We start from the raw sequence: 114,041 nt of genomic DNA, 5'->3' as shown, positions 1-114,041 counted from the left end.
TCATCGGCGGGTTGTTCGCTTGCGGCGGCGGCCCGTGCGGCACGCCGCCGTTCGGTCCGCGGTGATCGTTCCCGTTTCCGCGATCGTGATCATGGCCACGGTCGCCCCAGCCGCCCCAATGACGGTGGTCGTAGTCGCGGCCCGAATAGCCGCCGCCGCCGAAGCCGAGGAACAGGCTCGATTGCACAGGCGGCTCCGCATAGCCGTAGGCGGGCGCCCCGTAAGGGTCGTAGTAGCCGTCGCTGTAGCCATAGGCGGGCGCTCCACCATACGGATAGGCCGCACAGCCACCGAGTGCTGCAGCCGCGCAGACGGTCACGGCAATGGGTGCGAGAGAAGGAATAAGACGTTTCATTTGAGTGTTAGACAGACTAACGAGAGGCACATTGCCCATGCGTTATTTGTAGCGCCAGCTGAGTATTACCTGTGTGTGCTTTTGTAAGGATTTCTTTCGGCTCCCGAAAGGCGCGGGCTAACGGCGACTGCAAATTGGTCAGTGGTCCGACTGTTCATCCGACTGCAACGCAGAGTTGTCTTGGGGTGGGTTTTTCCGGATTGCGCCTTCATCTACCATTTCCACTGGGCAAAGTGCGTCTGTGCAACTCGGCCCGCTTTGAGAGAACGACATCATGAAAAAGAAAATATCGGTGTATTGGCCTTGGGCAATCATCGTGCCGCTTGCGGCCGCTGCGTACCTGCACCTGTATAACGACGCCGGTGCGCAATCGTCGCAGTCGCCGCTCGCTGCCGACCGTGTCTCGGCGGAACTGGCGCGCGCAGTGTCTTACGGATACGTCGGCGGCGAAGCGTCGATGCCCGCCGCCACGACGCACCCGGCCGCCCGCATGCCGGCCCAGCCGCTTTGAGCAGCAAGGCTGGCGCGGCGCCGGCGTGATTTTGCACGGCTTTGTATAATCGCGGCACTGTTTCACCTTTTATGACATATGCGGCTGGGCCGCTCAGCCATTGATGAATACCGTCGCCATCTGCTTCGTGTGCCTTGGGAACATCTGCCGTTCCCCGACGGCGGAAGGCGTCATGCGGCACATGCTGGCCGAAGCGAAGCTGACGGATCACGTGATCGTCGATTCGGCGGGCACGGGCGACTGGCACATCGGCGAGGCACCGGACGAGCGCGCGCAGCGCGCGGCCAAAAGCCGCGGTTACGATTTGTCGACATTTCGCGGGCGTCAGATCACCGCCGCCGATTTCGAGCGCTTCGATCTGATCGTGGCGATGGACGATAAGAACGTCGCAGCGCTCAGACAGATCTGTCCGCCCGCGCAGCGCGACAAGATTCGCCTGCTGATGGAATTTGCGGCCGATGCGGGTGCGTCGGTCGCGGATGAAGTGGAAAAAATTGCGCCAGGTTTCGATATGCGCGAGGTCGTTGACCCGTACTTCGGGGGCGGCGAGGGCTTCGAAATCGTGCTGGACCAATGCGAAGCCGCCTGCCGTGGTCTCATCGCGGCACTTCGGCCCCAATTGACCCTGTAACAAAAGTTTTCGTTAAGCGAATGACCCAAATCACATTGGGGATACTTGACTAAATCTGTCATGTATTTATACTTGACCAAACTTGTCGAGAATTGCGGTTCCCACCAGATATGAGACTCACCACGAAAGGCCGTTTCGCCGTCACGGCGATGATCGACCTGGCTCTGCGCCAGGAGCAGGGCCCGGTGACGCTTGCGGGTATCAGCCAGCGCCAACACATCTCCTTGTCCTATCTCGAGCAGCTGTTCGGCAAGCTGCGCCGTCACGAGATCGTCGAATCCGTGCGCGGGCCGGGCGGCGGCTACAACCTCGCGCGTCGCGCCGAGGATGTGACGGTGGCGGACATCATCATCGCCGTCGACGAGCCTCTCGATGCCACGCAATGCGGCGGCAAGGGCTCGTGCGAGGGCACGAAGCATCACGACGGCCATTGCATGACGCACGAACTGTGGTCGACGCTGAATCAGAAGATGGTCGAGTATCTCGACTCCGTTTCCCTGAAAGACCTGGTCGACCAGCAGCGCTCGCGCGAAGGCGCGACGACCGTGCTGCGCGACCGCCGCACCGAAGCGCCCGCCGTGGAGCCGCGCGTGGTGCCGAAAGGTCCGAATTCCGTTTTCAATATGGCTGGCTGACCGAGCGCGCAATCAGACGCGCACGCCAGAACTGCAAAGCCAAATGCACTGATGTCCCCGGAGCGATTGATGAATAACGACATTCCCCACCTGCCCATTTACATGGACTACAGCGCGACGACGCCTGTCGATCCGCGCGTGGTGGACAAGATGATTCCGTATCTGCGCGAGCAGTTCGGCAATCCGGCGTCGCGCAGCCACGCGTACGGCTGGGACGCGGAGCGTGCCGTCGAGGAAGCGCGCGAGAACGTCGCGGCGCTCGTCAATGCCGACCCGCGCGAAATCATCTGGACGTCGGGTGCGACGGAATCCGACAATCTCGCGATCAAGGGCGCGGCGCACTTCTACAAGACGAAGGGCAAGCACGTGATCACGGTGAAGACCGAGCACAAGGCCGTGCTCGACACGTGCCGCGAGCTCGAGCGCGAAGGCTTCGAAGTGACGTATCTGGACGTGAAGGACGATGGCCTGGTCGATCTGGAAGCGTTCAAGGCAGCGCTGCGCCCGGAGACGATTCTCGTGTCGGTGATGCACGTGAACAACGAGATCGGCGTTATCCAGGACATCGGGACGATCGGCGAGATCTGCCGCGAGAAGGGCATCATTTTCCACGTCGACGCGGCGCAGGCAACGGGCAAGGTCGAAATCGACCTGCAGAAGCTGAAGGTCGACCTGATGTCGTTCTCGGCGCACAAGACGTATGGCCCGAAGGGCATCGGCGCGCTGTACGTGCGCCGCAAGCCGCGCGTGCGCATCGAAGCGCAGATGCATGGCGGCGGCCACGAGCGCGGCATGCGCTCGGGCACGCTGGCTACGCACCAGATCGTCGGCATGGGCGAAGCGTTCCGTATCGCGCGCGAAGAAATGGCGACCGAAAACGAACGCATCCGCATGCTGCGCGACAAGCTGCTGCGCGGGCTGCAAGAAATCGAAGAAACGTATGTGAACGGCGACATGGAACAGCGTGTGCCGCACAACCTGAACATCAGCTTCAACTTCGTCGAAGGCGAGTCGCTGATCATGGCGGTGAAGGATGTCGCGGTGTCGTCGGGCTCGGCGTGCACGTCGGCTTCGCTGGAGCCGTCGTATGTGCTGCGCGCGCTCGGCCGCAACGACGAGCTGGCGCACAGCTCGATCCGCTTCACGGTCGGCCGTTTCACGACGGAGCAGGACGTCGATTACGTGATCAACCTGCTGAAGAGCAAGATCGCGAAGCTGCGCGATCTGTCGCCGCTGTGGGAAATGCACAAGGACGGCATCGATCTGTCGACGATCCAGTGGGCCGCGCACTGAGCGCGCCCGAATCAGTCGATCACGAACGCAGGTTGAATCGAATCAAGGAGTGACAACATGGCATATAGCGACAAGGTTCTGGACCACTACGAAAACCCGCGCAACGTCGGCTCGTTCGCGAAAGACGACGATACCGTCGGTACGGGCATGGTCGGCGCACCGGCTTGCGGCGACGTGATGAAGCTGCAGATCCGCGTCGGCGCGGACGGCGTCATCGAGGACGCGAAGTTCAAGACGTACGGCTGCGGTTCGGCCATCGCGTCGAGCTCGCTCGTCACGGAATGGGTGAAGGGCAAGACGCTCGATCAGGCGCTCACGATCAAGAACACGCAGATTGCCGAAGAACTGGCGCTGCCGCCCGTGAAGATCCACTGCTCGATTCTCGCGGAAGACGCGATCAAGGCAGCGGTTGCCGACTACAAGCAGCGTCATGGCGAAACGGCTGGTGCAGCAGCGAGCGCCGAGCAGTCGGCGTAAGCACGCATTGCGCGTCGCTTGAGCGCGATAGTGGCGCGGCGTGGCGACCGCGATACTTGAAATCGTCGCCCGCCGGAACGATTTGAGATGCAGGCAGGGTTGCGACACGGGTCGTGAGTAACGACGGCGTGCCGCACATTGAGAAACGCTATGGCAATTACGTTGACCGAAAAGGCAGCACAACACGTCCAGAAATATCTGATCCGGCGCGGCAAGGGCGTCGGGCTGCGGCTCGGTGTGCGCACGACGGGTTGCTCGGGCCTCGCATACAAGCTCGAGTATGTCGATGAGCTCGCACCCGAAGACCAGGTGTTCGAATGCAATGGTGTGAAGATCGTGGTCGACCCGAAGAGCCTCGCCTATATCGACGGCACCGAGCTCGACTTCGCGCGCGAAGGGCTGAATGAAGGCTTCAAGTTCAACAATCCGAACGTGAAGGACGAATGCGGCTGCGGCGAATCGTTCCGCGTGTAAGCGCGCGAATTACGCGGAAAAGGCGGCCTGTGCCGCCTTTTTTCAATTTCGCCACGAACATCGCAAGATGCCTGCCTGACCTTCGCCACGCGCTTTCGACGGACAAATCAATCTGATGGCCTCGCTGAACGACAGTCACTTCAAACTCTTCGATCTGCCCGAGCAGTTCGCGCTCGATGCTTCCGCGCTCGACCACGCGTACCGCACGGTGCAGGCGCAGGTGCATCCCGACCGTTTCGCCGCGGCGGGCGACGCGCAGAAGCGCATCGCGATGCAATGGGCGACGCGCACGAACGAGGCGTATCAGACGCTGCGCGATCCGCTCAGGCGCGCGCGCTATCTGCTGTCGCTGCGCGGCGTCGACGTCGGCGCGGAGAACAACACGGCGATGGAGCCGGCATTCCTGATGCAGCAGATGGAATGGCGCGAGAGCATCGAAGACGCGTCGGCCGCGAAGAATGTCGACGCGCTCGACGCGCTGCTCGCGGAACTGCGCGACGAGGAGAAGGCGCGCTTCGCGAAACTGGCCGCGTTGCTCGACAGCGGCTCGAACCAGGCGGCAGGCGAAGCGGTGCGGCAATTGATGTTCATCGAGCGCGTGGCGTCGGAGATCGGCACGCAGATCGAGCGGCTCGACAGCTAGCGCGGCGCGTAGAATTGCGCCGCGCGCGAATCCAGCCGTCTGATTAACGCCGCCCGAACAACACGCGAACCTACATGATCAGGACCGGGGCCTAATCGATTCCGATGGACCCCGACGGACCCCGACGGACCCCGAAGAAGATTCCAGATGGCTTTACTGCAAATTTCTGAACCCGGCATGGCGCCCGCGCCGCATCAGCGGAAACTCGCCGTGGGCATCGACCTCGGCACCACCAACTCTCTCGTCGCGGCGGTGCGCAGCGGCGTGCCCGACGTTTTGCCCGACGACGAAGGACACTATCTGCTGCCCTCCGTCGTGCGGTATCTGGAGAAGGGCGGCCGGCGCATCGGGCGCGTGGCGAAAGCGGAAGCCGTCACCGATCCGCGCAACACGATCGTCTCCGTCAAGCGCTTCATGGGTCGCGGCAAGAGCGAAGTCGAGCATGCGGAAAACGCGCCGTACGATTTCGTCGACGCGCCGGGTATGGTGCAGATCCGCACTGTCGACGGCGTGAAGAGTCCCGTCGAAGTGTCGGCGGAAATTCTCGCGACGCTGCGCTATCGCGCGGAAGACACGCTCGGCGACGAACTCGTCGGTGCTGTTATTACGGTGCCCGCCTATTTCGACGAAGCGCAGCGCCAGGCGACCAAGGATGCCGCGCGTCTCGCGGGTATCAACGTGCTGCGTCTCTTGAACGAGCCAACGGCGGCCGCGATCGCGTACGGTCTGGATAACGGCGCCGAAGGGCTTTACGCGGTGTACGACCTCGGCGGCGGCACGTTCGATCTGTCGATCCTGAAGCTGACGAAGGGTGTCTTCGAAGTGCTCGCGGCGGGCGGCGATTCGGCGCTCGGCGGCGACGACTTCGATCACGCGCTGTATCGCTACGTGCTGGAAAAAGCGAACGTCGCGGCGCAGTCGCTGACGCCCGAAGACGTGCGCCAGTTGCTCGACACGGTGCGCGACGCAAAGGAGGCGCTGTCGTCGGCGCCGGGCACGACTGTCCAGGTCACGCTCGCGAGCGGCGCGAAGATCGACGTCACTGTCGACGAAGCGACGTTCGAAACGATCACGCAGGCGCTCGTGCAACGCACGCTTGGGCCCACGAAGAAGGCGCTGCGCGACGCGAAAGTGACACCCGCCGACATCAAGGGTGTCGTGCTGGTCGGCGGCGCGACGCGCATGCCCGTCATTCGCCGTGCCGTCGAAAACTTCTTCGACCAGCCGCCGCTGATCAACCTCGACCCCGACCAGGTGGTCGCGCTCGGCGCCGCCATTCAGGCTGATCTGCTCGCGGGCAACCGTGGCGCGGACGGAGATGACTGGCTGCTGCTCGACGTGATTCCGTTGTCGCTGGGCGTCGAAACGATGGGCGGGCTCGCCGAGAAAATCATTCCGCGCAACTCGACGATTCCGACCGCGCGCGCGCAGGAATTCACGACCTTCAAGGACGGCCAGACGGCGATGGCGATTCACGTCGTCCAGGGCGAGCGCGAGCTCGTGTCCGATTGCCGTTCGCTCGCGCGCTTCGAATTGCGCGGCATTCCGCCGATGGCGGCGGGCGCGGCGCGTATCCGCGTCACCTATCAGGTGGATGCTGACGGACTGCTGTCCGTGTTCGCGCGCGAACAGCATTCGGGCGTGGAGGCGTCCGTGGTCGTGAAGCCGTCGTACGGTCTTGCCGACGACGACGTTGCGCGCATGCTCGAAGACAGCTTCCAGACGGCCGAAGTCGACATGCGTGCCCGTGCGTTGCGCGAGGCGCAAGTCGAAGCGCAGCGTCTGATCGAAGCGACGGAAGTGGCGCTTGCCGCCGACGGCGAGCTGCTCGACGCCGGCGAGCGCGCGACGCTCGATGCGCTCGTTGAGGCGCTGCGCAAGGTCGCGCCGGGCGATGACGTCGACGCAATCGAAACGGCAACGAAGACGCTCGCCGAGGGCACCGACGAATTCGCCGCGCGCCGGATGGACAAGAGCATTCGCCGCGCACTCGCGGGCCGCAAGCTCGACGAGATCTGACGCGGCCGTTTGACGGCAAGGCGGGGCATCAAAACGCGCCTGGCGCAATGACGGCGAGGCAGTGAAAACGCGATTCATGCATCGCCGCAGAATCACGCAGCGCGTGCCAAAAACGGCCGCGCGATTAGTAAAATGGTACGGTGCCTGAAGGGCGGCGTCCGTGCCCCACAGACCAAACGGAATTTGTATGCCTCAAATCGTTGTGCTGCCTCACGTCGAACTGTGTCCGGACGGCGCGGTCATCGACGCCGTGCCGGGCAAGAGTGTCTGCGACAATCTGCTCGACCACGGCATCGAGATCGAGCATGCGTGCGAGAAGTCTTGCGCGTGCACGACATGTCATGTGATCGTGCGTGAGGGCTTCAACGCGCTGGAACCGTCGGAAGAGGACGAGGACGATCTGCTCGACAAGGCATGGGGTCTCGAGCGCGAGTCGCGGTTGTCGTGCCAGGCGATCATGCCCGAGGACGACGATCTCGTTGTCGAGATTCCGCGTTATTCGATCAACCACGCGAAGGAAAATCACTAACAGGAGCATGCAGCCATGAAGTGGACCGATACGCAAGACATCGCGATGGCCTTGACGGACAAGCATCCGGAAATCGACCCGCAACTGGTGCGCTTCACCGATCTTCACCGCTGGGTGATGGAGCTGGACGGCTTCGACGACGATCCGAACCGATCGAGCGAAAAGATCCTTGAAGCGATTCAGGCGGCATGGATCGAAGACGCGGACTACTGAACGCGTTCCGTTCGTTGCTTGCCGTCTCAGTCGCGGCAAAAGAAAAGGCGACTCACGTGTGAGTCGCCTTTTTTCGTATGCGGCGCGCGAATGGGCGCACCGGATCGTCTCGCCTAGCCGGCGACCAGCGTGCCGTTCTGCACGCGCACGCGCTGGCCTTGCTGGAACGGCGGCGCCTCGTGATACGTGAAGTAGCGGGTCTTGCCGTTCTCCATCCGCACGCGCACCGAGTAGCTGGTCGTGCTACGCAGATGTTTTTCGACCGAATTGCCGGCGAGTCCGCCGCCGAGCGCGCCGAGCAGCGTCATCGCGGTACGGCCGCCGCCGCTGCCGAACTGGTTGCCGACAACACCGCCCGCCACCGCTCCGCCGACGGCGCCAAGGCCCGTTCCGTGCCCTTCCTGACGCACGACCGAGATAGCCTCGACTGTGCCGCAAGTCGAGCAGTGGGCCGGTTGTGCTGGTTGTTGCGGCGCATATTGCTGCTGCGGTTGCTGCGCGTATTGCGGCTGTTGCGCGTATTGCGGGCTCGTCGGCGCCGGCGCGTGTGGGGCCTGCTCGGCCTGTTGCGCCTGCTGGGCCTGTTGCTGTGCAGCCTGTTGTTGCGCCGCCTGTTGTTCCGCGGCCTGTTGTTCAGCCGCCTGCTGTTGAGCGACCGCTTGTGGTTGTGGCTGCGCGGGCAGACGGGCCGGCTGCGCGGTGTCGACGACAGGTTGTTGCTGTTGCGTGACGGCAGCCGATTGCGTCTGATCGTTGACCGCGCCGTTGCTCGATGCCTTCGGGAACAGTCCCGTTATGGCCGCCGTGGCGGCGAGGCTTGCGATGATGACGGCGCCCGCCGCCACCGCAATGAGCGGGTGAAGGCGGCGCGGGGAAGTTTGCGGGTTGTTCGGATTGTTCATGGTGATTGGCCTCCGTCTGGACAGAGTTGCCCTTCTCGAGACTGAGGGTGAGGCATAGGAAGTGCGCCAAAAGGCCCAGCCCTTAGTGTCGGACACGCCATTCGCGCCGGGGTTTCAATTTGTAACGTCAGGTGCGCGCAGTATTTACGCTTACGAAGCGCAAGGGGCGTGCCGGGCGGCCGGATCAACGTTGTCCGTGCGTTTCAGCAGGCTTCGAAGAGGCAGACGAATGCCGGCATCGCGCAGCTTTTACCGATGGTTACAAACGAACGGTCGGCGTCGGCAAGAAAAGGAAGGGTGGTGAAGCGAGGGGAGCGCGCACGGCCTGACAACATTGGCCGTGCGCGAATGCCGCTGTGCGGGACAGCGGTCAGACAGCGTCGCGATCAGTCTTCGCGGCGCAGATGCGGGAACAGAATGACGTCGCGGATGCTCGGGCTGTCGGTGAGCAGCATCACCAGGCGGTCGATGCCGATGCCGCAGCCACCCGCGGGCGGCATGCCGTATTCGAGCGCGCGGATATAGTCGGCGTCGTAGTACATCGCTTCCTCGTCGCCGGCGTCCTTCTGATCGACCTGCTTCTTGAAGCGCGCAGCCTGGTCTTCCGGATCGTTCAGCTCCGAGAAGCCGTTGGCGATTTCGCGGCCCGTCACGAACAGCTCGAAACGCTCGGTGATGCCTTCGACGCTATTTGATGCGCGCGCGAGCGGCGACACTTCGATGGGGTAATCGATGATGAACGTCGGCTCCCACAGCTGCGATTCCGCCGTTTCCTCGAAGAGCGCCAGTTGCAGCGCGCCCGTGCCCGCATTGAGGAACTGCGGCTGCGTCGTGTCGACGCCGAACTTCTTCAGTTCCGCGCGGAGGAACGCGCCGTCCGTCAGTTGCGCGTCCGTGTACTGCGGCGCGTATTTCTGGATTGCCTGCGTGATCGTCAGCCGATGGAACGGCTTCGACAGATCCAGCTCGCGGCCCTGATACGTGATCGTCGCGGTGCCGAGCGCGTCGACGGCGGCCTGGCGGATCAGCTGCTCGGTGAAGTCCATCAGCCACTTGTAGTCGGTGTAAGCGGCGTAGAACTCCATCATCGTGAATTCCGGATTGTGACGAGGCGACACGCCTTCGTTACGGAAATTCCGGTTGATCTCGAACACGCGCTCGAAGCCGCCGACCACCAGCCGCTTCAGGTACAGCTCGGGCGCGATGCGCAGGAACATCTGCATGTCGAGCGCGTTGTGATGCGTGACGAACGGCTTCGCCGCCGCGCCGCCCGGAATCGGGTGGAGCATCGGCGTTTCGACTTCCATGAAGTTCGCGTCGGCCATGAACTTGCGGATCGACGACACCGCCTTCGTGCGCGCGACGAATGTCTTGCGCGCTTCCGGCGTGACGATCAGATCGACGTAGCGCTGGCGATAGCGCATTTCCTGGTCCGCGAGGCCGTGGAACTTGTCCGGCAGCGGGCGCAGCGCCTTCGACAGCAGACGCAGCTCCGTGCAGCGCACGGACAGTTCGCCCTTGTTCGTGCGGAACAGCACGCCCTTCGCCGCGACGATGTCGCCGAGGTCCCACTTCTTGAACGCTTCGTACGTCGCTTCGCCGACGTCGGCAGGCGTGATGAAGAACTGGATCTGGCCCGAACCGTCGCGCACCGTCGCGAAGCTTGCCTTGCCCATCACGCGCTTGAGCATCATGCGGCCGGCAAGCGCGACCTGCAGCGCCTGCGCTTCGAGCGCGTCCTTGTCGGTGTCCGCGAATCTGGATTGGAGATCGGCGGCATGATGGGTCGGACGGAAGTCGTTCGGATAGGCGACGCCTTGCTCGCGCAGCGCGCGCAGTTTTTCGCGGCGCTCGGCGATGATCTGGTTGTCGTCCAACTCGGCGACAGCGTTCAGCGGGGCCGCATTCGGCTGGGTCGGTTCGGTCATGGTGATGATAGTCGGTGTTCGGTGCCTCGTGCGCGCTTTCACGACGTGGGCGCACAGGCGGTCAAAAAATTTGGCGCGGCGGAATGCGCCGCGCCCATTGCGCTCAGATGCCCTGTTTCAGGCTCGCGCTGATGAACGCGTCGAGATCGCCGTCGAGGACGCTCTTCGTGTTGCTGATTTCGACGTTGGTGCGCAGATCCTTGATGCGGCTGTTGTCGAGCACGTACGAACGGATCTGGTGGCCCCAGCCCACATCGGTCTTGCTTGATTCCAGCTTGTCCTGCTCGGCCTGGCGCTTGCGCATTTCCGCTTCGTACAGACGCGATTTCAGCATTGCCATCGCCTCTGCGCGGTTGCGGTGCTGCGAGCGGTCGTTCTGGCACTGCACGACGATGCCCGACGGCATGTGTGTGATACGCACGGCGGAGTCGGTCTTGTTGATGTGCTGACCGCCCGCGCCCGATGCACGGTACGTGTCGATGCGCAGATCGGCCGGATTGATATCGACCTCGATCGAATCGTCGATTTCCGGGTACACGAACACCGACGAGAACGACGTATGACGGCCGCCCGACGAGTCGAACGGCGACTTGCGCACGAGACGGTGCACGCCTGTTTCGGTGCGCAGGAAGCCGTATGCGTATTCGCCTTCGACCTTGACCGTCGCGCTCTTGATGCCCGCGACGTCGCCTTCCGATTCTTCGAGCACTTCGGCCTTGAAGCCCTTGCGTTCGCAGTAGCGCAGGTACTGGCGCAGCAGCATCGACGCCCAGTCGCACGCTTCCGTGCCGCCGGCGCCTGCCTGGATGTCGATGAACGCGTTGTTCGGGTCGGCCGGATTCGAGAACATCCGGCGGAACTCCATGTCTTCGATGCGCGCCGTCAGCTTCGTGGCGTCTTCTTCGCACGCGACGAGCGTGTCCTCGTCGTTTTCCTCGCGCGCCATGTCGAAGAGATCCTTCGTGTCGCGCAAGTCGTTATCGAGCGAGCCCAGCACCTCGACGACGCCTTCGAGCAGCTTCTTTTCCTTACCGAGCGCCTGCGCGTGCTGCGAGTCGTTCCAGACGTTCGGGTCTTCGAGTTCCTTGTTGACTTCGATCAGCCGTACTGCCTTGGCATCGTAGTTAAAGATACCCCCGTAGCTCGCCCGCGCGCGTGCGCAGGTCGGCCAGAGAGGCTTCGATCGCGTTGAGACGTTCCGCTTCCATGTCGGTGTTCTACTTCGTAAAAAAGGGGGAATTATAGGATTGAGGTTTGCGACAGCCTTTGTGTCGGTTTGCTTTGCCCTGCGCTGGCATTCGCGATGCGCCTCGCGGCGCGGGCAAAAGAAAGCCGCTCACACCGCCAGTGCTTGACCGCTACCCACGGGCTCTCGGCGTCCCCGTCCTTCAGCCCGCAGCATACATGGCCCATGTTCGTTGCCAGCGCACTACCAAGCGCCTCACCTGCATCGAGCGCCCGAATTACGGCTCGCGACATCGAATGTCCCCGGCCCCTTTGCGGCAAACTGTGTGTAGGCATTCGCACCGCACAGGACACCCCTCGTTACTCAATGCGCTACAAGTGCGGGCGGCGTCCTGTGCGACACAGCAACCCATATTCACTACCGACATGTGGCGCTGAAACGTTCGATGCCCTTAGCCGTGCCACAGGTGCGAGAAGCGGGTGAGGCGTTTAGCCAGAGCGTTGGCAACAAACATCAGCGAGCACACTGTGGTGTGAAGCATGGGGCCGTTGAGAGCCCGTGGGTAAATGTCAAGCACCGGCGGTGTGAGCCCGCTTTCTTTGCTTACTTTCTTTGCGGCGGCAAAGAAAGTAAGTGCCGCCCCGCACAGGGGCAACGCCCGCGCCGCGAGGCGCAATGCGGATGCCAGCGGCAAACAAGGCAAACCACAAAAGAAAGGCCGTCGCAGACCATTCCGCCAAAAATCAAAATTATAGCGGATCATCGCGCCAGAGACGGCGCCACCGGCCTACAACACCGCGTGTTCGACGATCAGTTGCACCCGCGATACCCCATTCCACGTATCCGCCGACAGCCGATAGGCGACCATCGTCCGCGCAGGCAACGGCTGCGTGTGGTTGAACCAGATCGCACTGAAGCGCTGGCGGCCGCGCATCAGTTGCAGCTTAAGATGCTTGTCCTTCACCAGCGCCTGCGACATCACGTCGAACTCGCCCGAGAAAACGGGCGCCGGAAAGCCCTGTCCCCAGACGGCTGCATCGAGCATCTCGACGAATTGCGGCGTGAAGTACGCGTCTTCGAGATCGCCGTCCGTTTCGACCGTGCGCGCGAGCACGTCCTCGGTCAGCCACTCCCGGCCGACCTGCTCGAAGGCCGAAGTGAAGCGCGGGACATCCATTGTCGCGATCGTCAGGCCCGCCGCCATCGCGTGGCCGCCGAACTTCAGGATCAGCCCCGGCTCGCGCTTCGAGACGAGATCGAGCGCGTCGCGCAGATGGAAGCCCGGAATCGAACGGCCCGAGCCTTTGACGGTCGCGCCGCTGTCGTCGGCGGGCGCGAACGTGAACGACGGCCGGTGGAATTTTTCCTTGAGCCGCCCCGCGACGATGCCGATCACGCCCTGGTGCCAGGCCGTGTTGAACAGAGTGATCGTCGTCGAGCCGGCTGGATCGACCGTCGACAGATCGTCGAGCGCCTGCTGCTGCATGCCCGCTTCGATTTCGCGCCGCTCGCGGTTCATCGCGTCGAGCTGCTGCGCGAGCTCCCATGCGCGTCCGACATCGTCCGTGGTCAGGCATTCGATGCCCAGCGACATGTCCGACAGCCGTCCCGCCGCATTCAGACGCGGCCCGAGCGCAAAGCCGAGATCGAAGCCCGACGCGCTGCGCGCATCGCGGCCCGCGGCGCGAAAGAGGGCAGCGATGCCCGGCTGCATGCGTCCGTTGCGGATGCGCTGCAAGCCTTGCGCGACCAGCACGCGATTGTTGCCGTCGAGCTTCACGACATCGGCGACCGTGCCGAGCGCGACGAGATCGAGCAGGCCGTCGAGGCGCGGCTCCGGGCGCGCGTCGCCGAACGCGCCGCGCCGGCGCAGTTCCGCGCGCAGCGCGAGCAGCACATAGAACATCACGCCGACGCCCGCCATGCACTTGCTCGGAAACGTGCAGCCCGGCTGGTTCGGATTGACGATTGCGCGCGCGGGAGGCAGTTCGTCGCCGGGCAGGTGATGATCGGTGACGAGCACGTCGATGCCGAGTGCGTTCGCTGCTTCGACGCCATCGACGCTTGCGATCCCGTTGTCGACGGTGATCAGCAGATCGGGTTTGGCTCCCGGGCGCTGCGCCGCCAGCGCGACGATCTCCGGCGTGAGGCCGTAGCCGTACTCGAAGCGGTTCGGCACGAGGTAGTCGATCTGCGCGCCGAACATCCGCAAGCCGCGCACGGCGACGGCGCAGGCCGTCGCGCCGTCGCAGTCGTAGTCGGCAACGACGAGCATGCGGCGCTTGCCTTCGAGCGCATCGGCGAGCAGCGTCGCCGCCGTATCGCAGCCTTTGAGCGATGCGGGCGGCGTGAGGCGCGCGAGGCCGGTTTCGATTTCATCGGGCAGGCACACGCCGCGCGACGCGTACAGGCGCGCAAGGACGGGATGCAGGCCGTGGCGGATCAGGGCTTCGGCGTCGGCGGGAGAGCAGGTGCGCGTAACGATTCGAGTCATGCGGCAAGACCAGGAAGAAGCGCAGAAAAGTACGCAGAAAAACGGTTCATTCGATAAAGAGCGACGCGAAAAGACGCCGCCGCCAGAATTTGCGCAGATCGCCGCGCGTGATGGCGAGCGTCACCGAGCCGGTATCGCCGCACAGCGTGAGACCGAGCTCGCCGAGTTGGCCCGCTTGCAGCGCGTTCAGCGCCGGCGCGAACCAGTCGCGCTCGAGCGTCGCGAACGCGTCGTTCCAGCGGCCCCAGTCCTGCTCGATGAAGGGCGCCGAGAACGGATCGAGTTCGATCAGCGTGGCGGCCGCGCTGCCCTTGGCGCCATTCGCGCGCCAGGCGTCGAAGGAAGCGGGCGGCGCGTCGATCGCCGCTTTTGCCGCGAGCGCGAGACCGCGCGTCGCCGCCGCATCCGACAGCACGCGCGTAAAGCCGCTCTTGACCGGCTGCGCCGCGCCCTGCGCGTGGAACCAGATCGAGTTGACGGCGGGCAGCCCGCGCACCTCGCGCGCCTCGTTTACGGGATGCTCGAACCAGGCCATCTGCACTTCGTTCTGCAGCTTCATCCACGCGCGCGAGCGCTCGCCCGTGTGCGCTTCGTGCGGCAGCCAGATTTCGATGTTGCGGCCGCTCGCGCGCAGCGGCGACGCGCCCGCCAGCGTGCCGAACGCGTCGCTCGACAGATACCAGCGCGACGGCTGAGGCGCTTCGATGCGCACGCCCAGTTCCTCGATCAGCGGACGCGCGACGCCGAGCAGCGTGCGCGCGTCGTCGTCGGTCAGTTCCAGCGACGCGGGATCGATCAGCACCAGGTGGTCATGCGCGATCCTCACATGCACGGGCTCCACGCAGGCCCACGTCGCGTCGCCCGGGTTGCCGCCGTCGGCGAGCAGCATGTACGGCGCGAGCGGCGCCTCGTCGGTGGCGGCCGTTCCCGCGGGCACCGCGCCGAAGCTGCGCGCGACCCAGCGCTCGTGTGGCAGCGTGCGCTGGAAGTCTTCGCCGATCACGCGCTCGACGAGCGTCGCGCGGGCGACCAGTTTGTCGAGAGCCGGGATGTCGAGGGAATGCAGCGCGGTTGACGCATCGGCCGCGGCGGGCAGCGCGAAGGGCAGAAGGAGGTGCAGTCGGTTGGCGTTCATGATGCTGCGCATTGTATGGCAAACTTCGCCCCGTCGATCCGCGATGGCGGCGAATGGAAACGGCGACTTGTGCGCCGATGCGTACGATTCGCGCAATGATTGCGCGACCGGGCGCGTGGCGTTGCAATCCGGCACCGCGCGTGCGTCGTACGAGAAAGCGGCCGCAAGCCGCGTGCTGGAACCATCGGCCGTCATTCGCGCCCAATCGACACGGCTTTCACGCTTGCAGCGGATTTTCCGCACAGCGCGTGAAGGCCTCGCTCATGCAGAACAGCGCAAGCGCGCTGAAAAGGACTCGCTTGAAACTTCCATACGAATGGCAGATTGGCTGGCGCTATACGCGCGCCGGCAAACGCACCACGGGTAACGGCTTTATCTCGTTCATCGCGCTCGTGTCGATGTCGGGCATTGCGCTCGGCGTGGCCGCGCTGATCGTCGTGCTGTCGGTGATGAACGGCTTCCAGAAGGAGGTGCGCGACCGCATGCTGTCGGTGCTCGCGCACGTCGAAATCTTTTCGCCGACGGGTTCGATGCCGGACTGGCAACTGACCGCGAAGGAGGCGAAGCAGAACAAGGAAGTGATCGGCGCGGCGCCTTATGTCGAGGCGCAGGCGCTGCTGACGCGCCAGGATGCCGTGAGCGGCGTTGCGCTGCGCGGCGTCGAGCCGTCGCTGGAACCGGAAGTGTCGGACATCGGCAAGGAAATGAAGGCGGGCAGCCTGAACGAACTGAAGCCCGGCGAGTTCGGCATCGTGCTCGGCGCGGATCTCGCGGCGAACCTCGGCGTGATGGCCGGCGACAAGATCACGCTTGTCGCGCCCGAAGGTTCGATGACGCCGGCGGGCATGCTGCCACGGCTGAAACAGTTCAACGTGGTCGGCATCTTCGAGTCCGGGCACTACGAGTACGACAGCACGCTCGCGCTGATCAACATCAAGGATGCGCAGGCGCTGTTCCGTCTGCCCGCGCCGACAGGCGTGCGACTGCGGCTCAAGGACATGCAGCGCGCACCGGAAGTCGCGCATCAGCTGGCGCGCACGCTGTCCGGCGATCTCTACATCCGTGACTGGACGCAGCAGAACAAGACGTGGTTCTCGGCGGTGCAGATCGAAAAGCGCATGATGTTCATCATCCTCACGCTGATCATCGCGGTGGCGGCGTTCAACCTCGTTTCGTCGCTGGTGATGACGGTGACGAACAAGCAGGCCGATATCGCGATTCTCCGCACGCTCGGCGCGCAGCCCGGCTCGATCATGAAGATCTTCGTCGTGCAGGGCATGACGATCGGCTTCGTCGGCACGGGCATCGGCGTTGCGCTCGGCTGTCTGATCGCGTGGAGCATTCCGTGGCTCGTGCCGATGATCGAACACGTGCTCGGCGTGCAGTTCCTGCCGCCGTCCGTGTACTTCATCAGCGAACTGCCGTCCGAGCTCGTTCCCGGCGACGTCGTCAAGATCGGCGTGATCGCGTTCCTGCTGTCGTGTCTCGCGACGCTGTATCCGAGCTGGCGTGGCGCCAAAGTCCGTCCGGCGGAGGCGTTGCGCTATGAATGATCGTCCCAACAAGAATCTGATGGCTACTGACGAGACGGGTCTGCATCCTTACGTGCTCGAAGCGACGGGCATTTCGAAAGCGTTCGTCCAGGGCGGCCTGAACGTGCCCGTGTTGAACAACACGCAGTTGTCGGTGCGGCGTGGCGAGAAGCTCGCGATCGTCGGCGCGTCCGGTTCCGGCAAGAGCACGCTGCTGCACGTGCTAGGCGGACTCGACGACCCGAGCGCGGGCCACGTCGAAGTGATGGGCAAGCCGTTCACGAAGCTCTCCGAGCGCGAGCGCAACGATCTGCGCAACCGCGCGCTCGGCTTCGTCTATCAGTTCCATCACCTGCTGCCGGAGTTCAGCGCGCTCGACAACGTCGCGATGCCGCTGCGCATCCGCCGCATGACGACCGAGGACGCGCGTGCGCAGGCACTCGGCACGCTCGAGCGCGTGGGGCTCGCGCATCGGGCGAAGCATCGTCCGGGCGAACTGTCGGGCGGCGAGCGCCAGCGCGTCGCGATTGCGCGCGCGCTGGTGACGAAGCCCGCCTGCGTGCTCGCCGACGAGCCGACGGGCAACCTCGACGGCGGCACGGCAGATACGGTGTTCAATCTGATGCTGGAACTGTCGAACACGCTGTCGACCAGCTTCGTGATCGTCACGCACGATCCCGATCTGGCCGCGCGCTGCGACCGGACCTTGCGTCTGCGCGACGGTGTGCTATACGAGGAGCCGACGGTTCCCGTCTGACGCCCGGCGTTTTCCATTCGACACTGGCCGACACGATCGGCACGAGGCTGCGCGCATGTGGATCGATACGCACTGTCATCTCGACGCTTCGGAATTCGACGCGGACCGCGACGCCGTCGTGGACGCGGCGCTCGAAGCGGGCGTCAGCCGGATCGTGATTCCAGGCATTGCGCGCAGCAATTTCTCGACGGTGCGTGAACTTGCGCATCGCGTGAAGGGCGGGGCGTATGCGCTCGGCATTCACCCTCTCTTTACGCCGCAGGCGCAGCCATCCGATCTCGACGCGCTGCGGATGGAAATCGAGGCGAGTCTCGACGATCCGCTGTTCGTCGGGCTGGGCGAAATCGGGCTCGACTACTTCGTGCCCGGGCTCGACGACGAGACCCAGCAGTTCTACTACAACGAGCAGCTGAAGCTTGCGCGCGAGTTCGATCTGCCCGTGATCTGCCATGTGCGCAAGTCGCAGGATCAGGTGTTGAAGGGCTTGCGGCGCAACCAGGTGCATCGCGGCATTGCGCACGCGTTCAACGGCAGCTTCCAGCAGGCGCAGGCATTCATCGATCACGGCATGCATCTCGGCTTCGGCGGCAACGTGACGTTCGAGCGCGCATTGCAGATCCGCCGGCTCGCGGCGCAATTGCCGCTCGATGCGCTCGTCGTCGAAACCGATGCGCCCGATATCGCGCCTGCATGGCTCTACAGGCAGCGCAACACGCCGGACCAGATTCCGGCGATCGGCGCGATCCTCGCCGAACAGCGCGGCATCGACAAAAACGAGCTTGCGATAGGCACAACGGCTAATGCGCACGCCGCATTGCCGCGGCTCGCGCTTTACTCTGCATAATCACTGTTTGGCTCGCGTCGGGCGTTGTCGCCGTAGATAGTTCGTGTTCCTGACGAATATCACGGCGACGCAACGCGAGCATCAGGCGCGGAGGTGGCATGCGGGCAGTGTGGTGCGGGTTTGCGTTGGGCGTCGTGTGGTTGCAGCAGCAGGCGTCGTTGCCGGAGTGGCTCGGGTTGCTCGGGCTATGCCTTGTCGCCGTCGTGCTGATCGTTATCGCGTGCGTGTGCTTTCGACGCGGCGGCGCGTGGACGATCCGTGCGGGCTGGTGCGCGGTGTTTTGCGCTGCCGGGTGCATCGGCTTTGGCTACGCGTCGTGGCGCGCGCAGACGCGCCTTGCATTCGAGTTGCCGCATGCGTGGGAAGGGCGCGACATCGTCGTGAGCGGATCGATCAAAGGCTTGTCGACGCGCAGCGCGGACGGCACGCGTTTTCTCTTCTCGGTCGAATCGGCCGATGCACCCGTCGAACGCTTTCCTCGCACGCTGCAACTGTCATGGATCGCGGACGATGTGCCGCCTCCCGCGCTCGAGCCCGGCTCGCGCTGGCGCCTGAACGTGCGTCTGAAGCGTCCACATGGCAATGCGAACTGGGGCGTGCGCGACGGCGAGGCGGCCTTGCTGGCACGCGACGTTCGGGCGACGGGCTATGTGAGCGCGCCGTCGCGGGCTGTGCGGCTGCGGGGCATGGTGAACGGCGTGGGTGTCGCGATCGATCGCTGGCGATGGGGGATTCGCGAGCGCATTGCTGCTGTGTTGGGCGATGCGCCGCATTACGGCATCGTCGTCGCGCTTGCGATCGGCGCTCAGGATGCCGTCAGCGCCGCCGATTGGCTCTTGATGCGTCGCACGGGCACGAGCCACCTCGTCGCGATCTCGGGCTTGCATATCGGCTTTGTCGCGGGGCTCGCGGGATGGTTGATGGGCGCGTTATGGCGCCGCTCGTTTTTCATCGGGCGAAACTGGCCTCTCTTCGTGCCCGCGCAGAAGGTGGCCATCGCGAGCGGAGCCGTATTCGCCGCGTTTCATGCGGCGCTCGCGGGCTTCAACGTGCCCGCGCAGCGCTCGCTATGGATGGCATGCGTCGTTGCGCTTGCGTACGTCGGCGGAAGGCGCGCCGCGCCTTCAATGGTGCTCGCGTGGGCGCTCGGGCTCGTGTTGCTCGTCGATCCGTGGGCGGTGGTATCGGCGGGATTCTGGCTATCGTTCTGCGCAGTCGGCGCGATTCTGTTCGCGATGTCGTCACGGGCGCGCCTCGTTCGAAACGAGCCATCGGGCGCGCAGCGGGACGAAACGTGCAAGCGTTCGATCGCAGCGCGTTGCGCGGATACCTTGCGCTCGTGGCTCGGCGCGACAATCGAACGGATACGCAGCGGCGCTCGCGTGCAGTTCGCGGTGACGGTCGCGCTCGCGCCATTGACGGTCGTATTCTTCTCGCAGATTCCGTTGATCGGCCCCGTCGCGAATGCGTTTGCGATTCCCTGGGTCAGCGCCTTCGTGACGCCGGCTGTGATCGCGGGCGTTGCATTGCCGGCGCCGCTCGATGCGTTCGCGTTTCGCTTCGCGCATCGGTTGCTCGAATGGCTCGCGAGCGCGTTGCAAATGCTGTCGGGGCCCGCGTGGACGCTCTGGCAATTGCCGCAACCGGGCGTGTGGACGATGGCGTCGGCGGCCGTCGGCGTCGCGTGGTGTCTCGCGCCTTCTGGCTGGCCGTTGCGCTGGGCCGCGCCGCTCGCGTGGCTGCCGCTGCTCGCGCCCGCGTCGTCCGCGCCCGCTGACGGAACCTTCCGTCTGACCGCGCTCGATATCGGCCAGGGCTCGTCGATCGTCGTCGAAACGGCGCGTCATACGCTGCTTTTCGACGCCGGCCCCGGTCCCGAATCGACGCATGCGGGCGAGCGCATCGTCGTGCCGTATCTGCAGTCGGCGGGCATCTCGACGCTCGATGCGCTGATCATCAGCCACGCGGACTCCGATCACTCGGGCGGTGCGCCCGCCGTGCTCGACGCAATCGCAGTGCGGCAACTGCTGGCCGGCCTCGTCCCCGACAATCCGCTATGGATTCAGGCGCGCCAGGCGGGAGCGCAAACCGTGCGCTGCGCGGCAGGGCAGCACTGGCAATGGGACGGCGTCGACTTCGCGATACTCTGGCCCGATCCCGGACCGTTGCAGGGCAAGCCGAACGCGCATTGCTGCGTGCTGCGCGTGAGCGCACCCGGGGCGCTTCATAACGGCGCGCGCGTTCAAACACCCGTCGCCGCAAGAATGCCGATGACGGCCTTGCTGGCCGCGGACATCGAAGCGCACGTCGAACGCACGCTGCTTGCGCGCGACCGCGCGGCGTTGCGCGCGGAGATTCTGCTCGTGCCGCATCACGGCAGCAGGACTTCGTCGACCGAGCCGTTCCTCGACTCCATCGAGCCGTCCATTGCGGTATTTCGGGTAGGCTATCGCAACCGGTTTCATCATCCCCAGCTGGGCGTCTACGAGCGGTATCGCGCGCGACGCATCGAACTCTCGCGCAGCGACGACGACGGCGCCGCGCGTATCGACGTGGACGGCGCGACGTTGTCGCTGGAGCGCTATCGGCAGACGCATCGCCGGTACTGGATGGATACGACGACCGACCCATGAGAATGAACCAGAACGAACTGGAACGGAGGCGGCAGCGCTTGAAGAACATCATCCATTTCTCGCATGCAAACGGGTTTCCGGCGTCCACCTATCGGACGATCTTCGCGGAGCTGGCAGACGACTACGACTTGCGTTCCATCGAACGGATAGGACACGACGCGCGCTATCCCGTGACGCGCGACTGGCCGCATCTCGTCGAAGAGTTGCTGGATGACATCGAGCGTTCTTATGAGAATCCCGTGTGGCTGGTCGGGCATTCTCTGGGTGGTTATCTGTCGCTGATGGCGGCGCTGAAAAAGCCGCAGTGGGTGCGGGGCGTGGTGATGCTCGGTTCGCCCGTGATCGCGGGTTGGCAGAGCAGCATGCTGCGCGTGTCGCAGTGGACGGGACTCGATGAAAGGCTGTCGCCGGCCGCGGCGACGCGCACGCGGCGCACGCGCTGGGCGAGCCGCGACGAAGCATGGCGCCACTTTCACGCGAAGCCGGCGTTTGCGCGATGGGACGAGCGGGTGCTGTCCGACTACATCGAGTTCGGCATTCCGCAGGTGTCCGCGGACGGGACGCGCGAGCTGGCCTTCGACCGGCAGACGGAATACCTGATCTATCGGACGTTGCCCCACACCTGCGGAAGCCGCCTCGCGCGGGGCGCGCCCGTACCGTTCGGGTTCGTGGCCGGGACGCGCTCGCTGGAGGTGCGCCAGGCCGGTCTGCATGCGACGCGGCGGCTGGCTGGCGAACATTTCGAGTGGATCGAAGGGAGTCATCTTTTCCCGATGGAGCGGCCGCTGGAGACGGCGCGGGCCGTGCAGCGGCTGCTGCGCGAGCTGGACTGAGGGCTGCTGAACATTGCTGAAGGTTGTTGAGAGTTGCTGAAACACCGCGCGGCAAGCTCACGAAAAAGGCAAGAAAAGCCATAGGGCGGGTGAAGCGCAAAGTCCCAAACGGCATATCGGGAGCGATGCCGCGGATGCGTCAAAAAGCACGTTCGATCGGCGCGAGGAAGCCGCCTCAGGCTGGGCTGAAACGGCACGTTCGGGTATAATCCGTTTTTCCCGCGAGCATCCAGCGATGACCAAATATGTTTTCGTCACCGGCGGCGTAGTTTCTTCCCTCGGCAAGGGTATTGCCGCCGCTTCTCTCGCCGCGATCCTCGAATCGCGCGGTCTGAAAGTCACCCTCCTCAAGCTAGATCCCTACATCAACGTCGACCCCGGCACGATGAGCCCGTTTCAGCACGGTGAAGTGTTCGTGACGGAAGACGGCGCTGAGACGGACCTCGACCTCGGCCACTACGAGCGCTTCATCAGCACGAAGATGCGCAAGGCCAATAACTTCACGACGGGCCAGATCTACGAATCGGTGATCCGCAAGGAACGCCGCGGCGATTATCTCGGCAAGACGGTTCAGGTCATCCCCCACATCACGAACGAAATCCAGGCATTCGTCGAGCGCGGCGCGGCATCGGCGACGTGCGGCGAGCCGGATGTCGCGATCGTCGAAGTGGGCGGCACGGTCGGTGACATCGAGTCGCTGCCGTTCCTCGAAGCCGCGCGTCAGATGAGCCTGCGCCTCGGCCGCAACAGCGCATGCTTCGTGCACCTGACGCTGGTTCCGTTCATCGCCACCGCGGGCGAACTGAAAACCAAGCCCACGCAGCACAGCGTGCAAAAGCTGCGCGAAATCGGTATCTATCCGAACGTGCTGCTCTGCCGCGCCGACCGCCGCATCCCCGACGACGAGCGCGCGAAGATCTCGATGTTCTCGAACGTGCCGGAAGACGCCGTGATCTCGGTGTGGGACGTCGACAGCATCTACAAGATTCCGCAGATGCTGCACGACCAGGGCCTCGACGAACTGATCTGCGAAGAGCTGAAGCTGACGGCCAGGCCGGCGAATCTGTCGATCTGGTCGGAAATGGTCGAGAAGCTCGAGAACCCGAAGAGCGAAGTGACGATCGGCATGGTCGGCAAGTACGTCGAACTGACGGAGTCGTACAAGTCGCTGATCGAAGCGCTGCGCCATGCGTCGATCCACACGTCGACGAAGGTCAACATCGAATACATCGACTCCGAAGAGCTGGAAGAAAACGGCGTCGACGGCCTGAGGCATCTGGATGCGGTGCTCGTGCCGGGCGGCTTCGGCCGTCGCGGCACCGAAGGCAAGATCAAGGCGATCCGCTATGCACGCGAGGCGAAGGTGCCGTATCTCGGCATCTGCCTCGGCATGCAGCTGGCCGTGATCGAATTCGCGCGCGATGTCGTCAGCCTGAAGGATGCGAACAGCACGGAGTTCGACCCGGCTACGCCGCATCGCGTGGTCGCGCTGATCACCGAGTGGTACGACCGTGAAGGCAAGGTCGAGAAGCGTACGGAAGAGTCCGATCTGGGCGGCACGATGCGTCTCGGTTCGCAGCGCTGCCCGATCAAGCCCGGCACGATGGCCGAAGAGATCTACGGCAAGGACGTGAACGAGCGCCACCGTCACCGTTATGAGGTCAATAACCGCTACGTGCCCCAGCTCGAAGGCGGCGGCCTTATCATCAGCGCCCGTACCCCGAGCGAAGATCTGCCGGAAATGATGGAGCTGCCGCGTTCGATGCACCCGTGGTTCGTCGGCGTCCAGTTCCACCCTGAATTCACGTCGACGCCGCGCGACGGCCATCCGCTCTTCAAGGCGTTCGTCGAAGCGGCGCGCGCGCATCGCGAAGCGGCCGTCGAGGAGAAAGTATGAAACTGGGCGATTTTGAAATCGGCCTCGACAAGCCGTTTTTCCTGATCGCGGGCACCTGTGTCGTCGAATCCGAACAGATGACGATCGACACGGCCGGCAAGCTGAAGGAAATCTGCGCGACGCTGAAGATTCCGTTCATCTACAAGTCTTCTTATGACAAGGCCAATCGCAGCAGTGGTAAGTCGTTTCGCGGTCTTGGAATGGATGAGGGCTTGCGCATTCTTTCCGAAGTGAAGCGTCAGCTCGGCGTGCCCGTTCTGACCGATGTTCACACGGAAGAAGAAATCGGACCGGTCGCATCGGTGGTCGATGTGCTGCAAACGCCCGCGTTCCTGTGCCGTCAGACTGACTTCATCCATGCGTGCGCGCGTTCGGGCAAGCCCGTCAACATCAAGAAGGGCCAGTTTCTCGCGCCGCACGACATGAAGAACGTGATCGACAAGGCGCGCGATGCGGCGCGTGAAGCCGGTCTGTCGGAAGACCGTTTCATGGCGTGCGAGCGCGGCGTGTCGTTCGGCTATAACAACCTCGTTTCGGACATGCGCTCGCTCGCGATCATGCGTGAAACGGGCGCGCCCGTTGTGTTCGACGCGACGCATTCGGTGCAGTTGCCGGGCGGACAGGGCACGAGTTCGGGCGGCCAGCGCGAGTTCGTCCCCGTGCTGGCGCGCGCCGCCGTCGCGACGGGCGTCTCGGGTCTCTTCATGGAAACCCATCCGAGGCCGGCCGAAGCGAAGTCGGACGGTCCCAATGCCGTGCCGCTGCATCGCATGGCCGACCTGCTCGAGACGCTGATGACGCTCGATCAGGCCGTGAAGCGCACGCCGTTCCTCGAGAGCGATTTCAACTGATGCGCGGGCGCGCGGGCCACACCCGCGCGCACCAACCCGATGGTCGTCGAACGCGTCCGGACGCGAGCAGTCCAACTGAACCGGACGTCTCACCTTAAGAATTCATCGTCATTTCAGAGGAAACCATGAGTGCTATCGTAGATATCATCGGTCGCGAGATTCTCGATTCGCGAGGCAACCCCACCGTCGAATGCGACGTGCTGCTCGAATCGGGCACGATGGGCCGGGCCGCCGTTCCGTCGGGCGCGTCGACGGGTTCGCGCGAAGCGATCGAACTGCGCGACGGCGAAACCGGCCGCTACAGCGGCAAGGGCGTGCTGAAGGCCGTCGAGCACATCAACACTGAAATCTCCGAAGCGATCATGGGTCTCGACGCTTCCGAGCAGGCATTCCTCGACAAGACGCTGCTGGAGCTGGACGGCACCGACAACAAGTCGCGCCTCGGCGCGAACGCAATGCTGGCCGTGTCAATGGCCGTCGCGAAGGCCGCCGCGGAAGAAGCCGGCCTGCCGCTGTATCGCTATTTCGGCGGCTCGGGCGCGATGCAGTTGCCCGTGCCGATGATGAACATCGTCAACGGCGGCGCGCACGCGAACAACAGCCTGGACATTCAGGAATTCATGATCGTCCCCGTCAGCCAGCCGACGTTCCGCGAAGCGCTGCGCTGCGGCGCCGAAGTGTTCCACGCGCTGAAGAAAATCCTGTCGGATCGCGGTATGAGCACGGCCGTCGGCGACGAAGGCGGCTTCGCGCCGAATTTCGGCAGCAACGACGAGTGCCTGTCGACCATCCTGCAGGCGATCGAGAAGGCCGGCTACCGGGCCGGTGAAGACGTGCTGCTCGCGCTCGACTGCGCGGCGAGTGAGTTCTACCACGACGGCAAGTACCAACTGGCGGGCGAAGGGCTGCAACTGTCGTCGGCGGAATTCACGGACTACCTGGCCACTCTGGCCGACAAGTTCCCGATCGTCTCGATCGAAGACGGCATGCACGAAGGCGACTGGGAAGGCTGGAAGCTGCTCACAGACAAGCTCGGCAAGAAGATCCAGCTGGTCGGCGACGACCTGTTCGTGACGAACACGCGCATCCTGAAGGAAGGCATCGAGAAGGGCATCGCGAATTCGATTCTGATCAAGATCAACCAGATCGGCACGCTGACGGAGACCTTCGCGGCGATCGAAATGGCCAAGCGCGCGGGCTACACGGCCGTGATCTCGCACCGCTCGGGCGAAACGGAAGATTCGACGATTGCGGACATCGCGGTCGGCCTGAACGCTGGTCAGATCAAGACGGGCTCGCTGTCGCGCAGCGACCGCATCTCGAAGTACAACCAGTTGCTGCGCATCGAGGAAGATCTCGGCGATATTGCCAGCTACCCGGGCAAGTCGGCGTTCTACAACCTGCGTTGATTGACGCCCGACGGCCGCCCTTCGAGACAGTTCGACGCGCGAGAGTGACGCTTGCCGTCAACAATTTGTCTCAATAACCGTTAAAACGGTTATGCTTCGCTACTGACTCACCCTTGCCGCCCTGCGTACAGCGCAGGGCGGCGCGTATTCCACCCTGCAATTCAATTCATGCGGCTCGTCACCGTCGTTCTGCTCGTCCTGCTGGTGCTGATCCAATATCCGCTGTGGTGGGGCCATGGCGGCTGGCTGCGCGTCCACGAGCTGCAACAGGAACTCGCTCAGCAACTGAAAAAGAACGCCGACGAGAAGACGCGTAATGAGCGCATCCAGGGTGAAGTGCAGGATCTGCAGAACGGCTCGGCCGCTGTTGAAGAGCGTGCCCGCTACGAAATGGGTATGGTGAAGGACAGCGAAGTGTTCGTGCAGTTCGTATCGCCGAACGCGCCGCTGTCTGCTTCGAGCGCCGCGCAATCGAATACGTCGACGCGCGGGCAGATCACGGGCGCGCCGTTGCGCGTGGTGCCGAACCCGGAATCGCGCGCGAAGCCGGATCGCAAGCACTCGAAAAAGGATGCGAAGGAGAAGAAGCCGGGTTGATGTCTGGCGCGGCGCGAAGCGGATGCGCGTGAGGATGCAACGAAAAAGGCGCGGTTCATGATGAACCGCGCCTTTTGTTTTTCATCGTGCGTATCGATCGAACGAGGCGGGCTGCGCCCGTTCATACAAGCAGCGATTCAAGGGGCGTATTACCAGCCCCAACCCCAACCTGGCGCATATCCGTAGCCGATGCCCGTGCCCCAGCCATGTCCCCAGCCGCCGCTGGAGTAGCTGCCATAGACCGTGACGGGCGGCGCGGCGTAGCGCGACCAGGCCTGCGCGGCGGCATCGGCGGCCATCGCCTCGTTTTGCTCGACCATCACCTGCTTGTCGATTGCGTCGTAACGCGCGCGCTCTTCGGGCGTGAGCGGATGCGCGGTCGCCGCCGCGATGCCCGACTGGTCTGCGGGCAAGCGGCTGTAGATCGGCGACGGACCGGCCGGGTCCATCATGCAGCCGGACAAAGCGGCAGCGCCGGCAACGAGCGCGAGAGCGCACACCCGGGTTGGATTAGTGGCGCGTAACAGGGCAAGCGTATTCATTTTGATCTCCATCGATCGGATGCCTAAGCAATTTGGCTATCAGCGAAATCAGCAATCAGGCAACCGCCAATGTCCGATGATACTGCGCCGCCCGCCAGCGGGAGCGGCTCGCGGCGACGCAGTCTGTTCCGGCTCAATGCCGCTGGTCGGCGGCCGGCGCTACACCCTGTGAGAGCCCGGCGGCGACGAAAAGTTGCGCGACGTCGACGGGGTCGAATTCATACCGCTGATTGCAGAACTCGCAGTGAATCTCGACGTGACCGCGCTCTTCGATCACGCTGTCCACTTCCTCGCGCCCCAGCATCTTCAGCATGCGGCCGACTTTTTCGCGCGAGCACGTGCATTCGAAGCGCGTTCTCGCCGGCTCGAAATGCTGGACGTTCTCCTGCCAGAACAGGCGCCGGAACAGCGTGGTCGGTTCTTCGCTCAGCAGTTCATCCGTCGACAGCGTGCCGCCGAGCGTGCAGAGACGATTCCACGTATCGGCATCGATTTCGCTGGGATGCGGGACGATGCCGCCGTCGCCGGGCAGCTTCTGCAGCAGCATGCCGACCGCGCGCTGGTCGTTCGCCGCGAGCCACAGACGCGTATCGAGCTGCTCCGAGTGATGCATGTAGTGCTCGAGCACTTCTGCTATCGACTTCAGCGGCCCATCCTCGCCCGACAGCGGTACGATGCCCTGATACGGCTGCTGGCCCGGCGCCTTGCTCTTCGGATCGAGCGTGATCACGCAGCGGCCGTGGCCGCCCGCGTTGAGGAGATCGACGAGCGTGAGATCGTCGGTGATCGTGTGCGCGGCGTCGCCGGCGAACTTCGCGGTCGCGCGCATCGACAGGTCCGAGTTGCATTGCACGACAAGCATCTTCACGGGACCGTCGCCGAAGATCTGCATGATCAGCGTGCCGTCGAATTTCAGATTCGCCGACAGCAGCGCGCACGCGGCCATCATCTCGCCGAGCAGGTTCCGCACGGGCGCGGGATAGCTCCTGCGCGTCAGCACTTCCTGCCACGTATTGGCCAGCGAAACGATCTCGCCGCGAACGGGCGCCGCGCTGAACATGAATTTTTGCAACTGATCACTCACAACTTTTCCTCGGTCGAACCGCGCGGCGGGAAGGCCGCGCTTGACGCGTCGTGCCGCCGGCCTTAGCCGATGCGGACGAGTTGCGCCTTGAAATAGTCCCTGCGCTCGACGTAATTATCGGCGACGCGCTGCAGGCCTTTGATATCTGCTTCGGTCAATTCTCGGACGACCTTTGCGGGCGCACCGAGAATCAGAGAATTGTCGGGGAAAACCTTGCCTTCGGTAACGACGGCACCCGCTCCGACCAGACAATTGCGGCCGATTACTGCACCGTTCAAGACCACAGCCTGAATGCCGATCAACGCGCCTTCCTTGACCGTGCAGCCGTGCAACATCGCCTGATGGCCGACCGTCACGTTCGCTTCGAGCGTCAGCGGAAAGCCCGGATCGGCGTGCAGCACGGCGCCTTCCTGAATGTTGGTGCCCGTGCCGACGGTGATCGGCTCGTTGTCGCCGCGGATCGAAGCGCCGAACCAGACGCTCGCGTTTTCTTCGACCGTCACTTTGCCGATGATGGTTGCCGTGTCTGCGACGAACACGCTCTCGTGAATGGTCGGGGCGGCGTCGCCCAGCTTGTAGATTGCCACAGTGTCTCCTCGGTCGTCGGACGCCTCGCCGCCACTCATCGGCGGCCGGCGCGGCACGTTGCGCGGGATGGCGGCATCCCGCGCTGCATGATCGGATCGCGTATTGTAAACGGTTGTGCAATAAGCCCGCGTGCAGCAAGCCGTGGCAGCATCGCTGGCTTCCCGTTTTTCACGTATCGCTCCATAACGCACCATGCATTCCCCCGATTTCCCCCGTTCCGATGCCCCGATTTGCGCCCGCACCGAAGCGCTGGCCGTGCTGGGCGAGCGCGTACCGGCGCAGAAGGCCGCGGCGGCGCAGGCTCTCTATGCGCGCGTGCGGGATGGTACGGCGGCCGTGTCGCCGGAACGGGTGCTGGATGAGCCTGCCGGGCTGCCTGGGCGTCCCGCGCGTCCCGAACTCGTCGAGCCGCGCAAGCTTGGGCGGCGCAGCATGCAGTCGCCGGAAGGGCGCGCGGTGCTGCTGCACGCGCTCGCGCATATCGAGTTCAACGCGATCAATCTGGCGCTCGACGCCGTGTGGCGATTCAGCGGCATGCCGGAGGCGTTTTACGTCGACTGGATGAAGGTCGCGTCGGAGGAATCGCATCACTTTTCGCTGCTGTCCGCGAGGCTTGCGGAGTTCGGCCACGCGTACGGAGACTTTCCGGCGCACGACGGCCTGTGGGACATGTGCGAGCGCACGCGCGGCGACGTGCTCGCCCGCATGGCGCTCGTGCCGCGCACGCTGGAGGCGCGCGGGCTCGATGCGTCGCCGCCGATCCGCGCGCGGCTGCAACAGGCGGGCGATCATGCGTCGGCGGCGATTCTGGACGTGATCCTGCGCGACGAAATCGGTCATGTGCTGATCGGCAACCGCTGGTTCCGACATCTGTGCGACGAGGCGGGCGTCGATGCGCATCAGACCTATCTGCGTCTGTCCGATGAATATCGCGCGCCGAAACTGCGCGGGCCCTTCAATTTCGAAGCGCGGCGCAGCGCCGGCTTTGAAGAGGAGGAACTGGCGGCGCTGGCCGGCCTCGAAGCGCAGCAGCGCGCCGACGACTGAGGCGGACTTCCACGCACCCACGCGCGGCCGCGTATCTCGATATAATCGAACGACCATTCTTTTTACAAGCCGCACCATGGAACGTCCTTTGAATCCCTCCGTTTCCGAATTCGTCACCGTGCGCGGCGTGCGCCTGCATGTGCGCCGTTGGGGCAGCCCCGACGCGCCGACTCTCTTCATGCTGCATGGCTGGATGGATGTCGCCGCTTCGTTTCAGTTCGTCGTCGATGCGCTCGCCGGTGACTGGCAGGTGATAGCACCCGATGCACGCGGCTTCGGGTTGTCCGACTGGCCCGTCGCGGAGAAGGGCGGCGGCCATTACTGGTTTCAGGAATATCTGGCCGACCTCGAGGCGCTGCTCGATCACTACGCGCCGACAGGCGAAGTGAACCTCGTCGGGCACAGCATGGGCGCGAACGTCGTCTGTCTGTACGCGGGCGTGCGGCCAGAGCGGGTGCGGCGCGTGGTCGATCTGGAAGGGTTCGGGCTCGCGCCGTCGAAGCCGTCGCAACTGCCGCGCCGTCTCGCGTCGTGGCTCGACGAATTGCGCGAGCCGCCGTCGCTGCGCCCGTACGCGACGCTCGACGATGTCGCCGAGCGCCTGATCAAGACCAACGAGCGGCTGGACCCGCGGCGCGCGCGCTTTCTCGCGCAGCACTGGTCGAAGCCGGATGGCAAGGGCGGCTACGTGCTGCTCGCCGATCCGGCGCACAAGATCCGCGGGCCGCTGCTGTACCGGCTCGACGAAGTGATGGCCGTCTGGGCGAACGTGCGAGCAAAGGTGCTGCACGTCGAAGCGACGGCATCGCCCACGCTCGCGATGCTGGCGGGCAATATTCCGCTCGATGAATTCAAGGCGCGTTTCAGCGCGTTTGCCGACTGGCGCGAAGCGTTCATCGACGAAGCGGGCCACATGGTTCATCACGATCAGCCCGAGCAGGTCGCCGCGCTGATCGAGGGCTTTTGCGCATAGCGCCTGGCGCGCATCGGGCCGGTGATTCCTCTGCGTTTGCTTACTGCGTTGCAGTAGAATGAGATGTTCAGCTTATCCAGACGACGATGAACGCCGACTTGCATTGCCATTCCACTGTGTCCGACGGCGCGTTTGCGCCCGCCGAAGTTGCGCGCCGCGCGCATGCGGGCGGTGTGACGCTGTGGGCGCTGACCGATCACGACGAAGTGGGCGGCCAGGTCGAGGCGCGCGAGGCGGCCGAGGCGTTCGGCATGCGGTATCTGGATGGCGTCGAGATCTCTGTCACATGGGCATCGCGTACGATTCACATCGTCGGCCTGCATGTCGATCCCGCCTGCAAGGAATTGCTCGACGGGCTCTATCGCACGCGCAACGGCCGCGCCGCGCGGGCCGAAGCGATCGGCGAGCAGCTGGCCACGCTCGGCATTCCCGATGCGTATGAAGGTGCACTGAAATACGTGTCGAATCCCGACATGATCTCGCGCACGCATTTCGCGCGCTTCATGGTCGAGCGAGGCTACGCGAAGGATACGCAGGACGTGTTCTCGCGCTTTCTCGGCGAAGGCAAGCCGGGCTATGTGCCGCATCGCTGGTCGAAGCTCGCCGACGCAATCAAGTGGATCAAGGCTGCGGGCGGCGAAGCGGTGATCGCGCATCCGGGCCGCTACGCGTACACGCCGACCGAATTCGACGCGTTGTACGGCGAGTTCATCGATCTCGGCGGCAAGGCGATCGAAGTCGTCACGGGCAGCCACACGCCCGATCAATACCGCGAATACGCGGACGTCGCGCGTCGCTTCGGCTTCGAGGCATCGCGCGGGTCCGATTTCCATGCGGCAGGTGAAGGCCGCGTCGAACTGGGCAGCCTGCCGCCGCTGCCGTCCGATCTGAAGCCAGTCTGGGAACGTTGGCTGTAAGCTCTGAATTCGCGCCGCGCGTGGGCACGCGTGCTGCGCGGATACGCTGTCGCTGTTCCCCGACCTCCTGACCGACATCATGTCCCAATACTTTCGGCTTCATCCGGACAATCCGCAGCCGCGTCTGATCAAGCAGGCGGCCCAGATCATCGAAGGCGGCGGCGTGGTCGCGCTGCCGACCGATTCGAGCTACGCGCTCGCGTGCCAGCTCGACAACAAGAACGCCGTCGACCGCGTGCGGCGCATCCGTGGAATCGACGAGCGGCAACTGCTGTCGCTGCTCGTGCGCGATCTGTCCGAGCTGGCGAACTTCGCGATCGTCGACAACCGCCAATACCGTCTGATCAAATCGGTGACGCCCGGCCCCTATGTGTTCGTTCTGCAGGCGACCAAGGAAGTGCCGCGCCGCCTGTCGCATCCGTCGCGCAAGACGATCGGCCTGCGCGTGCCGGACCACGCTATCACGCTTGCGATACTCGAAGAACTCGGCCAGCCGCTGCTCGGCTCGACGCTGATCGTGCCGGGCGAAACGCAGCCGCTGAACGATCCGGAGGAAATCCGCGAAAGGCTCGAAAAGCAGCTCGATCTGGTGATCGACGGCGGCGCGTGTCCGTGCGAGCCGTCGACGGTGATCGACCTGACGGGCGAAGAGCCCGTGCTGGTGCGTGCGGGCCGCGGCTCGCTCGCGCCGTTCGGTCTCGAAGAGACGGCCTGATCGCGACATGAACGAAAGCCGACAGGGCCGCAAGGCGGCGTTGTTACAATAGAGCAATATGGATTCCTCCCTGATACAGACCATCGTCGTCTACGCGCTGCCCGTGATTTTCGCGATCACGCTGCACGAGGCCGCGCACGGCTACGTCGCCCGCATGCTCGGCGACAACACCGCTTACGTGCTCGGGCGCGTGTCGTTTAATCCGATGCGGCACATCGACCCGCTCGGCACGATCTTCATTCCGCTGCTGCTTTACTTCGCCACGAGCGGCGCGTTCATGTTCGGCTACGCGAAGCCCGTGCCCGTCGCGTTCGGCAATCTGCGCAATCCGCGCTGGGGCTCGCTGTGGGTCGCGCTCGCGGGCCCGCTGTGCAACTTCGTTCAGGCGCTCGTGTGGGGCGTGTTCGGCGTGTCGCTCGCTCTCATGCACGTCGACGAACCGTTCTTCACGCGCATGGCGGCCGCGGGCGTCGGCGTGAATCTCGTGCTCGGTGTGCTCAATCTCTTTCCGCTGCCGCCGCTCGACGGCGGACGCGTGCTGACGGCGCTGCTGCCCGTGCGTCCCGCGATGATGCTGGCGCGCCTCGAGCCGTATGGCTTTTTCATCGTGATGGCGCTCGTGATGACGGGCACGTTGACGCGCTTCTGGCTGCGTCCGCTCGTGAATATTGGCTATGAAGCCGTCACGGCAATCCTGACTCCTCTCGTTTCGCTTTTCTAATCCAAAACCATGTACCCCGACCGTATCTTCTCCGGCATGCGGCCCACCGGCTCGCTGCACCTCGGCCACTATCACGGCGTGCTGAAAAACTGGGTGCGTCTGCAGTCCGAATATCCGTGCTTTTTCTGCGTGGTCGACTGGCATGCGCTGACGACCCACTACGAAACGCCCGACGTGATCGAAAAGAACGTGTGGGAAGTGCTGATCGACTGGCTCGCCTCAGGCATCGATCCCGCGCAGGCGACGCTCTTCATCCAGAGCCGCGTGCCCGAGCATGCAGAACTGTCGCTGCTGCTGGGCATGAGCGCGCCGCTCGGCTGGCTCGAACGCGTGCCGACGTACAAGGAGCAGATGGAGAAGCTGAAGGACAAGGATCTGTCGACCTACGGCTTCCTCGGCTATCCGGTGCTGATGGCGGCCGACATCCTGCTGTACCGCGCGTCGCTCGTTCCCGTCGGCGAGGACCAGGTGCCGCACGTCGAAATGACGCGCGAACTGGCGCGCCGCTTCAACCATCTGTACGGCCGCGAACCGGGCTTCGAAGAGAAGGCGATGGAAGCGGCGAAGAAGCTCGGCGGCAAGCGCTCGAAGCTGTATCACGAACTGCGCAATGCGTATCAGCAGGAAGGCGACGACGAAGCGCTCGAGCAGGCGCGCGCGATGTTGCAGGAGTCGCAGAGCCTGTCGATGAGTGATCGCGAGCGCCTGTTCGGCTATCTCGAAGGCTCGCGCAAGATCATCCTCGTCGAGCCGCAGGTGCTGCTGACGGAAGCGTCGCGGATGCCCGGCCTCGACGGGCAGAAGATGTCGAAGTCGTACGGCAACACGATCGGTCTGCGCGAGGATGCGGAGACGATCACGAAGAAAGTCCGCACGATGCCGACCGACCCGGCGCGCGTGCGCCGCACCGATCCGGGTGATCCCGACAAGTGCCCGGTGTGGCAACTGCATCAGGTCTACACCGACAAGGACACGCACGACTGGGTGCAAAAGGGGTGCCGCTCGGCGGGCATCGGCTGCCTCGAATGCAAGCAGCCGGTGATCGAGGGCATCCTGCGCGAGCAGCAGCCGATGCTCGAACGCGCGCAGAAGTACATGGACGATCCGTCCCTGTTGCGCGCGATCGTCGCCGATGGTTGCGACAAGGCGCGCCGCTTCGCATCGGAGACGATGCGCGACGTGCGCGAGGCGATGGGCCTCGCGTACACCTGATGCCAGCGACAGGCGGACGATGAGCGGCGAGCTGCCCGACGTGCGTTGCACGACCCATGTAGCCATCGGCGAGCCGTCGCGCTGGGTGAAGCGCTGGGCGCATCTGGTGGAAGGCGGCGGCGCGGTGCTCGACGTGGCGTCGGGCGCAGGGCGCCACGCGCGGTTTTTCGCGTCGCGTGGCCATTCCGTGACGGCCATCGACCGCGATGCGGCCGCACTGGCCACGATGGACGGCGTTTGCGGCATCACGACGCTCGCCGCCGACATCGAAAGCGGCCCATGGCCGCTTGCCGCCGACGTGCGTTTCGCAGCCGTCGTCGTAACCAACTATCTGTATCGTCCGCTCTTTCTCCGATTGCTGGACGCGCTGGCGCCCGCCGGCGTGCTGATCTACGAAACCTTCGCGCAGGGCAACGAAACCGTCGGCAAGCCGTCGAATCCTGAATTTCTGCTCGCGCCCGGCGAACTGCTCGACGCGGTGCGCGGAAAGTTACGTGTCGTTGCATTTCAGGACGGTTTCCTCGCGGAACCGCGCCCCGCCTACATCCAGCGGATCTGCGCGATTCGCGAGCCGGACGGATCGGTCAAGACGGATAATACGGGTCTTCCCCCGCGTTACGATTTGGCCGGTTAATCCGCTACAATCGCGGTTTATTGAACAAATTCATGGCGTTTCATGGCTAACGGCACTCAGCAAGACGGCGTCGCGATTCGCGGCAGCATTCCCGCCATCATCACCCCTATGCTCGAAGACGGCAGTCTCGATCTGCCGGCCTTCCGCAAACTGATCGACTGGCATATCGAAGAGGGCACGAACGGACTGGTCGTGGTCGGCACGAGCGGCGAATCGGCGACGCTGTCGGTCGAAGAGCACGTGCTGATGGTAAAGACGGCCGTCGAACAGGCGGCGGGCCGCATTCCCGTGATCGCGGGCGCGGGCGCCAATTCGACGACGGAAGCGATCGAGCTGACCGAGCAGTCGAAGAGAGTGGGTGCCGATGCGACGCTGCAGGTCGTGCCGTACTACAACAAGCCGACGCAGGAAGGCATCTACCGCCATTTCGCGAAGATCGCCGAAGCCGTCGATCTGCCCGTGATCCTCTACAACGTGCCGGGCCGCACGGTCGCGGACATGTCGAACGAAACGATCCTGCGCCTCGCGAACGTGCCGGGCATCGTCGGGGTGAAGGAAGCAACGGGCAACATCGACCGCGCCGCGCATCTGATCAAGTCGGCGCCGGCGCACTTCGGCATCTACAGTGGCGACGATCCGACGGCGATCGCGCTGATGCTGCTTGGCGGCCACGGCAACATCTCGGTGACAGCAAATGTCGCACCGCGTCTGATGAGCGAGCTGTGCAAGGCCGCGATCGCGGCCGACGCGAAGACGGCGCGCGAGATCCATCTGAAACTGCTCTCGCTGCACAAGAATCTCTTCATCGAATCGAACCCGATTCCGGCGAAGTGGGCCTTGCAGGAACTGGGCCGCGTCAAGGGCGGCATTCGTCTGCCCCTCACGCCGCTCGACGCGCGCTACCACGACGTAGTCCGCGCCGCGCTGCGCGAGGCGGGGCTGCTCGGCTGAGCGCCTGAAGGTTTAGGCGCCTCCCGGCATTTTTTCAACTGACGTCGATATCGCCCCCGGTCCCGCACCGAACCAGGCAGCGCGTTTAGCTTCACGAAGGACCCCATGAAACGTTCCGCACTTTCCCTCCACGCAACGCGCCTGGCGGCGTTGACGCTTGCGGCTGGCACGGTTGTGTCGCTTTCTGGCTGCGAGTCGCTGAACGACGTGCTCGCGTCGGACCGCGTGAACTACAAGGACACGACGAGCGCGCCGCCGCTCGCCGTGCCGAGCGACCTGACGGCTGCGCAGGTCGATCAGCGCTATGTGGCGCCGCCCGTAGGCACGGCGCTCGGCGGCGCGCCGCCGCGGGCGAAGACGCAGGCGGGCAACCTGACGGAAGGCGTGCCGAGCGCGCAGGATCCGCTCGGCATGCACGTCGAGCGCGACGGCGACCGCCGCTGGCTGGTCGTCGACGGCCGTACGCCGGAACAGTTGTGGCCGCAACTGAAGGAATTCTGGACGGAGAACGGCTTCTCGCTGAAGACCGACGCGCCGACGACGGGCATCATGGCGACAGACTGGGCCGAGAACCGCGCGAACATTCCTGACGACTGGTTCCGCCGCACGGTCGGCAAGGTGATCGATTTCGCGTACTCGTCGGGTACGCGCGACAGCTTCCGCACGCTCGTCTCGCGCGATTCGAGCGGCGCAACCGACATCTCGATCACGCACGCCGCGATGGAAGAGGTGCTGACGGGACAGGACAAGACGTCGTCGCGCTGGGTCGAGCGTCCGCGCGATCCTGCGCTGGAAGCCGAGTTCCTCGCCAAGCTGATGCAAAAGTTCGGCCTCAGCGACGCGCAATCGAAGCAGTTGCTGACCGACGCGCGTCCGTCGACAGCGCGGGCGCAGCTCGACAGCAGCGCGGGCGGCGCGACGTTGGATCTGCCTGAATCGTTCGACCGCGCATGGCTGCGTGTCGGCCTCGCGCTGGATCGCACGAACTTCACCGTCGACAACCGTGATCGCGAAAAGGGCATCTACTATGTGCGCTACGCGGATTCGATGCAGGAACTCAAGCGCGACGGCATCTTTGGCAAGCTGTTCTACAGCGACAAGAGCACCAAGAAAGATGCCCACGAGTTTCTCGTGAACGTGCGCTCGAAGAGCGACACGTTGACGCAGGTTGCCGTCGTCGATGCAAACGGCCAGGTGGATACGTCGTCGGACGCGCAGCGCATCGTGTCGCTGCTGCACGCGCAACTGAACTAAGGCGGGTCGTGCGATTCGCCAGTCTGGGAAGCGGCAGTGAAGGCAATGCATTGCTGGTCGAGGCCCAAAACGGAGCGACCACCACGCGGGTTCTGCTGGACTGCGGCTTCTCGGCGAAGGAAATAGCCCGGCGGCTGGAGCGGCTGGGCGCCGGTGTCGATGAACTCGACGCCATTCTCATCACCCACGAACACAGCGACCACATCGGCGGCGCACTGACGCTCGCCCGCAAGCTGTCGATACCGCTTTACATGAGCTGGGGCACCGCGCGCGCCGTCGGCGCGGACGAAGCCGATGTCGATCTGCATGTGATGTGGAGCGACGAAAGCGTCGCGATCGGCGATCTGAGCGTGTTGCCGTACACCGTTCCGCACGATGCGCGCGAGCCGTTGCAATACGTGTTTTCGGATGGCGCGTCGCGCCTGGGCGTGCTGACGGACGTCGGTACGTCGACACCGCATATCAGCGCCGTGCTGAGCGGCTGCGACGCGCTCGTGCTCGAATGCAACCACGATGTGCAGATGCTTGCGGCTTCGCGTTACCCGCCGTCGCTGAAGGCGCGGATCGGCGGCAATCATGGGCACCTGAACAATGACGTGGCGGCGGAAATCCTCGCGTCGCTGGATCGCTCGAAGCTGCGGCATCTGGTTGCCGCGCACCTGAGTCAGCAGAACAATCTGCCGGAGCTGGCGCAAGCGGCAATGGCGGCCGTGCTCGGCGCGGCGGCGACGGAAGTCTTGGTCGCCACACAAAGCGAAGGGTTCGGCTGGCTCAGTCTCTGAAAGTCTTGATCTCTGCGATGGCGCTCGCAGCCCTGTAAGTGCAGACAGCAAAACGCCCGTGACGATTGCTCGTCACGGGCGTTTCGTTTTGGCTCGGGAGTGGAGGCGATCAGTTACGGTTGCCGCCGAAGATGCCGAGGATCGACAGCAGATTCACGAACACGTTGTACAGGTCGAGGTAGATCGCCAGCGTGGCCGTGATGTAGTTCGTCTCGCCGCCGTTCACGACGCGCTGCACGTCGAACAGCATGTACGCCGAGAAGATCACGATCGCGAGCACCGATACCGTCAGCATCAACGCGGGCAGTTGCAGAAACAGGTTCGCGACCATCGCCAGCAGCAGCACGATCACGCCGACGAACAGCCATTTGCCGAGGCCCGAGAAGTCACGCTTGCTGACCGTGGCGACCGTCGCCATTGCGGCGAAAATCACACCAGTGCCACCGAACGCGAGCATGATCAGCGACGGCCCGTTCGAAAAGCCGAGAATGAAGCTGAGCAGCCTCGACAGCATCAGCCCCATGAAGAACGTGAAGCCGAGAAGCACGAATACGCCCGCGGCGCTGTCTTTCGTCTTCTGGATCGCGAACATGAAACCGAAGGCGATTGCGAAGAACGCGAGCATGCTCATGGCCGGGCTGGTCGCGGCGAACAGCGAGAAGCCGGTCGCGACGCCCACCCACGCGCCGATTACCGTCGGCACCATCGACAGCGCGAGCAGCCAATAGGTGTTGCGCAGTACGCGGTTGCGGGTTTCAGCCGTGGTGACGGAACCGCCCCGGCCGAAGTTATAGGGATATTCGTTCATGGTCTCTCCTTGCGTCGGACGCAGTGTTGCTTGGTGGCTTGCAACGGTTTTCGTACGCTGCCGGCAGGCGGGTTGCCGCCGGCACGCGAATCCACAACCCTAAGATTAACGCCAGGACGAGGAGTTTCAACGCTGGGGAATTCACCCGCTATTACGTTTTGTTACCCGCCGGCCTGCATCTTCGGGAGTGAAACTTCAACCCTTACAAAATCGTAAGGGTTGAATCGCAATCATACACGGGAACATGCTACAATAGCGGATTCATTTAAATCTGTAACCTCTTAATTTTCTGGAGTTTTTATGGCGATCGAACGCACCCTGTCGATTATCAAGCCGGACGCAGTGGCCAAGAACGTGATCGGTCAGATCTACAGCCGCTTCGAAAACGCTGGCCTGAAGATCGTGGCATCGCGCATGGTTGCGCTGTCGCGCGCCGACGCAGAGAAGTTCTACGCTGTGCACGCAGAGCGTCCGTTCTTCAAGGATCTGGTTGAATTCATGATCTCCGGCCCGGTGCAGGTTCAGGTTCTGGAAGGCGAAAACGCCATTCTGAAAAACCGTGATTTGATGGGTGCAACGGATCCGAAGAAGGCCGAGAAAGGCACGATCCGTGCTGACTTCGCCGACAGCATCGACGCGAACGCAGTCCACGGTTCGGACGCAGCAGAAACGGCTCGCGTCGAAATCGCGTTCTTCTTCCCGGAAGTCAACGTCTACTCGCGCTAAGCAGATAACGCCAGTAGGACAGCAGTAACAGCAGCAGGAGCGGGCGCGAACGGTATCCGCGTTCATGCAGCTTGTTGCATGAACGCAGTCTCGCACTGAATGGCAGGATTCGATATGACGAGCAGTCCAACCGTCAACCTTCTCGATCTCGACGCCGCGGGCCTTGTCGCGTATTGCGACAGCCTCGGCGAGAAGCCGTTTCGCGCCAAGCAATTGCAGCGCTGGATTCACCAGTACAACGCTGCCGACTTCGACGGGATGACCGATCTCGCGAAGTCGCTGCGCGAAAAGCTGAAGGGCCGCGCATCGATCACGATGCCCGGCATCGTCAGCGACCATATTTCCGCCGACGGCACGCGCAAGTGGCTCGTCGACGTCGGCAACGGCAACGCCGTCGAAACCGTCTTTATCCCGGAAGAGACGCGCGGCACGCTGTGCGTGTCGTCGCAGGCGGGATGCGCGGTCAACTGCCGGTTCTGTTCGACCGGCAAGCAAGGATTCTCACGCAATCTCACCACGGGCGAAATCATCGGCCAGCTTCGCATGGCCGAATTTGCGCTGCGCGCGTCGCTCGGCGAGGCCGGCGGTCGCGCGACGGGCGGTGAGGGCAAGGGCGAGCGCGTCGTCACGAACGTCGTGATGATGGGCATGGGCGAGCCACTGCTCAACTACGACGCCGTCGTGCCGGCGATGCGCCTGATGCTCGACGACAACGCCTACGGCCTGTCGCGCCGGCGCGTCACGTTGTCCACGTCGGGCGTGGTGCCGATGATGGACCGGCTCGGCGCCGATCTGCCTGTGGCGCTCGCCGTCTCGTTGCACGCGCCGAATGACGCGTTGCGTGACATGCTCGTGCCGCTCAACAAGAAACATCCGCTGCGCGAACTGATGGCCGCATGCCAGCGGTATCTGAAAGTCGCGCCGCGCGACTTCATCACGTTCGAGTACTGCATGCTCGACGGCGTGAACGACAGCGAGGCGCATGCACGCGAGTTGCTGGCCGTTACGCGTGACGTGCCGTGCAAGTTCAACCTGATTCCGTTCAATCCGTTCCCGGAATCGGGTCTGTTGCGCTCGAAGAACGAGCAGATCAAACGGTTCGCGCAGGTGTTGATCGACGCAGGGGTCGTCACGACAGTGCGCAAGACTCGCGGCGATGACATCGACGCCGCCTGCGGCCAGCTGGCCGGCGCGGTCAAGGACCGCACGCGCCTTGCGGAGCGCACGGGAAAGGCGAAAGTCATCGAAGTCCGCGCGGTGTAAGGCTTGTGACGGGTAAATGAGCCGGGATGTCAGTCAGTCCGCATATCGGGATGGGCCTCGTCGCGCGAAGTGAAAAGAAAGTTTGCAAAAGCGATCGGAAGCGGCACGCACAGCCGCGCATTTTGTTATAAACGGTCTGCGAAACCGGACGAAGCCATGTGCCGCCGGTTCGTACGAGTGAAAAAAGAATCGACGCGAAAGGATTTGGGATGAGTGAGCCGCAGCACCCGCAACCGCACGAAGAGGATACGCATTCGGGTCGCCCGCTGTCGGCGGCCGCGCCGGCGGCAGCGCAGCCGGCCGTGCCGGGCGGGTTCGACTCGCTGGCTGCCGTCGGGGCACGGCTTGCGCAGTTGCGCGAATCGAAGGGCATGTCGGTGGAGGATGTGTCGGCGCGTCTGAAGGTTGCGCCGGGCAAGCTGCGGGGACTCGAAGCGGGCGATCTAAGCCAGTTTCCGGATACCACATTCGCGCTCGGTGTCGTGCGCAGCTACGCGAAGATCGTCGGCGCCGATCCCGCCCCGATGACACAGGCGCTGCGCCGCGAAAAAGGCGTACCCGAGCCGGCGCTGACGATGCCGGCTTCCGCAGGCATGGACTTGCCGCGCGGGAAAGTGTCGCTGTCGCTGGGCGGCAGCGCGCCGCGCCGCCGTTCGTGGATATGGGGCGTGGCGCTCGCCATCGTCGTGCTGATCGCGCTCGCCATGTGGCATACGAACAATGGTGAGTCGACGGCGTGGCTCGCGCGGCTGAAGGGAATCGCGGGTGTCCCTGCGACAACCGACAAGGCGTCGGCTGCCGTGGGTGAGTCCGCCAGCGGCGCAGCCGCGACGGGCGAGATGGCTGCATCGCAGGCACAGACGGATACGCAGGCGGCCGCTGCCGAGGGCGCGTCGGCCACACCGATGCCCGCGCCGCTGCCGATGGCAGGCGCCGCGCCGGCTTCGACGGCGGCATCGGCAGGGCCGGTCACATCGGCTTCTACGCCAGCCGCCGCCGCGCCGAAAGCGGCGAGCGCTGCGTCCGCAATCGCGGCTGCCGCGTCGGCGTCGGCTGCGAGCGAGCCGCCCGCTGCGCCAGCGGGTTCGTCGACGGTCGCGCTGGCCGTCAAGCAGGACAGCTGGTTTAGCGTGCGCCAGAAGGACGGCAAGGAAATGTTCTCGGGCCTCGTGCACGCGGGCGAGACGAAAGAGGTAAGCGGGTTGCCGCCGCTCAAGGTGACGGTCGGCAACAAGGCGGGTCTGGAGTCAATCACGCTGGACGGCCAGCCGGTTGACCCGGCCAAATATGCGTCGGCGAAGGGCAATGTGGCACGCTTCGCGTTGCCCTGACGCAGTTCAATCATGTGAGTCGGGGCTTTTGAGGCCGCGACGCTTTGTCAATTCACGCGTCGTATTCAGCGACCGGCCGGGATGCTTTCCGGGCCACGAGCGGGCGGCGCAAGCGGGTTTATCGATGCACTCCGATCAAGTGAAATCCAGCAGTCAGATTGTTTCGAACGTGCCGGTGTTCGGCGGTCACGCACAGCGTCGCCGCTCACATGCTGTCGACGTCCGTTGGGGCGGCCAGCTCGTGACGATCGGCGGCGATGCGCCCGTGCGCGTGCAGTCGATGACGAACACGGATACGGCTGACGCGATCGGCACCGCGATCCAGGTGAAGGAGCTGGCGCAGGCGGGTTCGGAGCTCGTGCGCATCACCGTGAACACGCCGGAAGCGGCGGCTGCCGTGCCCGCGATTCGCGAGCAGCTCGACCGCATGGGCGTGACGGTGCCGCTCGTCGGCGATTTTCACTACAACGGCCATCTGCTGCTGCGCGACTATCCGGGCTGCGCGGAATCGTTGTCGAAGTACCGGATCAACCCTGGCAATGTCGGCCAGGGCGCAAAGCGGGACACGCAGTTCGCGCAGATGATCGAAGCGGCCGCGAAGTACGACAAGCCAGTGCGCATCGGCGTGAACTGGGGCAGCCTCGATCAGGATCTGCTCGCGAAGATGATGGACGAGAACGCCGCGCGCGCCGAGCCTTGGGAAGCGCAAAGCGTGATGTATGAGGCGCTGATCCAGTCGGCGATCGGTTCGGCGGAACGCGCTCTCGAGCTCGGCCTCGGCCGTGACAAGATCATCCTGTCGTGCAAGGTGAGCGGCGTGCAGGACCTGATCGCCGTTTATCAGGAACTCGCGCGCCGTTGCGACTTCGCTCTGCATCTGGGCCTGACGGAAGCGGGCATGGGCTCGAAGGGCATCGTCGCGTCGACGGCGGCACTGTCGGTGCTGCTGCAGCAAGGCATCGGCGACACGATCCGCATTTCGCTGACGCCGGAGCCGGGTGCGTCGCGTACGGGCGAAGTGATCGTCGGCCAGGAAATCCTGCAGACGATGGGCCTGCGCTCGTTCACGCCGATGGTCATCGCGTGCCCAGGCTGCGGCCGCACGACGAGCACGCTGTTCCAGGAGCTGGCGTCGCAGATCCAGACGTATCTGCGCACGCAGATGCCCGTGTGGCGCGGCACGTATCCGGGTGTCGAGAAGATGCACGTCGCCGTGATGGGTTGCATCGTCAACGGTCCGGGCGAATCGAAGCACGCGAACATCGGCATCAGCCTGCCTGGCTCGGGTGAGAATCCGGCCGCGCCTGTCTTTATCGACGGCGTGAAGGTCAAGACGCTGCGCGGGGAAAACATCGCGCAAGAATTCCAGCAGATCGTGAGCGATTACGTCGAGCGCAGTTACGGTCCCAATGCGGTCCGCGCCGAAGCGGCGAACTGATTCGCTCCACCCAATTCGTCAACCGAAGACAGATGACTGAACAGAAGAAACGGCTTGAAAAGTTGTCCGGCGTGAAGGGCATGAACGACATCCTTCCGCAGGACGCCGGCTTGTGGGAATTTTTCGAAACGACGGTCAAATCGATGCTCCGTTCGTACGGATACCAGAATATCCGCACGCCGATCGTCGAGCACACGCAGCTCTTCACGCGCGGCATCGGCGAAGTGACCGACATCGTCGAAAAAGAAATGTACAGCTTCACCGACGCGTTGAACGGCGAGAACCTGACGATGCGTCCGGAGAACACGGCCGCCGTCGTGCGCGCGTCGATCGAGCACAACATGCTGTACGACGGCCCGAAGCGCCTGTGGTACATCGGGCCGATGTTCCGCCACGAGCGTCCGCAGCGCGGCCGTTATCGCCAGTTCCATCAGGTGGGCGTCGAGGCGCTCGGCTTCGCCGGTCCCGATGCGGACGCCGAAATCATCCTGATGTGCCAGCGTTTGTGGGACGACCTCGGCCTGACGGGCATCAAGCTCGAAATTAACTCGCTGGGCCTCGCCGAAGAGCGCGCGAAGCATCGCGTCGAACTGATTGCGTATCTCGAGAAGCACGTGGACGTGCTCGACGACGACGCGCAGCGCCGCCTGTACACGAACCCGCTGCGCGTGCTGGACACGAAGAATCCGGCCATGCAGGAGGTCGCGCAAAACGCGCCGAAGCTGATCGATTTCCTCGGCGAGGAATCGCGCGCGCACTTCGAAGGACTGCAGTGCCTTCTCAAGGCGAACAACATTCCGTTCACGATCAATCCGCGCCTCGTGCGCGGTCTCGATTACTACAATCTGACCGTGTTCGAATGGGTCACGGACAAGCTCGGCGCGCAAGGCACGGTTGCGGCGGGCGGCCGCTACGACCCGCTGATCGAGCAACTGGGCGGCAAGCCGACGGCCGCATGCGGCTGGGCGATGGGCATCGAGCGCATTCTCGAGTTGCTGAAGGAAGAAAACCTGGTGCCGGAAGCGGAAGGCTGCGATGTGTACGTCGCGCATCAGGGCGAGGCGGCTCGCGAACAGGCGTTCATCGTCGCCGAGCGTCTGCGCGACACGGGGCTCGACGTGATTCTGCATTGCAGTCCTGACGGTCAGGCAGCGAGCTTCAAGTCGCAGATGAAGCGCGCCGACGCGAGCGGCGCCGCATTCGCGGTGATCCTCGGCGAAGACGAGATCGCGAACGGCACGGCAGGCGTCAAGGCGCTGCGCGACACGGCGCAAATCGGCGCGAAGAGCGAGCAGCAAACGGTGCCGCTAGAAAACTTGACCGAACATCTAATCAATGCGATGGTTGCGTCCACCGAAGACGGCGACGACTGATCGCGGCGTCGCACATCGTCGTTAAACGGGCCGCACAAGCTGCGGCTCCAATCAGGCAAGGCACCAGGAAAGAGGAAATCGCGTCGCGATGAGTTACCACGACGAACAAGAGTCGATTGAGAGCGTGAAGGCATGGTGGGCGCAATGGGGTAACGCGACCACGTGGATCGTGCTGGTGGCGCTCGTGGCCGCAGCGGGCTGGAACGGCTGGAATTACTGGCAGCGTCATCAGGCGGCGGAAGCGGCAGTGCTGTACGACCAGGTCCAGCAAGCGGCGGCGGGCACCGACAAGGCGATCATTACGCGCGTCGCCACCGACATGGAAAACAAGTTCGGCAGCACCGCGTATGCGCAGATGACGGCGCTCACGGCCGCGAAGGCGCTCTACGCAGCGGGCGACGAACCGGGCGCGAAGGCGCAGCTCCAATGGGCCGTCGACCACGCGAAGGACGACGAATTCAAGCAGATCGCGAAGCTGCGTCTCGCGTCGCTGCTGCTCGACGAAAAGGCTTATGACGCCGGTCTTGCGTTGCTCAATGAGCCGCAATCGGGTGCGTTCAAGAGCGTAGTCGCCGACCGCCGCGGCGATCTTCTCGCCGCCGCAGGCAAACGCGACGACGCGCGCGCCGCGTATAAGCTCGCGCTCGACTCGCTGTCGAAGAATGATGCGTCCGCCCGTCAGCTGATTCAGTTCAAGCTCGACGCGCTGGGCGGCTGAGCGTTGCAGGCTGTTGCAGCGTCTGCCGTTTCCTTTTGATCACTAAATCTACATGCTTCGCTCACCGATGAATCTGCTGAAACGTTACGCCGTGCCCGTTGCCTGTGCGATGACCGTGCTCGCTCTGACGGCCTGCTCATCGTCGAAAGACGAGCGCCGCGTGCCTACGCCGCTCACCGAGTTCAAGCCCGTGCTCGATGTCCAGCAGACGTGGACGGCTAGTGTCGGCAAGGCCGGGCGCTATATGTTCTCGCCCGTTGCCGTCGGCGACGCCGTGTATGCGGCGGGCGCGAACGGCTCCGTCGCGAAGATCGACGCGAAGACTGGCAAGGACGTGTGGCGCACGAAGCTCGACGGCGACCTGTCGGCGGGCGTCGGCACGGACGGCACGCTCACGGCTGTCGGCGGCCTGAAGGGCGAAGTGTTCGTGCTCGACCAGAACGGCAAGCTGTCGTGGAAAGGCACCGCGCCGGGCGAAATCCTGTCGCCGCCGCTCGTCGGCAACGGCCTCGTGGTCGTGCGCACCGTTGACGGCCAGATCACCGCGTTCAATGCGCAAACGGGCGAGCAGAAGTGGAACTATCGCAATCGCGCGGTGCCGCTCAATCTGCGCGTGTCGTCGGGCATGACGTTCGCGGGTGACGCGGCCGTGCTGGCCGGTTTCCCGGGCGGCCAGTTCGCGGCGATCAACCTGCAGACGGGCGATGCTTACTGGACGACGCCTGTGTCGTATCCGAAGGGCGTGACGGAAGTCGAGCGCATCAACGACGTGACGGGCCCGCCGACGCTGGTCGGCGCCGAAACCTGCGCGGTGACGTTCCAGGGGCAGCTCGGCTGCTTCGACGCGAACTCGGGCCGTGCGCTGTGGGAAAAGGCGTTTTCGAGCACGAGCGGCCTTGCACAGGATGACCGCGTCGTGGTGGCGGGCGATGACTGGGCGATCGTCTCGGCGTTCGACGCTACGACGGGCCAGCAGTTGTGGCGCAACGACCAGTTGAAGAGCCGCGACGTCAGCGTGCCGCTGCTGCTCGGCCATGCCGCCGTTGTGGGCGACTACAAGGGTTTCGTGCACTTCCTGTCGCGCGACGACGGCACCTTCGTCGCCCGCGCGAAGACGGATGGCAGCGCGATCACGGCTGCGCCGGTCCTGGCCGGTGACACGTTGGTCGTGCAGACGCATGACGGCGACCTGTACGGATTCCGTCCGCGTTAAAGGCTGTTGGGCTGTGCGGCGCGTCTGATTCCCAGAGCGTTGTGCGGTGACATGTGGGCCGGCTCTGCCGGCCGCATGCATTTTTTTAGGGTGCCAACGGGGCGTCGATGGCGCCCAATGATTCGGCGAATGGTTGCTGCCCGAGTCCCGTCGAACGGGACCAGGCGGACCGCCTGCAATGCCGTCAAAAATTCGAGATCGTCGGTCGGGCTGCGCGGGCGATCCATCAATGCGTGTTGTGCTGCTGTCGTTGGTGAACGATTGCAACGAGGCGGCGGCAGCAATCGCTGCTTCGTGCATTCGATGCAATGCGTGCTGAACCTTGGGCTTCACGATCGACGCGGCCACCCAGGCAGCCAACCTGAAATCCGTTCGTCTGCGCAAGCTCCGCGCGTCCGAAACGGGTCAAATTCGTGATAATTTTCGTCAAACGCAGCCGTGCAACGGCCGCATGGCGTTGCCAGTGCGGAAGGTCGGGTTTTCGACGCCGCGCTTCATTGTGAACAACATCTGATGAAACCCGTTATTGCCCTCGTCGGGCGCCCCAATGTGGGGAAATCCACGCTGTTCAACCGGCTCACGCGTTCGCGCGATGCGCTCGTCGCCGATTTGCCGGGCCTCACACGCGACCGTCACTACGGCGAAGGACGCCTCGGCGACCGGCCGTATCTCGTCGTCGATACGGGCGGCTTCGAACCCGTTGCGAAGGACGGCATTCTGCACGAAATGGCGCGCCAGACGCGCCAGGCTGTCGAAGAGTCGGACATCGTCGTCTTCATCGTCGACGGCCGCAACGGTCTCGCGCCGCAGGACAAGTCGATCGCCGACTATCTGCGCAAGACGGGCCGGCCGATTTTCCTCGTCGTCAACAAGGCCGAGGGCATGCGCTATTCGGCCGTGGCTGCCGACTTCTATGAACTCGGCCTCGGCGACCCGCGCGCGATTTCCGCTGCGCACGGCGACGGTGTCGCGGAGATGATCAACGAGGCGCTCGACGCCGCGTACGCCGGCCAGCCGGAAGAGAGCGAGGAAGAGAAGAAAGCGCACGGCATCAAGATCGCGATCGTCGGGCGGCCGAACGTCGGCAAATCGACGCTCGTGAACACGCTGATCGGCGAAGACCGCGTGATCGCGTTCGACATGCCCGGCACGACGCGCGATTCGATCTACGTCGACTTCGAGCGGCAAGGCAAAAAATACACGCTGATCGACACGGCCGGCCTGCGCAAGCGCGGCAAGGTGTTCGAGGCGATCGAGAAATTCTCGGTCGTGAAGACACTGCAATCGATCTCCGATGCCAACGTCGTGATCCTGCTGCTCGACGCACGCCAGGACATTTCGGAACAGGATGCGCATATCGCGGGCTTCGTCGTCGAGCAGGGGCGGGCGCTCGTGGTCGGCGTGAACAAGTGGGACGGGCTCGATCCGCATGTGCGTGAGCGCACGAAAAACGATCTTCAGCGCAAGCTAAAATTCCTCGAGTTCGCGAAGTTCCATTTCATTTCCGCAGCCGAAAAGACGGGAATCGGCCCGCTGATGCGCTCCGTCGACGACGCGTACAAGGCCGCGATGTCCAAGCTGCCGACGCCGAAGCTTACGCGTGCGCTGATCGAGGCCGTCGAGTTCCAGCAGCCGCGCCGTCGCGGTCCCGTGCGTCCGAAACTGCGCTACGCGCACCAGGGGGGACAGAATCCGCCGATCATCGTGATCCACGGCAACGCGCTCGATGCCGTCACCGACACATATAAGCGCTACCTCGAAAACCGCTTCCGGGAAACTTTCGCGCTGACGGGCACTCCATTGCGGATAGAGTTCCGGTCGTCGACGAACCCCTACGCGGACAAGGGCTGAAACGCGCCGGCGACCGGGCCCGAAACCCGCATGTAGACTGGCTCCTGGCCGAATGGCCAGGCGAAGCGCTGGTCAATAAAAATCGGCTATAGTGTAGCGATTGACGGCGGATTTCTTTTTCTTCGGCGGCAATTAAGTCAACCTGCAAAAAAATACGGAGTTTGCTATGAGCAACAAAGGGCAATTGTTACAAGACCCGTTTTTGAACGCACTGCGTAAAGAGCACGTGCCGGTCTCGATCTATCTCGTCAACGGCATCAAGCTTCAAGGGAACATTGAATCGTTCGACCAGTACGTCGTGTTGCTCCGGAATACGGTGACCCAGATGGTGTACAAGCACGCAATCTCGACCGTCGTGCCTGCCCGTCCGGTGAATTTCCACCCCGATTCCGAATCGTCCTAACCTCTCGTCGCGGCCGGTCGAGCGTCGTCGGCTGGCGACACTGACCGGCCGCTTCATTTTGACATCCACCAATTTGATCAACGCAGCGCTTGTCGGCATCGACTTCGGCAAAATCGATTTCGAAGCCAGTCTCGAAGAACTCAGCCTGCTCGCGCAAAGTGCGGGCGCCCATCCTGCCGTCACCCTCACCGGACGCCGTTCGAGCCCCGATGCCGCCATGTTCGTCGGCAGCGGCAAGGCCGAGGAATTACGCGTCGCGTGCGAGGCGAACGACATCGAAATCGTCATCTTCAATCACGCACTCGCACCGGCTCAGCAACGCAATCTGGAGCGTGCGCTTAACAGACGCGTCGTCGATCGCACGAGCCTCATTCTCGACATCTTCGCGCAGCGCGCGCGCAGCCACGAAGGCAAGCTGCAGGTCGAGCTCGCGCAGCTGCAATATCTCGCGACGCGGCTGATTCGCGCGTGGACTCACCTGGAACGGCAAAAGGGCGGTATCGGCCTGCGTGGCCCCGGTGAAACGCAGCTCGAAACCGACCGCCGGCTGATCGGCGATCGCATCAAGATGCTCAAGGGGCGGCTCGAAAAGCTGCGTCGCCAGCACGGCACGCAACGCCGTGCGCGCGCGCGCAACCAGACGATGTCGGTGTCGCTCGTCGGCTATACGAACGCGGGCAAGTCCACGCTGTTCAATGCGCTGACGAAAGCGCAAGCGTATGCCGCCGATCAGCTGTTCGCGACGCTCGATACGACTTCGCGCCGCGTCTATCTCGGCGAGGAGGTGGGGCAGATCGTCGTATCGGACACCGTAGGATTTATCCGCGAGCTGCCTCACCAACTGGTGGCGGCATTTCGCGCGACGCTCGAAGAAACGATTCACGCCGATCTGCTGCTGCACGTTGTGGATGCATCGAGTGCGGTGCGGCTCGATCAGATCGATCAGGTCAATGACGTCTTGCGCGAGATCGGCGCGGACACCATCCGGCAGGTGCTCGTGTTCAACAAAATCGACGCCGTGCCAGAGCTGGCGGCCCGAGGCGACGCGGTCGAGCGGGACGAGTATGGTAATATTTCGCGCGTCTTTTTGAGCGCGCGCACGGGGCAAGGGCTTGACACACTGCGCGCTGCCATCGCCGAAATCGCAACAGCCGAACATCTTTCGGAATCTGACGGTCTACTGTCGGAGGGAGACCCGAGAGCCGCGGCATTTCAACAAGATCAGCGCGATGATGCGGGCGAAGACCACCGCGAAGACCGCAAGATCCCAGACACGGGCATCGACCCGTTCCAATTGCATTGACCCGCTGTCTACTCTGGTGAACGAACACAGGTGAACGATTACAACGAGCGGAGTATCTGGCTGCGTCTGCGCGCCATGTTGTCGCTGAACGACCCGCGGTGGGGCCGGGGCGATAGCAATGGCGACCGCCAGCGTCTGAACGATTCGAAGCGTCCGCCTAACGGCAAGGAAAACGAAGGACCGCCCGATCTGGACGAAATGTGGCGCGACTTCAACCGGCGCCTGTCACGCATGTTCGGCCGCAAGGGCGGAGGCGGCGACCGTCGTCCCGACAACGGGCGCGGCGCGCGCATCGGTGTCGGCATCATCATCGGCGTGTTGATCGCGATCTATCTCGGCAGCGGCGTGTTCGTCGTCCAGGACGGCCAGGAGGCCGTCGTGCTGCGCTTCGGCCAGTTGCGCGGCACGGCGGCGCAAGGCGTGCACTGGCGTCTGCCGTATCCGTTCGAATCACATGAAGTCGTCAACGTCGGCCAGGTGCGTTCCGTCGAAATCGGCCGCAACAACGTCGTGCGTCTCGCGAACGTGAAGGACGCGTCGATGCTCACGCACGATACCGATATCGTCGATGTGCGCTTCGCTGTGCAGTACCAGATTCGCAAGCCGACCGACTACCTGTTCCGCAGCGCCGATCCCGACCTCAGTGTGATGCAGGCAGCGCAGGCGGCCGTGCGCCGGATCGTCGGCTCGCGCAGCACCAACGACATCCTCTATCAGGACCGCGAAGCCATCCGCGCACAACTGACTGAAGCGATCCAGCATTCCCTTGATGAATATCACGCGGGGCTCGCCGTCACGGGCGTGACGATCCAGAGCGTGCGGGCACCCGATCAGGTGCAGGCCGCATTCGACGACGCCGCGAAGGCGCATCAGGACCGCGAGCGGGCGAAGCGCGACGCGCAGGCCTACGCGAGCGATCTGCTGCCGCGCGCGCAGGCGGAAGCCGCGCGCATGATCGACGACGCGAAAACCTACAGCGACCGCGTGGTGGCGCAGGCGGAAGGCGACGCCGAGCGCTTCAAGGAAGTGTACGCGCAGTACTCGAAGGCGCCCGCCGTGATACGCGAGCGCATATACCTCGAAACCATGCAGCAGATCTATTCGAATGCGACGAAGGTGTTCGTCGACAGCAAGTCAGGCAGCAACGTCCTCTATCTGCCGCTCGACAAGCTGGTCGAGGCGACGCGTCAGCGTTCGGCCGAGGCGGCTGCGGCTGGCTCCTCACCGGGCGCCCAGGCCGCGCCGTCCACGCCGAATGCACCGGGCGCGCCGAATCCGTCCAACGCGCAGCCGGCAACCCAGGGTGGCAACCCGCCGACCATCGTCGCGCCGCCCGCCGCGCCGGTAAGCAGCGCAAGCCAGGCCGCTGCCGCGAGCGACGCATTCCGTTCGCGCGATTCGTTTCGCAGCCGCGGCCGCGAAGACGAACTGCAATAAGGAGCGCGAACATGAATAAAATCGTTGCGCTCGTCGTAGCCATTGTGATCGTGCTGTTCGCGGCATCGTCGATGGTGTTCGTCGTCGATCAGCGACATATGGCCGTCGTTGCCGCGCGCGGTGACGCCGCGCCGACGCTTGCTGGTCCCGGCTTGCACGTGAAGCTGCCGCCGCCGTTACAGACGGTGACGTCGGTGGATACGCGCATCCAGTCGCTCGATTCTCCCGACGAGGACCACTACGTGACGTCCGACAAGACGGAAGTGCTTGTGAATCCCGTCGTGAAGTTCCGTGTGTCCGATCCCGTGAAGCTGATCGCGGAAACGAAGGGCGACATGCAGAGCCTGCCCGATCGTCTCGCGCTGCTCGCGCGTGGCGCGCTCGGCGACGCGTTCGCGAGGTACTCGTTGCCCGACGCGCTCGCGAAGCAGGATGCGATTGCAACCGAGGCGCGCGACGGCATGCAGAAGGGCGCGGCGTCGCTGGGCGTCGATGTGATCGACGTGCAGCTCACGCGCATCGATTTCCCCGCTACGATGGCCGACGCGGTTTACAAGCGCATGATCGCCGCGCGCGAAGAGGCGGCCAGCCAGGAGCGCGCGCAAGGCGCGGCGGAAGCGGATCAGATCAAGGCGGATGCCGGCCATCAGCAGCAGGCGATCCTCGCCGACGCGTACAAGCAGGCGCAGTCGATCAAGGGCGACGGCGACGGCAAGGCCGCATCGATTGCCGCCGACGCATTCGGCCGCGACCCGCAGTTCTATCAGTTCTACCAAAGCATGCAGGCCTACAAGAACAGCTTCAAGCCGGGCGACGTGATGGTCGTCGACTCGAGCAGCGAGTTCTTCCGCTTCATGCGCAGCCCGGACGGCGCAGCCGCCGCTGCTCAACCGACTTCCGGCGCGTCGACGGGCGCGCACAACAAACACTGATTACGGGAGCGCCGCGGCAAACGCATCGCGGCGGCCGCATCGCATGGACATAGCCGGCTCGTTTTTGCTCGCGATCGCACTGATGCTGATCATCGAGGGGATGTTCCCGTTTGTATTTCCGAGCGCCTGGCGCGACACGTTTCGTAAAATAGCGGAGCGTCCGCCGCACCATATCCGGATCGGCGGACTGATCGTCATGGTGCTCGGGCTGTTGCTGCTGATGGTTGCGACATAACCAAGGGTCCATGCGGCATCGAACGGCGCTCATGAGGCGCGGTTCGTACACGGACTTCATGCATTGAACTTGCGGCATCGCGCGCCGTTGTCGGGTTCGATCGCACGCTGAGCGCCGCGGCGCCTCCGGGCAGCATCGATTGGCCAGCATTCGCCGCTGCTGGCCGAACGCAACGCGCAACGCCGGCACGAAAGCATCGTGTCCCCGTGCACCGCGCGTCATTCATATTTCCAACGGCGTTTGCCATGACGCCGGATTCACCGTCGTAGGACTGTATCGATGTCGACCTGGTTACTTCCCGAGAACATTGCCGACGTGCTGCCATCGGAGGCACGCAAGATCGAAGAACTTCGCCGCCGGCTGCTCGACCGTTTTCGCGCATACGGCTACGAGATGGTCATGCCGCCTCTGCTCGAATACCTGGAGTCGCTGCTGACGGGCGGCGGCAGCGACCTGAATCTGCGCACCTTCAAGCTCGTCGATCAGCTGTCGGGCCGCACGTTGGGCTTGCGCGCCGACATCACGCCGCAGGTTGCGCGCATCGATGCGCACCTGCTGAACCGCCAGGGCGTGACGCGGCTGTGCTATGCGGGCAACGTGCTGCATACGCGTCCGCGCGGCCTGCACGCGACGCGCGAGCAGATCCAGATCGGCGCTGAAATCTACGGTCATGCGGGCCTCGAAGCGGACCTCGAGATCCAGCAACTGATGCTCGATGCGCTGCATCTGGCGGGCCTCGGCAGGGTGCGTCTCGACCTGTGCCACGCGGCCGTGCTTGGTGCGCTGATCGACAACGAGCCGGCTGCCGCGTCGCTCGGCGAAGCGCTGTTCGAAGCCCTCGCGGGCAAGGACGTGCCGCTGCTGAACGAATTGACGGCGAATCTCACGTCCGTCACGCGCGACGCGCTGCGCGCGCTGCCCACGCTCTATGGCGACGCATCGGTGCTCGAGGAGGCGCGCGCGCGACTGCCGAACGCGCCGGAAATCTCGCGCGCGCTAGACGATCTCGCGTTCCTCGCGCAGCAGGTCGGCGGCGCGGAAGTGATGATCGATCTCGCCGATCTGCGTGGCTATGCGTACCACAGTGGCGTGATGTTCTCGGCGTATGTCGACGGCGTGCCGAATGCCGTCGCGCGCGGCGGCCGATACGACAAGGTCGGTCAGGCGTATGGCCGCGCCCGCGCGGCAACGGGCTTCTCGCTGGACCTGCGCGAAGTCGCGCGCATATCGCCCATCGAGGCGCGCAGCAGCGCCATTCTCGCGCCGTGGCAGCACGACGACGCGCTGCGCACGAGCGTTGCCGCGTTGCGCGACGCAGGCGAAGTCGTGATCCAGGCACTGCCGGGCCACGATCACGCGCTCGACGAATTTGCGTGCGACCGCGTGCTGATCGAGCGCAACGGCCAGTGGGTCGTCGAAGCGAAGCCTTGAGTGTCGTGCCTGAGTGTCGTGCTCAGTGTCGTGATTACGCACTGCGTCATATGGAGCGTGCCGCCGCAACCATCGGGATGCGTGCCGCCGCGAGCCGCGCGTGACAGAGCTAAAGCCCGTCGCCGCATCGCATGCCTTTGAGCCGAAACGGAAAAATCCCGCGATCACTCGGTGAAAAAATCGGGAACCGTCGTCGAACATAGGTAAAATACGTTTTTAACCAGCTTAAGAATCAACATGTCTGCCAGCGCAGTGAATGTGAACCCTGGGCGCAATGTCGTCGTCGTGGGTACCCAGTGGGGTGATGAGGGCAAGGGCAAGATCGTTGACTGGCTGACGGACCACGCGCAAGGCGTTGTTCGTTTCCAGGGCGGTCACAACGCCGGACATACGCTCATCATCGGCGGCAAGAAAACCATCTTGCGTCTGATTCCGTCGGGCATCATGCGCCCGGGCGTCGCCTGCTACATCGGCAATGGCGTCGTGTTGTCACCGGAGGCACTCTTCAAGGAAATCGAAGAGCTGGAATCCGCCGGCATCGACGTCCAGAAGCGTCTCTTCATTTCCGAAGCCACCACGCTGATCCTCCCATATCACGTCGCCATCGACCAGGCCCGCGAAGCACGCAGCGGCGCCGGCAAGATCGGCACGACGGGTCGCGGCATCGGCCCGGCGTATGAAGACAAGGTTGCGCGCCGCGGTCTGCGCGTGCAGGACCTGTTCGAGCCGAAGACATTCGCGGAACGTCTGCACGCAAATCTCGACTTCCACAACTTCGTGCTCACGCAATATCTCGGCGCGCCCGCTGTCGACTATCAGCAGACGCTCGATATGATGCTCGGCTATGCCGACCGGCTGAAGCCGATGGTCACGGACGTCTCCCGTCGCCTGTACGACGAGAACCACGCCGGCCACAACCTGCTGTTCGAAGGCGCGCAAGGCACGTTGCTCGATATCGACCACGGCACGTATCCGTTCGTCACGTCGAGCAACTGCGTCGCGGGCGCGGCCACGGCGGGCGCGGGCATCGGTCCGCAGAAGCTGGACTACATCCTCGGCATCACGAAGGCGTACTGCACGCGCGTCGGTTCGGGCCCGTTCCCGAGCGAGCTGTATGACGCGGACAACGCAAGCCGCCAGGAAGAAGTCGGCCTGACGCTCGCGAAGGTCGGCAAGGAATTCGGCTCGGTCACGGGCCGTCCGCGCCGCACCGGCTGGCTCGATGCCGCCGCGCTGCGCCGCTCCATCCAGATCAATGGCGTGTCGGGTCTGTGCATGACGAAGCTGGATGTGCTCGACGGCCTCGATGAAGTGAAGCTGTGCGTCGGCTACACGGTTGACGGAAAGGATGCCGACATCCTGCCGCGCGGCGCGTATGAAGTGTCGCGCTGCGAGCCCGTCTACGAGACGTTCGGCGGCTGGAAGGAAAGCACCGTCGGTATCAAGGAATGGGACAAGCTGCCCGCGAATGCCCAGGCGTATCTGGCGCGCGTGCAGGAAGTGGCGGGCGTGCCGATCGACATGGTGTCGACGGGCCCGGACCGCGATGAAACCATCCTTCTTCGTCACCCGTTCAAGGCTTAATACATGACGCAGGGTGTACCGATGATTGCGATGAAAGACCCACGCAACGATGACCGCAATCTGTGGGTCGGCTGGGACGAATACCACCGGCTGATCGAAATGCTCGCGCTGAATGTGCACGAATCAGGCTGGAAGTTCGACAAGATCCTGTGCCTCGCGCGCGGCGGCCTGCGTGTCGGCGACCAGCTGTCGCGCATCTACGATCTGCCGCTGGCCATTCTCGCGACCAGCTCGTATCGCGAAGCGGCGGGCACGGAGCAGGGCGAACTCGACATCGCGCAATACATCACGATGACGCGCGGCGAACTGTCGGGCAACGTGCTGCTCGTCGACGATCTGGTCGACTCGGGTGTGACGCTCGCGCGCGTGCAGCAGCATCTGAAGGAACGATATCCGGCCATTACATCGGTCCGTTCGGCCGTACTGTGGTGGAAGGCGTGCTCGAAGGTGAAACCGGACTATCACGTCCAGTATCTCGCGACGAACCCGTGGATCCATCAGCCGTTCGAGGAGTGGGACACGGTGCGCCCCCACAACCTCGGCGCATGGATCAAGCGCGGCCAGGAACGTTCGTCGGACGCAAGCTAGCCAGCCTTGTGAATGCCGCCGCGCATCGTTGCGGCGGCTGGCAGCGAATCGAGCGGAGCCCTTCGTGGCTCCGTTTTTTTTCGTCTGAAACCTGGCGAAGGCGAGGCGGAAGAATTTAACAATCGCGCGATTGACATGCGCGAATGCCCGGCCGGCGCGGGAGCGCGATGCTACACTGCTCTCACGAAGCGTTGCTACGTGGCGTTTGCACAACGGGTCGAATGGTGGGCTTTGACGCCCATATTCTTTAGAATAGCGTTCGTTTTTGCCGCTCAGGAACGGATTCTTTTCGCGTTTATGACAAACAATCATCACGTCCCGAAGCAGCCGTTGCCATCGCTTGCAGTTGCTGCGATCGGCGTGGTTTTCGGGGACATCGGCACCAGCCCGCTGTATGCGCTGAAAGAAGCCTTCAGCCCCTCCCACGGCATTCCCCTTACTGACAGTTCCATTCTCGGCGTCATTTCGCTGTTGTTCTGGGCGATCATCGTGGTCGTGAGCATCAAGTACGTGATGTTCGTAATGCGTGCCGACAATAACGGCGAGGGCGGCGTGCTCGCGCTGATGGCGCTGTCGCTGCGCTCGTTCGACGCGAAGAGCAAGGCGGCCGGCCTGCTGATGATGCTCGGCATCTTCGGCTCGTGCATGTTCTACGGCGACGCCGTGATCACGCCGGCCATTTCGGTGATGTCGGCCGTCGAAGGTCTTCAGATCGCCGCGCCCAAGCTCTCGCATCTGGTGTTGCCACTCACGATGGTGATCCTGATGCTGCTGTTCTGGATCCAGCGCCACGGCACGGCGATGGTGGGCCGCCTGTTCGGCCCCATCATGGTGATCTGGTTTCTCACGCTGGCTGTGCTCGGGTTGTCGCATATCGTGCAGTCGCCCGAGGTCATCAAGGCGCTCAATCCGTATTACGCGGTCTCGTTCATGGCGGCGCACGTGTTGCAGGCGTACGTGGTGCTCGGCTCGGTCGTGCTGGTGCTGACAGGTGCCGAAGCGCTTTACGCTGACATGGGCCACTTCGGCGCGAAGCCGATTCGCTGTGCGTGGTACGCGCTCGTGATGCCGTCGCTGGTGCTGAACTACTTCGGCCAGGGCGCGCTCCTGATGCACGACCCGAAGGCCATCGAAAACCCGTTCTATCTGCTCGCGCCGGAGTGGGCGTTGCTGCCGCTGGTCGTGCTGTCGACGGTCGCAACCGTCATCGCGTCGCAGGCGGTGATTTCGGGCGCGTATTCGCTGACGAGCCAGGCGATCCAGCTCGGCTACGTGCCGCGCATGAAGATCCTGCACACGTCGGAGCTTGCGATCGGACAGATCTATGTGCCCGTCGTCAACTGGATGCTGCTCTTCATCATTCTGTGCATCGTCATCGCGTTCAAGAGCTCGGATAATCTGGCCGCTGCGTACGGTATCGCCGTGACGGCGACGATGGTGATCACGACGGTTCTCGCGAGCGTCGTGATGGTGAAAGTGTGGAACTGGAACAAGGGCATCGTGACGCTGATCATCGCCGCGCTGATGATCGTCGACCTCGGTTTCTTCGGCGCGAACCTGCTCAAGGTCGCGGAGGGCGGCTGGCTGCCGCTTTGCATCGGCGCGCTGCTGTTCTTCCTGCTGATGACGTGGTTCAAGGGCCGCATGATCGTGAAGGAGCGCACGGCCGCAGACGGCATTCCGCTGATGCCTTTCGTGCAGGGTCTGCTTGCGCATCCGCCGCATCGGGTGTCGGGCACAGCGATCTATCTGACGGGCAGCGCGACGCTGGTTCCCGTGAGCCTGCTGCACAACCTCAAGCACAACAAGGTGCTGCACGAGCGCACGATCTTCCTGACGTTCATCACGCGCGATATTCCCTATGTCGACGACAAGGACCGGCTGACCGTCAAGGATGTGGGCGGTGGCCTGTTCCTCGTGAAGGCCGCGTATGGGTTCAACGAAACGCCCGATGTGAAGGCGGTGCTCGAGCAGATCAGCGTGACGCACGACATGTCGTTCGAACTGATGGACACGTCGTTCTTCCTTGCGCGCGAGACGGTGGTGCCGACGCAATTGCCGGGCATGTCGGTGTGGCGCGAGCGCGTGTTCGCATGGATGCATCAGAACGCCGCGAAGCCGACGGATTTCTTTAGCATTCCCGCGAATCGCGTCGTGGAGCTGGGGACGAAGATCGAGATATGATCGGGCGAGTGCGCCCCGCGTCAGGCGGGGTGCCTTGATCGGCAAAAACAAAAGGCCCACGCATTTTCATGCGTGGGCCTTTTGTTTTTTGTTTCGCGCGCTGGCTTCGATGCGATCGGCAGCAACGAGATACGATGCCGCCGACCGTCGAACAGACGCTACGAAAACGCGCTTAACGCTTCAGCTTTGCAAACGCCGCCGCCATCGCGTTGACGGGCTCCGGCTCGCGCGAGCGTTGTTGCGGACGTCCGCCGGCGCCCGCACGGCCGCCCATGCCGCTGCGCTCCTGCTGGCCGCCCGTGCGTGCCGCCGAAGCCGGCGAGAAGTCGTCGTCGAGACGCATCGTCAGCGAAATGCGCTGGCGCTTCACGTCGACTTCGAGCACCTTCACCTTGACGATTTGCCCCGCCTTCACGACTTCGTGCGGGTCCTTGATGAACTTCGTCGACATCGCCGACACGTGCACGAGACCGTCCTGATGCACGCCGATATCGATGAACGCGCCGAACGCGGCGACGTTCGTCACGACGCCTTCAAGCACCATGCCGGGCGACAGGTCCGAAATCTTCTCGACGCCATCGCGGAACGTCGCGGTCTTGAACTCGGGACGCGGGTCGCGGCCGGGCTTTTCGAGCTCTGAAAGAATGTCGCGCACGGTCGGCAGACCGAAGCGATCGTCGACGAACTCGGTGGGCGACAGTTTGCCGAGCGCGTCTCGATTGCCGAGCACTTCGCCGATGTTCTTGCTGATCTTCGCGAGCATCCGTTCGACGACGGGATACGCTTCCGGGTGCACCGACGAGCGATCGAGCGGGTTCTCGCCGCCGTTGATGCGCAGAAAGCCGGCGGCCTGTTCGAAGGTCTTGTCGCCGAGACGCGGAACCTTGCGCAGATGGTCGCGCGTCGGGAACGGACCGTTCGCGTCGCGGTAATCGACGATGTTGCGCGCGAGCGTCGCGTTCAGGCCGGACACGCGCGCGAGCAGCGCGACGGAAGCCGTGTTCGCGTCCACGCCGACGGCGTTCACGCAGTCCTCGACGACGGCATCGAGCGAGCGCGCGAGTTCGCGCTGGTTCACGTCGTGCTGATACTGGCCGACGCCGATTGCCTTCGGCTCGATCTTCACGAGCTCGGCGAGCGGGTCCTGCAGACGGCGTGCGATCGACACGGCGCCGCGCAGCGACACGTCCAGTTCCGGAAATTCCTTCGCCGCCAGTTCCGACGCCGAGTAGACGGAAGCGCCCGCTTCCGACACGACGATCTTCTGCAGCTTCAGCTCAGGGTGGCGTGAGATCAGTTCGCTCGCGAGCTTGTCCGTTTCGCGCGATGCCGTGCCGTTGCCGATGCTGATCAGTTCCGCCTGCGTCTGCGCGGCGATGCGCGCGAGCTTCGCGAGCGAGCCGTCCCAGTCGCGGCGCGGCTCGTGCGGGTAGATCGTATCGGTGGCGAGCAGCTTGCCCGTGCGATCGACGACGGCGACCTTCACGCCCGTGCGCAGGCCCGGATCGAGTCCGATCACGGCTTTCGGGCCCGCCGGCGCGGCGAGCAGCAGATCCTTCAGATTGCGCGCGAACACGCGGATCGCTTCGCTTTCGGCTTCCTCGCGCAGATTCGTCAGCAGTTCGTTTTCGATGTGCGGTTGCACCTTCACGCGCCAGCACCAGCGGCATACGTCCGAGAGCCACTTGTCGGCGGGGCGGCCCTGATTCGCGATGCCGAAGTGGCGCGCGATCATCGCTTCGCCCGGATGCGGCACCTGCGCGTCGAGCTCTTCCCCGAGGCCGAGCTTGATCATCAGGACGCCTGCATTGCGCCCGCGGAAAAGAGCGAGCGCGCGGTGCGACGGCACGGTGCGGATCGTTTCCGAATAGTCGTAGTAGTCGCGGAACTTCTCGCCTTCTTCGCCTTCCTTGCCTTCGACCACCGTCGACACCAACACGCCCTGGTTGAACAGATAGTCGCGCAGCTTGCCGAGCAGTTCCGCCGTTTCGCCGAACTGCTCCGAGAGGATGTCGCGCGCGCCGTCGAGCGCGGCCTTGACATCGGCGACACCTTTTTCGGCATCGACATATTGCGCGGCTTCCGTCTGCGGATCGAGCAGCGGGTTCGCGAGCAGCGCGTCGGCGAGCGGCTGCAGGCCGGCTTCGCGGGCGATCTGCGCGCGCGTGCGGCGCTTCGGCTTGTACGGCAGATAGAGGTCTTCGAGCACCTGCTTGCTGTCGGCGCCTTCGATCGCGGCGCGCAGCTCGTCCGTCAGCTTGCCCTGTTCGTCGATGCTCGCGATGATCGCGGCGCGGCGGTCTTCGAGTTCGCGCAGATACAGCAGGCGTTCTTCGAGCGTGCGCAGTTGCGTGTCGTCGAGATTGCCGGTGACTTCCTTGCGGTACCGGGCGATGAACGGAACGGTCGCTCCTTCATCGAGTAGTCCCACCGCTGCCGCGACCTGGCGCGGCTGGACGGTCAGTTCGGTGGCAATGCGCTGTACGATCTTGAGTGCTACGGTGTCCGTCATAGGGTCTTGATGTTCCTGCCGGATTCGACTGGTGGCCCACCTGCGCGCAGGCGAGGCGGCCGGATTGCTGAAAGGTCGCTAAAGCTCGTGAAAGCTTGCTGGAGCGGGGCATTTTGCCATAAATGGCCGAGCGCTCAACCGTGGGGTGATAGAATTTCAGGCATGTTCCGTTGCCCATCTACGACGTTGCCGACCTCCCGCATTTCGTTCGGATCTCCACGCCGATCTCCGCTCGCATTGCCCGTCTTCGGGCCGCAGATTGCTCCGATTGCCTTCGGGTTCGTCGCTATCGCCCGGCGCGTCGTGGTTGCGGCGTCGCTTGCATTTGCCGTCGCCGCGCCGGCCGTCGCGCAGCAGACTTCCGCGGCGGCACCTATGATCGTTGCCGCTTCGGATGCCGCTGCTGATGCCGCATTGCCCGGCGGTGCATCGGGCGTGCCCGCGAAGGGTAAGGACGCAGACTCGCAAGCTCCCGCAGCGAACGACTTCGATGCGCGGCAAAAAGCGCTCGATGCCCGCACGGCGGAGAACAACTACCGTTACGCCGTTGCGCAGCACAACTGCTACAGCAAGTTTTTCGTCAATCACTGCCTGAACTCGGCGCGTGACGACATGCGTGTCGTCGCTGCCGATATCCGCAAGGAACAGCTCGCGCTCGACGACGAAAAGCGCGTCGAGCATGCGCGTCAACGCGACGAGCAGGCGGCGATCAAGCGCGCGCAAAACGAAGCCGACGCGCCCGCGCGCGCCGCGCAGGACGCGCGCAACGCGCAGGCTTACGACGAGAAGCAGCGCCAGCATCAGCTGAATCAGGCGCAGCGCGAAGCGGAAGCGCCGCAGCGCGCAGCGAACGAGAAGGCTTTTCAGCAGAAGCAGCAACAGCACGCGATCGACCAGGCGCAGCGGGGCATCTCGCCGTCGCAGGCGGCGGCGAACCAGAAGGCCTATGACGCGAAGCAGGCCGAGTTCCAGCGCAAGCTCGACGAGGCGCACCGGCAGGCGGCGCAGAAGGCGCAGGAGCGTGCCGAGAAGCAGCAGCGCTTCGAGCAGAAGCAGAGCGACGCCGCGCAGCACCAGGCCGACGTCGAGGCGCGCCAGAAGCAGGCCGCCGAGAAGGCCAAACAGAAGCAGGAAGAGCAGGCGAAGCAGCAACAGCAACTCGACCAGCAACAGAAGCAGCAACCGCAGCAGTAAGCAACAGGTAGTCAGCAGCGAGCATCATCAGCCGTAACGCGTTTCAGGCCGGACAGCAACCTCGAGCGGAGCGACTGCACGACGCGGCCTTCGCCATTTCGAAAGAGGAGGCGAGCATGCGCGACCATCATCGCGTCATCAACTCGGACACACTGCGCGACCGCATTCTGCAACTCGAATCGGAGCACAGCGGACTTGATCGGTTGATCGACCGAATGTCCGAGGAATCCGGCATCGACGACCTCGAGATACAGCGCCTGAAAAAGCGCAAACTCAAGGTCAAGGACACCATCATCTTGCTGCAATTGCAGCTTGAACCGGAAGCGCGCAGCTGACACAGCGGCCAGGCAGGCGCCGGCCGCGTCCAGTTCGTAGCGCGCCCGACTTTGCAGGAAACGCTTGCCTTGAATTCACCGCTTCAATCTTCTTCGCGCGCGACGCCCTCCGACGACGCGCCGGCACGCGACGAGCGCGCCGCAAAATCCGCAGCGGGCGGCGGCGCGCTGGTCGCGTCGCTGAGTCACAAGCGCTCGTCCGAACTCGCCGATATCTTCGCCGCCGACGGGCTGCTCGCCCGCCAGATCGACGGCTATCGGCCGCGCGCGTCGCAGATCGAAATGTCACGCGCGGTTGCGGCCGCGATGGAAGCGTCGGGCCGCGCGATGCCCGAGCCCGCGATGTTCGAAGCGCAGAAGCGCCCGGCGCGGCGGCTGCAGCAGCCGGCATCCGCATCGGCTGCGGCGACGGACGATGCCGCGCCGACGGACGCCAATGTGGACGGCGGCGAGAACACGCTGATCGTCGAGGCCGGGACGGGCACGGGCAAGACCTATGCGTACCTCGTGCCCGCGATGCTGTGGGGCGGCAAGGTCATCGTCTCGACGGGCACGAAGCACCTGCAGGACCAGCTCTATCAGCGCGACATTCCGACTGTGCGCGATGCGCTCGCGGTGCCCGTCACCGTCGCGATGCTGAAGGGCCGCGCGAACTATCTTTGCCACTACTATCTGCAACGCACGGCGGACAACGGACGTCTGCCGTCGCGGCAAGAAACGTCGTATCTGCAGGACATCATCCGCTTCGCGAAGATCACGCGTACGGGCGACAAGGCCGAACTCGCGAGCGTGCCGGAGACGGCGGCCGTGTGGCCGATGGTGACGTCGACGCGCGACAACTGCCTCGGCCAGGAATGTCCGCATTACAAGGACTGCTTCGTGATGCAGGCGCGCCGCGAGGCGCAGCAGGCCGATATCGTCGTCGTCAATCACCATCTGTTTTTCGCCGACATCATGTTGCGCGACACGGGCATGGCCGAGCTGCTGCCGACGGCGAACACGGTCATCTTCGACGAAGCGCATCAGCTGCCTGAAACCGCGACGCTCTTTTTCGGCGAGACGCTCTCGACGACGCAGTTCCTCGAACTCGCGCGGGACTCGGTCGCCGAAGGTCTCGGCCACGCGCGCGATGCCGTCGACTGGGTGAAGCTCGGCGCGGCGCTCGAACGCTCGGCGCGCGATCTGCGGCTCGCGTTCAAGGAAGATTCGGTGCGTCTGTCGATCGGGCAACTGCCTGACGATCATCCGCTATTCCCCGCGCTCGAAGCCGTCGAAACCGAACTCGATGCGCTCGCCGGTGCGCTGGCGGGGCAATCGGAGCGAGCGGAGTCGCTTGGGGCGCTATTGCGTCGCGCGCGCGAGTTGCAGGATGTGTTGGCGGGCTGGACGACGCCGCCGACCGCGACCGAGCGCGATGCGGCGTCCGGTTCGGCGTCGCAGGCGAGCGATGCGAATGATCCGAACGAAAAGGTTCGCTGGATCGAAGTGTTCTCGCATACCGTGCAACTGCATGAGACGCCGCTGTCGGTCGCGCCGATCTTCGCGAAGCAGCGTGCGGGCGTGCCGCGCGCGTGGGTCTTCACGTCGGCGACGCTTTCGGTGCGCGGCGACTTCACCCACTATGCGGCGCAGATGGGCCTGAACGCGCGTCGCTCGATGACGCTGCCCAGTCCGTTCGACTACGGCACGCAGGGCCTGTTGTACGTGCCGCGCAACCTGCCGCAGCCGTCGTCGCCGATGTTCACCGACGCCGTGTTCGACGCAGCGTTACCGGCGATCGAAGCGTCGGGTGGCGGCGTGTTCATGCTGTGCACGACGCTGCGTGCCGTCGATCGCATCGCATCGAAGCTGCGCGACATCATCGAATCGCGCAGCTGGAACATGCCGCTGCTCGTGCAGGGCGATGCGAGCCGCACGGAACTGCTCGATCGTTTCCGTTCGTACGGAAATGCGATTCTCGTGGGCAGTCAGAGCTTCTGGGAAGGCGTCGATGTGCGCGGCGATGCGCTGTCGCTTGTGATCATCGACAAGCTGCCGTTCGCGCCGCCTGACGACCCCGTGTTGTCCGCGCGGCTCGATGCATTGACGAAGAAAGGCTTGAGCCCGTTTGCCGTCCATCAGCTGCCGCAGGCGGTCATTACGCTCAAGCAGGGCGCAGGGCGCCTGATTCGCTCGGAGACCGATCGCGGCGTGCTGATGATCTGCGATACGCGTCTCGTCGACAAACCGTACGGACGGCGTATATGGCAAAGCCTGCCGCCCTTCAAGCGGACGCGGGAGCTCGATGTGGTGCGGGAGTTCTTCGAAGAGAACGCGCAGGCCCAGTGAAGCGCTAGAGGCTCGTTGCATCGATACACGATGTTGCCGATGCAACGAGCGCGTAATTGCGATGAAGGCAATTCGACGCGTCGCCGGTTGAATTCACTTCAAGTTCAAATACAAGTCGAAATGCATCGAATACATGCAAGCGGAATAATCTCGATATAAAAGACGGTGTATAAAACAAAACGCCACGGACTGAAATCCGTGGCGTTTTGTTTTTTCGCCCGGGAAGTCCTGTGGACCTCCCATTGCAGTTTTCGCCCAGAGGACGAACCCTGTGCTACAGCTTACTGGCTTGCGCCCGAAGCCGGAGCAGCTGCCGATGCAGCAGCGTCCGAAGCGGCAGCGCCTGCGTCCGAAGCAGCAGCAGCCGGTGCCGAAGCGGGGGCTTCGCTCGCAGCAGCAGCGCCCGAAGCAGCAGCGCCCGTATCCGAAGCAGCAGCAGCCGGTGCCGAAGCAGCAGCAGCGTCGCTAGCCGGGGCAGCCGCCTGGTCGCTGCTCTTGTTGCATGCAGCCAGTGCCACAGCTGCCAACAGGGATGCTACGAGGAGGGATTTCTTCATGATCACGTCCTTTTATGGTTAAAGGTAAGCAACAGCGCAAAATAATACCGGTAATGTGCTCCAACACCGACCTGGGCCGCTGGTGGAGACCGCACTTCATGAGCGTGAATCTTCCCTACGGCTTGGGCGGAAATTATATGCACTTTCGTATCGACCGTCGACAAATCCGGGGCCAATACGTTGTCTTTCTCAGACAATTTTTCGCTATACGGTATAACAGCGGAGCGAATCTTATCGCAGTTCACCCATCTGTATCCAGCCCGCACGATACCACTCGTGAAGTAGTGCTGTCATCGACGATTGCGGTGAGAGTGTTACAAAGCGTTTCGCACTCAGAGAGCGGTTGTCGGCGAGTTCAATCACCCAGTTTTTCACGCCTGCAAGCCTGCTTTCTTCTCCATTTAGATAATAAGAGCGGTTGTCGTAAAGCAGCACAGTTTTACGGTCGAGCCGCACGCCTTCCTTCATCGCGCGCCTGACGAAACGCGCTTCATCGAGCGGACGTTCAGGCGGATCGAACACGACGCTCGGCTTCGGCTCGCTCAGATAGGTGCCGAGGAACGACGAGACGTCCTTATCGCTCCAGTCGACCCTAGCAAGGATCGCACCCACACGGTCGACCAGCGCCGGAGGCAGTTGCGCCGGGCGTTCGACTGCGGGTTGCTGCGGATCGCGATAGAGCGCGGAACCATTTGGCGACGCATGTGCCTCACCGCGTTCGGCGAGGTAGTAGAGGAACTGCGCAGCCAGTTCGCTCGTGGAGGGCGCGCGAAAGCCGATCGAGCAGGTCATGCATTCGCCTTGCGCGACACCGTCATGCGCGATATGCGGCGGCAGGTAAAGCATGTCCCCTGGCTCCAGCACCCATTCCTCTTCCGGCTCGAAGTGTTGGAGGACCTTCAACGGCAGGCCCGGCTGCAACGACAGATCGCGCTGCGCGCCGATGCGCCAGCGTCGTCTGCCATGGACCTGCAACAGAAAGACGTCGTAGGAATCGAAGTGAGGGCCGACGCCACCGCCGTCCGTCGCGTACGAAATCATCAGATCGTCGAGGCGTGCGTCGGGCACGAAACGAAAGCGGTCAAGCAAGGCGCGCCCGCGGTCGTTATGCAGATCGACGCCTTGCACGAGAAGTGTCCACGCACGTTGCTTGACGGATGGCAGTTCGTCTGCAGCAAACGGACCATGCTCGAGCTGCCACTTGTTGCGAAAATGCGTGATGAGGCGCGATTCGACGTCGTCCTGATCGGCGAGTTCGAACAGCTCGTCGCGCGCCAGCGGCGCGACGATGTCGGGGATCGCCTGGCGGATCAGAAGGGGCTTTTTCTGCCAGTACCGTCGCATGAATTGCGACGGTGTCAGATTGCCTAACAGAGGTGTGGGCTGATCCGGCGAACGTGCCGACGAAGCGGAAACGGAAGTAGGGGAAATACGCGCTGAAGCTTTGGCAGCGGGGTAGTCAGGGGGCCACACGGGCATCGTATAATGTGAGTCGTAATCTGGAGAATCGAATGAAAATCGTAAAGAACACCGTCGTATCGGTCGCGTACAAGCTGTCGGATGCACAAGGCAATCTGATCGAGGAAAGCGACGAGCCGATGGTTTATCTGCACGGCGGCTATGATGGCACGTTCCCCAAGATCGAGGAAGAGCTCGACGGCCATGAGCCCGGCTTCGAAACCCAGATCCAGTTGGAGCCGGTGGACGCGTTCGGCGAGTACGATCCGGAGCTCGTGAAGATCGAGCCACGCAGCCGTTTCCCGGAGCCGCTCGAAGTCGGCATGCAGTTCGAGGGCACGCCTGAAGAAGGCGATGAAGACCTCGACTCGTTGATCTACACGGTGACAGACGTCGCCGAGGACAAGGTCGTGCTCGACGGCAATCATCCCCTCGCGGGCATGGCGCTGCGTTTCAAGCTGACGGTGAAGGACGTGCGCGAGGCGACGGAAGACGAAATCCAGCATGAACATGCGCACGGCGCGAGCGGCCTCGAAATCGCCGATGAAGACGATGACGAAGACGATGCCGACGACGCCGAACCGTCACGGCCGACGCTGCACTGAACTCGCAGGGTTGGCGCCCGGGCCGATGCCCGGATAGACGCCGGAAGGCTGGGCAGTTCCCGAAGCGGGCGCGTAAGCGCCCGTCGTCGCATCTGGCGGGCCGTATCGATATGTCGCGCCGTTGCTGATGCTACCGCCGTCGTTGCTGTTGCCCGTATCGGGCGATGGTGCGCGCGGCGGTTCCGGCAGAATCGGCGGCAATTCGGAAGCGGGTGCTGAGCCCGGCACTGCGGGCATCGAAGGCGGCATTGGCGGTGTCGTGTACTCGTTATGCGACGGCAATGCCGGAGCCGCTGGCAGCGGCAGACTCTTCGGCACATTCTGCACGCTTACGCGAAACGCCGGCCGTTTCGCAAGATCCGCATCGATCTGTATCCACTGGTTCTGAGGATTGCGCGGAGCGAATGCGATGCGCGTCAGATTCGTCACCAGGTCGCCCTTATCGTTGCGCAGCGGTTGATCGATCATGAAGCCCGCGTGCATTCGATCGTCATCCTGATGAATCACGACGACGGGTCCGTGAAAGGTCTCTGCCAGCTTCACGAGGCTGCGCTTGAATTCGAGAAAGCCGTCGCGCTTCGCCTTGTGGCCGAAGCGCAGCCAGGCGAAGCGCTCGGGGCGCTCGTAACGTTCAGGGTCGAAGTCGCCCTGAAGCAGCACGACGATCGCGCGCGCGTTGTGCCGCTTCGCATATTCGGCGGCATGGTCAAGCCAGAACGCGTTGGCGATCACGCGGTCTTCGAACTCGCCGTTGCGTCCGCCCGCATACAGGAAGTGATTGTTCGGACCCGGCACGTTCAGGCCGACGAACACGGTACCGCCGAGCTGCCAGCGCACGTTCTCCCGATACGTACGAAAGCGTAATACCTCGCTTTCGCGCACGAGCGGAATCGGGTTCTGCCCCATCGATGATGTATCCGCGAAGAGCGTCTGCCGCAGCAGATCGAGCCGTTCGACGGGGTCATAGCCGCCCGCTTCCTCCGTCCCGCAATCGGCCCAGTCGTGCTGCCCAGGTATGAAAACGAGCGCGGGCTTCGACATTTCGAGCAGCGTCTGGCGTGTTGCGAACAGTGAGTCGCGGCACGCTTCCTTGCCGCTTTTCAGATTGCCGTCGTAGACGATGAACGAAATGTCCGGCTCGCGTCCGATCGCCTCGAGTAGCCGCTGCGTTTGCGCTTCGTCGGCGGGACTTTGCAGTGTGCTGCCGATGACGGCAAACGAGTAGCGCGGCTCCGATTCCTTCGCGAACGACGCACGGCCGGGCAAGGTCAGCGACACGACGAATGCGAGCGTGACGGCGAGCGCCGCTCCGCGCGAGCGGTGATACCTCGCCGACGCGTGGCGCTCGTGCGCGTCAGTGCTGCGCATCTGGCGACTTGGCCAGTTCATGCAGTTCGTACAGCAGGTCGAGCGCTTCGCGTGGACGCAGATCGTTCGGATCGATCTCGCGCAGCCGCTCGACGAGCGCCTGCATCGCGGGGTCCAGCGCGGGCACGGCGGGCTCGTCGTCGGCGTCTTCGAGCATCGTCACGGGCGCCGCGAACAGATCGAGTTGCGGCGCCGGCTGCGCGGCCGACTGCTGTTCGAGATACGCGAGATGCTTGCGCGCCGCGCGAATCACGGCGTTCGGCACGCCAGCCAGTTGCGCGACCTGTAGACCGTAGCTCTGATTGGCGGGGCCTTCGTTGACGGCGTGCAGAAACACGATGCCGTGCCCATGCTCGACGGCCGACAGATGCACATTCGCCGCATGTGGAAACTCGGCGGGCAGTTGCGTCAGCTCGAAGTAGTGCGTCGCGAAGAGCGTGTGACAGCCGTTGTGCGCGAGCAGATGGCGCGCGATCGCCCACGCGAGCGCAAGGCCGTCGAACGTCGACGTGCCGCGGCCGATTTCATCCATCAGCACGAGGCTTTGCGGCGTCGCGTCGTTCAGGATCGCGGCGGCTTCCGTCATCTCGACCATGAAGGTCGAGCGGCCGCCCGCCAGATCGTCGGCGGCGCCGATTCGCGTGAAAATGCGATCGATGGGGCCAAACGACGCACGGCGCGCCGGCACGTAGCTGCCGACGTACGCCATCAACGCGATCAACGCGGTCTGACGCATGAAGGTCGATTTACCGCCCATGTTCGGGCCGGTGATCAGCAGCAGCTTGCGATCGGGGTTGAGCGTGCAGTCGTTTGCGATGAACTGCTCGACCTGCGCCTCGACGACGGGGTGCCGTCCCTGTTCGATTTCGATGCCGCCCGTCGGCGTGAAGCCTGGCGCGACCCAGTCGAGCGCGCGGGCCCGTTCGGCGAACGCGGCGAGCACGTCGAGTTCGGCGAGCGCCGAAGCGACGCGCTGGCAATCCGCGATGAACGGCAGCAGCGCCTGCAACAGCGCGTCGTACAGCGCCTTCTCACGCGACAGCGCGCGTTCCTGCGCAGACAGCGCCTTGTCCTCGAAGGTCTTCAGCTCGGGCGTGATGTAGCGCTCGGCGTTCTTCAGCGTCTGACGGCGGCGATAGTCGTCAGGGACCTTGTCGGTCTGGCCGCGCGTCACTTCGATGTAGAAGCCGTGCACCTTGTTGTACTCGACGCGCAGGTTGCCGATGCCCGTCCGCGCGCGCTCGCGCGTTTCGAGGTCGATCAGGAATTGTCCGCAGTTCTCCGAAATATCCCGCAGTTCATCCAGTTCGGCGTCGTAGCCGCGTGCGATCACGCCGCCGTCGCGCACCATCGCGGCGGGCTCTTGCGCGACCGCATGCTTCAGCAGATCGACGCACTCGGCCGGCGGCTCCAGCGACGCGTCGATACGCGCGAGCGAATCGGCGGCCTGAATGATCGCGGCCAGTTGCGTGCGCAGTTCGGGCAATGCGATGAACGTGTCGCGCAGGCTCGACAGATCGCGCGGACGCGCCGACAGCAGCGCGAGCCGCCCCGTGATCCGTTCGATATCCGAGATCTGCCGCAATGCGCTGCGCAGCGAGTCGAGACTGGCTTGGGGCGGCGCGTCGAGCAACGCGCCGATCGCTTGCTGGCGCGCCTGGGCAAACGCGGCATCGCGCGGCGGATGGTGCAGCCAGTGACGCAGCAGACGGCTGCCCATCGTCGTGCAGCACGTGTCGAGCAGCGAGCAGAGCGTAGGCGAATCCGTGCCGCGCAGCGTTTCCGTCAATTCCAGATTGCGGCGCGTGGACGGATCGAGCCCGATGTACTCCGATTCGTATTCGACCTTGAGGCTGCGCACATGGCGCAGTTGCTGGCCTTGCGTCGCGGCCGCGTACAGCAGCACCGCGCCCGCTGCGCCGCACGCGCACGACAGCGAATGCGCGCCGAAACCGTCGAGGCTCGCGACTTCCATTTGATCGCAAAGCCGCTGCGTGCCCGAAGCGACATCGAAATGCCATGCCGGGACGCGCGTCATCGCGCCGAAACCGGATGGCAGCGTCCACGCATTCGAGTCGGCGGGCGATGGCGTGTCGGCGACGAGAATCTCCGCCGGACGAATCCGCTCGAGCGCAGCGGCAACCTGATCGGGTGCGACTTCTGCAAGACGCAGCGCGCCGCTCGCCAGATTCAGCCAGGCGAGGCCGACGGCCGACACCACGCCACGCCGGTTGTGCGCCGCGCACACGGCGAGCAGATACGTGTCGCTCTTGTCGGAGAGCAGCGCGGCGTCCGTCAGCGTGCCGGGCGTGACCACGCGCACGACCTTGCGCTCGACAGGTCCCTTCGACGTCGCCGGATCGCCGATCTGTTCGCAGATCGCGACCGATTCGCCCAGCTTCACCAGTTTCGCCAGATACTGTTCGACGGCGTGATGCGGCACGCCCGCCATCTTGATCGGATTGCCGCCCGACGCGCCGCGCTGCGTGAGCGTCAGATCGAGCAGGCGCGCGGCCTTTTCGGCGTCGTCGAAGAACAGTTCGTAGAAATCGCCCATCCGGTAGAACACGAGCGTGCCCGGATGCTCCCCTTTGATGCGCAGGTATTGCTGCATCATTGGAGTGTGTTGCGCGAAGTCGTTTGCGGCTGCGATTTGAGTGCCCATCCTCGTGTCTTTCTTGCGTGACTGTTCAGGGCGTGAGTTTAACCCGTCGAAGCGTTGCGCGAACCTGGCCGGATGGCCAGGTTGCCGTCGCGATCTTCGCACGGCTATGCTGTGCTCCGTGTTCGTTCATTCCTCGATCAGCGCGTGCATGTCCACCTTGTGCGCATTCGCGGCGCTGCGGCGTTTGGCGAGCCACATCATGCCCGTGATGAAGAGTCCGAACACGGCGATGATCCACTGCACGGGCATCGTTGCCGTCAGCAGGATCGCGTAGGCGCCGAGCATCAGCAGCACGGCGAGGTTCTGGTTGAAGTTCTGCACGGCGATCGAGTGGCCCGCTGTTAGCAGCGTCGCGCCGCGATGCTGGAGAATCGCGTTCATCGGTACGATGAAGAAGCCGGAGAGCGCGCCGAGCAGGATCATTAACGGATAGGCGAGGATGATGTAGGCGGGCGCGAAGAGGGCGCCGACGCGCAGCCCCGCGCCGGGCGGAAAGAGGCTCTTGCTGTAGAACGCCATCGCGACGGCGACGGCGCCCATCAGCACCCCGACGGGCAGCACCTTCAGCGAACTGCGCAGCGGAATCCATGCGGCGGCGGCCGCTGCGCCGATCGCGATGCCGAAGCCGGCCACGCCTTGCATCACGGCCGCCTTCGACAGCGACAGCCCGAGGTTCGCGTCCGCCCATTTCAGCACGAGTAGTTGCAGCGTGACGGCGCCGCCCCACATCAGCGTCGTGACCCACAGCGCGATCTGTGCGAGGCGGTCGGACCAGAGCACGTTGAAGCAGCGGATGAATTCGCCGAGCAGCTGGCCGGGTTCGACGAGCCGGTTCGGGTAGCGCGCGCCCGTGTCCGGAATGCCGACATTCAGCGCCGCCGCAATCGCATACGTGATCATCACGGCGAGCATCGCGAGGTCGGCGGCCGTGTGAATCAGCGGCAGTTGCGCGTGCTGGACGAAGCGCGACGCGTACGTGCTGATCAGCGCGCCGCCCAGCATCGTGCCGGCGATTGTCGAGAGCACGGTCGCCGATTCGAGCCAGGCGTTCGCAACGACGAGCCGTTCGGCGGGCAGCAGCTCGGTCAGAATGCCGTACTTCGCGGGCGAATACGCGGCCGCGCCAAAGCCGACCACCCCGTACGCGATCATTGGATGCACGCCCGCGATCATCATCAGACAGCCGGCCGCCTTCAGCGCGTTCGAGATGAACATCACGTGGCGCTTTTGCAGCGCATCGGCGAATGCGCCGACGAACGGCGCGAGCAGTACATAGGAAATCGTGAAGAAAATCTGAAGTAGCGGCGTGACCCACGCGGGCGAGCGAATCACGGCAAGCAGCGCGATGGCCGCGATCAGGAGCGCGTTATCGGCGAGCGACGACACGAATTGCGCCGCGATGATCGTGTAGAAGCCTTTCTTCATGGTCCCGATTGGAACACAGTGACGGCGTTCGTGCGCGGCGAGCCCGTCTGGCAGCGTATCTGGCAGTCCGTGGCGCCGCGTAGCAAAAGCGGCGCCCCATACGAAAAAAGCGGCCGAAGCCGCTTGTCGAACGCGCGCAGCGTCTTAGGCTGCTTGTTCCTTCGTGCGGGTGTAGCGCGACAGGATCGGAATCATCTGCGCGTATATCTTCGGGTTGCCCGCGACGATCTCATGCTTGTGCAGGAAGTCCGAATCGCCCGTGTAGTTGCCGACGAGGCCGCCCGCTTCCGTGATCAGCAGGCTGCCCGCCGCCATGTCCCATGCGCTGATGCCTTGCTCGAAGAAGCCGTCGAGGCGGCCCGCCGCGACGTTCGCCAGATCGAGCGCGGCCGCGCCCGGACGGCGCAGGCCCGCGCACGCTTTCGTCATCTCGGCGAAGAGCTGCGTGTACGGCTCGAGCGTGTCCTTTTCGCGGAACGGGAAGCCCGTGCCGATCAGGCCGTCGGCGAGCCGGTCGCGGCGGCCGACGCGGATGCGCCTGTCGTTCAGATACGCGCCGCGGCCGCGCGACGCCGTGAAGAGATCGTTGCGCGTCGGGTCGTAGACGACGGCTTGCGTGACGATGCCTTTGTGCGCGAGCGCGACCGACACGCAGTAATACTGGAAACCGTGGATGAAGTTCGTGGTGCCGTCGAGGGGATCGATGATCCACTGGAATTCGGACTCGTTGCCCGATTCACCTGACTCTTCGGCGAGGATCGCATGATCGGGATAGGCGGTGGTCAGCGTTTCGATGATGGCCGCTTCCGACGCCTTGTCGACCTCCGTGACGAAATCGTTGTGCTGCTTCTTGCTGACCTGCACGAGGTCGAGATCGAGCGACGCGCGGTTGATGATCTGCCCGGCGCGGCGAGCGGCCTTGACAGCGATATTGAGCATGGGATGCATGAGCCTGATCCTTATGCCGGACGCGCATGACGGCTGTCCGGTGTTGAGCTGAAAATAAGCTGTAAATCACGCGAAACGGGCGCCTGGCAAGACTGGGTCGAAAACCTGGACACACATTCCGTCGACGGAGACGAATTGAAGAAGAGCGATGCGCGGTGGCGTGAATGCCTTGCAAAGGGCGAGACGGCACGGCGCGAATGTCGGGATTTTACCTGAGTTTTATCTGGCTTTTATCTCGACCCTGCTGACCTCAGGCGCAACGGGTGCCGGCCTGGACCAACGGGCGAAGGGGAACGACGAGGCGAACGACAGGGCGACAAGAGGGCTACAAGGGGGCAACAAGCAAAGCATTAGCCAAATGGCAGATGGAAACGGGGCGCGGCTTGGCGCTACCATTACTGTTTCCTTGCCATCCAATCCTTATCGTGGTTCAAACGCCTTCGTCATCTCAGTCCAGTACCGCTTCCGACAATGCGAGCAGCATCGGCGGCGGCTTTACGTCGACACGCTTCGTGCTCGTCGAGCCAAGTCATCCCGGCAACGTCGGTGCGGCGGCACGCGCGCTGAAGACGATGGGATTCTCGCGCCTCGTGTTGGTGTCGCCGCGCTCGCCCGATGTGAAAAACGATCCGGATGCGATCGCGATGGCGAGCGGCGCGGACGACGTGCTTGCGTCCGCACATGTCGTGCCGACGCTGGCCGACGCGCTCTCGGGCGCGCAATGGTCGCTCGCGCTGACGGCGCGCGCCCGCGAGTACGGGCCGCCGCAGCTCGCGCCGCGCGCCGCCGCGACGCAGGCCCGCGAGCATGCCGCGCACGGCGACATCGCGCTCGTGTTCGGCAACGAGCGCACAGGGCTGTCGAATGAAGACGTCGAGCGGTGCAGCGCGCTCGCGCATATTCCCGCTAATCCCGCGTATAGCTCGCTGAATCTCGCGCAGGCCATCCAGGTGCTGTCGTATGAGCTGCGCATGGCGTATCTGGTCGAAGGCGAAGGCACGGAGCCGGCGTCCGGCAGCGCGGGTACGTTTGCCCCCAGCGACGAGATCGAACGCATGTACGTGCACCTGGAAAACGCGTTGATTGCGCTCGACTTTCTCGATCCCGGCAATCCGAAGAAGCTGATGTCGCGCTTGCGGCGGCTCTTCGCGCGCTCAGGTCTCGAACGCGAAGAGGTCAATATCGTACGGGGTATCGCGAAACATATTCTGCTGAAGGCCAAAGGGCGTGACGGCGAGCAGGGGTGAGTGCCGGCCCGCTTGCGCTGCGTCCGGAAACTAATCTTCGGCGTCAGCGTTTTGCGCCAGCTTTCGCGCCCGTTGGCGTCGTGCGGAAGCTGTTGTGTGGCCGGCGGGCAGTCTCGTAGCAACAAGGCGGGGCGGCAAGAGCGCCAGCAGACGGGCTCGAGCCACCGATGCACATACACTTTCGCTCCCGGTCTGGCGCGCAAAATCCCAAACCTTCTCGATCGCGTGGACTTCCGGCAGCGTTCGCACATTCGCCCTACAATGACCCGAAAACGTCATAAGCAAAGCGCTCCGTGTGCAATGGATGTGAATGGATGCAAACGGCAGCGCTCAATCCCTACGACAGCCTCACTGCCATGTTCACCAGACTCCGAGAAGACATAGCCACGATCCGCGAGCGCGATCCCGCCGCCCGCAGCGCCTGGGAAGTTCTCACATGCTATCCGGGCTTGCACGCGCTAATGTTCCATCGCGTCGCGCATGCGTGCTGGCGCGCGAAGCGCCGCTGGCTCGCACGCTTCGTATCGCAGTGCGGCCGCTTCATGACGGGCATCGAAATTCACCCGGGCGCGACGGTCGGGCGGCGCGTGTTCATCGATCACGGCATGGGCGTCGTGATCGGCGAGACAGCTGAAATCGGCGACGACTGCACGATCTACCAGGGCGTCACGCTCGGCGGCACGTCGCTCACGCGCGGCGCGAAGCGCCATCCGACGCTTGAGCGCGGCGTGATCGTCGGCGCGGGTGCGAAGGTGCTGGGCGGCTTCACGATCGGCGCGGACGCGAAGATCGGCTCGAACGCCGTCGTCGTAAAGCCGGTGCCGGCGGGCGGCACGGCCGTGGGCAATCCGGCGCGCGTGATCATGCCCGCTACGGCGGCGACGGCTGCCCGTTCGCCGGCTGCCGACGCGAAGGGTGCCGACGCCAAAGCGGCTCCCGCGCGCGCCGCTTTCTGCGCGTACGGCATTACGCCGAATGCCGACGATCCCGTGTCGCTCGCGATCCATGGACTGATCGACCACGCGGCGACGCAAACGCAGCGCATCGACGAAATCGTCGCCGCGCTCGAACGCCTCGGCGCGAGTCTCGAAGCGCTCCAGGGCGCCGATGCGGCGCTGGTGGATTTGCGCCGCCTGTCGGCGGTGATCCAGGGGAAGGTTGAGGAAGCGGCGCGCTGATCCAGCGCCCGTTGAAAGCGGGACTCAAAGGCACGCCGACGCATGCGTGCCCGGCAGTTCCGAACGGGACGCGGCGCTGGCTTGAATGACGGACATGCATCGATTGGCTGGTCGATAGCAGTTCCATACATGCTTGCGCGCCCAGCCGGATCACGTGGCGCTACTTGTCCAGCCGCAACGCCTTGATCCCTTCGGAATCGATCCGCACGTAACCTCCACGGCGCTCGCCGTGATCGAGGTCCCAGTCGGGCAGTACCCAGCGCATGCCGCCTTTTTCATGATGCAGCGCGGGCCGATGCGTGTGGCCATGGATGATCGTTGCCGTCTTCGTCTTCTTGAAGAGCGCGGCGATGCCCTCCGACGTCACGTCGTAGCGCGGCGATACGGGACGCGTGCGCCCCGACTCGCTCGTGCGGCGCATCTTTTCGGCCAGCGCCTTGCGCCAGCGGTACGGCCACACCAGAAACAGCCACTGCGCGAAATGATTGCGCGCGAAGCCGCGAAAGTGCTGATAGCGGCGGTCAGCAGTGCATTGCGCATCGCCGTGCGTGAGCGCGATTTTCGTGCCGAATGCAGTGATGACGAACGGATCGGGCAGCCAGATCGCGCCCGCCGCTTTCATGAAGCGCTTGCCCAGCAGGAAGTCGCGGTTGCCGTGCATGATGTAGAGCGCGATGCCGCGCTCCGACAGCGTATGCATCAGCTTCGCCATGCGGGCGGGGAAGGGCTCGGCGAGCATGTCGTCGCCGATCCAGTATTCGAACAGATCGCCGAGGATGAAAACGGAATCCGCGTGCTCGGCCGTCACGTTGATGAAATGCTCGAACGCGGCAACCGTGTGCGGGATCGCCTCGCTCAGGTGCAAGTCCGAGATGAAAAAAAACGGGCGCGCCGCGTGCGGGCGTTTGCCCTCGCCAGGCACGCCCGCAGCGACACTCCGCAGCGGCGTTTCTTGCAGCATTTGAAGTGTGCTTCTCTCAGTTGCTCAGCCCTTCGATGAGAAGTTGCTGACCGTTTGAGTAATCGTCTTACTCGACCACGACGGCCTTTTCGATGATCACGTCGTCGACGGGCACGTCCTGGTGAAAGCCCTTCGAACCCGTTTTCACCTTGCGGATCGCATCGACGACGTCGAGACCTTCGACGACCTTGCCGAATACGGCATAACCCCAGCCTTGCGGCGTCGGCGACGAGTGGTTCAGGAAGTCGTTGTCGTTGACGTTGATGAAGAACTGCGCCGTCGCCGAGTGCGGGTCGTTCGTGCGCGCCATCGCGATCGAACCCTTCACGTTCTTCAGGCCGTTGTTCGCTTCATTCGCGATCGGCGCGTTGGTCGGCTTCTGCTGCATGCCGGGTTCGAAGCCGCCGCCCTGGATCATGAAGCCGTCGATCACGCGGTGGAACACTGTGTTGTCGTAGTGACCGGCCTTCACGTAGGCGAGGAAATTCTCGACCGACTTCGGCGCCTTCTCGGCGTCCAGTTCCAGCTTGATGACGCCGTGGTTCGTGTGCAGTTCAACCATGATGTTTTCCTTTAGGTCCAAGTGAGTGGGGAGCGCGGTGCGTGGCCATTTGAGCGGCCAGCAGCCCGCGCCCGTGGCATGGTTAGTTCCGGTGTAGCGCGAGCACGCGGTGCGTGGTTCGAGCATGCGTGCGGCTTGCGCGTCACACCCTGTTTGCAAATGCGTCGTCCGCTATCGGGCGCCTTTTCGTGACAGCCGGGCGGCTCCCGTTTCCGCCCGGCCGTCATATTGCCTGTCAACGAAACTTGCCGGCAACGACCTGCCGGCAGTCACTGACCGTCATTTACCGACAATTGTCGCCGACTGGATCACGATCTGCTTTTGCGGCACATCGCCCATCGGGCCGCGCGAGGTCGTCGGCGTCGCTTCGATCTTCTTCACGACATCCATTCCCGATGTCACCTTGCCGAACACCGCATAGCCGTTGCCGTCCGGATTCGGATAGTCGAGGCCCGCGTTGTCGACCGTGTTGATGAAGAACTGCGCCGTCGCCGAATTCGGGTCGCTCGTGCGCGCCATCGCGATCGCGCCCGTCATGTTCTTCAGCCCGTTGCGGCTTTCGAGCGGGATCGGCGCGCGCGTCGGCTTTTCCGCGAAGCTCGTCGTATAGCCGCCGCCCTGGATCATGAAGCCGGGAATCACGCGATGAAAGATCGTCCCGTTATATTGACCGGATTTCACGTAGTCGAGGAAATTGGCTACCGTTTTCGGCGCTTTCTCAGGATACAACTCCACACGGATATCGCCTTCCGACGTCTTCAAGAGAACGGACGGATGCGCAGCCTGCGCGCCGTTCTGCGCAAAAGCCGGTGCGTTTGCGATCAGGGCGGCGCTGCCGAGCGCCAACGTCAACCATTTCATGTAAATCCTCGGGGTGAACTCGAATGAGAAAAACGGCGGCTAACGCGCTGCCCGAAGGCGTGCGCGAAAGCGCGCTCACTGCGACGGTGCAACGTACGGTGGGGTCGCCAGCGAACCGTTCGGGCCGCCGAACTGGAAGCCCGGTGTATTGGTGATGTTCGACGTGGCCCGATTCGTGTAGTCGATGGTTTCGGTAGAGGGCTGCACGGTCTTTTTTGCAGCCGTCTTGCGCGGCGTCACGATCTTCTCGATATCGGCGATACGCTGGTTCGTCGTGCCGTTCGCGCTGCCCAGACTCTGGGCGCGTCGATAGGCCTGATCGGCCATGCGCAGATACAGGTCGCCGAGATTTTCATACGCGAGGCCGTAGCCGGGGCTCGCCTTGACGGCCGTTTCGAGCGCGGCGCGCGCTTCCGTATAGCGGCCCTGCTTCGCGTAGAGCGCGGCGAGGTTGTTGTACGGTTCGGGCAGTTCGGGGTAGGTCTGCGTGAGTTCGGTGAAGGCGGCGATCGCTTCGTCGTCGCGGTTCAGGCGGGCAAGCACGGTGGCGCGCTTGAACTTCGCCTGGGCATCGCGCGGATTCGCGGCGATGCGCGCGTCGAGCTGCGCAAGGGCGGCCGTCCAGTTCTTCTGCTCGATGGACGCATCGGCGTCCGGCGTCACGTCGCGCACGGCGGCGCCGTGTGGAATGGTCGACGCCTTTTGCGCCAGAGCCGATGAAACGGGCAGGACCGTAAGGGCGAGGCCGCAGCAGACCGTGCCCGCTGCCGCGCTCAAAGCCGCCGCAAAAGTCGGGCGGAACGTGGCACGAAACGTTGAACGGAGCGCCGTCGCGAAGAGGGGCTTGGCGCCTCGCGCGCGGCCGCTGGAGTGTTTCATAGGCTCAGGTCAGGATGTTATACTCCGACCCATTCTAACAAAAGGTCTGCGCGTTCCGTCGAGCCTCAGACTGTCTTTCGCCACTCGTGGTCGTCCCCGCCTTGACGTCAGCCTGATTCCGCACGCGGTGCGCGACATGCTGTCAGTCATGCCGCGCCGCCTGTGTTCGTGCATGTGGTTACATGCCTGGATTGCACGACTGGGTTGCTTGCTTTTATCGGGCGCGGTATGAACGAACGAACAACAAGCGGATTTCTTTCGGCCCACGCATCGTCTCTATGGAATCTCTGCGCATCTACAACACGCTCGCGCGTGACAAGCAAAATTTCGTGCCGCTTCACGAAGGCGAAGTGCGCATGTATGTCTGCGGGATGACGGTGTACGACTACTGTCACGTGGGCCATGCTCGGGTCATGGTGGTCTTCGACATTGTGCAGCGCTGGCTGCGCACGCTCGGCTACAAGGTCACCTATGTGCGCAACATCACCGACATCGACGACAAGATCATTCGCCGCGCCGTCGAAAACGGCGAGACCATCAAGTCGCTGACCAATCGCTTCATCGCGGCGCTGCATGAAGACGCGGACGCGCTCGGCATCGAGCGGCCCGATCTCGAGCCGCGCGCGACGGATTTCATTCCGCAGATGCTTGGCATGATCGAGAAGCTGGAAGCGAACGGCTACGCGTATCAGGCCACCGACGGCGACGTGAACTACGCGGTGCGCAAGTTCGCGCACTATGGCGCGCTGTCGGGCAAGTCGCTCGAAGACCTGCGAGCGGGCGAGCGCGTGGCCGCCAACGATGCGAAGCAGGACCCGCTCGACTTCGTGCTGTGGAAGCAGTCGAAACCCGACGAGCCCGCCGACACCGGCTGGGATTCGAAGTACGGGCGCGGGCGTCCCGGCTGGCACATCGAGTGCTCGGCGATGGGCTGCACGCTGCTCGGCGATCGTTTTGACATTCATGGTGGCGGACAGGATCTGCAGTTTCCGCACCACGAGAACGAGATCGCACAAAGCGAAGGCGCTACGGGGCAAACCTTCGTCAATTACTGGATGCACAACGGCTACGTGCAGATCGACAATGAGAAGATGTCGAAGTCGCTCGGCAACTTCTTCACGATCCGCGAAGTGCTCGCGAAATACGATGCCGAAGTGGTGCGTTTCTTCATTGCGCGCGCGCATTACCGCTCGCCGCTGAACTACAGCGATACCCATCTCGACGATGCGCGCAGCGCACTCACGCGTCTTTACACGGCGTTGAAGGACACGGCGCCGGAAGCGGGCGACGTCGACTGGAACGAAGCGTACGCGCAGCGTTTTCGCACGGCGATGAACGACGACTTCAATACGCCTGTCGCCGTTTCCGTGCTGTTCGAACTGGCAAGCGAAGTCAACCGCACACGCGATGCAGCGCTTGCACGGCAATTGCGAGGTCTTGCGCACGTGCTCGGGTTGCTCGACCGCGAGCCGCGCGCGTATCTGCAACAAACGGCGGGGAGTGAAGGCGAGGGCGCGCTGGATGTGACAGCGATCGAAGCGAAGATCGCCGCGCGCGTCGCCGCGAAGCAGGCAAAGGACTACGCCGAGGCAGACCGGATCCGCAAGGAATTGCTGGACGCCGGTGTTGCGCTCGAAGACAAACCGGGCGGGTTGACCGAGTGGCGGCGCGTTTGAGCGCACCTCGTACTTCCCACTGATCGACTCGCCAGGCAGGAGGCAGGATGTCAACGGCCACGAAGACGGCGGCTAAACGGGCCACGTCTCAATCAAACGCGTCAGTGAAGGTTAAGGCAGTGCGTGCGCGAAGCGGCGTCGCCGCGAAGGGCGCGGTGAAGGTGGCAACGAAATCGGCATCGGCGAAAGGCGCGAAGATTGACCGACATGCCGCGCGTAAATCGGGCACTGCGAATTCGCAAGGCGCGCTCGCAAAGCAGTCATCGGCCAGGCGGTTGCCCAACGGAGCGGACCTGCCCGAGGCAAACGCCGCCAAGCCATCGCGCACGCGCGCCGCGCAGGTCAAGGGCAACGGATCGCTGCCGCCCGAACTCGCGGGCGATTTGCAGGAACTTGCGCGCGAAAGCCAGGATGGCGAAACGGTACGCAAGTCGCGCGCGGCGTCGTCGTCGGACGGTGACGCTGCTTCGGCGCGAAGCGATGCAACGGCCTCGGCCGTCACGCGACCCGCGTATTGGGACAAGGCGTGTGCCGATCTCGTCAAGCGCGACCGCATTCTCAAGAAGCTGATTCCGAAGTTCGGCCCCGTCCATCTGTCGAGCCGCGCCGATCCGTTCGTCACGCTCGCGCGCTCGGTGGTCGGTCAGCAAATTTCGGTCGCCTCGGCGCAGGCGATGTGGCAACGCATCGTCGCGGCGTGTCCGAAGCTCGTGCCGCAGCAGATCATCAAGCTCGGCCAGGAGAATCTGACGGGCTGCGGCGTGTCGAAGCGCAAGGCCGAATACATTCTCGATCTCGCGCATCACTTCGTATCGGGTGCGCTGCACGTCGGCAAATGGACGTCGATGGACGACGAGGACGTGATCGCCGAACTCACGCAGATCCGCGGCATCAGTCGCTGGACCGCCGAGATGTTCCTGATTTTCGACCTGTCGCGTCCGGACGTGCTGCCGCTCGACGATCCGAATCTCATCCAGGCGATCAGCCATAACTATTTCAGCGGGGAGCCGGTGACGCGCAGCGAAGCGCGCGAAGTCGCCGCGAACTGGGAGCCGTGGCGTACCGTCGCGACGTGGTACATGTGGCGCAGTCTCGACCCGGCGCCCGCCGGCAGTTGACGGAACAGCGATTGCCGGCTCGAACTATTGATTTGTTAAAATCAATAGTTTTGAGACGGTTTTGACGCGGCCGCGCGCGGTTAGAATACGCGCTGCCGGTAAGTCCAAGGATTAAAAACCAATGAAGACCACCTTTCTGGATTTCGAGCAGCCGATCGCCGAGCTCGAAGCGAAAATCGAAGAATTGCGCTTCGTGCAGGACGATTCGGCCGTCGATATTTCGGAAGAGATCGAGCGGCTGTCGAAGAAGAGCCAGCAGCTCACGAAGGATCTGTATACGAACCTGACGCCGTGGCAGGTTTCGCAAATCGCACGTCATCCGCAGCGTCCGTACACGCTGGATTACGTCAACGAACTGTTCACCGATTTCCACGAACTGCATGGCGACCGCTCGTATGCGGACGACCTGTCGATCGTCGGCGGCCTTGCGCGTTTCAACGGCCAGCCGTGCATGGTGATCGGCCATCAGAAGGGCCGCGACACGAAGGAGCGCGCGCTGCGCAACTTCGGCATGCCGCGCCCCGAAGGCTATCGCAAGGCCGAGCGCCTGATGCGCCTCGCCGAGAAGTTCGGCCTGCCGCTTTTCACGTTCATCGACACGCCGGGTGCGTACCCGGGCATCGGCGCGGAAGAGCGCGGCCAGTCGGAAGCGATCGGCCGCAATCTGTACGTGATGGCCGAACTGAAGACGCCGATCATCTCGACGATCATCGGCGAAGGCGGATCGGGCGGCGCGCTGGCTGTCGCCGTCGCCGACAGCGTGCTGATGCTGCAGTTCTCGACTTACTCGGTGATCTCGCCGGAAGGCTGCGCGTCGATTCTGTGGAAGAGCGCCGCGAAGGCGCCGGAAGCGGCTGAAGCGCTGGGCCTGACGGCGCATCGTCTGAAAGCGCTGGGCCTGATCGACAAGATCGTCAACGAGCCGCTCGGCGGCGCGCATCGCGATCCGAAGGGCATGGCCGCGCTACTGCGCCGCGCACTTGCCGACTCGCTGCGCCAGTTCCAGGGCATGAGCACGAGCGATCTGCGGGAACGCCGTTTCGAACGCCTGATGGCCTACGGCAAGTTCAAGGAAACGACGCCGGGCGCTTAAGCGCGCTCGCGTCCCATCCGAAGGCGCTTCGCGCGCCGTCACACCGTGACCTCCTCATCTGACACATCCGCCGACCGCCTCGTTATCGATGCGGTCGGCGTTGCTTTTGCGGCCTTGCCCGATAACGCACGCGTCGCGATTGCGTATAGCGGCGGCGTCGATTCGACAGTGCTGCTCGATGCGGCCTTGCGGGTCGGCGGCGCGGCGCGCTGCATCGCTTTTCATATCCATCACGGTCTGAGTCCGAACGCCGACGATTGGCTCGTGCATTGCGAGGCGTTTGCGCGAGAGCGGGGCGTCGAGTTCGCGTCGCTGCAAGTCGACGTGCAGCGTGCGGCGGGCGTGAGTATTGAAGCGGCGGCGCGCGATGCGCGTTATCGCGCGCTCGATGCGTTGTGCGCGCAGCATCGCGTGCAGGTGCTGTGGCTTGCGCAGCACGCGGACGATCAGGCGGAGACCGTGCTGCTCCAACTGTTGCGCGGAGCAGGGCTTGCGGGGCTCGCGGCGATGGCGCCGGAGCATTTGCCTTCGGGGGCGTCCGTGACGCGCGTGCGTCCGCTGCTGCATCTGCTGCGCGCGCAGCTCGAGCGTTACGCGCACGCGCGCAATCTGCGCTGGATCGACGACGAGTCGAACGCCGATACGCGCTATGCGCGCAACGCGTTGCGTCACGATGTGCTGCCCGCGCTTGCCGTGCACTTCCCGGGCTTTCGCGATGCGCTGGCGCGCGCGGCTGCGCACGCGGCGTCGGCGCAGCGTCTGCTTGACGAGTTTGCGCGCATCGATTTGCAAACGGTGCGCAGCGACGAAGAGGGCGCGCTCTCGCGCGATGCGCTCCTCGCGCTGGCCGACGACCGCGCCGCGAACGCGCTGCGTTACTGGATGCGCACGCTCGGTTTTCCGGCCGCATCGACGGCGCGCCTGACGGATGCGCTGCGCCAGTTGCGCGAAATCGGCGACGCGCACAGCTTGCGCGTCGATCACGCGGGTCACGCGTTGCGCAGCTACCGCGGGCGTATTTACTGGGAAGCGGGCGACAGTGCCGATTCCGCCGACGAAGCCGCGCTCGTCGAGCGCACCGAGAGCGTGCTGAGCTGGCAAGGCGAAAGCGTGTGGCGCCTGCCGCAATGGCGCGGCACGTTCGTGTTCAGCGATGTAGCCGCCGACGATCCCAATGCGATTCCCGCCGATGTGCTCATGCAAGCGCCGCTCGTCGCGCGCTCGCGCAGCGGCGGCGAACGGATGCGCTGCGCGGCGAACGGCCCGAGCCGGACGCTGAAGAATCTCTTCCAGGAGCGCGGCGTGCCGTCATGGAAACGCGATGTGCCGCTGATTTTCGCTGGCGATGACCTGCTGTTCGTGCCGCTGATCGGCGTGAATCGCGCGGTGCTCGACGAAGCCGGGCAGCAGGCGAACGTGCCGAACGCGCGCTTCGTCCGGATCGAGTGGCGCGAGGATCTGACGCTCGCGTAGCGCGCCAGCCCAAGGCCGCGGTTCCAGATTACGCATACGGCGCTCACGCGCGACCGACGACGGGGCGGTCACGGTCATGGCCACGCGCATGCAAGATTGGCTGCAAATCCTTCTCCGACAAGCATTTGCAAAGGCTTTTGCCGGGATTCCGGCTTGTCTTTTTAGCCCCAATCGGGTAGTGTAACTTGTTTGCCCGACTCGCTTTTTGTCGTGTTTCCCGGCTGTTCTTATGCGAATGCCCGGGCGCGCTCCAAGCCGTTAGCCACCCCGTTAGCGTCCGTCAGCCCTGTCGATCGACAGGGTTACAGGGCAAGCCCGCGCGTCCTGCACGCACGCTGCATCTGTGCCGCCACACTCCGCCGTCGTTCCCGAACGTTGTGCCATGTGCTTATTGTGCGGCCGTCTCCAGCGCGCGGTGCGCGCCGGTTCGCGTAGCTCCAGTTTCTCTTTCAGTTCAGAACGACAATGGCACTCATCGTACATAAATACGGCGGCACATCGATGGGCTCGGTCGAGCGCATCAAGAACGTCGCGAAGCGCGTCGCGAAATGGCACAAGGCAGGCCACAAGATGGTCGTCGTGCCCTCGGCGATGTCCGGCGAAACGAACCGTCTGCTGGGCCTCGCGAAAGAGATTTCGCCGCAGCCGAGCCCGCGCGAACTCGACATGATCGCGTCGACGGGCGAACAGGTCAGCGTCGGCTTGCTGTCCATCGCGCTGCATGACGCAGGCGTCGATGCCGTCAGCTACACCGGCTGGCAAGTGCCCGTCAAAACGGATAGCGCGTTCACGAAAGCGCGCATCAACGACATTGACGGCGAGCGCGTGCTGCGCGATCTCGACGAAGGCAAGGTCGTCGTCATCACCGGCTTCCAGGGCATCGACCCGGAAGGCCACATCACGACGCTCGGCCGCGGCGGCTCGGACACGTCGGCGGTCGCGGTAGCCGCGGCGCTGAAAGCGGATGAATGCCTGATCTACACGGACGTCGACGGCGTCTATACGACGGACCCGCGCGTGGTCGAAGAAGCGCGGCGCCTCGATCGCGTGACATTCGAAGAGATGCTGGAAATGGCCAGCCTCGGTTCGAAGGTCCTGCAGATCCGCTCGGTCGAATTCGCCGGCAAATATCAGGTCAAGACGCGCGTGCTGTCCAGCCTGACGGATCCGCTGATGTCGCTCGACGAAGAAATGAAGTCGGGCACTCTGATTACTTTTGAAGAAGACGAAACCATGGAAAAAGCAGTCATCTCGGGAATCGCGTTTCAGCGTGACGAAGCCCGTATCGCCGTGATGGGTGTGCCCGACAAGCCGGGCATCGCATATCAGATTCTCGGCCCCGTCGCCGACGCGAATATCGATGTCGACATGATCATTCAGAACCAGAGCGTCGACGGCAAGACGGCGTTCACGTTCACGGTCGGTCGCGGCGACTATCAGCGCGCGATGGACATCCTCACGAACCAGGTGAAGGACCACGTGAGCGCGGAAAAAGTGCTCGGCGATCCGAAGGTGTCGAAGGTATCGGTGGTCGGCGTCGGCATGCGTTCGCACGTCGGCATTGCGAGCAAGATGTTCCGCACGCTGTCTGAAGAGGGCATCAACATCCAGATGATCTCCACGTCGGAGATCAAGATCTCGGTGCTGATCGACGAGAAGTACATGGAGCTCGCCGTGCGCGCGCTGCATAAGGCGTTCGAACTCGATCAGGCGTGATGCGCTGGCCGATGCCCGTGTGGTCCGAGTGCTTCGGCAATGGGCATTGGCGTGAGGGTTGTTGAAGATAAAGCGGCGCAGTGTGCGAAGGTCGAAGAAGTGGCATCGAATCGACGCTTCCTGGCACAAAAAGTGTGAAGTAAAAATTGACCTCGGCCCGCGAACCCGCTATTATCTTGGCTTCGTCGCGCTGCCTCCCTGGCGCGAGCGAAGATTTGGGAGACGTGGCCGAGAGGTCGAAGGCACTCCCCTGCTAAGGGAGCATCTGGGCCAAAACCTGGATCGAGGGTTCGAATCCCTCCGTCTCCGCCAGAAATGGCGGTGGAACCCCGTAGAGCCGCGGCTCTGCGGGGTTTTTTGTTTTTGCGCGCGTTTTTCCGTGGATATTCGATGCTGCGGTTTGCACCTGCCGTTGACGCGGCTGCGCGCCTATTCAAGCGGCGGCGTATCAGCGCGGCTCAACTTTGCATCGATACGTCCGGTAAACATCGGTGCGGTTGCAATGTCTTTTCATCGAGCGCTGGATGTGCCGGCAGCATGCGCCGAATCTATCGAATCGCGCTTTACCTGGGATAACCAAACGAACGGCCGATGCGCTTTGCAAATCGAACGCCGAGGCGGCGAAATTTGTGCGCACGCGACAGTGAAACGGGCGCGTATATGACCAAAACCTGTCGCGTGTAACGGCAGATTACGACGCGGTTCGCAATGCGATGTTATGCATCAGTTATTACAAAGTTGAAATACGCATTCAGCGTTGCTTTGTTATATTCGAATAAAGCAGTCGATAAACACAAACAACTCCGCAAAAAGGTGAAACCATGAAGTCCATGCGTGTTATCCCGTTGATCGCTGGCGTACTGGCGATTGGCGCGTCGAGTGCGGCGATGGCTGGGGGACTGAACGTCGGTGTCAACATCGGTATTCCTGCTCCCGTCTACGTCGCGCCGGCGCCCGTTTATGCGCCGCCTCCGCCCCCGCCGCCGCCTGTCGTCTATCAGCCGGCGCCCGTCGTGGCTGCGCCTGTCGTCGTGATCGGCTGGCACGGTGACCGTTACTGGGATGGCCGCCGTTACTGGGGTCGTGACGAATGGTATCGGCATCATGGCGGTGGCTATGGCCATGATCACGGCCACTGGGATAACGGCCGTCACAACGGCTGGCATTGATTCCGGTGCCGAGCTGTTCGCACCAACAAAAAACCGCCCCAATGGGGCGGTTTTTTTATCCCGTTGCACGGGCAACGAGGAGATAAGTGCGCGCGTCGCTAGCGCGCACGCATCAGAACATCATCACTCGCCGACAGCAGCCATCCCGCCGACCACGGCGCTAAAGCCGCTGTCGACGTGCATGATCTCGGCCGTCACGCCGCCAGCGAGATCGGACATCAGGAACGCCGCCGCATTGCCGACCTGTTCGATCGTGACGTTGCGCTTGAGCGGTGCGTTGCCTTCGACGAAATCGAGAATCTTGCCGAAGCCCTTGATGCCGCTTGCCGCGAGCGTCTTGATAGGGCCAGCCGAAATGCCATTGACGCGAATGCCCTTCGCGCCCAGCGACACGGCCAGATAACGCACGCTCGCTTCGAGCGATGCCTTCGCGAGACCCATCGTGTTGTAGTTCGGGATCGCCCTTTCCGCGCCGAGGTACGACAGCGTGAGCAGTGCCGCGTCGTTCGACAGCATCGGCAGCGCGGCCTTGGCGAGAGCGGGGAAGCTGTACGCGGAGATGTCGTGCGCGACGCGGAAGTTTTCGCGCGTCATGCCATCGAGGAAGTCGCCCGCGATCGCTTCGCGCGGCGCGAAGCCGATCGAATGAACAAGACCGTCGAGGCTATCCCAGTGCTCTTTCAGTGACGCGAACAGCGCATCGATTTGCGCATCGTCGGCGACATCGCACGGGAACACGAGATTGCTGTCGAATTCGTTCGCGAACTCGGTGATACGGTCCTTGAAGCGGTCGCCGACATACGTGAACGCCAGTTCAGCGCCTTCGCGCTTGCAGGCCTGCGCGATACCGTATGCAATCGAACGGTTCGACAGCAGGCCCGTCAGCAAGATTCGTTTACCAGCGAGGAAGCCCATGAATTCTCCTAATGAGGTCAGCGCGCCGCGATGACAGAGTGCGGGAACGCGCAGGATTTTGGGTAGAATTCTCTCACATTGCAACCGCCCACCGACCAATAAGGCACCTATGACGACAGGCACGCGACGGGTTGAAGCGCCGCGCTCGATATGGCGCGCAGTGATTCGTCTCGTGTCGCGTGTCCGTCGCAGGACGATGCCGCGCGCCGCGCTCGCTGTGTGCACGGGTTCGCTGATCGCCGTGTCGCCTTTGGGCATGCAGCATGCTCAAGCCGCATACGCGATCGCGCAATACGGCAACCCGAAGTATCCGCACGACTTCAAGCACTTCGATTATGTCAATCCCGACGCGCCGCGCGGCGGCACACTCGTGCTCGCGAATCCCGACCGCTCGACGAGCTTCGACAAATTCAATCCGTTCACGTTGCGCGGCAATGCGGCGCCTGGCATCGGGTTGATGTTCGAAAGCCTGACGACAGGCAGCGCGGACGAAGTCGCGTCCGCCTACGGCCTGCTTGCCGACGATATCAACGTCGCTCCCGACGGACTGTCGACCACTTTCCAGATCAACCCGCATGCGCGCTTTTCGAACGGCGATCCCGTCACCGCCGAGGACGTGAAGTTCTCGTTCGATACGTTGAAGAGCCCGCAGGCCGCGCCGCAATTCGCTGCGTATTTCGCGGATATCACGCGCGTCGTGATCGTCGATCCGGCGACGGTGCGCTTCGAGTTCAAGCAGCACGACCGCGAGTTGCCGCTGCTCGCGGGCGGCATGCCCGTGTTTTCGCGCAAGTGGGGAGTGAAGCCGGACGGCAGCCGCACGCCGTTCGATCAACTGGCATTCGAGAAGCCGATCGGCAGCGGTCCGTACCTGATCGAGAGCTACGACAACGGCCGCACCATCACGTACAGGCGCGACCCGAACTACTGGGGCGAAAAGCTGCCCGTGCGCGTCGGCACGTACAACTTCGAGCGCATCAACTACAAGCTGTACTCGGATGCGACCGCGCGTCTCGAAGCGTTCAAGGCGGGCGAGTACGACGCGCTCGTCGAGAACATCGCGCGCAACTGGGTGCGGCGCGACGTGGGCAAGAAGTTCGACAGCGGCGAGCTGATCAAGCGCGAGTTCCCGCATCACAACGGCACGGGGATGCAGGGCTTCATCCTCAACCAGCGCCGGCCGATTTTCTCCGACGTGCGCGTGCGCAAGGCGCTCGACCTCGCGCTCGATTTTCAATGGCTCGACCGGCAGCTGTTCTACAACCAGTACAAGCGGATCGACAGTTTCTTCGTCAATACCGATTTGCAGGCGAAGGGCTTGCCGTCGCCGGGCGAGCAGCAGCTGCTCGATCCGTGGCGAGCGCAGTTGTATCCGTCCGTGTTCGGCGTGCCGCCGAAGCAGCCGGACACGGACCCGCCGGGCTCGTTGCGCGCGAATCTGCTCGAAGCGCGCGCGCTGCTTGCACAAGCGGGCTGGACCTATCGCGACGGCGCGCTGCGCAACGCGAAGGGCGAGCCGTTCGTGTTCGAGATACTCGACGATTCGGGTTCGTCGGCGGCGTTCGAGCCCGTGATCGCGCCGTACGTGCGCAACCTGCAGAAGCTCGGCATCGAGGCGCGCTTTCGTGTGACGGACTTCGCGGTGTATCAGAAGCGTCTCGACGCGTTCGACTTCGATGTGACGACGATCCGCTTCTCGGATGTGCAGGTGCCGGGCGCCGACATGATCGACCGCTTCGGCAGCAAGGCAGCCGGCGAGCCGGGCTCGGGCAATCTGATCGGGCTGAAGTCGCCGGCCGTCGATGCGATCCTGCGCGCGCTCGTCGCCGCGCAAACGCGCGAGCAACTGGTCGACGCCGTGCACGCGCTCGATCGCGTGCTGATCAACGGCTACTACATCGTCCCGCACTGGTACAGCGCGACGCATCGCGTGGCGTTCAAGCGCGGGCTTGCGTGGCCGAAGACATTGCCGCTGTACTATACGGCGGACGCCTGGATCACTTCGATGTGGTGGTTCGCGCAGCCGCAGTGATCGCGCCTCGCACGTTCACATCACGCCTTCTTGATCAACGCGCCGTTCTTCCGATCGACGCCTAACGGACCGCCGCCATGTGGAGCTATATCCTCAAACGTCTGCTGCTGATGATCCCGACGTTGATCGGCGTGCTGACGCTGACCTTCGGCGTGATCCAGTTCGTGCCGGGCGGCCCCGTCGAACAGGCGGTGCACGAACTGCGCCGCAATACGGCCGAAGGCGGCGCGCCGTTCGGCCTGCGCGCGCATAGCGGCGTCGACGCGCAACAGGTCGCGCAGCTGAAAGCGCTCTATGGTTTCGACAAGCCGCCGCTCGAGCGCTACTGGCTGATGCTCAAGCGCTTCTCGCACTTCGATCTCGGGCAGAGCTATTTCCGCCATCAGAGCGTGTGGTCGCTGATCGTGTCGAAGCTGCCTGTGTCGATCAGCATCGGGCTGTGGACGTTCTTCCTCACGTATCTGATCTCGGTGCCGCTCGGCATCGCGAAAGCGGTTCGCAACGGCTCGCGCTTCGATATGGCGACGAGTCTCGTCGTGCTGATCGGCTACGCGATTCCCGGCTTCGTGCTCGGCGTGCTGCTGCTCGTGCTGTTCGGCGGCGGCACGTTTTTGCAGCTCTTTCCGCTGCGCAATCTGACCTCCGACAACTGGGACCAGTTGAGCTTCTTCGGCAAGATTTTCGACTACCTGTGGCACATCGCGTTGCCGATCGTCGCGTCGGTCGTCGGCAGTTTTGCCGTCGTCACGATGCTCACGAAGAACGCTTTCCTCGACGAGATCCGCAAGCAATACGTGCTGACGGCGCGCGCGAAAGGCCTGTCCGAGCGGCGCGTGTTGTGGAAGCACGTGTTCCGCAACGCGCTCTTGCCGCTGATCGTCGGTTTTCCGGCGGCGTTTATCGGCGCGTTCTTCACGGGCAGTCTGCTGATCGAAACGCTGTTCTCGCTCGACGGCCTCGGATTGCTGTCGTATGAATCGGTGGTGCGGCGCGATTATCCCGTCGTGCTCGGCACGCTGTATCTCTTCACGCTGATCGGGCTCGCGACGAAGCTCATCTCCGATCTCTGTTACGTGTGGGTCGATCCACGCATTCAATTCGAACAACTGGAGCGCTGATTTGAGCCGCGTTCGTACCGATGCCGAAGTGTCGTCGCGCGCGCAGCCGGTGCGCGCGTTCGTGTCGCCGACGCCTGCGCGCCGCGTGTGGCTGCGCTTCAAGCAGCAGCGCCTCGGCTACTGGAGCCTGATCGTGTTCGTCGTCGCGTTCGCGGCGAGTCTTGCCGCGCCGCTCTGGTCGAACGACAAGCCGCTCGTCGTGCACTATGGCGGCCACTACTATTTCCCGCTCGTGAAGGACTATGCGGAAACGACCTTCGGCGGCGACTTTCCGACGCCCGCCGATTATCTCGATCCGTACATCAGGCATCGCTTCGACTTGCCGGGCAACTTCGCGATCTATCCGCCGAATCCGTATTACTACGACACGCTCAACTACTTCTCGAAGGTGCCGAACCCGGCGCCGCCTTCACGCGACAACTTGCTCGGCACCGACGACCGCGGCCGCGATCTGTTCGCGCGGCTCGTGTACGGATTTCGCGTATCGGTCGAATTCGCGCTGGTGCTGACGTTCATCGGCACTGTGCTCGGCGTGCTGGCGGGCGCGGTGCAGGGCTATTTCGGCGGCAAGACGGACATCATCGGGCAGCGTCTGATCGAAATCTGGAGCGCGCTGCCGGAGCTATACCTGCTGATCATCTTCGCGTCGATCTTCGAGCCGGGTTTCATCCTGCTGATCGTGCTGTTGTCGCTGTTCGGCTGGATCGGGCTGTCCGACTACGTGCGCGCCGAATTCCTGCGCAACCGCCAACAGGACTATGTGCGCGCCGCGCGCGCGATGGGGCTGTCCAACTGGCAGATCATCTGGCGGCACGTGCTGCCGAACAGCCTGACGCCCGTCATCACGTTTCTGCCGTTTCGGATGAGTGGCGCGATTCTCGCGCTGACGAGCCTCGATTTTCTCGGCCTGGGCGTGCCGCCGCCGACGCCGAGCCTCGGGGAACTGCTCGCGCAGGGCAAGGCGAATCTCGACGCGTGGTGGATCTCCGTGTCGACGTTCGGCGTGCTCGTCGTGACGCTGCTGCTGCTGACGTTCATGGGCGACGCGCTGCGCAACGCACTCGACACGCGCATCTCCGACGCGATGAAGGCAGGGGGCAATCAGTGAGCGAATCAGTCAGCGCCATGCCGATCAAGAACGAAGGGCCGCTGCTCGAACTCGAACACCTGCGCGTGACGTTCGGCGATACGGTCGCGGTGAACGATGTGTCGCTCGCGATCGCGCGCGGCGAGCGCGTCGCGCTGGTCGGCGAATCCGGCTCGGGCAAAAGCGTCACGGCACTGTCGATCCTGCGCCTGCTGAACGACGCGCAGACGAGTGGGACGATCCGCTTCGATGGCGAAGACCTGCTCGCGAAAAGCGAGCGCGAGATGCGCGGGCTGCGCGGCTCGGACATCGCGATGATCTTCCAGGAGCCGATGACGGCGCTCAATCCGCTGTACACGATCGGTGAGCAGATTGCGGAAACCATCGTGCTGCACGACGGCGTGCCCGCCAACGAGGCGCGCAAGCGCGCCGTCGCGCTGCTCGAACGTACGGGCATCGCCGAGCCGGGTAAGCGCGTGAACAGCTATCCGCATCAGTTGTCGGGCGGACAGCGTCAGCGCGCGATGATCGCAATGGCGCTCGCGTGCCGTCCGCGCCTGCTGCTTGCCGACGAACCGACGACGGCACTCGATGTGACGATCCGCGCGCAGATCGTCGAGCTGCTGCTGGAGCTGCAGCGCGACGAAGCGGAAAAACGCGGGATGGCCGTGTTGCTGATCACGCACGATCTGAACCTCGTGCGGCACTTCGCGCAGCGCGTCGCGGTGATGGAGAAGGGCGTGCTCGTCGAAAGCGGGCCCGTCGACACGCTCTTCACGTCGCCGCAGCATCCGTACACACAACGGCTGCTGCAAAGCCGTCCGGAGCGCACGGCGGTGCCCGTGCTGCCGATTTCGCCCGTGCTGCTCGATGCGCGCGATGTCTGTGTCGACTTCAAGACGAAGCTACCCGGTTTCGCGGGCTGGTTCCGCTCGGGCCGCTTTCGTGCTGTCGCGGACGCGACGGTGTCGGTGCGGCAGGGGGAGACGCTCGGTATCGTCGGCGAATCCGGCTCGGGAAAATCTACACTCGCGATGGCGTTGCTCGGCCTGCAACGCACTGCGCACGGCGCAATCGAGTTTCAGGGCCGGGCACTCGGCAGCTACCGGGGGCGTGATCGGACGGCGCTGCGCTCGAACATGCAGGTCGTCTTTCAAGACCCTTTTAGTTCGCTTTCGCCGCGGCAGACGATCGAGCGGATCGTCGGCGAAGGGCTCGCGCTGCATCGGCCGCAGCTCGGCGTCGACGCGCGGCGCGACAAGGTGATTGCCGTGCTGCGCGAAGTCGGCATCGACCGAACGGCGCTGCATCGTTATCCGCACGAATTCTCAGGCGGACAACGCCAGCGTATTGCGATTGCGCGCGCGCTCGTGCTCGAGCCGCGCATCCTGATTCTCGACGAGCCGACCAGCGCGCTCGACGTCTCAATCCAGCAACAGGTGTTGAAACTGCTCGCCGGTCTGCAACGCAAGTACAACCTGGGTTTCGTGTTCATCAGTCACGATCTGGCCGTCATCGGGGCGATGGCACATCGGGTCGCCGTGATGCAAAACGGGGCGGTCGTCGAATCGGGCGATGTGGAGCGGATCTTTGCCGAACCCACGCATCCTTACACGCGAAAGCTCTTGAAAGCGGCGTTTACGAGCTGACATTCACCAATTGGGTGCGACGAGTCATTGTATTTTTCTATTTGTTTTGACATGTGAATACTTAATGGCTAGTATCGACCAAACTTTTTTTCCTAGCCTGTTGATTTTCAGGCAAAAACTACTGCACCCACCGACACCAACCACCAGACCAATGCAGCACCGACACCTAACCCAGGCATGCACGCGCGTTGTCGCCGGGATGTTCATTGGCGTACTGATGGCCGCGGCTCCCGGCGCTTTTGCCGATGAAGTAAGCAGCTTTAACCAGAATGCCTCATATTCGACCGGTTCCGCGTCGAATTCCGTGTCCTTCACCACACAAGCCACGCAAAGCGCTAGCTCGAATTCCGAGAGCGGTGCCCGCTCGTTTCTGTCGGGAGTCGCCGGCAAGGCGGGCGACGTCGTCGTCGGCGCGCTGAACATGATCGGCGTGCGCTACCGTTGGGGCGGCGATACGCCCGATTCGGGCCTCGATTGCAGCGGGTTCGTCCGCTACGTGTTCCAGGATACGCTGGGCATGGCGCTGCCGCGCCGCGCGGAAGAAATGAGCCGCGTCGGCGAGAAGGTTCGCGTCGCCGATCTGAAGCCGGGCGATCTCGTCTTCTTCAACACGATGCGCCGCACGTTCTCGCACGTCGGCATCTACATCGGCGACAACAAGTTCGTGCATTCGCCGTCGACGGGCAGCACGATCCGCGTCGACGATCTGGATAGCGGTTACTGGGAAAAGCGCTTCACGGGCGCGCGTCGCATCGAGACGTCGGTTCCGCAGCAGCAGGAGCTGCGTCAGCGCGTCAGCGCGACGATCGGCAACGGTAACTAAGGCGATTGTCCGTCAGCCAGTTTCATTTAAAAGGCCCGCTTCGAGAGAAGCGGGCCTTTTACTTTCTGGCTTTGCGAATTCTTGCTTGAGCTGGGCGGAGCGGTGACTGGCGCCCGCATCAGGCGGCAGACGCCTCTGGCGGCCTCGATCAGGCGGTCGCGCGTGCCGCCGCCAGCTTGCTCAGCAATTCGGGCGCAATGCGCGCAGCGGCTTCCTCGCCCGCGAGTATCGCAGCGTTCCGCTGTCCGAAGTCGGTACCGCTCATCGCATTCAAGTTCGGACGAATCACGACGTCGGCGTATTTGTCTAGCTCGTATGCCTTGATCGTCTGACCCATGATCGTGAACGTCTGCATCAGGATGTCGAACGAACTTTCCGTGACGGCCGTTTCGGGCCGGGCGGAGATATCGACGGCAATCACGAAATCCGCGCCCATCTTGCGCGCGAACGAGGCGGGCACGGGGCTGACGAGGCCCCCGTCGACGTATTCGTGGCCGCCGATCTTCACCGGCTCGAACACCGACGGCACGCTCGACGACGCACGCACCGCGATGCCCGTGTTGCCGCGCTGAAAGAGAATCGGCTGGCCCGTTTTCAGATCGGTTGCGACGACGCCGAGCGGCTTCGCCATCTTCTCGATAGGGCGGTTGTCGAGCGTCCGGTTCAGATAGTTTTGCAGCGCGACGCCTTGCAGAAACCCGCGGGTGCGGAAAGGCATCGCCCAATCGCTGATCGACGCTTCGTCCATCGTCAGTGCCAGCTTGTTGAGCGCGAAGCCGTTCAGGCCCGATGCGTACAGCGCGCCGACCACCGACCCGGCGCTCGTCCCGCACACCAGATCGATTTTGATGTTGCGCGCCTCCAGCGCCTTGATCACGCCGATGTGCGCGAAACCGCGCGCGGCGCCGCCGCCGAGCGCGAGCCCGACGCGCAACGGGCGCTGCGGCCTGATGACGGGCGGCGGGGGATTGTTCGATGCCGTGCTCGGCGTCGGCGTGACGTTTTCGGGCTTGCTGCCCGTCGACGCGCAAGCAGACAGGACGGCGGAGGCCGCGGCAATCGAGAAAGTGCGGCGGGACAGACGTGGCGATGACGGTTTCAACGAATTCTCCAGCGACGGCGCCGACGTCCATGTGAATGCATCGCGCCGCGTGTCTTGCAAGATGATCGCCGATGGCGATCGTAGCGCGCTGCGTCGATGCGGATAGCGGCGCGCGCACATCATAATGCAAAGCGATCGTGCGGCGACAATCCGTCGAGGGTCGGTCGAGGGAATCGTCTACACATGCGGCGTCACGGTTTTGCGCCAGCCTTCGTGCGAGCGCGCGGCCAGGTGGAGATGCCGTCGGCGGTTATAATTTCGGATCTTTCTTTTTCAATCGCGCCCGCACTGTGCCAGCCGGTGATGTCAGCTGCTGTTGCCCGTGGTGGGCGTGAACCGTTTTCGTTGCCGCGCCCGGTTGCGATGTTCGCTGGCGCTGGCGTCCGTCTTCGAGTTACCACACATGACCACTCCCGTTCGTACCCGCTTCGCACCGAGCCCAACCGGCTTCATTCACCTGGGCAACATCCGCTCTGCGCTGTATCCGTGGGCGTTCGCGCGCAAGATGAAGGGCGTGTTCGTGCTGCGTATCGAGGACACCGACGTCGAGCGCTCGACCGAGCAGTCCGTCGACGCAATCCTCGAAGGCATGCAATGGCTCGGCCTCGACTACGACGAAGGTCCGTTCTACCAGATGCAGCGCATGGACCGTTACCGCGAAGTGCTCGCGCAGATGCAGGAACAGGGGCTCGCGTATCCGTGCTACATGTCGACGGAAGAACTCGACGCGCTGCGCGAGCGTCAGCGCGCCGCGGGCGAAAAGCCGCGCTATGACGGCACGTGGCGTCCCGAGCCGGGCAAGGTGCTGCCGACCCCGCCCGCGGGCGTCGAGCCCGTGCTGCGCTTTCGCAACCCGCTGACGGGCGTCGTCGCGTGGGACGACGCGGTGAAGGGCCGCGTCGAAATCTCGAACGAAGAGCTCGACGATCTCGTGATCGCGCGTCCGGACGGCACGCCGACCTACAACTTCTGCGTGGTCGTCGACGATCTCGACATGAAGATCACGCACGTGATTCGCGGCGACGATCACGTCAACAACACGCCGCGCCAGATCAACATCCTGCGCGCGCTCGGCGCCGAGCCGCCCGTCTATGCGCACCTGCCAACGGTGCTGAACGAGCAGGGCGAAAAGATGAGCAAGCGTCATGGCGCGATGAGCGTGATGGGCTATCGCGACGCGGGCTATCTGCCCGAGGCCGTGCTGAACTATCTCGCGCGGCTTGGCTGGTCGCACGGCGATGCTGAAATCTTCTCGCGCGAGCAGTTCGTCGAATGGTTCGATCTCGAGCATCTGGGCAAGTCGCCCGCGCAGTACGACCACAACAAGCTCAACTGGCTGAACAACCACTACATCAAGGAAGCGGACAACGTGCGCCTTGCTGAGCTGAGCAAGCCGTTTTTCGCGGCGCTCGGGATCGACGACGCGCCGCTCGCGAAGGGCGCCGATCTCGCGGCCGTGATTGCGCTGATGAAGGATCGCGCGTCGACGGTGAAGGAGATCGTGGACAACGCCGCGATGTTCTATCGCGAGCCCCAACCGGATGCCGAAGCGCTCGCGCAGCATCTGACGGACGCGGTGCGCCCCGCGCTTGCCGATCTGGGCGCTGCGTTGAAGACCTGCGACTGGACGAAGGAGGGCATCGCCGCCGCATTAAAGGCGACGCTCGGCGCGCACAAGTTGAAGATGCCGCAGATCGCGATGCCGGTGCGCCTGCTCGTGGCGGGCACGACGCATACGCCGTCGATCGATAGCGTGCTGATGCTGTTCGGTCGCGATGTCGTCGTGAGCCGCATCGAAAAGGCGCTTGCGTGAGCCTCGTTCAGTCATAAGCTGGATGGGTCGAGAAGCCGCGCCGTATATACGACGCGGCGTCGCAAAAAAATTGCGTGAATCGACTCAAGAGGTATTTACAAAGCGAAAATTGCTCTCTACAATCTCGCTTCTGTTCTGCAAGGGGGTATAGCTCAGCTGGGAGAGCGCTTGCATGGCATGCAAGAGGTCAGCGGTTCGATCCCGCTTACCTCCACCATCAGAACAAAGTGAAGTCGTCCCGGTTAGCCCGGAAGTTGTAGCAAAAAAGACTTCACAAGCAGTAGTAGAGCAGTTAGAATGGCGGTCTTCGCTGCTGATGAATGAAGTTGGCAGCAAGATCGAGACAGATCTGAAAAGATTATGTCCCCTTCGTCTAGAGGCCTAGGACATCACCCTTTCACGGTGAGTACAGGGGTTCGAATCCCCTAGGGGACGCCAGATACTGGCGTTGCTTGATGAGATTCAGGCGATGCGCTTGCGAGAAGTAACCGACGCTCGCAAGTCAGGTAGCAAGACTGGAGTGGTAGTTCAGTCGGTTAGAATACCGGCCTGTCACGCCGGGGGTCGCGGGTTCGAGTCCCGTCCACTCCGCCAGATTAAGCCCGTTCGGTGAGCGGGCTTTTTCGTTAAAGGTGTAAGCAGTAGTGTGTGAAGTACGTTGTCCCCTTCGTCTAGAGGCCTAGGACATCACCCTTTCACGGTGAGTACAGGGGTTCGAATCCCCTAGGGGACGCCAGACACTGGCGTTGCTTGATGAGATTCAGGCGATGCGCTTGCGAGAGCTAACCGACGCTCGCAAGTTGGTATCAAGACTGGAGCGGTAGTTCAGTCGGTTAGAATACCGGCCTGTCACGCCGGGGGTCGCGGGTTCGAGTCCCGTCCGCTCCGCCAGAAACGTGAAGCCCGCTGAATCGTCAGCGGGCTTTTTTGTTTTTGCGCGCGATCCTTACGTGCTATGCCTGTCACGCCGCTCGCATCGCTGTCGGGCAAACAGCCATTGCCAGCGCGTCCTGCCTGTCTTAACGTTGTGCGGACCGAACCTTTCGTCCCCGCGCGATGCTCGATCCGACCGACGATCCGTCTCCCTTCTACTTGCGCAAGGCCAGCATGGACGACTTCCAGTTCGCCGAGGCGCTGACGCGCAACAACATGGGCGGGTATTACCGTCGACATCACCTCGTGTGGCGCAGCGACCTGTTTCTCGCAAGTTGGCGCGAGTCGGAAAACTTCATTCTCGAAGTGGACGGCGAACGCATCGGCGTGCTGCGCATCACCGAGGAGGGCGACTCGCTGCACATCCGCGACGTGCAGATTGCCGAAGGCCACCGTCGGCGCGGCGCGGGCACCTATCTGCTGAATACATCGCATCGCTGGGCGCGGGCGCGGGGGCTCTCCGAACTTCAACTGCGCGTGTTCGTCGACAATCCCGCCGCGCGTCTCTATCAACGAATGGGCTATCGGCTCGCGGGACCGCGTCTCGCGCAGTTGGGCTCGATCCGGCATATGGCGCGGCGCGTCTGAGGTGCGTCAGCGGCGCTCTGTCGATCGAGCGCGAATCGCGATCGGCGCTCGCATTCAGCCAGCCGTCAAGCTCTGCCTTCGCATCGTTGCGTGCCCCTCGTCCGCGCGCTCACATCGAAGCATCGTCATCTTCTTCGCGCTCCGGCTCGTCACGCCGGTGCTCCGCGCCGCGTAGCATGAACGCCCGCGGACTCTCTCCGAACGCGCGCCTGAACATCGCGGAAAACGCACTCTGGCTTTGATACCCCAACTCGCGCGCGACATGCGACAGCGGGCGCCCCTGGCTGAGCAACGGAATCGCGCGGGCGAGCACGGCCTGCTGACGCCATTGCGAAAAGCTCACGCCCAGTTCCTGCCGAAAGAGCCGCGCGATCGTGCGCGTGCTCGCGCCGACCGTCGACGCCCATCGTTCCAGCGAGTCGGCATTCGCGGGGTCGGCAAGCACCGCTTCGCACAATGCGCGCAGACGCTTTTCCGTCGGCATCGGCACGGACAGCGGCAGCGGCTGCGAGCGCGTGATCTCGTCGAGCGCCAGCGAGCCCAATAGCCGCTCGCGGTCGGGCGGCAGGCCCGGCGTATCGAGTGCGGCAATCACTTCGCGCAGGAGCCCCGACACCTCGACGACCCGGCACGTATCCAGTCCCGCCGGCACGGCCGCCTCGTTCACGTAGAGCGTGCGCAGAAACGCATCTTCGACGATCACTACTTCGTGCAGCACATAAGGCGGCACCCAGATCGCGCGCGACGGCGGCACCATCCACGTGGTGCCGAACGTGCCGACACGAAGCACGCCGCGCGACGCATACGCGACCTGCGCCCACGCGTGCGTGTGTCGCGCGATGCGCACGCCTGCGGGCATCGGCCGCGAGCGCACGCGGATGGGATGCGTCGGCGTCGGCGCGAATTCGGGCGGAATGTCGGCGAAATCGACGCGTGTCGATAGCTCAGTCGGCGCTTTCGCGGCGGCGGGCGGGGTTGAATGGGCGGCTTCAGTCATGACGTAATGGGCTCAACTGCGGGGCTCGACTGCGGGGTTGGACGGCGGGGCTGGACTGCGGCGCGGGCCGGGCCACGCGATGCATGTCATTGTAGGGTCCTGTGCATCGTCCCGGCATTAGCCGAACGGCCGAGGGGACATCATGAAAACGGCGCGGCATAATGCACCGGATTCGTTTTGACAGGGGACGCTTATGAACTTCGCAACCGCAGATCTATGTGATGCACATGAAGACCAGCTGGCCGCGGGCACGTCGCGTGTGCTCGATCCCGTATTCAGCCGATTCGGCCGCGCGGCGCGTTTTGGCGGCGAGGCCGTCACACTGAAGGTATTCGAAGACAACACGCTGGTGCGTGCGACGCTCGAAGAAAAGGGAGCCGGGCGTGTGCTGGTCATCGACGGGGGAGGCAGCCTGCGCTGCGCGCTCGTCGGCGGCAACCTGGGCAAGCTCGGCGAGAAGAACGGCTGGGCGGGCATTGTCGTGTTCGGCTGCGTGCGCGATGCGCTCGAACTCAACGAGTGCAATATCGGCATCGTTGCGCTTGCGACGAATCCGCAGCGCAGCCAGAAGCGCGGCGGCGGCGAGCGCGATGTGCCCGTGCGCCTGCCCGGTTCAGTGGTGCGTCCGGGCGAATGGATCTATGCGGATATCGACGGTGTGCTGGTCGCGAGCGCGTCGCTCGCCTGACCGTGACGGCGGCACTCATGCTGGTTTGATCGAGGATAGTGAACGGATGCAAAACGTCTTTGTGTATGGCACCTTGCGTGCCGGCGAAATCAACGACATCGGCGCCGTGGCAGCGCGCAACGACATCGCGGCGCCCACGCTGGTCGGTTCGGCCACCGTGCGTGGGCGTCTCTTCGACTTCGGCGCGTATCCGGGTTTCGTTCCCGATGACGCGGGCATTCACGTGCAAGGGGATGTCTACGAGATCGACGACGGACTGGTTGCCGTGCTCGATGAGATCGAGCAGGTCTATCCGGGTGTCGAAGGGCTGTTTGTTCCGCGTGAAGTGACCGTCGAGGTCGAAGGCGCGCCCATCATGTGCCGCTACTATCCGGTGCAGCGCGAGGCTGTCAAAGGATTGCCGGAGATTCGTTCCGGCGACTGGGTTGCGCACCGGCGTTCGAACGGGCGTTGATCGGAAGGGGCGGTGGCGTTTGTTGCGCGTGCATCCCGTCTGTAGAACTCGAAGCGACAAGAGCGTCGGCGAAAAAAAGAACGGCCCAGCGGGCATGACGCCCGCCAGGCCATTCCCGGTCGGTCAACCGTCGAGCGATCGCATCGCGCGCCGGGCGAAAAGGCAGCAAACAGCGGCTGTCCGTCCGGCACGCATCGTCATGCTCAGAGTTCTTCGTAAAGCGGCAGCGTCAGGAATTCGGTGAAGTTCTCCGACGTCGACATCTCGCTGAAGATCTGCGCGGCGCGATCGTACGGCTTCGTATCGCCGGCGATCACGGCCTTCACCTTGTCGAGTTCCTGCACGGTCAGTTCGCGCACGAAATCGGCCGTCACCTTGCGTCCGTCTACGAGCTTGCCCTTCGGCGAACGAATCCACTGCCACACCTGCGAGCGCGAGATTTCTGCCGTCGCCGCGTCTTCCATCAGGTTGTGGATCGGCACGCAGCCATTGCCTGCGAGCCACGAGCCCAGGTAGTGAATGCCGACGTTGATGTTGTTGCGCAGACCCGCTTCTGTGATGGGCGCTTCGGGGCGGAAGTCGAGCAGGTCCTTGCCCGTCACCTGCACGTCGTCGCGCTGCTTGCCGATCTGGTTCGGCTTGTCGCCGAGCACCTTGACGAACTCTTCCATCGCGATGGGCACGAGACCCGGATGCGCGACCCAGCCGCCGTCGTAGCCGTCCGTCGCGTCGCGTGCCTTGTCGGAGCGCACGCCGGCCATCGCTTTCTCGTTCGCGGCCGCGTCGTTCTTGATCGGAATCAACGCGCTCATGCCACCGATCGCAGGCGCGTTGCGGCGGTGGCACGTCTTCAACAGTTGCAGCGCGTAGGCGCGCATGAACGGAACCGTCATCGTGATCTGCGAGCGATCCGCGAGACAGAAGTCCTTGTCGTTCTTGAACTTCTTGATCGCCGAAAAGATGTAGTCCCAACGTCCGGCGTTCAGGCCCGAGCTATGCTCGCGCAGTTCGTACAGGATCTCATCCATTTCGAACGCGGCCAGGATCGTTTCGATCAGCACGGTTGCGCGAATCGTGCCGCGCGGCACGCCGACGGCTTCCTGCGCGGCGACGAAGATGTCGTTCCACAGACGCGCTTCGAGATGGCTTTCCATCTTCGGCAGATAGAAGTACGGGCCCGTACCGCGCGACAGTTGCTCCTTCGCGTTGTGATGCAGGAACAGCGCGAAGTCGAAGATGCCGCCCGACAAGCGCTGGCCATCGACGGTCACGTGCTTCTCGTCCAGGTGCCAGCCGCGCGGACGCACGATCAGCGTCGCGATCTTGTCGTTCAGTTTGTACGACTTGCCGTTCTGCCCGAGCGAGATCGTCCGGCGCACGGCTTCTTTCAGATTGATATGACCGGCGATCTGGTTGTCCCAACTCGGCGCGTTCGAATCTTCGAAGTCGGTCATGTACGAGTCCGCGCCCGAGTTCAGCGCGTTGATGATCATCTTGCGGTCGACGGGACCCGTGATCTCGACGCGGCGGCATTGCAGATCCTGCGGCAGCGGCGCGATCGTCCAGTCGCCTTCGCGGATGCTCTTCGTTTCGGCGAGAAAGTCGGGGCGCTCGCCGACATCCAGACGTTTCGCGCGCTCGGCGCGCGCTTTCAGCAACTGCTGGCGGCGCGGCTCGAACATGCGGTGCAGGCTGGCGACGAGTTCGAGCGCCTGCGGCGTAAGAATGGTCTCGAAACCGGGCCTGATCTCTCCGGTGATATTCATGCCCTGCGGCAGCGACGGCGTGTTCGCCATGATTTCTCCTTGGTCGGTCAGTTTTAAAGATGCTTGTTGATGCAATTGCAATGCGTCGTCTCGCGTGGGTGCAAATGGGATGGCATGCCGTCATGCGCCAGGGCTGTGGCGCGCGCGGCTGCTGCTTTTCTCCCGTATGCCAGCTTTCTCTGCTGTCCCGGACGACGCGAGATTTTCGACAAACGCGATCAGTTCGTTCATGCTCCTGCCCGTGCCATGTGGCGCGACGCCCAGTTCCTCGGCGGGAGCACCCTGGCGGTTGAGCCAGAAGACCGTGTAGCCGAACCAGTTCGCGCCGCCCGCGTCCCAGCCGTTCGACGACACGAACACGATCTCGCGCGCGCTCGCGCCGAACGCCTGTGTGCCCAGCGCATAGCTCGCAGGCGCCGGCTTGAACGCGCGCACGGCATCCACTGAGAGCACGTGATCGAACACGCCCGTCATGCCTGCGCTTTTGACAGCGATGTCGAGCATTTGCGGATTGCCGTTCGAGAGAATCGCGAGACCGATCTGCGCGGCGCTTCCGGCGGTGCGCATGCCGCGAAGCTGCCGCAGCGCGGGCAGCACGTCGGGAAACGCGGAAAGGCATGCGTACTCGTCCATCAGGCGCTTTTCGCCGGACGCGTTCAGCGTGAGCTCCAGCTTGCGCGCGGAGAAGCGCAGCGCGTCGAGCGTGACGTTCCAGAACGGCTGGTAGTGCGCGCCGGCCGGGTCGGACAGCGTACGCAACTGCGCGTATTCGATCTGCTTTTGCCGCCACAACTGCGAGAGTGCATCGCCGTGGCCGGGGAACATCTGCTCCGCCGCAGCGACGACGGAATGCACGTCGAACAACGTGCCGTACGCATCGAAAATCACTGCTTTGGGGAAGAGTGTCGTTGTGGCCGACATCGCCATGCGCTCCATTCAGAGGTCGGGTTCGATTCTATTCGTGACGGCTTGTGCTAAAAAAGACTCTAAAGATCACTTGATCTTTTACTTTCATCAACCTAATCTGACGCGCATCACCCAATTCGCGCGCGATCGATGCGCCCAGTCATTCGAAGATGGACCGCTTCAAGCAGATCGAGACTTTCGTGACCGTCGCGGCGCGCGGCAGCCTGTCCGGGGCGGCGCAGGCCGAAGGCGTTGCGCCAGCGATCATCGGCCGCCGCATCGACGCGCTCGAAGAGCGCCTCGGCGTCAAGCTCCTCGTGCGCACGACCCGCCGCATCACGTTGACCTACGAAGGCTCGGCGTTTCTCGAAGACTGCCAGCGCATCATTCACGACATGCAGAACGCCGAGGCCAGCGTGTCCGCAGGCGGCGTGAAGGCGAGCGGCCATCTGCGCGTGACGGCGCCGGCCGGATTCGGCCGTCGGCATGTTGCGCCGCTCGTGCCGACGTTCACCGTCGCGCATCCGGACGTGACGATTTCTCTCGATCTGTCCGATCGCATGGTCGATCTGGTCAACGAAGGATTTGACTGCGCGATACGGCTCGGAGAATTGCCCGATTCGTCGCTGGTGTCGTTGAGACTGGGCGAGAACAAGCGGGTGTGCGTCGCGTCGCCCGCCTACCTGGCGCGTCGGCCCGCACCGCAGACGCTCGCGGATCTCGCGCATCACAACTGCCTCGCGCTCGGCGCGAGTGCGAACCAGCAACGCGGCTGGATGTTCCAGCAGGGTGACAAGGTCGTGACGATCAAGGTGTCGGGCACGATGGAATGCTCGGACGGCGCGGTGCTGCACGAGTGGTGTCTCGAAGGCTATGGACTCGCGTGGCGTTCGTGGTGGGAAGTCGGCATGGATATCGCGGCGGGGCGCCTCGTCAGCGTGCTCGACGAATTTGCCGCGCCGCCCATCGGCATTCATGCGGTGTTTCCGCAACGGCGTCACCTTCCGTTGCGCGTGCGACTTTTCCTCGATTTTCTCAAGCATACGTACGGCGATCCGGCGTATTGGGGTTGATTTCCGCGTGCGCCGGGCTGCAAGCCCAACGTCAGAGCCCGCGCGGGTTTCCGATATGCGGACAAGCCCGCACGCGCCCGTTGCACGACATTTCGGCGCACTACAATCGTCTTGACGGCCTGCGCGCCGCTTCGCTGCCGGCGCGGCGCAGGCCATTCCGAACGCATGAGCGCACGTATCAACGTGCTCGTGACGATGCAAAGCGGCGAGCGGCAACCGGGCGTTTTCCATACCTGCAGTCGACGACGGAGGGCACCATGTTCAAGCACATCCTCGTACCGACCGATGGTTCGGATCTGTCGAAAAAGGCAATCGACGGCGCGATCGATCTCGCTCAGGCAGTCGGCGCGCGCGTCACCGCGTATGCGTGCCTGCCGCAATATCCGTACTCGCCGTTTTCCGAAGTCGTGATCGAACCACCCGTCGACTTTCAGGACCGCAGCGAGCGCGAAGCGCGTCAGCATCTGCAGGAGGTCGAGGAGGCGGCGCGCGGCGCGGGTGTCGAATGCACGAGCCAGACGAGCGTGCATCCATCGCCGTATCTCGGCATCATCGAAGCGGCCGAGCAGGGCGGCTGCGATGTGATCTTCATGGCGTCGCATGGGCGGCGCGGACTCGGCAGTCTGCTGATCGGCAGCGAGACGCAGCGCGTGCTCACGCATACGAAAATTCCGGTGATTGTCTATCGATAGCGCGCGTCTTCTGCCCGCGTTCCTGGCGTTTCGCGGGACTGCTGTCGGGCAATTCGCGGAGTTCGCGGTTTTCGCTCAATACGCCTGAAAGGACGCGCGCCAGCGGATAGCCGGCGCGCGCATTTCCAATTTGCGTCGGCGCGTGGTGCGTGCCGACCTTGCTTCCCCGTTGTATCTCTCAGATTCGTCACATCCGCGTTCGGACGGCCCACAGCGGCCATCCGAACCGGGTAGGGAAGCGGCCCTCTGTGGGGCCGTTTTTCACGATGCTGCGTGCGCAAGGCGCATATCTTCGGCCGCTGAAGCCGCCGACGTCAGACGACGTCAGCCCGTTCAGGCGACCTTCTTGTTATCGAAGAACTGCTCGTCTTCCGTGGAGCCGTGCAGGGCCGTCGTCGATGCTTCGCGCTCGACCGTCTGCGTGACGGCATCGAAGTAACCCGTGCCCACTTCGCGCTGATGCTTCACGGCCGTGAAGCCCTTCTCGGCTGCCGCGAACTCGGCCTGCTGCAGTTCGACGAATGCGCTCATCTGCTGGCGCGCATAGCCGTGCGCGAGGTTGAACATCGAGTAGTTCAGCGCGTGGAAGCCGGCGAGCGTGATGAACTGGAACTTGTAGCCCATCGCGCCGAGTTCCTTCTGGAACTTGGCGATCGTCGCGTCGTCGAGGTTCTTCTTCCAGTTGAACGACGGCGAGCAGTTGTACGACAGCATCTTGCCCGGGAACTCCTTGTGGATCGCCTCGGCGAATTTCTTCGCGTATTCGAGGTCCGGCTTGCCCGTTTCGCACCAGATCAGATCGGCATACGGCGCGTACGCAAGACCGCGCGACACGGCCTGCTCGAGGCCCGGCTTCGTGCGGAAGAAGCCTTCAATCGTGCGCTCGCCCGTGAGGAACGGCTTGTCGTTGTCGTCGACATCGGACGTGATCAGGTCGGCGGCTTCCGCGTCGGTACGCGCGATCAGCACGGTCGGCACGCCACACACGTCGGCGGCGAGACGTGCGGCCGTCAGCTTCGCGACGTTCTCGCGCGTCGGCACGAGCACCTTGCCGCCCATGTGACCGCACTTCTTCACGGAAGCGAGCTGATCTTCGAAGTGCACGCCGGCCGCACCCGCTTCGATCATCGCCTTCATCAGCTCGAACGCGTTCAGCACGCCGCCGAAACCGGCTTCGGCGTCGGCGACGATCGGCGCGAAGTAGTCGATATAGCCTTCGTCGCCCGGATTCTTGCCTTCCGACCACTGGATCTGGTCAGCACGCGTGAGCGTGTTGTTGATGCGCTTGACGACGAGCGGCACGGAGTTCGCCGGATACAGCGACTGGTCCGGATACATTTCGCCCGCCACGTTGGCGTCGCCTGCGACCTGCCAGCCGGACAGATAGATGGCCTTCAGACCGGCCTTGACCTGCTGCATCGCCTGGTTGCCCGTCAGCGCGCCGAGCGCGTTGACGAATGGTTCGTCCTTCATGCCGTTCCACAGCCGTTCGGCGCCGCGGCGCGCGAGCGTGTGCTCGGGTTGCAGCGAGCCGCGCAGGCGCACGACGTCTTCCGCCGTATAGCCGCGCTTGATGCCTTTCCAGCGGCTGTCGGTTTCCCACTGTTGTTGAAGTTGCTTTGCCTGTTCGTTACGCGACATGGTGTGCTCCTTTTTGCCTGAAGAGGGTTCGGTGGACTCGTGACTTCCACGAAGCGAGGGTTGCCAGAGGCGTCTCGTTGGGTGAAGTCTTATATAAGAGTCTAGGCAAAACGCAGTCGCCGGAACAGACATCATCAAGGCTTTTTCGGCGATTTTTATTTTTTATTTTTCAATGGCTTGCATCTTGTGTTCCGCATTGAGAAACGAAATTTTCCATCTCGCAACGATCATTCTTGTGCTACGCAGCACGATTTTTTACGAGGCAAAAAAATTTTTCGCATCGTGAAACATAAATTGGGGCGTAAAAAAACCGACGCCGGGGCGTCGGTTCTTCATGTCAGGCTGTTCTCGTCCGCCTTCGTCAGGCGTTTGAGAGCCCGAACGCGAGCGGTTTAGTCGCCTCGGCGCGAGTTGCGCGAGCCGTCGTTGCGGCGTGCGCCGAAGCCGCCGTCACGCGAATAGCCGCCTTCGCGGTTGCCACGATAGCCTTCGCTGCGATAACCGTCGCGCGAACCGCCTTCACGCGAGCCGCCTGCGGCGGGCCGGTTGTTGCCCCAGCTACGGCCGCCATTGCCGCCTTCGCGCGCACCGTTGCCGCCGTTGCCTTCACGTGCGCCATAGCCGCCGCCGTTGCCGTCGCGCGAGCCGTAGCCCGGCTTGCCGCCGAAGCGCCGGCCGCCGTTGCTGTTGCCGCCCGGACGGCCGCGGCCGCCGAACCCGCCGCGGCCGTTGGCCGGCGGCGCCTTGCGCGGCTCGAAGCCGGCGATCACGTTGACGGGCAAGGGTGAGCGCACGAAGCGCTCGATGCGCTTCAGCGCACCCTGCTCGGCGTGATGCACGAGGCTCACTGCGATGCCTGAGCGGCCCGCGCGGCCCGTGCGGCCGATACGGTGCACGTAGTCTTCGGCGAACTTCGGCAGGTCGTAGTTGAACACGTGCGTGATGCCGGGGATGTCGATGCCGCGAGCCGCGACGTCGGTGGCCACCAGGACGCGCACGCGGCGCTCGCGCAACGCGCGGATCGTCCGGTTACGCGCGCCTTGCGGCAGATCGCCGTGCAGCGCAGCCGATTCGAAACCAGCGTCGGCGAGACGGCCGGCCAGCATATCGGCGTCGCTTTTCGTCGCCGTAAAGACAATCGCCTGATCGAGGCCGGCGTCGCGCAGCAGATGGTCGAGCAGGCGGTCCTTGTGATCGCGGTCGTCCACGTAATGCACGGTCTGCGCGATGTTCGTGCGCTGTTCGATGCGCTGGACGATCTCGATGCGCTCCGGATCCTTCAGCAGACGGCCCGTCAGCGAGCCGATCTTGCCGTCGAGCGTCGCCGAGAACAGCATCGTCTGGCGCGTGGCGGGCGTCGCGGCGACGATCGTCTCAATGTCGTCGATGAAGCCCATGTCGAGCATGCGGTCGGCTTCGTCGAGCACGAGCATCTGCAACTGTGACAGGTCGATGCGGCCGCGCTCAAGATGGTCGAGCAGACGTCCCGGCGTGGCGACGAGAATTTCGGGGTTCTTCGCGAGCAGCATCAACTGCTGGCCATACGCGACACCGCCCAGAATGCTGACGGTACGCAGGCGGCGCAGGTGCTTGCCGTAGGTCGAAGCGGCCGTCGTGACCTGCATCGCGAGTTCGCGGGTCGGCGTGAGGACCAGCAGGCCCGGACGCGCGACGGGCATCGGACGGCGGCCGCGGCCACCGCCGTTGTTCTCGCGCGGCTCACGCGGTTGATTGGCTTGCGTCTTTTGCAGCTGGGCGAAACGCTCGATGGCGGGCAGCATGAACGCAGCCGTCTTGCCCGAACCCGTCGGGCTCGACACCAGAAGGTCGCGGCCAGCGATGCCAGCGGGAATTGCGCGCTGCTGAACGGGGGTCGGTGTCTTGTAGCCGGCTGCCGTCAGCGCAGAAACGATCTCCGCCGACAGACCCAGCTCAGCGAACGTCGGGCCTTCAGCTTCGGGGGCTTGCACGGCCGTTTCAGGCGTGTCGAGACCGAGGGCTTGATCGGCGATGGCGTTCAGCGGGCTGGAGGTATTGCTCGAAGTCATGAGAATCCTTGAAACATGGGAAGTAATACGTCGGCGCCAATCGGCATACCCAAGTCGTCGGATTCAGCGAGCAAAGAAGCAGCGAGCAAATCGAAAAACGGGGGCAACTCGCGACAATGAAGGCGAGTTTCTCGTTAGAAGCTGTATCGAATGCGACAGGCCGGGATTGGCTTGCCGCCAGCCTGGACTTGACGGCCCGTGGGGCCTTGCAGGAGGGGACAGGTTCTAAACTGGATTGGAGCAAAACGTTTCGAGACGCTTTTTCCGCCGAAGCGGTGAAGCGCAGACGGCATTATATCGATATTTGCTGCACTGCGCCACCATTAAGAGTCATCTCAGCGAAAGCCGCCAATTCATAAGAAGAATCGACGGCTTGCTCTTCCGGTATCGATCAAGCGGCGGTGCCGTTCCTGAGCGATTCGACGAGTTCGACATATTGCTGTTTCGCCGTGTCGGGCGCGGTGCCCTGCAGCGCGGCCCAGGCGTTGTACTTGTACTTGCCGACGATATCGGTGAAGCCGGGCTTGTCGCCGTGCACGTCGCCATCGGTGGCCTGCTTGAAGAGCGCGTACAGGCGCAGCAGCGTGAGATTGCCCGGACGCTCCGGCAGTTGCTTCACGTCTTCCAGTGCCTTCGCGAAAAGACCGTCCACGTCGCTCATCAGATCCTCCATGCTTTTTCGAGATAGGGCGTCGATCATAGCAAGCGAGACCCGGCGCACGGCCCGCTGAGGCTGGAGCGATCCTTCCAAACGCGTCGCTCCGCAGGTGGGGTTGTGTTCGCATCCGGCGACGCTGGGCGCCGCATTACAATAGCGGTCATGACGAAAACCGTGTTGCTTGCCCTCGATACTTCGACCGAATTTTGCTCGGTCGCCCTGTTGTCCACCGAATCCGCCGATGACACTTCATCGGCCGACGAGGCGGACGCGTCTGCTCCCGAGCCGCGTGTCTGGGTGCGCCACGAATCGACGGGCGCTGTGTCGAGCACGCGGCTACTTCCCGCCATCCGCGAACTGTTCGACGAAGCAGGTCTTGCGTTCGCCGACTGCAATGCGATCGCGTTCGGCGCCGGACCCGGTTCGTTCACGGGCTTGCGCACCGCGACGGGCGTCACGCAGGGACTCGCGTTCGGGCTGAATTGCCCCGTGGTGCCGGTCGGCACGCTGCTCGCGTGCGCCGAAAGCGCGCGCCGGCGCGATCCGTCGGTCACGCGCGTGCTTGCCGCGCTCGATGCGCGGATGGACGAAGTCTATTGGGCCGACTACGCGTGGGATGCCGACGCGAGCGAGTGGCGCACGGTCCATTCCGCCGCGCTCGGCTCGCCCGATGCGCTCGACCTGCCGGACCAGCCGTTCACGCTGGCGGGCAATGCCGCCGCGGCGTTCGGCGATCGTCTGAAGGCGGCGAGCGTCGCGCGAACCGTCGATCACGAAGCCGTGCCGCACGCGCTGCCGATTGCATTCGCGGCGCTGCGCGCGTTCCGCGCGGGCCGCACGCTGCCCGCCGACCAGGCGGCGCCCGAGTACATCCGCGACAAGGTCGCGCAGACCACAGAAGAGCGCATGGCCGCAAGGGCCGCGCAGCATGCGCAAACGGCAGCGTCGGCGTTGTCGACGCGTGCGGCGCATACCGCCGAGGGCGAGGGCACGCGATGAGCGGCGTGCTGCTGGCGGACCGCTATATGTCGCCGATGACGGAGGGCGATCTCGACGAAGTCGCGGCTGTCGAAAAGCTCGCCTATGAATTTCCATGGAGCCGCGGAAATTTCGAAGACTCGCTGCGTAACGGCTACTTCGGCATCTGTCTGCGGCACGTGACAGGTACGCTGATCGGCTATTGCGTGCTGATGCCCGTCGTCGACGAGATGCATCTGCTGAACCTGTGCGTCGCGCCCGCCGCGCAGCACGCGGGCGCGGGCCTTGCGCTGTTGCGCGAAGCCATTCGGGTCACGCGCAGTGAAAGGCTTGCCGGAATGCTGCTCGAAGTGCGGCCGTCGAACCATCGCGCGATCAAGCTGTACGAGCGCTTCGGCTTTGCGTCGATTGGCCGGCGCAAGAACTATTATCCGGCGCGGCATCGCAGCCGGGAGGACGCCATCGTGATGCGTTTCAGTTTCGAGAAGGAGGGCGCAGATGGCGCTGCATGAATCCGCGCTGGAAGAACTCGGCCTCGCGCCGATGTGGATGCGCCGAGGGATCGCACAGCACGCGGCCGTGGCTGACGACACGCAATCGCAGGCGGAGAGCGCCGAGGCCGCAGCTCGAACCGCGGAAAGCGCCGAGGCCGATGCCGTTGGTGGCGATGTGGCTGTTCGAGCCGCTGCCGTGACGGCCGGCAACGGCAATGAAGCGGCCCGCGCCGCTGTCTCGCGCGAAGCAAGCGAACCGCAAGACGAACCGCAAGACGAACCGCAAACAGAGCCGCAAGGTGCGCCCGCATCACGCCACGAAGCAACGCCGGACGAAGCTCACCGGTCCATGCCGGAGCCAGCCCGCCGCACACCGGCGCTCGACACAGAAGCAGCACCGCCCGACGACGATTTCGCATGGTTCGACGACCTTCCCGCCGAACCGCCGTCGCACAGCGAAGCGCAAGTCGCCCGCCAGGCGCAGCCTGCCGTCGACACGCTCGACTGGAACGCGCTCGAAGAACGCGTATCGGCGTGCGAGCGCTGCCGCCTCTGCGAGAAGCGCACGAACACGGTGTTCGGCGTCGGCGATCGCGAAGCCGACTGGATGCTGATCGGCGAAGCGCCCGGCGAGAACGAGGACAGGCAGGGCGAGCCGTTCGTCGGCCAGGCGGGCAAGCTGCTCGACAACATGCTGCGCTCGCTCGGTCTTGCGCGCGGCATGAACGTGTATATCGCAAACGTGATCAAATGCCGTCCGCCCGGCAACCGCAATCCGGAGCCGGATGAAGTCGCGCGTTGCGAGCCGTATCTGCAGCGGCAGGTGGCGCTCGTGAAGCCGAAGCTGATCGTCGCGCTCGGCCGCTTCGCCGCGCAGAGTCTGCTGAAGACGGACGCGAGCATTTCATCGCTGCGCGGACGCGTCCACTCATACGAGGGCGTGCCCGTGGTCGTCACATACCATCCGGCGTATCTGCTGCGCAGCCTCGGCGACAAGGCGAAGTCGTGGCAGGACCTGTGTCTCGCCCGCGATGCCTGGCACAACGCGGCGCCGCAAGACACGCAAGCGGGCGCATCGAAATGATGGACGCCGCCGGGCCGACCGCTTCGTTCGAGGCGCCATCGACGGCCCGGCTCGATGTGCTGTCCGACGCCGCCGTGCGGGACATCGCGTGGCTCCTGTTCAGTCCCGATCTGTTGCGCTCGCAACCGCCGGCCGGCGTGCTCGCCACGCCGTTCGAA

General features: G+C 63.7%; 103 protein-coding genes and 6 tRNA genes (2 of these 109 running past the window's edge). 80 read left to right on the top strand and 29 right to left on the bottom strand.

What is annotated here, in order from left to right:
• Positions 1-355, bottom strand: the 5' portion of a protein-coding gene (locus tag GCT13_RS10645; protein ID WP_152757641.1) for a hypothetical protein. It extends 140 nt beyond the left edge of the window; the window shows 355 of its 495 coding nt (coding positions 1-355); its start codon is at positions 353-355; its stop codon lies off the left edge, out of view.
• A 274-nt stretch (positions 356-629) separates the two neighbouring features.
• Between GCT13_RS10645 and GCT13_RS10640 the strand changes: the two genes are divergently transcribed.
• From GCT13_RS10640 to iscX, 10 genes are all read left to right on the top strand, one after another.
• Positions 630-866, top strand: coding sequence for a hypothetical protein (locus GCT13_RS10640; RefSeq protein WP_152757639.1), 237 nt, complete (start codon positions 630-632; stop codon positions 864-866).
• 103 nt (positions 867-969) lie between these two features.
• Complete coding sequence (locus GCT13_RS10635) at positions 970-1,497, top strand: low molecular weight protein-tyrosine-phosphatase (protein ID WP_152757637.1); 528 nt, start codon at positions 970-972, stop codon at positions 1,495-1,497.
• A 110-nt stretch (positions 1,498-1,607) separates the two neighbouring features.
• The gene (gene iscR, locus GCT13_RS10630; RefSeq protein ID WP_152757635.1) at positions 1,608-2,132 is read left to right on the top strand and encodes a Fe-S cluster assembly transcriptional regulator IscR; all 525 of its coding nucleotides are present in this window, start codon (positions 1,608-1,610) and stop codon (positions 2,130-2,132) included.
• A gap of 69 nt (positions 2,133-2,201) precedes the next feature.
• Positions 2,202-3,425 (top strand): IscS subfamily cysteine desulfurase, encoded by a 1,224-nt coding sequence (locus tag GCT13_RS10625; protein WP_152757632.1) that lies wholly within the window; start codon positions 2,202-2,204, stop codon positions 3,423-3,425.
• A 57-nt stretch (positions 3,426-3,482) separates the two neighbouring features.
• Entirely contained in the window at positions 3,483-3,902 is a 420-nt protein-coding gene (iscU, locus tag GCT13_RS10620) for a Fe-S cluster assembly scaffold IscU (protein WP_152757630.1), read from the top strand.
• Positions 3,903-4,052: 150 nt separating this feature from the next.
• A complete protein-coding gene (gene iscA / locus GCT13_RS10615) occupies positions 4,053-4,376 on the top strand; it encodes an iron-sulfur cluster assembly protein IscA (protein WP_152757628.1) in 324 nt (107 codons plus the stop codon).
• A 115-nt stretch (positions 4,377-4,491) separates the two neighbouring features.
• Positions 4,492-5,019 carry a Fe-S protein assembly co-chaperone HscB gene (gene hscB, locus GCT13_RS10610; protein WP_152757626.1) on the top strand — a complete coding sequence of 176 codons (528 nt, stop codon included), beginning with the start codon at positions 4,492-4,494 and terminating at the stop codon, positions 5,017-5,019.
• Between the two features lie 147 nt (positions 5,020-5,166).
• Positions 5,167-7,038, top strand: coding sequence for a Fe-S protein assembly chaperone HscA (gene hscA, locus GCT13_RS10605; RefSeq protein ID WP_152757624.1), 1,872 nt, complete (start codon positions 5,167-5,169; stop codon positions 7,036-7,038).
• A gap of 187 nt (positions 7,039-7,225) precedes the next feature.
• Positions 7,226-7,567 (top strand): ISC system 2Fe-2S type ferredoxin, encoded by a 342-nt coding sequence (gene fdx, locus GCT13_RS10600; RefSeq protein ID WP_152757622.1) that lies wholly within the window; start codon positions 7,226-7,228, stop codon positions 7,565-7,567.
• Between the two features lie 15 nt (positions 7,568-7,582).
• Positions 7,583-7,780: a Fe-S cluster assembly protein IscX gene (iscX, locus tag GCT13_RS10595; RefSeq protein WP_152757621.1), complete on the top strand. Its 198-nt coding sequence runs from the start codon at positions 7,583-7,585 to the stop codon at positions 7,778-7,780.
• A 113-nt stretch (positions 7,781-7,893) separates the two neighbouring features.
• On the opposite strand, the gene GCT13_RS10590 is transcribed toward iscX, so the two are convergent.
• From GCT13_RS10590 to GCT13_RS10565, 5 genes are all read right to left on the bottom strand, one after another.
• Positions 7,894-8,682: a glycine zipper 2TM domain-containing protein gene (locus tag GCT13_RS10590; RefSeq protein WP_152757619.1), complete on the bottom strand. Its 789-nt coding sequence runs from the start codon at positions 8,680-8,682 to the stop codon at positions 7,894-7,896.
• Between the two features lie 386 nt (positions 8,683-9,068).
• Positions 9,069-10,610, bottom strand: coding sequence for a lysine--tRNA ligase (lysS, locus tag GCT13_RS10585; protein WP_152757618.1), 1,542 nt, complete (start codon positions 10,608-10,610; stop codon positions 9,069-9,071).
• Between the two features lie 103 nt (positions 10,611-10,713).
• Positions 10,714-11,818 (bottom strand): peptide chain release factor 2 gene (gene prfB, locus GCT13_RS10580; RefSeq protein ID WP_152757616.1). Its coding sequence is split into 2 segments (ribosomal slippage): positions 10,714-11,736 and positions 11,738-11,818, totalling 1,104 coding nucleotides; the frame shifts between segments, so codons are not numbered across the junction.
• Positions 11,819-12,583: 765 nt separating this feature from the next.
• Positions 12,584-14,290, bottom strand: coding sequence for a single-stranded-DNA-specific exonuclease RecJ (gene recJ / locus GCT13_RS10570; protein WP_152757612.1), 1,707 nt, complete (start codon positions 14,288-14,290; stop codon positions 12,584-12,586).
• Positions 14,291-14,336: 46 nt separating this feature from the next.
• Positions 14,337-15,437 (bottom strand): regulator, encoded by a 1,101-nt coding sequence (locus GCT13_RS10565; RefSeq protein ID WP_152757610.1) that lies wholly within the window; start codon positions 15,435-15,437, stop codon positions 14,337-14,339.
• Between the two features lie 287 nt (positions 15,438-15,724).
• Between GCT13_RS10565 and GCT13_RS10560 the strand changes: the two genes are divergently transcribed.
• From GCT13_RS10560 to ftsB, 9 genes are all read left to right on the top strand, one after another.
• Complete coding sequence (locus GCT13_RS10560; RefSeq protein WP_152757608.1) at positions 15,725-16,978, top strand: lipoprotein-releasing ABC transporter permease subunit; 1,254 nt, start codon at positions 15,725-15,727, stop codon at positions 16,976-16,978.
• Positions 16,971-17,714 carry a lipoprotein-releasing ABC transporter ATP-binding protein LolD gene (gene lolD / locus GCT13_RS10555; RefSeq protein ID WP_152757606.1) on the top strand — a complete coding sequence of 248 codons (744 nt, stop codon included), beginning with the start codon at positions 16,971-16,973 and terminating at the stop codon, positions 17,712-17,714. The genes GCT13_RS10560 and lolD overlap by 8 nt, the downstream gene beginning before the upstream one ends.
• A 55-nt stretch (positions 17,715-17,769) precedes the next feature.
• The gene (locus GCT13_RS10550) at positions 17,770-18,558 is read left to right on the top strand and encodes a TatD family hydrolase (RefSeq protein ID WP_152757604.1); all 789 of its coding nucleotides are present in this window, start codon (positions 17,770-17,772) and stop codon (positions 18,556-18,558) included.
• A gap of 98 nt (positions 18,559-18,656) precedes the next feature.
• Complete coding sequence (locus tag GCT13_RS10545; protein ID WP_152757602.1) at positions 18,657-21,191, top strand: DNA internalization-related competence protein ComEC/Rec2; 2,535 nt, start codon at positions 18,657-18,659, stop codon at positions 21,189-21,191.
• Between the two features lie 38 nt (positions 21,192-21,229).
• The gene (locus tag GCT13_RS10540) at positions 21,230-22,024 is read left to right on the top strand and encodes an alpha/beta fold hydrolase (protein ID WP_152757726.1); all 795 of its coding nucleotides are present in this window, start codon (positions 21,230-21,232) and stop codon (positions 22,022-22,024) included.
• Between the two features lie 235 nt (positions 22,025-22,259).
• Entirely contained in the window at positions 22,260-23,921 is a 1,662-nt protein-coding gene (locus GCT13_RS10535) for a CTP synthase (protein WP_152757600.1), read from the top strand.
• Positions 23,918-24,772, top strand: coding sequence for a 3-deoxy-8-phosphooctulonate synthase (kdsA, locus tag GCT13_RS10530; RefSeq protein ID WP_152757598.1), 855 nt, complete (start codon positions 23,918-23,920; stop codon positions 24,770-24,772). Before GCT13_RS10535 ends, kdsA begins: the two co-directional genes overlap by 4 nt.
• Before the next feature lie 125 nt (positions 24,773-24,897).
• Entirely contained in the window at positions 24,898-26,181 is a 1,284-nt protein-coding gene (gene eno / locus GCT13_RS10525; RefSeq protein WP_090864900.1) for a phosphopyruvate hydratase, read from the top strand.
• A 168-nt stretch (positions 26,182-26,349) separates the two neighbouring features.
• The gene (gene ftsB, locus GCT13_RS10520) at positions 26,350-26,778 is read left to right on the top strand and encodes a cell division protein FtsB (RefSeq protein WP_090864899.1); all 429 of its coding nucleotides are present in this window, start codon (positions 26,350-26,352) and stop codon (positions 26,776-26,778) included.
• 149 nt (positions 26,779-26,927) lie between these two features.
• Here the strand turns inward: ftsB and GCT13_RS10515 are convergent, their stop codons facing one another.
• The 3 genes from GCT13_RS10515 to GCT13_RS10505 all read right to left on the bottom strand — a co-directional run bounded on the left by GCT13_RS10515 (position 26,928) and on the right by GCT13_RS10505 (position 28,991).
• Positions 26,928-27,320 (bottom strand): hypothetical protein, encoded by a 393-nt coding sequence (locus GCT13_RS10515; protein ID WP_152757596.1) that lies wholly within the window; start codon positions 27,318-27,320, stop codon positions 26,928-26,930.
• Between the two features lie 133 nt (positions 27,321-27,453).
• Entirely contained in the window at positions 27,454-28,404 is a 951-nt protein-coding gene (gene hslO / locus GCT13_RS10510; RefSeq protein WP_321574279.1) for an Hsp33 family molecular chaperone HslO, read from the bottom strand.
• A 62-nt stretch (positions 28,405-28,466) separates the two neighbouring features.
• Positions 28,467-28,991, bottom strand: a complete 525-nt coding sequence (locus GCT13_RS10505; RefSeq protein WP_321574278.1) for a gamma carbonic anhydrase family protein — start codon at positions 28,989-28,991, stop codon at positions 28,467-28,469.
• Positions 28,992-29,184: 193 nt separating this feature from the next.
• Between GCT13_RS10505 and GCT13_RS10500 the strand changes: the two genes are divergently transcribed.
• The 10 genes from GCT13_RS10500 (at position 29,185) to GCT13_RS10455 (ending at position 38,198) form a co-directional block, all read left to right on the top strand.
• Positions 29,185-30,039, top strand: coding sequence for a ferritin-like domain-containing protein (locus GCT13_RS10500; RefSeq protein WP_152757592.1), 855 nt, complete (start codon positions 29,185-29,187; stop codon positions 30,037-30,039).
• A 76-nt stretch (positions 30,040-30,115) separates the two neighbouring features.
• Positions 30,116-31,012 (top strand): alpha/beta fold hydrolase, encoded by an 897-nt coding sequence (locus GCT13_RS10495; RefSeq protein ID WP_152757590.1) that lies wholly within the window; start codon positions 30,116-30,118, stop codon positions 31,010-31,012.
• 86 nt (positions 31,013-31,098) lie between these two features.
• Entirely contained in the window at positions 31,099-31,929 is an 831-nt protein-coding gene (locus GCT13_RS10490; RefSeq protein WP_152757588.1) for a 3',5'-nucleoside bisphosphate phosphatase, read from the top strand.
• A gap of 79 nt (positions 31,930-32,008) precedes the next feature.
• The gene (locus tag GCT13_RS10485; RefSeq protein ID WP_152757586.1) at positions 32,009-32,644 is read left to right on the top strand and encodes an L-threonylcarbamoyladenylate synthase; all 636 of its coding nucleotides are present in this window, start codon (positions 32,009-32,011) and stop codon (positions 32,642-32,644) included.
• A gap of 58 nt (positions 32,645-32,702) precedes the next feature.
• Complete coding sequence (locus GCT13_RS10480) at positions 32,703-33,365, top strand: site-2 protease family protein (protein WP_152757584.1); 663 nt, start codon at positions 32,703-32,705, stop codon at positions 33,363-33,365.
• A 9-nt stretch (positions 33,366-33,374) separates the two neighbouring features.
• Positions 33,375-34,577: a tryptophan--tRNA ligase gene (locus tag GCT13_RS10475; protein ID WP_152757582.1), complete on the top strand. Its 1,203-nt coding sequence runs from the start codon at positions 33,375-33,377 to the stop codon at positions 34,575-34,577.
• A 19-nt stretch (positions 34,578-34,596) separates the two neighbouring features.
• On the top strand, positions 34,597-35,211 hold the full coding sequence (locus GCT13_RS10470; protein ID WP_152757580.1) for a class I SAM-dependent methyltransferase: 615 nt from the start codon (positions 34,597-34,599) through the stop codon (positions 35,209-35,211).
• A gap of 42 nt (positions 35,212-35,253) precedes the next feature.
• Positions 35,254-36,162, top strand: a complete 909-nt coding sequence (gene dapA / locus GCT13_RS10465; RefSeq protein ID WP_152757578.1) for a 4-hydroxy-tetrahydrodipicolinate synthase — start codon at positions 35,254-35,256, stop codon at positions 36,160-36,162.
• Positions 36,163-36,267: 105 nt separating this feature from the next.
• Entirely contained in the window at positions 36,268-37,416 is a 1,149-nt protein-coding gene (gene bamC / locus GCT13_RS10460) for an outer membrane protein assembly factor BamC (RefSeq protein ID WP_152757576.1), read from the top strand.
• An 8-nt stretch (positions 37,417-37,424) separates the two neighbouring features.
• Complete coding sequence (locus GCT13_RS10455) at positions 37,425-38,198, top strand: MBL fold metallo-hydrolase (protein ID WP_321574277.1); 774 nt, start codon at positions 37,425-37,427, stop codon at positions 38,196-38,198.
• Positions 38,199-38,307: 109 nt separating this feature from the next.
• On the opposite strand, the gene GCT13_RS10450 is transcribed toward GCT13_RS10455, so the two are convergent.
• The gene (locus GCT13_RS10450) at positions 38,308-39,006 is read right to left on the bottom strand and encodes a Bax inhibitor-1/YccA family protein (RefSeq protein ID WP_090864886.1); all 699 of its coding nucleotides are present in this window, start codon (positions 39,004-39,006) and stop codon (positions 38,308-38,310) included.
• 300 nt (positions 39,007-39,306) lie between these two features.
• Here GCT13_RS10450 and ndk point away from each other — a divergent pair, with 300 nt between their 5' ends.
• The 18 genes from ndk (at position 39,307) to GCT13_RS10360 (ending at position 59,016) form a co-directional block, all read left to right on the top strand.
• Positions 39,307-39,732, top strand: coding sequence for a nucleoside-diphosphate kinase (ndk, locus tag GCT13_RS10445; protein ID WP_152757574.1), 426 nt, complete (start codon positions 39,307-39,309; stop codon positions 39,730-39,732).
• Positions 39,733-39,846: 114 nt separating this feature from the next.
• Positions 39,847-40,995 carry a 23S rRNA (adenine(2503)-C(2))-methyltransferase RlmN gene (gene rlmN, locus GCT13_RS10440; RefSeq protein WP_090864968.1) on the top strand — a complete coding sequence of 383 codons (1,149 nt, stop codon included), beginning with the start codon at positions 39,847-39,849 and terminating at the stop codon, positions 40,993-40,995.
• A 209-nt stretch (positions 40,996-41,204) separates the two neighbouring features.
• Positions 41,205-42,326: a helix-turn-helix domain-containing protein gene (locus GCT13_RS10435; protein WP_152757572.1), complete on the top strand. Its 1,122-nt coding sequence runs from the start codon at positions 41,205-41,207 to the stop codon at positions 42,324-42,326.
• A gap of 124 nt (positions 42,327-42,450) precedes the next feature.
• A complete protein-coding gene (ispG, locus tag GCT13_RS10430) occupies positions 42,451-43,764 on the top strand; it encodes a flavodoxin-dependent (E)-4-hydroxy-3-methylbut-2-enyl-diphosphate synthase (protein WP_152757570.1) in 1,314 nt (437 codons plus the stop codon).
• A 32-nt stretch (positions 43,765-43,796) separates the two neighbouring features.
• Positions 43,797-45,137 carry a histidine--tRNA ligase gene (hisS, locus tag GCT13_RS10425; protein ID WP_152757568.1) on the top strand — a complete coding sequence of 447 codons (1,341 nt, stop codon included), beginning with the start codon at positions 43,797-43,799 and terminating at the stop codon, positions 45,135-45,137.
• Positions 45,138-45,225: 88 nt separating this feature from the next.
• The gene (locus GCT13_RS10420) at positions 45,226-45,855 is read left to right on the top strand and encodes a YfgM family protein (RefSeq protein ID WP_152757565.1); all 630 of its coding nucleotides are present in this window, start codon (positions 45,226-45,228) and stop codon (positions 45,853-45,855) included.
• Positions 45,856-45,922: 67 nt separating this feature from the next.
• On the top strand, positions 45,923-47,068 hold the full coding sequence (bamB, locus tag GCT13_RS10415) for an outer membrane protein assembly factor BamB (RefSeq protein WP_152757563.1): 1,146 nt from the start codon (positions 45,923-45,925) through the stop codon (positions 47,066-47,068).
• 322 nt (positions 47,069-47,390) lie between these two features.
• Positions 47,391-47,582 (top strand): hypothetical protein, encoded by a 192-nt coding sequence (locus GCT13_RS10410; RefSeq protein WP_152757562.1) that lies wholly within the window; start codon positions 47,391-47,393, stop codon positions 47,580-47,582.
• Complete coding sequence (gene der / locus GCT13_RS10405) at positions 47,582-48,919, top strand: ribosome biogenesis GTPase Der (RefSeq protein ID WP_090864879.1); 1,338 nt, start codon at positions 47,582-47,584, stop codon at positions 48,917-48,919. Before GCT13_RS10410 ends, der begins: the two co-directional genes overlap by 1 nt.
• A 166-nt stretch (positions 48,920-49,085) precedes the next feature.
• Positions 49,086-49,322: an RNA chaperone Hfq gene (gene hfq / locus GCT13_RS10400; protein ID WP_007580427.1), complete on the top strand. Its 237-nt coding sequence runs from the start codon at positions 49,086-49,088 to the stop codon at positions 49,320-49,322.
• 73 nt (positions 49,323-49,395) lie between these two features.
• Complete coding sequence (gene hflX / locus GCT13_RS10395) at positions 49,396-50,625, top strand: GTPase HflX (protein WP_193727628.1); 1,230 nt, start codon at positions 49,396-49,398, stop codon at positions 50,623-50,625.
• 30 nt (positions 50,626-50,655) lie between these two features.
• Complete coding sequence (gene hflK / locus GCT13_RS10390) at positions 50,656-52,062, top strand: FtsH protease activity modulator HflK (protein WP_321574276.1); 1,407 nt, start codon at positions 50,656-50,658, stop codon at positions 52,060-52,062.
• An 11-nt stretch (positions 52,063-52,073) separates the two neighbouring features.
• Positions 52,074-52,994 carry a protease modulator HflC gene (gene hflC, locus GCT13_RS10385; protein WP_152757558.1) on the top strand — a complete coding sequence of 307 codons (921 nt, stop codon included), beginning with the start codon at positions 52,074-52,076 and terminating at the stop codon, positions 52,992-52,994.
• A 43-nt stretch (positions 52,995-53,037) separates the two neighbouring features.
• On the top strand, positions 53,038-53,229 hold the full coding sequence (locus GCT13_RS10380) for a DUF2065 domain-containing protein (protein ID WP_087735440.1): 192 nt from the start codon (positions 53,038-53,040) through the stop codon (positions 53,227-53,229).
• A gap of 279 nt (positions 53,230-53,508) precedes the next feature.
• A complete protein-coding gene (locus GCT13_RS10375; RefSeq protein WP_152757557.1) occupies positions 53,509-54,660 on the top strand; it encodes an ATP phosphoribosyltransferase regulatory subunit in 1,152 nt (383 codons plus the stop codon).
• Positions 54,661-54,897: 237 nt separating this feature from the next.
• On the top strand, positions 54,898-56,244 hold the full coding sequence (locus tag GCT13_RS10370) for an adenylosuccinate synthase (RefSeq protein ID WP_152757555.1): 1,347 nt from the start codon (positions 54,898-54,900) through the stop codon (positions 56,242-56,244).
• Positions 56,245-56,247: 3 nt separating this feature from the next.
• Positions 56,248-56,832, top strand: coding sequence for a phosphoribosyltransferase (locus tag GCT13_RS10365; protein WP_087735437.1), 585 nt, complete (start codon positions 56,248-56,250; stop codon positions 56,830-56,832).
• Between the two features lie 297 nt (positions 56,833-57,129).
• Entirely contained in the window at positions 57,130-59,016 is a 1,887-nt protein-coding gene (locus GCT13_RS10360) for a potassium transporter Kup (RefSeq protein ID WP_152757553.1), read from the top strand.
• A 172-nt stretch (positions 59,017-59,188) separates the two neighbouring features.
• Here the strand turns inward: GCT13_RS10360 and GCT13_RS10355 are convergent, their stop codons facing one another.
• Positions 59,189-61,528 (bottom strand): Tex family protein, encoded by a 2,340-nt coding sequence (locus GCT13_RS10355; RefSeq protein ID WP_152757552.1) that lies wholly within the window; start codon positions 61,526-61,528, stop codon positions 59,189-59,191.
• Between the two features lie 162 nt (positions 61,529-61,690).
• Here GCT13_RS10355 and GCT13_RS10350 point away from each other — a divergent pair, with 162 nt between their 5' ends.
• The 3 genes from GCT13_RS10350 to GCT13_RS10340 all read left to right on the top strand — a co-directional run bounded on the left by GCT13_RS10350 (position 61,691) and on the right by GCT13_RS10340 (position 65,385).
• Positions 61,691-62,722, top strand: coding sequence for a colicin transporter (locus tag GCT13_RS10350; RefSeq protein ID WP_227746779.1), 1,032 nt, complete (start codon positions 61,691-61,693; stop codon positions 62,720-62,722).
• A gap of 116 nt (positions 62,723-62,838) precedes the next feature.
• Positions 62,839-63,057, top strand: coding sequence for a DUF465 domain-containing protein (locus GCT13_RS10345; protein ID WP_152757548.1), 219 nt, complete (start codon positions 62,839-62,841; stop codon positions 63,055-63,057).
• A gap of 69 nt (positions 63,058-63,126) precedes the next feature.
• Positions 63,127-65,385 (top strand): ATP-dependent DNA helicase, encoded by a 2,259-nt coding sequence (locus tag GCT13_RS10340; RefSeq protein ID WP_152757546.1) that lies wholly within the window; start codon positions 63,127-63,129, stop codon positions 65,383-65,385.
• A gap of 281 nt (positions 65,386-65,666) precedes the next feature.
• Here the strand turns inward: GCT13_RS10340 and GCT13_RS49125 are convergent, their stop codons facing one another.
• Complete coding sequence (locus GCT13_RS49125; protein WP_152757544.1) at positions 65,667-65,942, bottom strand: hypothetical protein; 276 nt, start codon at positions 65,940-65,942, stop codon at positions 65,667-65,669.
• Positions 65,943-66,173: 231 nt separating this feature from the next.
• Positions 66,174-67,421: a cupin domain-containing protein gene (locus GCT13_RS10325; RefSeq protein WP_193727625.1), complete on the bottom strand. Its 1,248-nt coding sequence runs from the start codon at positions 67,419-67,421 to the stop codon at positions 66,174-66,176.
• Between the two features lie 32 nt (positions 67,422-67,453).
• On the opposite strand from GCT13_RS10325, the gene GCT13_RS10320 reads away from it, so the two are divergent.
• Positions 67,454-68,005, top strand: coding sequence for an FKBP-type peptidyl-prolyl cis-trans isomerase (locus tag GCT13_RS10320; protein ID WP_152757540.1), 552 nt, complete (start codon positions 67,454-67,456; stop codon positions 68,003-68,005).
• Here GCT13_RS10320 and GCT13_RS10315 read toward each other — a convergent pair.
• The 4 genes from GCT13_RS10315 to GCT13_RS10300 all read right to left on the bottom strand — a co-directional run bounded on the left by GCT13_RS10315 (position 67,985) and on the right by GCT13_RS10300 (position 74,411).
• Positions 67,985-69,373: a hypothetical protein gene (locus GCT13_RS10315; protein WP_193727624.1), complete on the bottom strand. Its 1,389-nt coding sequence runs from the start codon at positions 69,371-69,373 to the stop codon at positions 67,985-67,987. The two genes, GCT13_RS10320 and GCT13_RS10315, sit on opposite strands and share 21 nt — an antisense overlap.
• Complete coding sequence (mutS, locus tag GCT13_RS10310) at positions 69,360-72,038, bottom strand: DNA mismatch repair protein MutS (protein ID WP_152757536.1); 2,679 nt, start codon at positions 72,036-72,038, stop codon at positions 69,360-69,362. Before mutS ends, GCT13_RS10315 begins: the two co-directional genes overlap by 14 nt.
• 126 nt (positions 72,039-72,164) lie before the next feature.
• Positions 72,165-73,463: a lysophospholipid transporter LplT gene (gene lplT, locus GCT13_RS10305; protein ID WP_152757534.1), complete on the bottom strand. Its 1,299-nt coding sequence runs from the start codon at positions 73,461-73,463 to the stop codon at positions 72,165-72,167.
• A gap of 144 nt (positions 73,464-73,607) precedes the next feature.
• Positions 73,608-74,411: an inositol monophosphatase family protein gene (locus GCT13_RS10300; protein WP_152757532.1), complete on the bottom strand. Its 804-nt coding sequence runs from the start codon at positions 74,409-74,411 to the stop codon at positions 73,608-73,610.
• Positions 74,412-74,836: 425 nt separating this feature from the next.
• Here GCT13_RS10300 and GCT13_RS10295 point away from each other — a divergent pair, with 425 nt between their 5' ends.
• Both GCT13_RS10295 and cysE read left to right on the top strand, forming a co-directional pair.
• Positions 74,837-75,658, top strand: coding sequence for an RNA methyltransferase (locus GCT13_RS10295; protein WP_321574275.1), 822 nt, complete (start codon positions 74,837-74,839; stop codon positions 75,656-75,658).
• 356 nt (positions 75,659-76,014) lie between these two features.
• Entirely contained in the window at positions 76,015-76,836 is an 822-nt protein-coding gene (gene cysE / locus GCT13_RS10290) for a serine O-acetyltransferase (RefSeq protein ID WP_227746778.1), read from the top strand.
• A 160-nt stretch (positions 76,837-76,996) separates the two neighbouring features.
• Here the strand turns inward: cysE and GCT13_RS10285 are convergent, their stop codons facing one another.
• From GCT13_RS10285 to GCT13_RS10270, 4 genes are all read right to left on the bottom strand, one after another.
• Complete coding sequence (locus GCT13_RS10285; RefSeq protein WP_152757526.1) at positions 76,997-77,797, bottom strand: UDP-2,3-diacylglucosamine diphosphatase; 801 nt, start codon at positions 77,795-77,797, stop codon at positions 76,997-76,999.
• A 67-nt stretch (positions 77,798-77,864) separates the two neighbouring features.
• The gene (locus tag GCT13_RS10280) at positions 77,865-78,359 is read right to left on the bottom strand and encodes a peptidylprolyl isomerase (protein ID WP_012400789.1); all 495 of its coding nucleotides are present in this window, start codon (positions 78,357-78,359) and stop codon (positions 77,865-77,867) included.
• 279 nt (positions 78,360-78,638) lie between these two features.
• Complete coding sequence (locus GCT13_RS10275; protein ID WP_087735424.1) at positions 78,639-79,220, bottom strand: peptidylprolyl isomerase; 582 nt, start codon at positions 79,218-79,220, stop codon at positions 78,639-78,641.
• Positions 79,221-79,295: 75 nt separating this feature from the next.
• Positions 79,296-80,099, bottom strand: a complete 804-nt coding sequence (locus tag GCT13_RS10270; protein WP_152757524.1) for a tetratricopeptide repeat protein — start codon at positions 80,097-80,099, stop codon at positions 79,296-79,298.
• Between the two features lie 278 nt (positions 80,100-80,377).
• Here GCT13_RS10270 and cysS point away from each other — a divergent pair, with 278 nt between their 5' ends.
• From cysS to GCT13_RS10235, 7 genes are all read left to right on the top strand, one after another.
• Positions 80,378-81,775, top strand: coding sequence for a cysteine--tRNA ligase (gene cysS, locus GCT13_RS10265; protein ID WP_152757522.1), 1,398 nt, complete (start codon positions 80,378-80,380; stop codon positions 81,773-81,775).
• Between the two features lie 47 nt (positions 81,776-81,822).
• Positions 81,823-82,893, top strand: a complete 1,071-nt coding sequence (locus tag GCT13_RS10260) for an endonuclease III domain-containing protein (RefSeq protein WP_152757520.1) — start codon at positions 81,823-81,825, stop codon at positions 82,891-82,893.
• 121 nt (positions 82,894-83,014) lie between these two features.
• Positions 83,015-83,986 (top strand): acetyl-CoA carboxylase carboxyltransferase subunit alpha, encoded by a 972-nt coding sequence (locus tag GCT13_RS10255; protein WP_152757518.1) that lies wholly within the window; start codon positions 83,015-83,017, stop codon positions 83,984-83,986.
• Positions 83,987-84,031: 45 nt separating this feature from the next.
• A complete protein-coding gene (gene tilS, locus GCT13_RS10250) occupies positions 84,032-85,459 on the top strand; it encodes a tRNA lysidine(34) synthetase TilS (RefSeq protein WP_321574274.1) in 1,428 nt (475 codons plus the stop codon).
• Positions 85,460-85,924: 465 nt separating this feature from the next.
• Positions 85,925-87,175, top strand: coding sequence for an aspartate kinase (locus GCT13_RS10245; protein ID WP_152757516.1), 1,251 nt, complete (start codon positions 85,925-85,927; stop codon positions 87,173-87,175).
• Positions 87,176-87,393: 218 nt separating this feature from the next.
• A tRNA-Ser gene (locus GCT13_RS10240) sits at positions 87,394-87,487 on the top strand.
• 509 nt (positions 87,488-87,996) lie between these two features.
• Positions 87,997-88,344 carry a hypothetical protein gene (locus GCT13_RS10235; protein ID WP_152757514.1) on the top strand — a complete coding sequence of 116 codons (348 nt, stop codon included), beginning with the start codon at positions 87,997-87,999 and terminating at the stop codon, positions 88,342-88,344.
• Positions 88,345-88,467: 123 nt separating this feature from the next.
• Here the strand turns inward: GCT13_RS10235 and fabI are convergent, their stop codons facing one another.
• Complete coding sequence (gene fabI / locus GCT13_RS10230; protein WP_152757512.1) at positions 88,468-89,259, bottom strand: enoyl-ACP reductase FabI; 792 nt, start codon at positions 89,257-89,259, stop codon at positions 88,468-88,470.
• 109 nt (positions 89,260-89,368) lie between these two features.
• Here fabI and GCT13_RS10225 point away from each other — a divergent pair, with 109 nt between their 5' ends.
• The 5 genes from GCT13_RS10225 to GCT13_RS10205 all read left to right on the top strand — a co-directional run bounded on the left by GCT13_RS10225 (position 89,369) and on the right by GCT13_RS10205 (position 95,968).
• On the top strand, positions 89,369-91,291 hold the full coding sequence (locus GCT13_RS10225; protein WP_152757510.1) for an extracellular solute-binding protein: 1,923 nt from the start codon (positions 89,369-89,371) through the stop codon (positions 91,289-91,291).
• Between the two features lie 77 nt (positions 91,292-91,368).
• The gene (locus GCT13_RS10220) at positions 91,369-92,409 is read left to right on the top strand and encodes a microcin C ABC transporter permease YejB (RefSeq protein WP_152757508.1); all 1,041 of its coding nucleotides are present in this window, start codon (positions 91,369-91,371) and stop codon (positions 92,407-92,409) included.
• Position 92,410: 1 nt separating this feature from the next.
• The gene (locus tag GCT13_RS10215) at positions 92,411-93,517 is read left to right on the top strand and encodes an ABC transporter permease (RefSeq protein ID WP_152757506.1); all 1,107 of its coding nucleotides are present in this window, start codon (positions 92,411-92,413) and stop codon (positions 93,515-93,517) included.
• Between the two features lie 17 nt (positions 93,518-93,534).
• Positions 93,535-95,145, top strand: coding sequence for an ABC transporter ATP-binding protein (locus GCT13_RS10210; protein WP_152757714.1), 1,611 nt, complete (start codon positions 93,535-93,537; stop codon positions 95,143-95,145).
• A 151-nt stretch (positions 95,146-95,296) separates the two neighbouring features.
• A complete protein-coding gene (locus GCT13_RS10205; RefSeq protein WP_152757504.1) occupies positions 95,297-95,968 on the top strand; it encodes a C40 family peptidase in 672 nt (223 codons plus the stop codon).
• A gap of 148 nt (positions 95,969-96,116) precedes the next feature.
• Here GCT13_RS10205 and GCT13_RS10200 read toward each other — a convergent pair whose 3' ends face one another.
• Complete coding sequence (locus GCT13_RS10200; RefSeq protein ID WP_152757502.1) at positions 96,117-97,070, bottom strand: patatin-like phospholipase family protein; 954 nt, start codon at positions 97,068-97,070, stop codon at positions 96,117-96,119.
• A 403-nt stretch (positions 97,071-97,473) separates the two neighbouring features.
• Between GCT13_RS10200 and gltX the strand changes: the two genes are divergently transcribed.
• From gltX to GCT13_RS10165, 7 genes are all read left to right on the top strand, one after another.
• Complete coding sequence (gene gltX, locus GCT13_RS10195; RefSeq protein WP_152757500.1) at positions 97,474-98,883, top strand: glutamate--tRNA ligase; 1,410 nt, start codon at positions 97,474-97,476, stop codon at positions 98,881-98,883.
• 141 nt (positions 98,884-99,024) lie between these two features.
• Positions 99,025-99,100, top strand: a tRNA-Ala gene (locus GCT13_RS10190).
• A gap of 145 nt (positions 99,101-99,245) precedes the next feature.
• Positions 99,246-99,321, top strand: a tRNA-Glu gene (locus GCT13_RS10185).
• A 79-nt stretch (positions 99,322-99,400) separates the two neighbouring features.
• A tRNA-Asp gene (locus GCT13_RS10180) sits at positions 99,401-99,477 on the top strand.
• A 66-nt stretch (positions 99,478-99,543) separates the two neighbouring features.
• Positions 99,544-99,619, top strand: a tRNA-Glu gene (locus GCT13_RS10175).
• 78 nt (positions 99,620-99,697) lie between these two features.
• Positions 99,698-99,774, top strand: a tRNA-Asp gene (locus tag GCT13_RS10170).
• Between the two features lie 165 nt (positions 99,775-99,939).
• Positions 99,940-100,404 carry a GNAT family N-acetyltransferase gene (locus GCT13_RS10165; protein ID WP_090864827.1) on the top strand — a complete coding sequence of 155 codons (465 nt, stop codon included), beginning with the start codon at positions 99,940-99,942 and terminating at the stop codon, positions 100,402-100,404.
• 109 nt (positions 100,405-100,513) lie between these two features.
• Here the strand turns inward: GCT13_RS10165 and GCT13_RS10160 are convergent, their stop codons facing one another.
• Positions 100,514-101,401 carry an AraC family transcriptional regulator gene (locus tag GCT13_RS10160; RefSeq protein WP_152757498.1) on the bottom strand — a complete coding sequence of 296 codons (888 nt, stop codon included), beginning with the start codon at positions 101,399-101,401 and terminating at the stop codon, positions 100,514-100,516.
• A gap of 193 nt (positions 101,402-101,594) precedes the next feature.
• On the opposite strand from GCT13_RS10160, the gene rraA reads away from it, so the two are divergent.
• Together rraA and GCT13_RS10150 are read left to right on the top strand one after the other, a co-directional pair.
• Positions 101,595-102,089, top strand: a complete 495-nt coding sequence (rraA, locus tag GCT13_RS10155) for a ribonuclease E activity regulator RraA (RefSeq protein ID WP_152757496.1) — start codon at positions 101,595-101,597, stop codon at positions 102,087-102,089.
• Positions 102,090-102,135: 46 nt separating this feature from the next.
• Complete coding sequence (locus GCT13_RS10150; RefSeq protein WP_152757494.1) at positions 102,136-102,543, top strand: gamma-glutamylcyclotransferase family protein; 408 nt, start codon at positions 102,136-102,138, stop codon at positions 102,541-102,543.
• A 203-nt stretch (positions 102,544-102,746) separates the two neighbouring features.
• Here GCT13_RS10150 and aceB read toward each other — a convergent pair whose 3' ends face one another.
• Both aceB and GCT13_RS10140 read right to left on the bottom strand, forming a co-directional pair.
• On the bottom strand, positions 102,747-104,339 hold the full coding sequence (aceB, locus tag GCT13_RS10145) for a malate synthase A (protein ID WP_152757492.1): 1,593 nt from the start codon (positions 104,337-104,339) through the stop codon (positions 102,747-102,749).
• Positions 104,340-104,429: 90 nt separating this feature from the next.
• The gene (locus tag GCT13_RS10140; protein WP_152757490.1) at positions 104,430-105,230 is read right to left on the bottom strand and encodes a haloacid dehalogenase type II; all 801 of its coding nucleotides are present in this window, start codon (positions 105,228-105,230) and stop codon (positions 104,430-104,432) included.
• A 155-nt stretch (positions 105,231-105,385) separates the two neighbouring features.
• Here GCT13_RS10140 and GCT13_RS10135 point away from each other — a divergent pair, with 155 nt between their 5' ends.
• On the top strand, positions 105,386-106,288 hold the full coding sequence (locus GCT13_RS10135) for a LysR family transcriptional regulator (RefSeq protein WP_087735403.1): 903 nt from the start codon (positions 105,386-105,388) through the stop codon (positions 106,286-106,288).
• A gap of 257 nt (positions 106,289-106,545) precedes the next feature.
• Positions 106,546-106,980 (top strand): universal stress protein, encoded by a 435-nt coding sequence (locus tag GCT13_RS10130; RefSeq protein ID WP_012400765.1) that lies wholly within the window; start codon positions 106,546-106,548, stop codon positions 106,978-106,980.
• 333 nt (positions 106,981-107,313) lie between these two features.
• On the opposite strand, the gene aceA is transcribed toward GCT13_RS10130, so the two are convergent.
• The 3 genes from aceA to GCT13_RS10115 form a co-directional block, all read right to left on the bottom strand.
• Positions 107,314-108,621, bottom strand: coding sequence for an isocitrate lyase (gene aceA, locus GCT13_RS10125; RefSeq protein ID WP_152757488.1), 1,308 nt, complete (start codon positions 108,619-108,621; stop codon positions 107,314-107,316).
• Between the two features lie 392 nt (positions 108,622-109,013).
• On the bottom strand, positions 109,014-110,669 hold the full coding sequence (locus tag GCT13_RS10120) for a DEAD/DEAH box helicase (RefSeq protein ID WP_152757486.1): 1,656 nt from the start codon (positions 110,667-110,669) through the stop codon (positions 109,014-109,016).
• A 391-nt stretch (positions 110,670-111,060) separates the two neighbouring features.
• A complete protein-coding gene (locus tag GCT13_RS10115) occupies positions 111,061-111,330 on the bottom strand; it encodes an acyl-CoA-binding protein (RefSeq protein WP_152757484.1) in 270 nt (89 codons plus the stop codon).
• 159 nt (positions 111,331-111,489) lie between these two features.
• Here GCT13_RS10115 and tsaB point away from each other — a divergent pair, with 159 nt between their 5' ends.
• The 4 genes in view from tsaB to GCT13_RS10095 are tightly spaced (each overlapping or abutting the next) and all read left to right on the top strand, a layout consistent with a single transcriptional unit that may run on beyond the window.
• The gene (gene tsaB / locus GCT13_RS10110) at positions 111,490-112,326 is read left to right on the top strand and encodes a tRNA (adenosine(37)-N6)-threonylcarbamoyltransferase complex dimerization subunit type 1 TsaB (RefSeq protein ID WP_152757482.1); all 837 of its coding nucleotides are present in this window, start codon (positions 111,490-111,492) and stop codon (positions 112,324-112,326) included.
• Positions 112,323-112,817 (top strand): ribosomal protein S18-alanine N-acetyltransferase, encoded by a 495-nt coding sequence (gene rimI, locus GCT13_RS10105; protein WP_152757480.1) that lies wholly within the window; start codon positions 112,323-112,325, stop codon positions 112,815-112,817. Before tsaB ends, rimI begins: the two co-directional genes overlap by 4 nt.
• On the top strand, positions 112,804-113,883 hold the full coding sequence (locus tag GCT13_RS10100; protein ID WP_152757478.1) for a uracil-DNA glycosylase: 1,080 nt from the start codon (positions 112,804-112,806) through the stop codon (positions 113,881-113,883). Before rimI ends, GCT13_RS10100 begins: the two co-directional genes overlap by 14 nt.
• A protein-coding gene (locus GCT13_RS10095) for a DUF1853 family protein (protein WP_152757476.1) crosses the window boundary here: on the top strand, positions 113,880-114,041 show its beginning. Its footprint extends 822 nt past the window's final position; the window shows 162 of its 984 coding nt (coding positions 1-162); its start codon is at positions 113,880-113,882; its stop codon lies beyond the right edge, outside the window. Before GCT13_RS10100 ends, GCT13_RS10095 begins: the two co-directional genes overlap by 4 nt.

It is taken from the genome of Paraburkholderia franconis (assembly GCF_009362735.1).
Classification (GTDB): Bacteria; Pseudomonadota; Gammaproteobacteria; order Burkholderiales; family Burkholderiaceae; genus Paraburkholderia; species Paraburkholderia franconis.
This window is presented reverse-complemented; position numbering and strand designations above follow the sequence as displayed.

Coding starts and splice junctions, on each gene's coding strand:
- GCT13_RS10640 (WP_152757639.1), top strand. CDS start 630: ATGAAAAAGAAAATATCGGTGTATTGGCCTTGGGCAATCATCGTGCCG.
- GCT13_RS10635 (WP_152757637.1), top strand. CDS start 970: ATGAATACCGTCGCCATCTGCTTCGTGTGCCTTGGGAACATCTGCCGT.
- iscR (WP_152757635.1), top strand. CDS start 1,608: ATGAGACTCACCACGAAAGGCCGTTTCGCCGTCACGGCGATGATCGAC.
- GCT13_RS10625 (WP_152757632.1), top strand. CDS start 2,202: ATGAATAACGACATTCCCCACCTGCCCATTTACATGGACTACAGCGCG.
- iscU (WP_152757630.1), top strand. CDS start 3,483: ATGGCATATAGCGACAAGGTTCTGGACCACTACGAAAACCCGCGCAAC.
- iscA (WP_152757628.1), top strand. CDS start 4,053: ATGGCAATTACGTTGACCGAAAAGGCAGCACAACACGTCCAGAAATAT.
- hscB (WP_152757626.1), top strand. CDS start 4,492: ATGGCCTCGCTGAACGACAGTCACTTCAAACTCTTCGATCTGCCCGAG.
- hscA (WP_152757624.1), top strand. CDS start 5,167: ATGGCTTTACTGCAAATTTCTGAACCCGGCATGGCGCCCGCGCCGCAT.
- fdx (WP_152757622.1), top strand. CDS start 7,226: ATGCCTCAAATCGTTGTGCTGCCTCACGTCGAACTGTGTCCGGACGGC.
- iscX (WP_152757621.1), top strand. CDS start 7,583: ATGAAGTGGACCGATACGCAAGACATCGCGATGGCCTTGACGGACAAG.
- GCT13_RS10590 (WP_152757619.1), bottom strand. CDS start 8,682: ATGAACAATCCGAACAACCCGCAAACTTCCCCGCGCCGCCTTCACCCG.
- lysS (WP_152757618.1), bottom strand. CDS start 10,610: ATGACCGAACCGACCCAGCCGAATGCGGCCCCGCTGAACGCTGTCGCC.
- recJ (WP_152757612.1), bottom strand. CDS start 14,290: ATGACTCGAATCGTTACGCGCACCTGCTCTCCCGCCGACGCCGAAGCC.
- GCT13_RS10565 (WP_152757610.1), bottom strand. CDS start 15,437: ATGCGCAGCATCATGAACGCCAACCGACTGCACCTCCTTCTGCCCTTC.
- lolD (WP_152757606.1), top strand. CDS start 16,971: ATGAATGATCGTCCCAACAAGAATCTGATGGCTACTGACGAGACGGGT.
- GCT13_RS10550 (WP_152757604.1), top strand. CDS start 17,770: ATGTGGATCGATACGCACTGTCATCTCGACGCTTCGGAATTCGACGCG.
- GCT13_RS10545 (WP_152757602.1), top strand. CDS start 18,657: ATGCGGGCAGTGTGGTGCGGGTTTGCGTTGGGCGTCGTGTGGTTGCAG.
- GCT13_RS10535 (WP_152757600.1), top strand. CDS start 22,260: ATGACCAAATATGTTTTCGTCACCGGCGGCGTAGTTTCTTCCCTCGGC.
- kdsA (WP_152757598.1), top strand. CDS start 23,918: ATGAAACTGGGCGATTTTGAAATCGGCCTCGACAAGCCGTTTTTCCTG.
- eno (WP_090864900.1), top strand. CDS start 24,898: ATGAGTGCTATCGTAGATATCATCGGTCGCGAGATTCTCGATTCGCGA.
- ftsB (WP_090864899.1), top strand. CDS start 26,350: ATGCGGCTCGTCACCGTCGTTCTGCTCGTCCTGCTGGTGCTGATCCAA.
- GCT13_RS10515 (WP_152757596.1), bottom strand. CDS start 27,320: ATGAATACGCTTGCCCTGTTACGCGCCACTAATCCAACCCGGGTGTGC.
- GCT13_RS10500 (WP_152757592.1), top strand. CDS start 29,185: ATGCATTCCCCCGATTTCCCCCGTTCCGATGCCCCGATTTGCGCCCGC.
- GCT13_RS10495 (WP_152757590.1), top strand. CDS start 30,116: ATGGAACGTCCTTTGAATCCCTCCGTTTCCGAATTCGTCACCGTGCGC.
- GCT13_RS10490 (WP_152757588.1), top strand. CDS start 31,099: ATGAACGCCGACTTGCATTGCCATTCCACTGTGTCCGACGGCGCGTTT.
- GCT13_RS10485 (WP_152757586.1), top strand. CDS start 32,009: ATGTCCCAATACTTTCGGCTTCATCCGGACAATCCGCAGCCGCGTCTG.
- GCT13_RS10480 (WP_152757584.1), top strand. CDS start 32,703: ATGGATTCCTCCCTGATACAGACCATCGTCGTCTACGCGCTGCCCGTG.
- GCT13_RS10475 (WP_152757582.1), top strand. CDS start 33,375: ATGTACCCCGACCGTATCTTCTCCGGCATGCGGCCCACCGGCTCGCTG.
- GCT13_RS10470 (WP_152757580.1), top strand. CDS start 34,597: ATGAGCGGCGAGCTGCCCGACGTGCGTTGCACGACCCATGTAGCCATC.
- dapA (WP_152757578.1), top strand. CDS start 35,254: ATGGCTAACGGCACTCAGCAAGACGGCGTCGCGATTCGCGGCAGCATT.
- bamC (WP_152757576.1), top strand. CDS start 36,268: ATGAAACGTTCCGCACTTTCCCTCCACGCAACGCGCCTGGCGGCGTTG.
- GCT13_RS10450 (WP_090864886.1), bottom strand. CDS start 39,006: ATGAACGAATATCCCTATAACTTCGGCCGGGGCGGTTCCGTCACCACG.
- ndk (WP_152757574.1), top strand. CDS start 39,307: ATGGCGATCGAACGCACCCTGTCGATTATCAAGCCGGACGCAGTGGCC.
- rlmN (WP_090864968.1), top strand. CDS start 39,847: ATGACGAGCAGTCCAACCGTCAACCTTCTCGATCTCGACGCCGCGGGC.
- GCT13_RS10435 (WP_152757572.1), top strand. CDS start 41,205: ATGAGTGAGCCGCAGCACCCGCAACCGCACGAAGAGGATACGCATTCG.
- ispG (WP_152757570.1), top strand. CDS start 42,451: ATGCACTCCGATCAAGTGAAATCCAGCAGTCAGATTGTTTCGAACGTG.
- hisS (WP_152757568.1), top strand. CDS start 43,797: ATGACTGAACAGAAGAAACGGCTTGAAAAGTTGTCCGGCGTGAAGGGC.
- GCT13_RS10420 (WP_152757565.1), top strand. CDS start 45,226: ATGAGTTACCACGACGAACAAGAGTCGATTGAGAGCGTGAAGGCATGG.
- bamB (WP_152757563.1), top strand. CDS start 45,923: ATGAATCTGCTGAAACGTTACGCCGTGCCCGTTGCCTGTGCGATGACC.
- der (WP_090864879.1), top strand. CDS start 47,582: ATGAAACCCGTTATTGCCCTCGTCGGGCGCCCCAATGTGGGGAAATCC.
- hfq (WP_007580427.1), top strand. CDS start 49,086: ATGAGCAACAAAGGGCAATTGTTACAAGACCCGTTTTTGAACGCACTG.
- hflC (WP_152757558.1), top strand. CDS start 52,074: ATGAATAAAATCGTTGCGCTCGTCGTAGCCATTGTGATCGTGCTGTTC.
- GCT13_RS10380 (WP_087735440.1), top strand. CDS start 53,038: ATGGACATAGCCGGCTCGTTTTTGCTCGCGATCGCACTGATGCTGATC.
- GCT13_RS10375 (WP_152757557.1), top strand. CDS start 53,509: ATGTCGACCTGGTTACTTCCCGAGAACATTGCCGACGTGCTGCCATCG.
- GCT13_RS10370 (WP_152757555.1), top strand. CDS start 54,898: ATGTCTGCCAGCGCAGTGAATGTGAACCCTGGGCGCAATGTCGTCGTC.
- GCT13_RS10365 (WP_087735437.1), top strand. CDS start 56,248: ATGACGCAGGGTGTACCGATGATTGCGATGAAAGACCCACGCAACGAT.
- GCT13_RS10360 (WP_152757553.1), top strand. CDS start 57,130: ATGACAAACAATCATCACGTCCCGAAGCAGCCGTTGCCATCGCTTGCA.
- GCT13_RS10355 (WP_152757552.1), bottom strand. CDS start 61,528: ATGACGGACACCGTAGCACTCAAGATCGTACAGCGCATTGCCACCGAA.
- GCT13_RS10350 (WP_227746779.1), top strand. CDS start 61,691: ATGTTCCGTTGCCCATCTACGACGTTGCCGACCTCCCGCATTTCGTTC.
- GCT13_RS10345 (WP_152757548.1), top strand. CDS start 62,839: ATGCGCGACCATCATCGCGTCATCAACTCGGACACACTGCGCGACCGC.
- GCT13_RS49125 (WP_152757544.1), bottom strand. CDS start 65,942: ATGAAGAAATCCCTCCTCGTAGCATCCCTGTTGGCAGCTGTGGCACTG.
- GCT13_RS10325 (WP_193727625.1), bottom strand. CDS start 67,421: ATGCCCGTGTGGCCCCCTGACTACCCCGCTGCCAAAGCTTCAGCGCGT.
- GCT13_RS10320 (WP_152757540.1), top strand. CDS start 67,454: ATGAAAATCGTAAAGAACACCGTCGTATCGGTCGCGTACAAGCTGTCG.
- GCT13_RS10315 (WP_193727624.1), bottom strand. CDS start 69,373: ATGCGCAGCACTGACGCGCACGAGCGCCACGCGTCGGCGAGGTATCAC.
- mutS (WP_152757536.1), bottom strand. CDS start 72,038: ATGGGCACTCAAATCGCAGCCGCAAACGACTTCGCGCAACACACTCCA.
- lplT (WP_152757534.1), bottom strand. CDS start 73,463: ATGAAGAAAGGCTTCTACACGATCATCGCGGCGCAATTCGTGTCGTCG.
- GCT13_RS10300 (WP_152757532.1), bottom strand. CDS start 74,411: ATGCATCCCATGCTCAATATCGCTGTCAAGGCCGCTCGCCGCGCCGGG.
- cysE (WP_227746778.1), top strand. CDS start 76,015: ATGTTCACCAGACTCCGAGAAGACATAGCCACGATCCGCGAGCGCGAT.
- GCT13_RS10285 (WP_152757526.1), bottom strand. CDS start 77,797: ATGCTGCAAGAAACGCCGCTGCGGAGTGTCGCTGCGGGCGTGCCTGGC.
- GCT13_RS10280 (WP_012400789.1), bottom strand. CDS start 78,359: ATGGTTGAACTGCACACGAACCACGGCGTCATCAAGCTGGAACTGGAC.
- GCT13_RS10275 (WP_087735424.1), bottom strand. CDS start 79,220: ATGAAATGGTTGACGTTGGCGCTCGGCAGCGCCGCCCTGATCGCAAAC.
- GCT13_RS10270 (WP_152757524.1), bottom strand. CDS start 80,099: ATGAAACACTCCAGCGGCCGCGCGCGAGGCGCCAAGCCCCTCTTCGCG.
- cysS (WP_152757522.1), top strand. CDS start 80,378: ATGGAATCTCTGCGCATCTACAACACGCTCGCGCGTGACAAGCAAAAT.
- GCT13_RS10260 (WP_152757520.1), top strand. CDS start 81,823: ATGTCAACGGCCACGAAGACGGCGGCTAAACGGGCCACGTCTCAATCA.
- GCT13_RS10255 (WP_152757518.1), top strand. CDS start 83,015: ATGAAGACCACCTTTCTGGATTTCGAGCAGCCGATCGCCGAGCTCGAA.
- GCT13_RS10245 (WP_152757516.1), top strand. CDS start 85,925: ATGGCACTCATCGTACATAAATACGGCGGCACATCGATGGGCTCGGTC.
- GCT13_RS10235 (WP_152757514.1), top strand. CDS start 87,997: ATGAAGTCCATGCGTGTTATCCCGTTGATCGCTGGCGTACTGGCGATT.
- fabI (WP_152757512.1), bottom strand. CDS start 89,259: ATGGGCTTCCTCGCTGGTAAACGAATCTTGCTGACGGGCCTGCTGTCG.
- GCT13_RS10225 (WP_152757510.1), top strand. CDS start 89,369: ATGACGACAGGCACGCGACGGGTTGAAGCGCCGCGCTCGATATGGCGC.
- GCT13_RS10220 (WP_152757508.1), top strand. CDS start 91,369: ATGTGGAGCTATATCCTCAAACGTCTGCTGCTGATGATCCCGACGTTG.
- GCT13_RS10210 (WP_152757714.1), top strand. CDS start 93,535: ATGCCGATCAAGAACGAAGGGCCGCTGCTCGAACTCGAACACCTGCGC.
- GCT13_RS10205 (WP_152757504.1), top strand. CDS start 95,297: ATGCAGCACCGACACCTAACCCAGGCATGCACGCGCGTTGTCGCCGGG.
- gltX (WP_152757500.1), top strand. CDS start 97,474: ATGACCACTCCCGTTCGTACCCGCTTCGCACCGAGCCCAACCGGCTTC.
- GCT13_RS10165 (WP_090864827.1), top strand. CDS start 99,940: ATGCTCGATCCGACCGACGATCCGTCTCCCTTCTACTTGCGCAAGGCC.
- GCT13_RS10160 (WP_152757498.1), bottom strand. CDS start 101,401: ATGACTGAAGCCGCCCATTCAACCCCGCCCGCCGCCGCGAAAGCGCCG.
- rraA (WP_152757496.1), top strand. CDS start 101,595: ATGAACTTCGCAACCGCAGATCTATGTGATGCACATGAAGACCAGCTG.
- GCT13_RS10150 (WP_152757494.1), top strand. CDS start 102,136: ATGCAAAACGTCTTTGTGTATGGCACCTTGCGTGCCGGCGAAATCAAC.
- aceB (WP_152757492.1), bottom strand. CDS start 104,339: ATGGCGAACACGCCGTCGCTGCCGCAGGGCATGAATATCACCGGAGAG.
- GCT13_RS10140 (WP_152757490.1), bottom strand. CDS start 105,230: ATGTCGGCCACAACGACACTCTTCCCCAAAGCAGTGATTTTCGATGCG.
- GCT13_RS10135 (WP_087735403.1), top strand. CDS start 105,386: ATGGACCGCTTCAAGCAGATCGAGACTTTCGTGACCGTCGCGGCGCGC.
- GCT13_RS10130 (WP_012400765.1), top strand. CDS start 106,546: ATGTTCAAGCACATCCTCGTACCGACCGATGGTTCGGATCTGTCGAAA.
- aceA (WP_152757488.1), bottom strand. CDS start 108,621: ATGTCGCGTAACGAACAGGCAAAGCAACTTCAACAACAGTGGGAAACC.
- GCT13_RS10120 (WP_152757486.1), bottom strand. CDS start 110,669: ATGACTTCGAGCAATACCTCCAGCCCGCTGAACGCCATCGCCGATCAA.
- GCT13_RS10115 (WP_152757484.1), bottom strand. CDS start 111,330: ATGAGCGACGTGGACGGTCTTTTCGCGAAGGCACTGGAAGACGTGAAG.
- tsaB (WP_152757482.1), top strand. CDS start 111,490: ATGACGAAAACCGTGTTGCTTGCCCTCGATACTTCGACCGAATTTTGC.
- rimI (WP_152757480.1), top strand. CDS start 112,323: ATGAGCGGCGTGCTGCTGGCGGACCGCTATATGTCGCCGATGACGGAG.
- GCT13_RS10100 (WP_152757478.1), top strand. CDS start 112,804: ATGGCGCTGCATGAATCCGCGCTGGAAGAACTCGGCCTCGCGCCGATG.